At 67.6% G+C, this 112,015-nt stretch carries 99 protein-coding genes and 1 pseudogene (2 of these 100 only partly in view); 51 read left to right on the top strand and 49 right to left on the bottom strand.

Features of this window, described 5'->3' with window-relative positions:
• A protein-coding gene (locus MLJ35_RS06030) for a DUF1028 domain-containing protein (protein ID WP_243383567.1) crosses the window boundary here: on the bottom strand, nt 1-944 show its 5' portion. 28 nt of this gene lie to the left of the window's left edge; the window shows 944 of its 972 coding nt (coding positions 1-944); its start codon is at nt 942-944; the stop codon falls past the left edge of the window.
• Between the two features lie 59 nt (nt 945-1,003).
• Between MLJ35_RS06030 and MLJ35_RS06025 the strand changes: the two genes are divergently transcribed.
• Together MLJ35_RS06025 and MLJ35_RS06020 are read left to right on the top strand one after the other, a co-directional pair.
• The gene (locus MLJ35_RS06025; protein ID WP_243383566.1) at nt 1,004-1,888 is read left to right on the top strand and encodes a DUF1684 domain-containing protein; all 885 of its coding nucleotides are present in this window, start codon (nt 1,004-1,006) and stop codon (nt 1,886-1,888) included.
• 164 nt (nt 1,889-2,052) lie between these two features.
• Nucleotides 2,053-2,256: a hypothetical protein gene (locus MLJ35_RS06020; RefSeq protein ID WP_243383565.1), complete on the top strand. Its 204-nt coding sequence runs from the start codon at nt 2,053-2,055 to the stop codon at nt 2,254-2,256.
• Nucleotides 2,257-2,308: 52 nt separating this feature from the next.
• Here MLJ35_RS06020 and MLJ35_RS06015 read toward each other — a convergent pair whose 3' ends face one another.
• From MLJ35_RS06015 to MLJ35_RS05990, 6 genes are all read right to left on the bottom strand, one after another.
• The gene (locus MLJ35_RS06015; protein WP_243383564.1) at nt 2,309-2,740 is read right to left on the bottom strand and encodes a DUF6526 family protein; all 432 of its coding nucleotides are present in this window, start codon (nt 2,738-2,740) and stop codon (nt 2,309-2,311) included.
• Nucleotides 2,741-2,764: 24 nt separating this feature from the next.
• A complete protein-coding gene (arfB, locus tag MLJ35_RS06010) occupies nt 2,765-3,190 on the bottom strand; it encodes an alternative ribosome rescue aminoacyl-tRNA hydrolase ArfB (RefSeq protein ID WP_243383563.1) in 426 nt (141 codons plus the stop codon).
• Between the two features lie 21 nt (nt 3,191-3,211).
• Nucleotides 3,212-4,525, bottom strand: a complete 1,314-nt coding sequence (locus tag MLJ35_RS06005; RefSeq protein WP_243383562.1) for an ABC transporter permease — start codon at nt 4,523-4,525, stop codon at nt 3,212-3,214.
• Nucleotides 4,518-5,768: an ABC transporter permease gene (locus tag MLJ35_RS06000; RefSeq protein WP_243383561.1), complete on the bottom strand. Its 1,251-nt coding sequence runs from the start codon at nt 5,766-5,768 to the stop codon at nt 4,518-4,520. The genes MLJ35_RS06005 and MLJ35_RS06000 overlap by 8 nt, the downstream gene beginning before the upstream one ends.
• A complete protein-coding gene (locus MLJ35_RS05995) occupies nt 5,769-6,455 on the bottom strand; it encodes an ABC transporter ATP-binding protein (protein ID WP_243383560.1) in 687 nt (228 codons plus the stop codon).
• Nucleotides 6,456-6,529: 74 nt separating this feature from the next.
• The gene (locus MLJ35_RS05990; RefSeq protein WP_243383559.1) at nt 6,530-7,750 is read right to left on the bottom strand and encodes an efflux RND transporter periplasmic adaptor subunit; all 1,221 of its coding nucleotides are present in this window, start codon (nt 7,748-7,750) and stop codon (nt 6,530-6,532) included.
• Between the two features lie 314 nt (nt 7,751-8,064).
• Between MLJ35_RS05990 and MLJ35_RS05985 the strand changes: the two genes are divergently transcribed.
• Nucleotides 8,065-8,475, top strand: coding sequence for a hypothetical protein (locus tag MLJ35_RS05985; protein WP_243383558.1), 411 nt, complete (start codon nt 8,065-8,067; stop codon nt 8,473-8,475).
• 62 nt (nt 8,476-8,537) lie between these two features.
• Here the strand turns inward: MLJ35_RS05985 and MLJ35_RS05980 are convergent, their stop codons facing one another.
• Both MLJ35_RS05980 and MLJ35_RS05975 read right to left on the bottom strand, forming a co-directional pair.
• On the bottom strand, nt 8,538-9,707 hold the full coding sequence (locus MLJ35_RS05980; protein WP_243383557.1) for an acetate/propionate family kinase: 1,170 nt from the start codon (nt 9,705-9,707) through the stop codon (nt 8,538-8,540).
• A gap of 95 nt (nt 9,708-9,802) precedes the next feature.
• Nucleotides 9,803-10,723: a thiamine pyrophosphate-dependent dehydrogenase E1 component subunit alpha gene (locus MLJ35_RS05975; RefSeq protein ID WP_243383556.1), complete on the bottom strand. Its 921-nt coding sequence runs from the start codon at nt 10,721-10,723 to the stop codon at nt 9,803-9,805.
• Between the two features lie 53 nt (nt 10,724-10,776).
• Between MLJ35_RS05975 and MLJ35_RS05970 the strand changes: the two genes are divergently transcribed.
• Together MLJ35_RS05970 and MLJ35_RS05965 are read left to right on the top strand one after the other, a co-directional pair.
• Nucleotides 10,777-11,259, top strand: a complete 483-nt coding sequence (locus MLJ35_RS05970) for a GNAT family N-acetyltransferase (RefSeq protein WP_243293514.1) — start codon at nt 10,777-10,779, stop codon at nt 11,257-11,259.
• Nucleotides 11,259-12,608: a CCA tRNA nucleotidyltransferase gene (locus MLJ35_RS05965; RefSeq protein ID WP_243383555.1), complete on the top strand. Its 1,350-nt coding sequence runs from the start codon at nt 11,259-11,261 to the stop codon at nt 12,606-12,608. Before MLJ35_RS05970 ends, MLJ35_RS05965 begins: the two co-directional genes overlap by 1 nt.
• On the opposite strand, the gene ispF is transcribed toward MLJ35_RS05965, so the two are convergent.
• Both ispF and MLJ35_RS05955 read right to left on the bottom strand, forming a co-directional pair.
• Complete coding sequence (gene ispF, locus MLJ35_RS05960) at nt 12,605-13,096, bottom strand: 2-C-methyl-D-erythritol 2,4-cyclodiphosphate synthase (protein WP_243383554.1); 492 nt, start codon at nt 13,094-13,096, stop codon at nt 12,605-12,607. The two genes, MLJ35_RS05965 and ispF, sit on opposite strands and share 4 nt — an antisense overlap.
• Entirely contained in the window at nt 13,093-14,622 is a 1,530-nt protein-coding gene (locus MLJ35_RS05955) for an ATP-binding protein (RefSeq protein WP_243321652.1), read from the bottom strand. Before MLJ35_RS05955 ends, ispF begins: the two co-directional genes overlap by 4 nt.
• A 111-nt stretch (nt 14,623-14,733) precedes the next feature.
• On the opposite strand from MLJ35_RS05955, the gene ruvB reads away from it, so the two are divergent.
• On the top strand, nt 14,734-15,747 hold the full coding sequence (gene ruvB, locus MLJ35_RS05950) for a Holliday junction branch migration DNA helicase RuvB (protein WP_243293518.1): 1,014 nt from the start codon (nt 14,734-14,736) through the stop codon (nt 15,745-15,747).
• Nucleotides 15,748-15,759: 12 nt separating this feature from the next.
• On the opposite strand, the gene MLJ35_RS05945 is transcribed toward ruvB, so the two are convergent.
• From MLJ35_RS05945 to kdpF, 9 genes are all read right to left on the bottom strand, one after another.
• Nucleotides 15,760-16,221 carry a bactofilin family protein gene (locus MLJ35_RS05945; protein WP_243321648.1) on the bottom strand — a complete coding sequence of 154 codons (462 nt, stop codon included), beginning with the start codon at nt 16,219-16,221 and terminating at the stop codon, nt 15,760-15,762.
• A 19-nt stretch (nt 16,222-16,240) separates the two neighbouring features.
• Nucleotides 16,241-17,218: a M23 family metallopeptidase gene (locus MLJ35_RS05940; protein WP_243383553.1), complete on the bottom strand. Its 978-nt coding sequence runs from the start codon at nt 17,216-17,218 to the stop codon at nt 16,241-16,243.
• Nucleotides 17,219-17,278: 60 nt separating this feature from the next.
• Entirely contained in the window at nt 17,279-18,139 is an 861-nt protein-coding gene (locus tag MLJ35_RS05935; RefSeq protein WP_275976389.1) for a UbiA-like polyprenyltransferase, read from the bottom strand.
• Nucleotides 18,140-18,334: 195 nt separating this feature from the next.
• Complete coding sequence (locus MLJ35_RS05930) at nt 18,335-19,030, bottom strand: response regulator (protein ID WP_243321643.1); 696 nt, start codon at nt 19,028-19,030, stop codon at nt 18,335-18,337.
• Nucleotides 19,027-21,711, bottom strand: a complete 2,685-nt coding sequence (locus tag MLJ35_RS05925; protein ID WP_243383551.1) for a sensor histidine kinase — start codon at nt 21,709-21,711, stop codon at nt 19,027-19,029. The genes MLJ35_RS05930 and MLJ35_RS05925 overlap by 4 nt, the downstream gene beginning before the upstream one ends.
• 9 nt (nt 21,712-21,720) lie before the next feature.
• Nucleotides 21,721-22,332 (bottom strand): potassium-transporting ATPase subunit KdpC, encoded by a 612-nt coding sequence (kdpC, locus tag MLJ35_RS05920; RefSeq protein WP_243383550.1) that lies wholly within the window; start codon nt 22,330-22,332, stop codon nt 21,721-21,723.
• An 8-nt stretch (nt 22,333-22,340) separates the two neighbouring features.
• Complete coding sequence (gene kdpB / locus MLJ35_RS05915) at nt 22,341-24,419, bottom strand: potassium-transporting ATPase subunit KdpB (RefSeq protein ID WP_243383549.1); 2,079 nt, start codon at nt 24,417-24,419, stop codon at nt 22,341-22,343.
• Entirely contained in the window at nt 24,416-26,122 is a 1,707-nt protein-coding gene (gene kdpA, locus MLJ35_RS05910; RefSeq protein WP_243383548.1) for a potassium-transporting ATPase subunit KdpA, read from the bottom strand. Before kdpA ends, kdpB begins: the two co-directional genes overlap by 4 nt.
• The gene (gene kdpF / locus MLJ35_RS05905) at nt 26,119-26,211 is read right to left on the bottom strand and encodes a K(+)-transporting ATPase subunit F (protein WP_243293527.1); all 93 of its coding nucleotides are present in this window, start codon (nt 26,209-26,211) and stop codon (nt 26,119-26,121) included. Before kdpF ends, kdpA begins: the two co-directional genes overlap by 4 nt.
• Nucleotides 26,212-26,658: 447 nt before the next feature.
• On the opposite strand from kdpF, the gene MLJ35_RS05900 reads away from it, so the two are divergent.
• Both MLJ35_RS05900 and MLJ35_RS05895 read left to right on the top strand, forming a co-directional pair.
• Nucleotides 26,659-28,551 carry an APC family permease gene (locus MLJ35_RS05900; protein ID WP_243383547.1) on the top strand — a complete coding sequence of 631 codons (1,893 nt, stop codon included), beginning with the start codon at nt 26,659-26,661 and terminating at the stop codon, nt 28,549-28,551.
• 56 nt (nt 28,552-28,607) lie between these two features.
• A complete protein-coding gene (locus tag MLJ35_RS05895; RefSeq protein WP_420843027.1) occupies nt 28,608-28,793 on the top strand; it encodes a Sec-independent protein translocase subunit TatA/TatB in 186 nt (61 codons plus the stop codon).
• A gap of 89 nt (nt 28,794-28,882) precedes the next feature.
• On the opposite strand, the gene MLJ35_RS05890 is transcribed toward MLJ35_RS05895, so the two are convergent.
• From MLJ35_RS05890 to MLJ35_RS05880, 3 genes are read right to left on the bottom strand one after another with little or no spacing between them, the layout of a single operon-like run.
• Nucleotides 28,883-29,668 (bottom strand): succinate dehydrogenase/fumarate reductase iron-sulfur subunit, encoded by a 786-nt coding sequence (locus tag MLJ35_RS05890; RefSeq protein ID WP_243383546.1) that lies wholly within the window; start codon nt 29,666-29,668, stop codon nt 28,883-28,885.
• Between the two features lie 11 nt (nt 29,669-29,679).
• Nucleotides 29,680-31,599: a fumarate reductase/succinate dehydrogenase flavoprotein subunit gene (locus MLJ35_RS05885; RefSeq protein ID WP_243383545.1), complete on the bottom strand. Its 1,920-nt coding sequence runs from the start codon at nt 31,597-31,599 to the stop codon at nt 29,680-29,682.
• Between the two features lie 16 nt (nt 31,600-31,615).
• Complete coding sequence (locus tag MLJ35_RS05880; protein ID WP_243383544.1) at nt 31,616-32,311, bottom strand: succinate dehydrogenase cytochrome b subunit; 696 nt, start codon at nt 32,309-32,311, stop codon at nt 31,616-31,618.
• Between the two features lie 444 nt (nt 32,312-32,755).
• Here MLJ35_RS05880 and MLJ35_RS05875 point away from each other — a divergent pair, with 444 nt between their 5' ends.
• The 3 genes from MLJ35_RS05875 (at nt 32,756) to MLJ35_RS05865 (ending at nt 39,078) form a co-directional block, all read left to right on the top strand.
• Nucleotides 32,756-35,194, top strand: a complete 2,439-nt coding sequence (locus MLJ35_RS05875) for a sodium-translocating pyrophosphatase (protein WP_243383543.1) — start codon at nt 32,756-32,758, stop codon at nt 35,192-35,194.
• A 138-nt stretch (nt 35,195-35,332) separates the two neighbouring features.
• Nucleotides 35,333-37,405 (top strand): S9 family peptidase, encoded by a 2,073-nt coding sequence (locus MLJ35_RS05870; RefSeq protein WP_243383542.1) that lies wholly within the window; start codon nt 35,333-35,335, stop codon nt 37,403-37,405.
• A 104-nt stretch (nt 37,406-37,509) separates the two neighbouring features.
• On the top strand, nt 37,510-39,078 hold the full coding sequence (locus MLJ35_RS05865) for a peptide chain release factor 3 (protein ID WP_243383541.1): 1,569 nt from the start codon (nt 37,510-37,512) through the stop codon (nt 39,076-39,078).
• Between the two features lie 118 nt (nt 39,079-39,196).
• Here MLJ35_RS05865 and MLJ35_RS05860 read toward each other — a convergent pair whose 3' ends face one another.
• The 4 genes from MLJ35_RS05860 to MLJ35_RS05845 are packed head-to-tail and all read right to left on the bottom strand — an operon-like array spanning nt 39,197 to nt 42,817.
• Complete coding sequence (locus tag MLJ35_RS05860) at nt 39,197-40,117, bottom strand: class I fructose-bisphosphate aldolase (RefSeq protein ID WP_243383540.1); 921 nt, start codon at nt 40,115-40,117, stop codon at nt 39,197-39,199.
• A 35-nt stretch (nt 40,118-40,152) separates the two neighbouring features.
• Nucleotides 40,153-41,223: a DUF3187 family protein gene (locus MLJ35_RS05855; RefSeq protein ID WP_243383539.1), complete on the bottom strand. Its 1,071-nt coding sequence runs from the start codon at nt 41,221-41,223 to the stop codon at nt 40,153-40,155.
• 12 nt (nt 41,224-41,235) lie between these two features.
• Nucleotides 41,236-42,093, bottom strand: a complete 858-nt coding sequence (locus MLJ35_RS05850) for a 3-hydroxybutyryl-CoA dehydrogenase (RefSeq protein WP_243383538.1) — start codon at nt 42,091-42,093, stop codon at nt 41,236-41,238.
• 37 nt (nt 42,094-42,130) lie between these two features.
• Complete coding sequence (locus tag MLJ35_RS05845; protein WP_243383537.1) at nt 42,131-42,817, bottom strand: HAD family hydrolase; 687 nt, start codon at nt 42,815-42,817, stop codon at nt 42,131-42,133.
• A gap of 53 nt (nt 42,818-42,870) precedes the next feature.
• Here MLJ35_RS05845 and MLJ35_RS05840 point away from each other — a divergent pair, with 53 nt between their 5' ends.
• The 3 genes from MLJ35_RS05840 to aqpZ all read left to right on the top strand — a co-directional run bounded on the left by MLJ35_RS05840 (nt 42,871) and on the right by aqpZ (nt 45,140).
• Nucleotides 42,871-43,227: a hypothetical protein gene (locus MLJ35_RS05840; protein ID WP_243383536.1), complete on the top strand. Its 357-nt coding sequence runs from the start codon at nt 42,871-42,873 to the stop codon at nt 43,225-43,227.
• A 157-nt stretch (nt 43,228-43,384) separates the two neighbouring features.
• Nucleotides 43,385-44,200 (top strand): 3'-5' exonuclease, encoded by an 816-nt coding sequence (locus tag MLJ35_RS05835; RefSeq protein WP_243383535.1) that lies wholly within the window; start codon nt 43,385-43,387, stop codon nt 44,198-44,200.
• 241 nt (nt 44,201-44,441) lie between these two features.
• Nucleotides 44,442-45,140, top strand: coding sequence for an aquaporin Z (gene aqpZ, locus MLJ35_RS05830; protein ID WP_420843026.1), 699 nt, complete (start codon nt 44,442-44,444; stop codon nt 45,138-45,140).
• Between the two features lie 15 nt (nt 45,141-45,155).
• Here aqpZ and MLJ35_RS05825 read toward each other — a convergent pair whose 3' ends face one another.
• Both MLJ35_RS05825 and MLJ35_RS05820 read right to left on the bottom strand, forming a co-directional pair.
• A complete protein-coding gene (locus tag MLJ35_RS05825) occupies nt 45,156-45,926 on the bottom strand; it encodes a TIGR00282 family metallophosphoesterase (RefSeq protein ID WP_243383533.1) in 771 nt (256 codons plus the stop codon).
• 62 nt (nt 45,927-45,988) lie between these two features.
• The gene (locus MLJ35_RS05820) at nt 45,989-48,931 is read right to left on the bottom strand and encodes a TonB-dependent receptor (RefSeq protein WP_243383532.1); all 2,943 of its coding nucleotides are present in this window, start codon (nt 48,929-48,931) and stop codon (nt 45,989-45,991) included.
• Nucleotides 48,932-49,110: 179 nt separating this feature from the next.
• Between MLJ35_RS05820 and MLJ35_RS05815 the strand changes: the two genes are divergently transcribed.
• Complete coding sequence (locus tag MLJ35_RS05815; protein ID WP_243383531.1) at nt 49,111-50,853, top strand: SpoIVB peptidase S55 domain-containing protein; 1,743 nt, start codon at nt 49,111-49,113, stop codon at nt 50,851-50,853.
• A gap of 23 nt (nt 50,854-50,876) precedes the next feature.
• Nucleotides 50,877-52,985 carry a hypothetical protein gene (locus tag MLJ35_RS05810; protein WP_243383530.1) on the top strand — a complete coding sequence of 703 codons (2,109 nt, stop codon included), beginning with the start codon at nt 50,877-50,879 and terminating at the stop codon, nt 52,983-52,985.
• A gap of 66 nt (nt 52,986-53,051) precedes the next feature.
• Here MLJ35_RS05810 and MLJ35_RS05805 read toward each other — a convergent pair whose 3' ends face one another.
• Complete coding sequence (locus tag MLJ35_RS05805) at nt 53,052-53,828, bottom strand: enoyl-CoA hydratase-related protein (RefSeq protein ID WP_243383529.1); 777 nt, start codon at nt 53,826-53,828, stop codon at nt 53,052-53,054.
• A gap of 58 nt (nt 53,829-53,886) precedes the next feature.
• Here MLJ35_RS05805 and nadC point away from each other — a divergent pair, with 58 nt between their 5' ends.
• Nucleotides 53,887-54,735, top strand: a complete 849-nt coding sequence (gene nadC / locus MLJ35_RS05800) for a carboxylating nicotinate-nucleotide diphosphorylase (RefSeq protein ID WP_243383528.1) — start codon at nt 53,887-53,889, stop codon at nt 54,733-54,735.
• A gap of 119 nt (nt 54,736-54,854) precedes the next feature.
• Here nadC and MLJ35_RS05795 read toward each other — a convergent pair whose 3' ends face one another.
• From MLJ35_RS05795 to lipB, 3 genes are all read right to left on the bottom strand, one after another.
• A complete protein-coding gene (locus MLJ35_RS05795; RefSeq protein WP_243383527.1) occupies nt 54,855-56,390 on the bottom strand; it encodes a TolC family protein in 1,536 nt (511 codons plus the stop codon).
• 151 nt (nt 56,391-56,541) lie between these two features.
• Nucleotides 56,542-57,681, bottom strand: a complete 1,140-nt coding sequence (locus MLJ35_RS05790) for an acyl-CoA dehydrogenase family protein (protein WP_243383526.1) — start codon at nt 57,679-57,681, stop codon at nt 56,542-56,544.
• A 137-nt stretch (nt 57,682-57,818) separates the two neighbouring features.
• Nucleotides 57,819-58,946 carry a lipoyl(octanoyl) transferase LipB gene (gene lipB, locus MLJ35_RS05785; protein WP_243383525.1) on the bottom strand — a complete coding sequence of 376 codons (1,128 nt, stop codon included), beginning with the start codon at nt 58,944-58,946 and terminating at the stop codon, nt 57,819-57,821.
• Between the two features lie 43 nt (nt 58,947-58,989).
• Here lipB and MLJ35_RS05780 point away from each other — a divergent pair, with 43 nt between their 5' ends.
• Both MLJ35_RS05780 and MLJ35_RS05775 read left to right on the top strand, forming a co-directional pair.
• A complete protein-coding gene (locus MLJ35_RS05780) occupies nt 58,990-60,456 on the top strand; it encodes a serine/threonine-protein kinase (RefSeq protein WP_338028442.1) in 1,467 nt (488 codons plus the stop codon).
• 127 nt (nt 60,457-60,583) lie between these two features.
• The gene (locus MLJ35_RS05775) at nt 60,584-61,813 is read left to right on the top strand and encodes a BaiN/RdsA family NAD(P)/FAD-dependent oxidoreductase (protein ID WP_243383523.1); all 1,230 of its coding nucleotides are present in this window, start codon (nt 60,584-60,586) and stop codon (nt 61,811-61,813) included.
• Here the strand turns inward: MLJ35_RS05775 and MLJ35_RS05770 are convergent.
• From MLJ35_RS05770 to MLJ35_RS05760, 3 genes are all read right to left on the bottom strand, one after another.
• Nucleotides 61,810-62,820, bottom strand: coding sequence for a type I glyceraldehyde-3-phosphate dehydrogenase (locus MLJ35_RS05770; RefSeq protein WP_243383522.1), 1,011 nt, complete (start codon nt 62,818-62,820; stop codon nt 61,810-61,812). The two genes, MLJ35_RS05775 and MLJ35_RS05770, sit on opposite strands and share 4 nt — an antisense overlap.
• 3 nt (nt 62,821-62,823) lie before the next feature.
• A complete protein-coding gene (gap, locus tag MLJ35_RS05765) occupies nt 62,824-63,828 on the bottom strand; it encodes a type I glyceraldehyde-3-phosphate dehydrogenase (RefSeq protein ID WP_243383521.1) in 1,005 nt (334 codons plus the stop codon).
• A gap of 120 nt (nt 63,829-63,948) precedes the next feature.
• Nucleotides 63,949-64,173 (bottom strand): helix-turn-helix domain-containing protein, encoded by a 225-nt coding sequence (locus MLJ35_RS05760; protein WP_243286319.1) that lies wholly within the window; start codon nt 64,171-64,173, stop codon nt 63,949-63,951.
• Nucleotides 64,174-64,313: 140 nt separating this feature from the next.
• Between MLJ35_RS05760 and pyk the strand changes: the two genes are divergently transcribed.
• Together pyk and MLJ35_RS05750 are read left to right on the top strand one after the other, a co-directional pair.
• Nucleotides 64,314-65,735, top strand: coding sequence for a pyruvate kinase (gene pyk / locus MLJ35_RS05755; protein ID WP_243383520.1), 1,422 nt, complete (start codon nt 64,314-64,316; stop codon nt 65,733-65,735).
• A gap of 10 nt (nt 65,736-65,745) precedes the next feature.
• Nucleotides 65,746-66,273: a DinB family protein gene (locus MLJ35_RS05750; RefSeq protein WP_243383519.1), complete on the top strand. Its 528-nt coding sequence runs from the start codon at nt 65,746-65,748 to the stop codon at nt 66,271-66,273.
• Here the strand turns inward: MLJ35_RS05750 and MLJ35_RS05745 are convergent.
• Nucleotides 66,252-66,548: a hypothetical protein gene (locus MLJ35_RS05745; RefSeq protein WP_243383518.1), complete on the bottom strand. Its 297-nt coding sequence runs from the start codon at nt 66,546-66,548 to the stop codon at nt 66,252-66,254. The two genes, MLJ35_RS05750 and MLJ35_RS05745, sit on opposite strands and share 22 nt — an antisense overlap.
• A gap of 29 nt (nt 66,549-66,577) precedes the next feature.
• Between MLJ35_RS05745 and MLJ35_RS05740 the strand changes: the two genes are divergently transcribed.
• The 7 genes from MLJ35_RS05740 (at nt 66,578) to MLJ35_RS05710 (ending at nt 74,351) form a co-directional block, all read left to right on the top strand.
• Nucleotides 66,578-67,804 (top strand): CinA family nicotinamide mononucleotide deamidase-related protein, encoded by a 1,227-nt coding sequence (locus MLJ35_RS05740; protein WP_243383517.1) that lies wholly within the window; start codon nt 66,578-66,580, stop codon nt 67,802-67,804.
• A gap of 12 nt (nt 67,805-67,816) precedes the next feature.
• Nucleotides 67,817-68,482, top strand: coding sequence for a glycerol-3-phosphate 1-O-acyltransferase PlsY (gene plsY, locus MLJ35_RS05735; protein ID WP_243383516.1), 666 nt, complete (start codon nt 67,817-67,819; stop codon nt 68,480-68,482).
• Nucleotides 68,469-69,467 carry an NAD(P)H-dependent glycerol-3-phosphate dehydrogenase gene (locus tag MLJ35_RS05730; protein WP_243383515.1) on the top strand — a complete coding sequence of 333 codons (999 nt, stop codon included), beginning with the start codon at nt 68,469-68,471 and terminating at the stop codon, nt 69,465-69,467. The genes plsY and MLJ35_RS05730 overlap by 14 nt, the downstream gene beginning before the upstream one ends.
• Before the next feature lie 10 nt (nt 69,468-69,477).
• Complete coding sequence (locus MLJ35_RS05725) at nt 69,478-70,542, top strand: zinc-binding dehydrogenase (protein ID WP_243383514.1); 1,065 nt, start codon at nt 69,478-69,480, stop codon at nt 70,540-70,542.
• Nucleotides 70,542-71,444, top strand: coding sequence for a CorA family divalent cation transporter (locus tag MLJ35_RS05720; protein WP_243383513.1), 903 nt, complete (start codon nt 70,542-70,544; stop codon nt 71,442-71,444). Before MLJ35_RS05725 ends, MLJ35_RS05720 begins: the two co-directional genes overlap by 1 nt.
• Nucleotides 71,445-71,504: 60 nt before the next feature.
• Nucleotides 71,505-72,557: a bifunctional UDP-4-keto-pentose/UDP-xylose synthase gene (locus MLJ35_RS05715; RefSeq protein ID WP_243383512.1), complete on the top strand. Its 1,053-nt coding sequence runs from the start codon at nt 71,505-71,507 to the stop codon at nt 72,555-72,557.
• Between the two features lie 126 nt (nt 72,558-72,683).
• A complete protein-coding gene (locus MLJ35_RS05710) occupies nt 72,684-74,351 on the top strand; it encodes a glycosyltransferase family 39 protein (protein ID WP_243383511.1) in 1,668 nt (555 codons plus the stop codon).
• A 67-nt stretch (nt 74,352-74,418) separates the two neighbouring features.
• Here MLJ35_RS05710 and MLJ35_RS05705 read toward each other — a convergent pair whose 3' ends face one another.
• Nucleotides 74,419-74,661 (bottom strand): hypothetical protein, encoded by a 243-nt coding sequence (locus tag MLJ35_RS05705; protein WP_243286307.1) that lies wholly within the window; start codon nt 74,659-74,661, stop codon nt 74,419-74,421.
• A gap of 53 nt (nt 74,662-74,714) precedes the next feature.
• Between MLJ35_RS05705 and MLJ35_RS05700 the strand changes: the two genes are divergently transcribed.
• From MLJ35_RS05700 to purF, 4 genes are all read left to right on the top strand, one after another.
• Nucleotides 74,715-76,403: an ArnT family glycosyltransferase gene (locus MLJ35_RS05700; protein ID WP_243383510.1), complete on the top strand. Its 1,689-nt coding sequence runs from the start codon at nt 74,715-74,717 to the stop codon at nt 76,401-76,403.
• Nucleotides 76,400-77,419 (top strand): glycosyltransferase family 9 protein, encoded by a 1,020-nt coding sequence (locus tag MLJ35_RS05695; protein WP_243383509.1) that lies wholly within the window; start codon nt 76,400-76,402, stop codon nt 77,417-77,419. Before MLJ35_RS05700 ends, MLJ35_RS05695 begins: the two co-directional genes overlap by 4 nt.
• The gene (locus MLJ35_RS05690; RefSeq protein ID WP_243321540.1) at nt 77,416-77,793 is read left to right on the top strand and encodes a DMT family transporter; all 378 of its coding nucleotides are present in this window, start codon (nt 77,416-77,418) and stop codon (nt 77,791-77,793) included. Before MLJ35_RS05695 ends, MLJ35_RS05690 begins: the two co-directional genes overlap by 4 nt.
• Before the next feature lie 87 nt (nt 77,794-77,880).
• The gene (gene purF, locus MLJ35_RS05685; RefSeq protein WP_243383508.1) at nt 77,881-79,317 is read left to right on the top strand and encodes an amidophosphoribosyltransferase; all 1,437 of its coding nucleotides are present in this window, start codon (nt 77,881-77,883) and stop codon (nt 79,315-79,317) included.
• On the opposite strand, the gene MLJ35_RS05680 is transcribed toward purF, so the two are convergent.
• The 6 genes from MLJ35_RS05680 to MLJ35_RS05655 all read right to left on the bottom strand — a co-directional run bounded on the left by MLJ35_RS05680 (nt 79,307) and on the right by MLJ35_RS05655 (nt 86,644).
• On the bottom strand, nt 79,307-81,292 hold the full coding sequence (locus MLJ35_RS05680; protein ID WP_243383507.1) for a TonB-dependent receptor plug domain-containing protein: 1,986 nt from the start codon (nt 81,290-81,292) through the stop codon (nt 79,307-79,309). The two genes, purF and MLJ35_RS05680, sit on opposite strands and share 11 nt — an antisense overlap.
• Before the next feature lie 59 nt (nt 81,293-81,351).
• A complete protein-coding gene (gene mtnA / locus MLJ35_RS05675; RefSeq protein ID WP_243383506.1) occupies nt 81,352-82,347 on the bottom strand; it encodes an S-methyl-5-thioribose-1-phosphate isomerase in 996 nt (331 codons plus the stop codon).
• A 135-nt stretch (nt 82,348-82,482) separates the two neighbouring features.
• Complete coding sequence (locus MLJ35_RS05670) at nt 82,483-83,133, bottom strand: class II aldolase/adducin family protein (RefSeq protein ID WP_243383505.1); 651 nt, start codon at nt 83,131-83,133, stop codon at nt 82,483-82,485.
• 46 nt (nt 83,134-83,179) lie between these two features.
• The gene (locus MLJ35_RS05665) at nt 83,180-83,599 is read right to left on the bottom strand and encodes a DUF1801 domain-containing protein (RefSeq protein ID WP_243383504.1); all 420 of its coding nucleotides are present in this window, start codon (nt 83,597-83,599) and stop codon (nt 83,180-83,182) included.
• Nucleotides 83,600-83,679: 80 nt separating this feature from the next.
• The gene (locus MLJ35_RS05660) at nt 83,680-84,519 is read right to left on the bottom strand and encodes a tetratricopeptide repeat protein (protein WP_243383503.1); all 840 of its coding nucleotides are present in this window, start codon (nt 84,517-84,519) and stop codon (nt 83,680-83,682) included.
• A gap of 91 nt (nt 84,520-84,610) precedes the next feature.
• Nucleotides 84,611-86,644: an SPFH domain-containing protein gene (locus MLJ35_RS05655; protein ID WP_243383502.1), complete on the bottom strand. Its 2,034-nt coding sequence runs from the start codon at nt 86,642-86,644 to the stop codon at nt 84,611-84,613.
• A 211-nt stretch (nt 86,645-86,855) separates the two neighbouring features.
• Between MLJ35_RS05655 and MLJ35_RS05650 the strand changes: the two genes are divergently transcribed.
• The 5 genes and pseudogenes from MLJ35_RS05650 to MLJ35_RS05635 all read left to right on the top strand — a co-directional run bounded on the left by MLJ35_RS05650 (nt 86,856) and on the right by MLJ35_RS05635 (nt 92,374).
• Nucleotides 86,856-88,505: a BamA/TamA family outer membrane protein gene (locus MLJ35_RS05650; protein ID WP_243383501.1), complete on the top strand. Its 1,650-nt coding sequence runs from the start codon at nt 86,856-86,858 to the stop codon at nt 88,503-88,505.
• 86 nt (nt 88,506-88,591) lie between these two features.
• Entirely contained in the window at nt 88,592-89,179 is a 588-nt protein-coding gene (locus MLJ35_RS05645) for a hypothetical protein (RefSeq protein WP_243383500.1), read from the top strand.
• Nucleotides 89,180-89,243: 64 nt separating this feature from the next.
• A pseudogene (locus MLJ35_RS16200) lies at nt 89,244-90,284 on the top strand (phosphate acyltransferase); the annotation flags it as partial.
• Between the two features lie 36 nt (nt 90,285-90,320).
• On the top strand, nt 90,321-91,463 hold the full coding sequence (gene buk / locus MLJ35_RS16195; protein WP_420843025.1) for a butyrate kinase: 1,143 nt from the start codon (nt 90,321-90,323) through the stop codon (nt 91,461-91,463).
• Between the two features lie 56 nt (nt 91,464-91,519).
• The gene (locus tag MLJ35_RS05635) at nt 91,520-92,374 is read left to right on the top strand and encodes a hypothetical protein (RefSeq protein ID WP_243383498.1); all 855 of its coding nucleotides are present in this window, start codon (nt 91,520-91,522) and stop codon (nt 92,372-92,374) included.
• A 5-nt stretch (nt 92,375-92,379) separates the two neighbouring features.
• Here the strand turns inward: MLJ35_RS05635 and MLJ35_RS05630 are convergent, their stop codons facing one another.
• Nucleotides 92,380-93,282, bottom strand: a complete 903-nt coding sequence (locus MLJ35_RS05630) for a bifunctional enoyl-CoA hydratase/phosphate acetyltransferase (RefSeq protein ID WP_243383497.1) — start codon at nt 93,280-93,282, stop codon at nt 92,380-92,382.
• Between the two features lie 61 nt (nt 93,283-93,343).
• On the opposite strand from MLJ35_RS05630, the gene MLJ35_RS05625 reads away from it, so the two are divergent.
• From MLJ35_RS05625 to MLJ35_RS05615, 3 genes are read left to right on the top strand one after another with little or no spacing between them, the layout of a single operon-like run.
• Nucleotides 93,344-93,700, top strand: a complete 357-nt coding sequence (locus MLJ35_RS05625; protein WP_243383496.1) for a TfoX/Sxy family protein — start codon at nt 93,344-93,346, stop codon at nt 93,698-93,700.
• 5 nt (nt 93,701-93,705) lie between these two features.
• A complete protein-coding gene (locus tag MLJ35_RS05620; protein ID WP_243383495.1) occupies nt 93,706-94,239 on the top strand; it encodes a GNAT family N-acetyltransferase in 534 nt (177 codons plus the stop codon).
• On the top strand, nt 94,236-94,943 hold the full coding sequence (locus MLJ35_RS05615) for a 16S rRNA (uracil(1498)-N(3))-methyltransferase (RefSeq protein ID WP_275976385.1): 708 nt from the start codon (nt 94,236-94,238) through the stop codon (nt 94,941-94,943). Before MLJ35_RS05620 ends, MLJ35_RS05615 begins: the two co-directional genes overlap by 4 nt.
• 139 nt (nt 94,944-95,082) lie before the next feature.
• Here the strand turns inward: MLJ35_RS05615 and ilvA are convergent, their stop codons facing one another.
• Entirely contained in the window at nt 95,083-96,621 is a 1,539-nt protein-coding gene (gene ilvA, locus MLJ35_RS05610) for a threonine ammonia-lyase, biosynthetic (protein ID WP_243383494.1), read from the bottom strand.
• Between the two features lie 546 nt (nt 96,622-97,167).
• Here ilvA and MLJ35_RS05605 point away from each other — a divergent pair.
• The 4 genes from MLJ35_RS05605 (at nt 97,168) to MLJ35_RS16190 (ending at nt 101,798) form a co-directional block, all read left to right on the top strand.
• Nucleotides 97,168-100,395, top strand: a complete 3,228-nt coding sequence (locus tag MLJ35_RS05605; protein ID WP_243383493.1) for a S41 family peptidase — start codon at nt 97,168-97,170, stop codon at nt 100,393-100,395.
• Nucleotides 100,396-100,557: 162 nt separating this feature from the next.
• The gene (locus MLJ35_RS05600) at nt 100,558-100,974 is read left to right on the top strand and encodes a hypothetical protein (protein WP_243383492.1); all 417 of its coding nucleotides are present in this window, start codon (nt 100,558-100,560) and stop codon (nt 100,972-100,974) included.
• 148 nt (nt 100,975-101,122) lie between these two features.
• On the top strand, nt 101,123-101,473 hold the full coding sequence (locus MLJ35_RS05595; protein ID WP_243383491.1) for a DUF2200 domain-containing protein: 351 nt from the start codon (nt 101,123-101,125) through the stop codon (nt 101,471-101,473).
• A gap of 70 nt (nt 101,474-101,543) precedes the next feature.
• Nucleotides 101,544-101,798: a cysteine-rich CWC family protein gene (locus MLJ35_RS16190; RefSeq protein WP_420843020.1), complete on the top strand. Its 255-nt coding sequence runs from the start codon at nt 101,544-101,546 to the stop codon at nt 101,796-101,798.
• Between the two features lie 68 nt (nt 101,799-101,866).
• On the opposite strand, the gene MLJ35_RS05590 is transcribed toward MLJ35_RS16190, so the two are convergent.
• The gene (locus MLJ35_RS05590) at nt 101,867-103,015 is read right to left on the bottom strand and encodes a M29 family metallopeptidase (RefSeq protein WP_243383490.1); all 1,149 of its coding nucleotides are present in this window, start codon (nt 103,013-103,015) and stop codon (nt 101,867-101,869) included.
• 109 nt (nt 103,016-103,124) lie between these two features.
• On the opposite strand from MLJ35_RS05590, the gene mtgA reads away from it, so the two are divergent.
• Nucleotides 103,125-103,796, top strand: a complete 672-nt coding sequence (gene mtgA / locus MLJ35_RS05585) for a monofunctional biosynthetic peptidoglycan transglycosylase (protein WP_420843024.1) — start codon at nt 103,125-103,127, stop codon at nt 103,794-103,796.
• A gap of 3 nt (nt 103,797-103,799) precedes the next feature.
• Here the strand turns inward: mtgA and MLJ35_RS05580 are convergent, their stop codons facing one another.
• A complete protein-coding gene (locus tag MLJ35_RS05580; RefSeq protein WP_243383488.1) occupies nt 103,800-106,847 on the bottom strand; it encodes a ligand-binding sensor domain-containing diguanylate cyclase in 3,048 nt (1,015 codons plus the stop codon).
• Nucleotides 106,848-107,023: 176 nt separating this feature from the next.
• On the opposite strand from MLJ35_RS05580, the gene MLJ35_RS05575 reads away from it, so the two are divergent.
• The 6 genes from MLJ35_RS05575 (at nt 107,024) to nudC (ending at nt 110,889) form a co-directional block, all read left to right on the top strand.
• Nucleotides 107,024-108,013, top strand: coding sequence for a malate dehydrogenase (locus MLJ35_RS05575; RefSeq protein ID WP_243383487.1), 990 nt, complete (start codon nt 107,024-107,026; stop codon nt 108,011-108,013).
• 117 nt (nt 108,014-108,130) lie between these two features.
• Nucleotides 108,131-108,349 (top strand): hypothetical protein, encoded by a 219-nt coding sequence (locus tag MLJ35_RS05570; protein WP_243321490.1) that lies wholly within the window; start codon nt 108,131-108,133, stop codon nt 108,347-108,349.
• Between the two features lie 62 nt (nt 108,350-108,411).
• On the top strand, nt 108,412-108,681 hold the full coding sequence (locus MLJ35_RS05565) for a MoaD/ThiS family protein (RefSeq protein WP_243383486.1): 270 nt from the start codon (nt 108,412-108,414) through the stop codon (nt 108,679-108,681).
• 1 nt (nt 108,682) lies between these two features.
• Complete coding sequence (locus MLJ35_RS05560; RefSeq protein WP_243383485.1) at nt 108,683-109,789, top strand: WD40/YVTN/BNR-like repeat-containing protein; 1,107 nt, start codon at nt 108,683-108,685, stop codon at nt 109,787-109,789.
• A 62-nt stretch (nt 109,790-109,851) separates the two neighbouring features.
• Nucleotides 109,852-110,100, top strand: a complete 249-nt coding sequence (locus MLJ35_RS05555; protein WP_243293600.1) for a hypothetical protein — start codon at nt 109,852-109,854, stop codon at nt 110,098-110,100.
• Nucleotides 110,101-110,124: 24 nt separating this feature from the next.
• Complete coding sequence (gene nudC / locus MLJ35_RS05550) at nt 110,125-110,889, top strand: NAD(+) diphosphatase (RefSeq protein ID WP_243383484.1); 765 nt, start codon at nt 110,125-110,127, stop codon at nt 110,887-110,889.
• Between the two features lie 359 nt (nt 110,890-111,248).
• On the opposite strand, the gene MLJ35_RS05545 is transcribed toward nudC, so the two are convergent.
• Nucleotides 111,249-112,015: the 3' portion of a nucleoside 2-deoxyribosyltransferase gene (locus tag MLJ35_RS05545; protein ID WP_243383483.1), read on the bottom strand. It continues 280 nt past the right edge of the window; only the last 767 of its 1,047 coding nucleotides appear in the window; its start codon lies off the right edge, out of view; the stop codon is at nt 111,249-111,251.

The following is a 112,015-nucleotide window of genomic DNA, read 5'->3' as shown; positions in this document are numbered from 1 at the left end:
GCCGGGTCCTTGGGCAGCTGGTCCACCTCGGCGAGGCGGGGCACGAGGCGCTTCCAGAAGGGCTCAGCGGCGAAGACCTGCTTGAAGATGGGGAGGGCCTCCTCGCGCTTGCCGCTGGAGGCCAGGGCCACCGCCTGCCAGAAGGGCATCTCCCAGATGCCGGGCGCGAGCTTGGCCGCGGCCGCGTAGGCCGCCTTGGCCTCGGGCCATTTGGCGGCGGTGACGAAGCCGTCGCCTTCGTCCATGAGCCGGTAGGCCCGGCGCAGCTGGATGAGACGGCCCAGCTCCTTCAGGGGATCCGGGTTGTCCTCCACGCGCAAGTCGAAGAGGCGGTCGTTCCAGGGCTGGCCCGAGGGCTTGCCCTTCACGATGAGGATGGCGGCGCTCTGCTGGCCGCGGATGTCGCCGCCTTCGGCCTGGGCCGCGCGGAGGGCCGCCAGGAGCCGGTCCGCGAGGTCGCCCTGGGCGGCGCGGAAGGCCTTGGCCATGGCCGGCCAGACCGTGGCCTTGTCCATGAGGTTCGCCTCCACGGTGAAGCCCTCCCCCACCTCGTGGCCTGCGGCCTGGATGCACTTGGAACCCGTGTGCGCGGCGACACGACCCTGGGCATCCACCATGGCCACCTGGCGCACCTCGCGGTCCGGATCCGCCGCCAGCAGGGCCTTCAGGGCCTCCGGCGCGGGCTTGCCGGCCTTCATGAGGGCCAGGCCCAGGGCGCCGTAGGTGGGGTCGGTGAAGCTCTGCGTCGCCACCGCCCCGACGCCGGCCTCCGCCCAGGGCACGGACGACCCGACGGAGAACCAGTGGCTCTGGACGGCCACGCCCAGGTCTCCCGTGACCGCATCCCGCGCCACGATGGAATAGGTGTGCACCGGGCGGCGGGGTACCTCGCCCCCGTGGGCGGGAAGCACGAGCGACAGGAGGGCGGCGGCGAGCAGACGCATGGGAACTCCGGTGGGATGGGGCGCCCACCATCCTACCCCGTCACTGGTACGATGGTCCCATGCGCCGCGCACTGGTCCTCGCCACCCTCTTCCTCATGCTGGGCGCGGCTCCGCCGCCGGAGACCTACGTGAAGGCAGTGGATGCCTGGCATGCGGAACGCACGGCCCGGCTGGCGGCGGAAGACGGCTGGCTGACGCTGGTGGGCCTCGACTGGCTCAATCCCGGCGAGAACACCTTGGGTTCGGCGCCGGGATCGGTGGTGCTGCTGCCGGAGGGGACCGCCCCCGCCCAGGCGGGCACATTCGTGCTCGAAGGCGGCCAGGTACGGGTCCGCCTCGCGGCGGGCAGCGGGATCCTGGTCAACGGGCAGGTCGTGGCTGCAGCCTCGCTGAAGGCGGATGTGGACGGCAAGCCGGATCTGCTGCGGGCCGGGCGCATCACTTTCTACGTCATCCGCCGGGGGGACCGCTTCGGGATCCGGATGAAGGACCCGGAGGCTCCCGCGCGCAAGGCCTTCCACGGCGTGGCACGGTTTCCGGTCGACGCCGCCTGGCGCATCGAGGCGGACTTCCTGCCCTACGCCACGCCGCAGACGCGGGCCATTCCCACGGTGCTGGGCACCTCCGAGCCCATGACAGCGCCGGGGCTACTGCGTTTCAAGGTCAAAGGCCGGACCTTCACCCTGGAGCCCGTCATCGAAGACCCGGCCCACCCGGAGTTGTTCATCATCTTTCGCGATTCCACCAGCGGGAAGGCGACCTACCCGGCCGGGCGCTTCCTGACCGCTGCCATGCCGAAGGACGGGAAGGTGGTGCTGGACTTCAACCGGGCCTACAACCCGCCCTGCGCCTTCTCCCACTTCGCCACCTGCCCACTGCCGCCGAAGCGGAACGAGCTCCGCCTGGCAGTCCGGGCCGGCGAGAAGGACTACGGCGACCACTGAAGGGTCCGGGAACACCCCTGCGCGGATTCCCGGCCACCGGTGAGCCTGGTTCCGGCCTCCCAATAGATCGTAGGTTGGACCTGAAATAGGAAAATAGATGCATTGATTGTTTTTGTGTGCGTGTTATCTTCGGTTCAAACAACCCCAAAAAATCCGGAGGAACCATGCCGCCCGGAAACACGCACGCCAAAGCACCCGCCAAGGTGGTCGAGAAGGTGACCGTCGAGGCCTGCATCGCCATCGCCCAGCGGGTCCAGCAGGCCCGCCTCGTTTCCGGCGATGAGGCCGGATCGGACACCGCAGCCCTCATCGCCGAGGCCATGCGCCGCGAACTCCTGAAGGGGCAGCAGGAAGGCGCGGTCGTCTAGGCTCTCCTAAGTTCCTGTAGGCTCCCGGCGCCCTGTGCACGCCGAGGTTGGCTCAGACTCTGTATTCGTCAGCCCGCCAGGTCTGGATCCGCTTCTTGATGGCCTCGCCGTCGAGGTTTTCCTGGAGGACTTCCCGCACGCGATCGGCCACTTCCGCGTCGGATGCGAAGCGGAGGCCCACGAGCTGTCTGACGCTCAGTTCGGGAATGCGGGCCTTCAGGTCCTCGGACAGGAGGCGGGCGAGGCGCAGCTGCTCCTCAAGGCGGATGAGGCGGTCCTGCACCCGGAGGGCATAGCCGCGGACCTTCAGGGCGAGAAAGGTCACCGCCAGCGCCAGGAGCGCGATCCAGAAGGTGGCCAGAGCAGGTCGCCGGACGAAGGTGGTGAAGGTGGCGATGACCGTGACGAAGAAGAAGGGCAGCAGGACGAAGTGGTACAAGGGATCGAAGCGGCGGTGGGTCGCGTAGGTCTGGGGCGCGGACATGTCATCTCCCGGAAGGCTTCCAGGTTACTCCAGGGGTCCGCTCCGCCGCCGCTTGAGGGCCGAGGCCCGCTTCTTGGTCTCAAGGCGGCGCTCCTTCGAGGCGCGCGTGGGTCGCGTGGCATGGCGGGCCACGGGCCGCACCAGGGCGGCGCGGACGGCCGAAGCGGCCTTTTCCCGGGCGTCCTCCAGGTTCTTGAGCTGGTCGCGGGTGCGATCGCTGACGACGATCCACAGGCCCTCGGCGTCGAGTCGATTGCGCTGCGCGATCCGCAGGCGGATCAGCGCATCCTCTGGCAGACCCTCGATGGCGCCGAGGTCAATGCGCAGCTCCACCTTGGAGGAGACCTTGTTCACGTTCTGGCCACCGGCGCCCCCGGCCCGCACGGCCTTGAAGCGGATGGCGTCGCCGGGGATGCGGACGGTGACGGTGACTTGGATGGGATCGGCCATGAGGCGATCCTACCGCCCCTTTCAGCGCATGGCCTCCATGGGACTGAGGCGCATGGCCCGGAAGGCGGGGTAGAGCCCGAAGACCAGGGCCAGCGCCAGGGCGACGATCCACGCGGTGATGAGGCCGACGGGGTTCACCACCAGGCCGTAGGGGAAGCTGGCGGAGAGGGCCTGGCAGAGCAGGCCGCCGGACACCGTGCCGATCAGGGCGCCGAGGGCAGCGAGCACCACGGCCTCCAGGAGGAACTGGATGAAGATCTCGTGGTCCGAGGCGCCCAGGGCCTTGCGCAGGCCGATCTCGAAGCGGCGGTCGCTGAAGCTGATGAGCATGACCGAAAGCACTCCCACACCTCCCACCAGGAGCACGGTTCCGGCCAGGCTGAGCAGCACCACCGTCCAGCCGTGCATCTGTTCCAGGAAGTTCTGGTAGGCCTTGGCCGCCTCGGCGTCCAGGTCCACGATCTCGGCGTCCTCGATGCCGTGGTGGGCCTGCCGGACCCGGCTGAGCAGCATGGCCGACACCTCGCCCGCATCCTCGGCCCGGCGCAGCTTCACGGTGACCTGGGCCAGCTTGTGGGCCGGGTCCATGCGGTCCATGTAGGCTTCCAGGGGGATGAGGATGCCGTTGGCGTCCGTGTAGTTCTCTTCGTTGAAGATCTGGCCCGGCGCTTGGACGCCCACGATGCGGAAGGGGACGCCCTCCACCACCAGGTCGCGGCCCACGGGATCGGCCCCGCCGAAGAGCTTGGAGGCCAGGGTGGCTCCCACGACCGCCACGGTGGAGCGCCGCCGCTGGTCGTCCTCGGTGAGGTTGCGGCCCAGACCGATGGGTCGGTTCATCCAGACGGCGTAGTCCGGCGTGACGCCAGTGACGAAGACGCGCTCGGTGTCTCCGGTGATGCGGACCGAGGAGGTGCGCTGGGACCGGGGCAGGAAGGCCAGAACTTTGGGGTGGGGGGAGGTGAGGCGTGACAGGTCCTCGAAGCGGAGGCCGGGGCTCATGAGGAAGCGGCTGCGTTCCTCGGCCGTCTCCGCGGTCTTGGGGGCGATGCGGACCGTGCCGTCCCAGCTCATGCCCGCGAAGCCGGTGCTGATCTTGTCCATGACGCCGTCGAGCACCGAGGTCATCACCACCAGGGCGAAGACGCCCAGCATGAGCAGGGTGAGGGTGAGGAGGCTGCGCACCTTGTGGGCCCACAACTCCACCAGCCCTGTGCGGACCACCTCCCAGAGCATGCCGGGGCTGAAGCCACGCGTTCTGGCCCGCGGCGCGGGGGCTTCGCCATCCAGCAGGGAAGGGCCCGGGGAGCGGAGGAGGAAGGTCTCGTCACTCATAGCGCAGGGCCTCCATCGGAGACAGCCGGGAGGCCTTCCAGGCTGGATAGAGGGCGAAGAGGAAGCCGAAGGCCGCGGCCAGTCCGTAGGCCCAGAGGAAGCTGGCGGGGGTCATGTAGAGGGGGATGCCCAGGCTCTTCGTGATGGTCCAGGAGAAGCCCACGCCCAGCGCCAAGCCCGCCAGGCTGCCCAGGGCCGTGAGCAGCAGAGCTTCGGTCATGAAACCCTTGAAGATCTCCCGGCCCGAGGCACCGATGGCCATCTTCACGCCCACCTCCCGGACCCGCTCCTTGAGGCCGGCCATCTGGATGTTCACGTTCACGATGCCGCCGCCCACCAGGGCCAGCACCCCAGAGAGCAGGAAGATGATGTCGTAGACGTCGCCCTGGCTGTTGCGCCGGCGGATGCGGGCCGCCACGTCGTCCAGCCGGAAGTCCTCCTGGAGCCGGTGGTTGGCCTTGAGGAGGTCGGAGAGCTGCTTGGCGAAGCCGCCCATGGCGCCCAGATCAGGGATGCGGAAGGTGACCCGGTCCAGGCGCCGGTAGGCGTCGCCGTTCATGCGGCGCTGCACCAGGCTGGCGGGCACGGCGATGATGCGGTTGCGCCACCAGAACTGGTTGCGCTGGCCCTCGCGGAAGCGGAAGACCCGCTCCTCGAAGAGGCCGATGACGGTGACGGGGACGGTCCCGATGCGCAGCGTCTGCCCCAGGGCGTCGCCCTTGGGGAAGAAGACCTGGGCGGCCTCCGTGCCGAGGATCACCACAGGGGCGCCGGAGTCCGTCTCGCTGGTGGAGAAGGCCCGTCCGCGCACTACCTCGTAGCCGTTGGCTGGGATGAAGTCCCCGCCGATGCCGCTGATCTGGCGATCCTGGTCACCATAGGCGGACACCACCCGGGCCCTGGCGAATTTCTGGCGGCTCACGCCGTGGATGGCGTCCGCCTTCAATCCTTCTCCGCCCGCGGCGTCCTCGTCGCGCAGGCCCAGGTTGGCCTGCTGCAGGGCCGTGGGTCGGCCGTCGCGCACGGCGGCCTTGGGCTGGACGTTGAGTTTGTCCAGGCCGCCCATCTTCACGAACATCTCGTCGGCCCGCTTGCGCTGGCTGTCCGAGATGGAGAAGCCGCCGAGGACGGAGGCCACCCCCAGGAGCACGCCCAGGGCCTGGAGCACCGAGCGGCCCAGGTTCTCCCGGATCTCCACCCAGGCCCCGAGCAGCCGTTCGCGGAAGGCGCCGGAGGTGCGCATCTAGGCTGCCCCTTCGGCAGTGGCCACGAGGCCATCCTTGATTTCGACCCGTCGCTCCGCCTGGGCGGCGATGGAGGGGTCGTGGGTGACCAGGAGGAGGGTGTTGCCCTGGCGGTGCAGCTCGCGGAAGAGGTCCAGCACCTCGGCGCCGGTCCTGGAGTCCAGGGCGCCGGTGGGCTCGTCCGCCAGGAGAAGTGCCGGCTCGTTCGCCAGGGCGCGGGCCACGGCCACGCGCTGGCGCTGGCCGCCGGAGAGTGTGCCTGGAAGCTTGTCGGCCTTGTCGGCGATGCCCACCTTCTCGAGCAGGGCCATGGCCCGCTCGCGACGCTCCTTCCGGCCCACGCCGGCGTAGAGCATGGGCAGCTCCACATTGCGCGCGATGCTGGCCTTGGGGAGCAGGTTGTAGCTCTGGAAGACGAAGCCCACCTTCTCGTTGCGGATCCGCGCCAGCTCGCCGCCGGAGAGGCCCTGGACCTGGCGGCCGTCCAGCGTGTAGGTGCCCTCCGTGGGCAGGTCCAGGCAGCCCAGGATAGCCATGAGCGTGGACTTGCCTGAGCCCGAGGGCCCTATGAGGGCCACGAACTCGCCCTTGGCCACGGTCAGGTCGATGCCCCGCAGGGCGTGGACCGCCGTCCCGTTGCTGCCGTAGACCTTCGTCAGGCCCTGAGTCTGGATGATGCTGGACATGGTCGCTCCGCGAAGCTGTCAGCTATCGGCTGTCGGCTATCAGTGACTGAGAGCTGACAGCTGACGGCTGAGAGCTAATTGTTCTCGTCGTCCTTCTCGACCTTCTTCTTGCTGGGGTCCTCCAGGCTCACCTGGTCGCTGGCCTTGAGGCCCGAGAGGATCTCCACGCGTTCGAGGGTGGCGATGCCGGCCTTCACGGGCACCACGTCGAAGTATTCCTTCCAGTGGTCTGCGAGCCAGATGAACTTGCCGCGGCCGTTGAGCCCTTCCTTGGCCTTGGCCAGGTCTTGGGGCGGGAGGTTCTCCTTGAGGCGGTAGACCACGGTCTGGCCGTCCCGCCGCTGGAGGGCTTCCAATGGCACGCTCACGGCCTTGTCCCGCTTCTCGCCGAGGATCTCCACGTTGGCGCTCATGCCGGTCTTGAAGGCCTCCGTGAGCTCGTCCAGGGCCACCTCCACCTTGAAGACCTTGATCTTCTCCACCAGGTCCGCCGCGGGCGCCACGAAGCGCACCTTGCCCGTGAAGGCCTTCTGGGGGTAGGCGTCCAGGGTGATGCGGACGGGCTGGCCGACCTTCACCTTGGCGATGTCCACCTCATTGAGATTCACCTTCACGATGAGGGACTGGAGGTCAGCCACGGTGAAGACCACCGTGCCCGCATTGAAGGAACTCACGCCCGAGGTGATGGTGTCGCCCAGCTCGACGCCCTTCTTGATGACCACCCCGTTCATGGGGGCCGTGACTCGGGCCTTCTGGGTGGAAGCATTGCCACTGATGGGGATGCCCCGGTCCTCCACGATCTGGTAGCGGGTCTGGGCGCTCTTGTAGGTCTCTTCCGCGAGGTCGCGGGTGGTCTTGGCGCTGCGGTAGGCCTGATCGGAAATCAGCCCGGATTTGTAGAGCTCCGCCTGCTGGGTGAAGTCCCGCTCGGCGTTCCGGAAGCTGACCCGGGCCTGGGACACGCTGCCCTGCACGTCGGAGAGCGTCTGGGCCTGATTCACGTCCGGTTCCACCTCGGCCAGCACCTCGCCGGCCTTGACGGTCGCGCCCTCGCGCACCTTCAGGCCCACGACGCGGCCCGAAACCGTGGACTTCACGTCCACCTTGGTCAGGGGGTCCACCACGCCCACCTCGCGGACACTCACCTGGAGGTCCTCCGCCTGGACTTTGCCCAGACGGAAGGGGGTGGAGGCTTCCGACTTCTTGCCCTTGCCGTCACCGCCCTTGAGGGTGAAGAACATGCCCGCCGCCAGGGCCGCCCCGGCCACGGAGACGATGACCCACCGCTTCTGCATGGAACCCCCCTGATGCGAAATAGACCGGGCCTGCCGGGATGATGGATGGCCTACGGAGCAGAGTCTGGGGTCGTTTAGGGAGGGATTCCCCTAGGAACCGGTGGCCGGTGGACCGGGACCGGTCAACGGACTGGTCGGCGGGGGGAGCCTCCCTGTGGCATCCCGCCACAAAGCTTGAGGCAACGATCCACGGCAGGCAGGTTAAACCTTCTCCAAATGGCTCGGGCCTAACCAAGTTGTGAATTGGCACGAGGGCGGCATCAGGCCACCCCGGGACGATTCCCCTTCGCGGCCTGGCCGCACCTGGAGCACACATGTCCAACACCCAGAAGCGCGTGGCCCTCATCCTGGCGGTGGGCCTCATCGGCGCCTCCCTCATGGCCCAGGCCCCCGTGCCCCCGCCCACTGGGCAGCAGGTGGAGAGGCACGGCGAGCGGATCGAGCGCCGGGGCGAGCGTCAGGAGCGGCGCGGCGAGCGGAACGACCGGCAGGGCGAACGCAAGCAGCGCCAAGGCGCCCGCATGGAGCGGAAGGGCGCGGCCCTCCAGGCCCAGGGCAAGGTGGCCGAAGGCCAGGCCCTCCAGCAGGCCGGGGAGCGCCGCGAGAAGGTGGGCGAGGCCCAGGAGCGCAAGGGCGAGCGCCAGGAACGCCGGGGCGAGCGCAAGGAGCGCCGCGGCTCGCGTGTCGAGCGCAGGGGCGAGCGGATGCAGGCCCAGGGCAAGTAGCCATTCCGGTCCTCACGAAAGCGGCCCCCGTTCGGGGGCCGCTTTCGTGAGCAGGGGAAGGACTACCGCACGGTCTCCCGCGCGATCATCAGTTCCTCATTGGTGGGCACCACCGTTACGACCACCCGGGAATCGGGCGTGCTGATGATGCGTTCCCCGGTACCGTGCTCGTTGGCCTCGGGATCCAGCTTCACGCCCAGGAAGCCCAGCTTGCTGCAGACCTTGGCCCGCACGAAGGTGCTGTGGGTGCCGATGCCGGCGGTGAAGGTGATGGCGTCCACCCCGTCCAGGACCGTGGCGTAGGCGCCGATGTACTGGCGCACGTTGTAGGTCAGGAGGTCCCGGGCCAGGCGGGCGCGGTCGTTGCCGCTGTCGGCGGCCAGCTCGATCTCCCGGAAGTCGGAGGACACGCCGGAGATGCCCAGCAGGCCGGATTTCTTGTTGAGCAGGTTGGTGATCCCATCGTAGTCCAGATGCTCGTACTCCATGAGCATCTCCACCACACTCGGGTCGATGGTGCCGCAGCGGGTGCCCATGATGACGCCCTGGAGCGGGGTCATGCCCATGCTGGTGTCCATGCTCTTGCCCTGGCCCACGGCGCAGATGCTGGTGCCGTTGCCGATGTGGCAGGTGATGACCTTCAGGGAGCGCAGAGGGCGGCAGAGCAGGATGGCCGTGCGGGCGGCCACGAAGGCGTGGCTGGTGCCGTGGAAGCCGTAGCGCCGGATGCCGTACTTCTGGCTCATCTCGTAGGGGATGCCGTAGGTGCGGGCGTGGTCCGGGATGTTGTGGTGGAAGGCTGTGTCGAAGACCGCCACGTGCGGTACCTCGGGGAAGGCGGCCATGGCCGTGCGGATGCCGAGCGCGTTGGCAGGGTTGTGCAGCGGGGCGTACATCGCGAAATGGTCGATGTCCTGGAGCACTTCATCGGTCACCAGGACCGAGTCCCCATACTTCGGTCCGCCATGCACCACACGGTGGCCCACGGCGTGGATGGGCGTGTCGTGGAGCACGTTGGCGTGGAGCCGCTCGAGGATGGCCTCGAGGGCCTCCTTGTGGCTGGGAAGGGAAAGGGTCTCCTTCCGCTTCTCGCCGTCGAGGACGCAGATGAGGTTGGCTTCGGCCAGGCCGATGCGCTCGGCCATGCCCTCCGCGATGGAGACCTCTTTGACCATGTCGAAGAGGTTGAACTTGAGGCTGGAAGAGCCTGCATTGAGAACGAGAACGTACACGTAATCCCCCATGACAGGAAAAGTCTAGCGTCCAAGTCACGTGACCGGAGGCTCATTGTGGATGATGGGGTCATGAGCCTTCAGGATCAGGAGGCTTACCGGTCCCCGGGCCCCCAGGGAGAGAACACCCCGCGCTCCAGGGTGGCCGGATCCGGCCAAGGGGCGCCCAGGGCGGCGTCCGCCTCCTGCTGGAGCCGGTCCTCGAGGCGGGCCTTCAGCCCGGGATCGGGGATCCAGCGCTTGCGGGACATCCAGGCCTCGAACCGGGGCAGGGGGTCCTTGTCGGCCCACTCGGCCAGCAGCGCCGGATCCACGTAGCGCTGGTCGTCATGCTCGGCGTGACCCTTCATGCGGAAGGTCTCGCAAACCAGGAAGACTGGCCCCTTGCCCTCCAGGCAGTGCTGGCGGGCCTGCAGGCTGGCGGCATACACCTCCGCGGCGTCGTTGCCGTCCACCGTAAGGGTGAAGGCCCCCTGGGACCGGGCCGACATCCGTCCGGCCATCTGGCGCTCCGGAGGCGTGGAGAAGGCGTAGCCGTTGGACTCTCCGACGACGATCAGGGGAAGCTGCTGCACCACCGCGAAGTTGAGGCCCTCGTAGAAGGCTCCGGTCGAACTGCCGCCGTCGCCGATCCAGGTCATGGCCACGCGCCGCTCCCCCTTCTGGCGGAAGCTGAGGGCCACGCCCGCCATCACGGGGATGAGGGCGCCCAGCATGGAGGTGGGGGCCAGGATGCCTCTCTCCACGGCACCGAAGTGGTTGTTGTGCTCCCGGCCCGCGGTGGGGCCGGTGGCGCGGCCCAGATACTGGAGGAAGATCTCGAGCGGCGTGGCGCCACGGACCAGCATGGAACCCAGGTTGCGGATCATGGGGCCGATCATGTCGTCGGGCCCGAGGGCCATGGCTGTGGCGCAGGAGGTGGCCTCTTGGCCCAGGCTGCGATAGATGCTGCCGAGGGTCCGGCCCTGGCGGTAAAGCTTCACCAGCCGTTCTTCCGTGAGCCGGGTCAGGAGCATGGCCTCATGAAGGCGGAGGGCGGTGTCGCGGTCCATCCGGTTAGCATAGACCCATGCTGAACCTGCGCCCTGCCGTTCCCTCCGACGCTCCGCTGATCCTGCAGTACATCCGCGAACTGGCGGACTACGAGCGGGAGCCGGAAGCGGCGGTCGCCACGGAGGCGGACATCCATCGGTACGCCTTTTCGGAGCACCCCCTGGTGAAGGTGACCATGGCGGAGTGGGACGGCCAGCCCGCAGGCTTCGCACTCTGGTTCCTGAACTTCAGCACCTGGGAAGGCAAGCCGGGCATCTACCTCGAGGACCTGTTCGTGCGGCCGGCCTTCCGGGGCAAGGGCATCGGCAAGGCTCTGCTCCAGCACCTGGCCGCGCTCGCCGTGAAGGAGGGCTGGACCCGCTTCGTCTGGCAGGTGCTGGACTGGAACACGCCGGCCATCGAGTTCTACGAGGCCCATGGCGCCAAGGTCATGCGGCCCTGGCTCACCTGCCGCGTGGAGGGCGAGGCCCTGGCCCGGCTGGCACAGGGCGCGGATTGATGTGGGCCCCGCTGCGCCGCCTCGAGGAGGCCCTGGGGCCCGAGGCGGAGCTGGTGGTGGTCGGCGGCGCTGTCCGCGATGAGCTGCTGGGCCGTCCCCACGCAGACTGGGATCTGGCGACCAAGCTGATGCCGAAGGCCGTGATGGACCGGGCCCGGGCCGCGGGCCTGAAGGCGATCCCAACGGGGCTGCAGCACGGGACGGTCACCGTGCTGCTGGAGGACCGGCCCATCGAGATCACCACGTTCCGGAGCGATGGGGATTATCTGGACGGGCGGCATCCCGAGACGGTGCGCTTGGGCGTCAGCCTGGAAGAGGACCTGTCCCGCCGCGACTTCACCATCAACGCCATGGCCCTTCCGGTGGGTGGTGGTGACCTGGTGGATCCCTTCGACGGCAGAGGCGACCTGGAGACGCGGACCCTCCGGGCCGTGGGCGATCCGCTTCGCCGCTTCGCCGAGGACGGCCTCCGCACCCTGCGGGCCTGCCGGTTCGCGGCCCAACTGGGCTTCGAGGTGGAGGCCGGGACCCTGGCGGCCATTCCCGAGCGGCTGGAAGTGGCCCGCAAGGTGGCCGCCGAGCGGGTTCTCGCGGAGCTCACCAAACTGCTCTGCGGGGCCGAGCCCCACCGGGGGCTGGACCTCCTGGCGAGGACGGGGCTGCTGGATCTCTGGCTGGTCGAGCTGCGTCCCATGATCGGCTGCGACCAGAACCGGCATCACCGATGGGATGTGTGGCGCCACACGCTGGAGGTGGCGCGGCTGGTTCCGGCCGAGCCTGGGCTGCGCTGGGCGGCCCTGCTGCACGATGCCGGCAAGCCCGGCGCCCGCACCCTCGGAGACAACGGTGAAGCCCGGTTCCATGGGCACGAGGCACGGTCCCTGGAGCTTGCGGGCGTCCTCCTGGAACGGCTCAAGGCCGCCCACGCGCTCCGGCGCGACGTCCTGGCCCTGGTCCGCCACCACGGCATCCATCCGACCTCGGATTGGGGCGACGCGGCCTGCCGGCGCTTCCTGCGGCGGCTCGAGGAGGACGGACTGACCCTGGCGCGCTGGGGGGCGTTCCGTCTGGCCGATCAACGGGGCAAGGGCCTGGAAGTGGAGGCCCGGGAACAGGAGCACGCCGCCATCCTGGCCCGCCTCGAAGCCATGGCCGCCGCGGCTCCACCCCTCTCGGTGAAGGCCCTGGCCCTGGACGGGGCGGAGCTCATGGCGCTGGCCGGACGCGGAGGCGGTCCCTGGCTGGGCGAGCTCCAGCGGGATCTGCTGGAGGCCGTGCTGGAGGACCCGTCGCTCAACACGCCGGACGCCCTCGCGGGCCTGGCCCACCGAAGGCTCGAAAAGCCCTAGCGCCTCTCGATCAGCACCACGGCCTGGGCCGCGAGACCTTCGCCCCGCCCCGTGAAGCCCAGCTTCTCCGTGGTGGTGGCCTTCACGTTCAGGGCCTCGCTGTGGATGCCCAGCAGGGGGGCGATGCGATCGCGCATGCCCTGGCGGTGGGGGCCAATCTTGGGCCGTTCGCCGATGAGGCAGACATCGGCGTTCACCACCCGCCATCCCCGCTCGGCGAGATCGCCCATCACACGCTCCAGCAGTCCCGCCGAGTCGGCGCCCCGATAGGTAAGATCCGTGTCGGGGAAATGCTGGCCGATGTCGCCCAGGCCCGCGGCACCCAGGAGCGCGTCCATGAGGGCGTGCAGCATGACGTCCGCGTCGCTGTGACCCGCCAAGCCGCGGTCGTGTGGGATGTGGCAGCCCATGAGCATCAGCGGGCGGCCTTCCTCAGGCGCTGCGAACCGGTGGACATCAAACCCCATGCCTGTGCGGAAGGCGTTCATACCCGCTCTGCTCCCAGGTTGCGGTGCTCCCCCGTGGACTCGTCCGGCAGCCGGTGGTCCTCCGTGATGGGATGGTCCGGCAGGAGGATGATGACCTCGGTCCCCTGGCCCTCCTCGCTGAGGAACTCCAGGGTGCCCCCGTGCTCCTCGACGATCTTCTTCACGGTGGCCATGCCGAGGCCCGTCCCCCTCTTCTTCCCGTAGCTGAAGAACGGCTCGAAGATCCGCTTGACCACGCGCTTGGGGATGCCACGGCCCTGATCCTTCACCCGGATCTGAACCCCGCCCGTGGTCTGGATCCAGTTCACGAGGATCTCGCCGGTCATGCCGACGGTGGCGTCCATGGCGTTGGCCAGGAGGTTCTCCATGACCCGGGTGAACCGGGCGGGATCCAGTTTGATCAGGCATGGGGGGCCTTCAGCCTGGAGGGTCACGCCCATCTCGGCGGCGCGGGGCACCAGGGGTTCGATGACGGCCTCCAGGAAGGGGCGCAGATCCACCGTCTCCCTCCGGGGCTCCCGCACCTTGGCGAAATCGAGCACGTCCTGGCTCAGGTGCGTGAGGCGATCCACGCATTCCAGGATCTTGCGGCAGTGGTGGCGGACCTTGGTGTCCTCGGTGGACAGCTCCAGCAGGTCTGCGTGGCCGCGAAGCACGAAGAGGCCGTTCTTGAAGTCATGGACGATGGAGCTAGCCACCTGTCCCACGGTGGCGAGCACGTGGCTGCGCAGGTTCTCCTCGGACAGCCTCGAACGCTCGATGGCGATGGCGCAGAGCGAGACGATGGCCTCGAAGGTCGGCCGGTCCGGCGGCTCGATGATGGGGCGGCGGCTGTCGAGGTAGACCACGCCGATGCGCCGCCCCTGGAGCAGCAGGGGGAGGCAGAGGATGGTCTTCAGCTCCAACCGCTGGATCGAGTGCTGGCTGAGCAGCTGGCCATCCTCGGCGACGTTGAGGATCCAGATGGGGTCTCCCGTCTCGAACACCTTGTGGACGCTGGACATGGACAGCTGGATCTGGCCCTCAAGTTCCTGGCCCAGGTTGCGCTGGACCCGGCAGGCCAACTCGCCATCCTCCAGGAGCATGAGGAAGCCCCGATCCGTTCCGGAGATGCTGAGGAGGCGGTCCAGGGACTGCTCGAGCATGTCCTCGAGATCCGACTCCTGGGCCAGGAGTTGGGCGGCATCGAGGATGGCCTGGAGGTGGATCTCCGAACTGCTGTGGTCCGTGCGGACCAGGGTCAGCGTGTAGGCGCTGTCCGCCAGGAGCAGGGGGGTCCCGGGTTCCCAGGCCTGGCGTCCGGTCAACGGCTGGCCCATGTAAAAGCTGCCATGGGTGGTCTTGAGATCCTCGACCCACCAGGTGTCGTCCTGCAGTTCCAGGCGCAAATGATTGCGGCTGATCATGTTGTCGGACAGCACCACATCGCAGAGGCTCTGCCGTCCCACGGTGACGGAGCGGGCAAGGGGCACGGAACGCTCGAACCCGTGCCGGTCTCGAATCAGGAGCTGGTAGCGCTGGGCCACGGCATCTCCCGGGCAGGCTTCATGGGATAAAGGGGGGCTTAGGACTGCGATCCCAAGATTATCCGGCCATCGGCTGGACACAAGTGGAAGTCCCGTGAGGGAATAGAAGTCATGCACCGGCATCCCGACCTCGATCCCTCCACGAACCTGGAGGACCCCGTTGAATACTCGCTGAGGCCCCAACGCCTCCAGGAATATATCGGCCAGGCCAAGGTGAAAGCCCGGTTGGAGATCGCCCTCCAGGCGGCTTCCAAGCGTGGGGAGGTGATGGACCATGTGCTCCTCTTCGGCCCGCCGGGGCTGGGCAAGACCACCCTCGCGCACGTGCTCGCCAACGAGATGGGCGCGCCCTGCAAGGTCATCCAGGCCCCGGCGCTGGAGAAGAAGGGGGACCTGGCGGCCATCCTCACGAACCTGGAAGCCGGGGAGTTCCTCTTCATCGACGAGGTCCACCGGCTGTCGGCGCCCATCGAGGAGATGCTCTATTCGGCCATGGAGGACCGCAAGCTGGACATCCTCATCGGCCAGGGTCCCAGCGCCCAGACTCTGAAAGTGGATCTGCGGCCCTTCACCCTGGTGGGCGCCACCACGCGCGCCGGCCTCATCTCGAAACCCCTGCACGACCGCTTCGGCATGGTCCATCGCCTGGAGTTCTACACCCGGGCCGACCTGGCCATCATCGCCCGCCGGTCGGCGGACCTCCTGGGCATCCACCTGGCCCCGGAGGGCGCCGAGGCCATCGCCCGCCGGAGCCGGGGGACGCCGCGCATCTGCAATCGCCTGCTCCGGCGCTGCCGGGACTACGCCGAGGTGAAGGGAGACGGGACCATCACCGTGGAATCCGCCGAGGCCTGCCTGAAGCTCCACGAGGTGGACGACCTGGGCCTGGACGGCCTGGACCGGGAGTACCTCCAGGCCATCTGCCACAAGCACCGGGGCGGTCCCGTGGGCCTGAGGACTCTGGCCGCGGCCCTGGGCGAGGATGAAGGGGCGCTCGAGGATCTGGTGGAGCCCTACCTCATGCAGGTGGGCTTCCTGGATCGCACGCCCCAAGGCAGGAAGGCTACCGACGCAGCCTACGCCTACCTGGGGGTGAAGTCCGATCCGGGGCCGCTGTTCCGCTGATCGTTCCGCTGATCAGAACTTGGCGTCGATCGTGTCCTGGGCCTGCGACCCGGTGGAGGACATGGCGAGCGTTCCGCCCTTGGCGGCATTCGCCAGCTCCAGGGTGCGGGTCTGGTCCCGGCGGACGCAGACGCCCTGGAGGGTGCCACCCTCGTCAACGACCAGGGAGCCGACCTCGACATCCCCCTCCACGTAGCCCGTGCCATGGATCTCCAGGCACTCGGTGATCTTCATGGTCCCTTCCGCGCGGCCGGTCACCACGAGATGCTTGGCGTAGATGGTCCCCTTCACCATGCCGCCCGGGGCGATGGAGATCTCGCCGGTGGATTGGATGATCCCCTCCACGGTGCCTTCGATGCGCAGGCTCTGGGAGCCCGTGTGGATCTCTCCGGTGAGAACCACGTCCTTGCCGAGGATCGAGTGGATGGCGGGGGCGGAATCGGGCTTGGGCTTGTTGGTGCGGAATACGGCCATGGGTTGCTCCTTCGGGGGGTCAGGACGATTTGCGCAGCGCCCGGATCCACTGGCGCTGGAGACGCAGGTAAGGCTGGGGATTCGTGGGCTTGCCGTTCAGCCGCACTTCGTAATGGAGATGGACCCCGGTGGCGTTCCCCGAGCGTCCCATCGTGCCCAGGATATCCCCGCGGGACACTTTCTGCCCGGCCTTGACGTTCACATGATTCATGTGGGCGTACAAGGTTTCCTGCTCGTTGTTGTGCCGCACCCGGACGCCCCAGCCGTAGCGGTCCATCCAGCCGGCTTCTTCCACCTCGCCATCAGCGGTGACCTGGATCGGCGTGTCGAGGGCGTTGCTGATGTCGATGCCCGTGTGGTAGCCCAGCAGGCCATCCCCCTCCTCGTTGGGTCGGGAGAACGGGTTGACGCGCACCCCGAACCCCGAGCTGAGGTAGCCGGCCGTGGGCGGGATGGAGGGCGTGTGGGCCCAGGCCCGGAGGACCGGCTCCATCCTGGCTCGGATGACGGCCGCCTGCTTGGTGGTGTAGTCGAGGTCCTGCTTGAGGCGGGACAACTTCTCCTGGGTTCCGGGAGGCGGCGGGGCGGCGGGCTGCACGGGCTGTCCGGGGGGCGGAGGCAGGGGCGAGGCGGTGGAGGCCTTCGGGTCCAGGAGCTTCAGCAGTTCCGTCTGCTGCTGCCGGAGGGTCGTCACCTCGGCCTCGAGGGCCTGGGCCTGATCCAGGGAGGACCGGAGCTGCTCCTGCTGCTCCACCGTCTCCTTCTGCAGCCGGCTGAAGCTCATGATCTTCTTGGTGGCCCAGAATCCGTAGCCGGAACCGATCATCGCCAGGGCTGAAAAACCGGCCACCAGGCCGATCCCCCAGAGCATCATCCGGCGGGTGAGGGACCAGCGGAGGGTGCGATGGCTGAAGACGACCATCACAGTGAGCCACCCCACGGGATCGGGGCGGCTGGAGCGCACGGCGAGTCGGCGTTCGGGCTGGTGAGTGGACATGGCTTCTCAGCATACCTGGGAATCCGCGATCGATCGACTCGCCTTCTTACAACGAAGGATCTAGACCGGCGCCAGAAGCGAGCGTGATAGCCACCACTCCAAGGCGTGGGCGAGGAAAAACACGAGTCCCACAAGGCTGTTCAACGTGAAGAAAGCCTGGTCGATGCGGGACAGGTCGCCGCCCCGGACCAGCCACTGCTCCTTCGCGAGCATGACCGCCACGGTGGCCCATCCGGCCCAGGAAATCAGGTGGCTGCCCATGTGGAGGTTGAACATGGCCCACGCCGCCAGCGCCACGAGGTGGAAGGCGCGAGAGAGGGCCAGGGCCCCGCCGGTGCCCAGCCTGACGGGCATGGAATGCAGCCCCTTGTCGCGGTCATAGCCCTGGTCCTGGAGGGAATAGAGGATGTCGAAGCCTGCGGTCCAGGCGAGGACCCCCCCGGAAAGCCACAAGGCCGGGGCCTCGATGCGTCCTGACACGGCGATCCAGGCCCCCAGAGGCGCCCCGGAGAGGGACAACCCCAGCACCACGTGGGCCCAGGACGTGAAGCGCTTGCAGAGGGAGTAACCCAGGATGATCACGAGGGCCAGCGGCGAGAGGGCCCAGGTGAGGGGTCCCAGGGCGCCGGCCGCCAGGCCGAAGAGGACGATGCCCGCCCCCATCAGGAGCATGGCGCCCGCCCGGGAGACCCGGCCTGCGGGCAGGGCCCGGCCGGCGGTGCGGGGATTCTCCGCGTCCACGTCCACGTCCACCAGGCGGTTGAAGGTCATGGCGGCTGTGCGCGCCCCCACCATGGCCGCGAGGATCCACAGGATGGTCCGCAACGGGGGGATCCCCTGGGCCGCCCCCAGCGCCCCCAGGAACGCGAAGGGCAGGGCGAAGACCGTGTGCTCGAACTTGATCATGTCGAGCAGTTCCATCAAGTGCCTGAAGGAGGAACCGCCTCGCCCAGCCGATGGCTCGGCCGGCTGTGCAGAAGGCTTCCCAGCCTCCGGCTCGGGCAGGTCCGTTCCAGTCGGGTCGGGTCCGGTGGGCTGTTCAGGGGGGAGCGTCGTGCTGTCCATTGAAGACATGATCCAGCGAATCGAGGCCGTTGTCTTGGGGGGGCAGTTCGCCTAATCCTCCGTCCGCAGCCGGTAACCCACGCCAGGCTCGGTCTGGAGGTAGCGGGGGCGGGAGGGATCCTCCTCCAGCTTGTGCCGGAGCTGAGCCATATAGACACGGAGGTAGAGGGGCTGGGCTCCGGCCACGCCGCCCCAGACCTCCTTCAGGAGCTGCCGGTGGGTAACCACCCTCCCTGCATGCCGGATCAGGGTGGTGAAGAGCCTGTATTCGAGCGGGGTGAGGTGGACTTCCTGGCCCGCCACCAGGACTTGGCGCCGGGCCAGGTCCACGCGCCAGCGCCCGAGGGTGAACAGCGGGTCTTCCACCGCCCCGGGGTCCGCATGGCGGAGCGCCACCCGGATGCGGGCCAGGAGCTCGCCGGTGCCGAAGGGTTTGGTGAGGTAGTCGTCCGCGCCCACGTCCAGGGCGCCGATCTTGTCCGTCTCCCGCCCCCGGGCGGAGATGACGATGACCGGGGTGCGGCTCCACTCCCGCAGCCGGGTCATGAGGTCCAGGCCATCCATGTCGGGGAGGCCCAGGTCCAGCAGGATCACGTCCGGCCGGTGCTGCACGGCCAGGGCAAGGCCCTCCCGGCCCGAAGCGGCCTCCAGGTAGCGATAGCCGCCGCCCTCCAGGGCCACCCGGAGGAACCGGCGCATCTGGGGTTCGTCCTCCACCAGGAGGACCTGCAAGGCCTCGGGAGTCATGGACCCTCCTCGGGCATGGGTGGAGGCGTGCCCAGGGGGAGGCTCACGAGGAACTGCGCGCCGCCTTGGGGATGGTTGACCGCCTGGATCCGACCCCCGTGGGCCGCCACGATGCCCTTGCAGATGGCCAACCCCAGTCCCGCGCCAGGATGGCCCACGGCGGCGTCACCCCGGGCCAGTTTCTCAAAGATCCGCACTTCCTCTCCGGGAGCGATCCCGGGGCCCCGGTCTGTCACGGACAGAGTGAGGGACTTCCCCGCAGCCCAGGCCTTGATGTCCACCTGGGAACCCGGCGGCGAATACTTCAGTGCGTTGTCGAGGAGGTTCACCAGCACCTGCTCCATGAGGACGGGATCCATGGCCACCAGCGGCAGATCATCGGGCAGGTGGGCTTTCACTCGCGCAGACTCCGCGCCCAGCTCGCGTCGATCCAGGGCGGCGCCCACCACCTCCTCCACAGGGATCCACTCGGTGCGGAGCTCCAGGGCCCCGGCCTCGAGGCGCGTGATGTCCAGCAGGTTGCTCACCAGGCGATGCAGCCGCTGAGCCTCCTCCTGGGCCGAAGCCAGGAGGTCGCGTCGGGTGGCGTCCGAGAGGTCGGGCGTCTCCAGGACCGTGCTCACGGCGCCGGTGATGACGCCCAGCGGCGTCCGCAGGTCGTGGGACACGGAGCTGAGCAGGGCGTTCCGCAGGCGCTCCTCCTCGGCCCGCTGGCGGTCCGCAGCGCTCTGCTCGGCCAGGAGGGCGCGCTCCAGGGCGAGAGCGGTCTGGGTCGCGAAGGCCTCCAGCAGCTGGCGCTGGTCCGGTTCCACCCACCGGGGGGCACCCTCCGGGAGCACACCCATCACGCCCATGGGGCCCCTCGACCCTTTGAGCGGCAGGTAGGTGGCGCGGGCTCCGGGGAGGGTATGCGTGCCGAGTCCGGCCGGCTCACCATGCTCGAAGACCCACTGGGCCACACCTCGTTCCTGGTCGTTCAGCGGGAAGGCGAAGTGATGGGCCGGCGCCTCCAGGTTTCCGGAACCGTCCGGCAGCAACACCACCGCCCGACTCTGGAACTGGGCCGCGACATTCTGGATCGCGGCGGCCACCAGGGCCGCGGAGCCCGCGCTGCGGGTCAGTTCCTGCCCCAGTCGGAAGAGGGCCTGCGTCCGTTGTTCCCGGCCTCGGGCCAGGCGGGCCTGGGCCCGGATCCGCTCGGTGAGATTGCCGATGACCACTCCCACCAGAAGCATCACGGAGAAGGTGCCCACGTGGCGGAAGTCGGATACCACGAAGGTGAAGTAGGGGGGCACGAAGATGAAATCGAAGGCTGCCACGCTCAGGACCGAAGCCAGCAGCGAGGGGCCGCGGCCGAACCGGGTGGCGACCACCAGGATTCCCAGCAGGTAGACCATCACGATGTCCGCCAGCTCGGTGCGCCGGAAGACCAGACCGGCGACGGCCGTCGCGAGGGCCACCGTGATGAGGCTGAAGAGGTAGTTCCGCAGGGGGCTCGTGATGCGGGGACGGAGGGCCGATGGGCCCGCCTGTTCCGCCGTCTCGCCCGTGATGACGTAGATGTCGATGTTCCCGCTGTGGCGAATGAGGTCATCCACCGGTGAACCGGCGAAGGCATCGAGCCATCTCGGGCGCGAAGGCTTTCCAACTACGATTTTGGTAATGTTGCGGTCCTGGGCGAAGGCGAGGATGTCCTCGTCCATCCGGCCGCCGCCTTCAATGACAACCGTTTCCCCACCGAGCTTCTCGGCCAGCCTGAGATTCTCCTCGACGCGATTCCGCTCTTCCTCGCTGAATTTGAAGTGTCGAGGTGATTCGATGTAGAGGGCCATCCATGAGGCCCCCAGGGACCCTGCCATGCGGCGTGTGGCGCGGATGAGACGCTGGGAGAGCCCGTCCGGACCGACACAGACCAGGAGCCGGTCACCGGCAGCCCAGGTCTTCCGGATACCCTCGGACTCCATGTACCGTCGCATCTGGGCGTCGACGCTCTCCGCCGTGTGGCGCAAGGCCAACTCGCGAAGGGCTAGAAGGTTGCCTTTGCGGAAGAAGTGCTCGCGGGCATGACGGGCTTGCTCTGGAAGATAGACCTTGCCCTCCTTGAGCCTGACGAGCAGATCCTCCGGGGCCAGGTCCACCAGCTCGACTTCGTCCGCCCGTTCCATGACGGTGTCCGGAACGTTCTCTCGAACCGTGACGCCGGTGATCTGGGCGATGACGTCCTTGATGCTTTCCAGGTGCTGGACGTTCATCGTGGTGTATACGTCGATGCCCGCGTCCAGCAGTTCCATGACGTCCTGCCAACGCTTGGCGTGGCGGGACCCCATCACGTTGGTGTGAGCCAGCTCGTCCACCAGAATCAGCGCCGGCCGGCGGGCCAGGGCGGCGTCGAGGTCGAACTCAGGAAAGAACTGACCGGCGTAGGCCAGTTCCTTTCTGGGCAGCATCTCCAGCCCCTCCGTCAGGGCGGCCGTCTCGCTCCGGCCATGGGTCTCGACGACTCCGATGACCAGGTCGGCACCCTCAGCTCTCCGCTCCCGGGCCTCGGACAGCATGGCGTAGGTTTTGCCGACACCCGGGGCCGCGCCAAAGAAGATCTTGAGCTTCGCCCGATTCTCCCGGGCTTCCTCCGCCTGGACCTTGCGGAGCAGGGCATCAGGGTCAGGGCGTGGGAGGGCCATGCCCCTACGCTATCGGGATTTCTGGTTGTTTGCCCCAAACTGGTCATCAAGGGCCAGGTTGAGTTTCAGGACGTTTACCCGGGGCTCGCCCAGGACGCCCCATTGCGGGCCTTCGACATGGGCGGCCACGAGGTCGCGTACCCTGGCCTCGTCCAGCGCTCTCGCCAAGGCCACCCGGTGAGCCTGGAAGAACGCGGAAGCCGGGCTGATGTGTGGATCCAGCCCGCTGCCCGAGGCGGTGACGAGGTCCACGGGAACGGGACCGGTGGCCTCCGGGTCCGCGGCCCGGAGAGTGGTGATCCGATCCAGGACGGCCTTACGGAGATCCGGGTTGCTGGGCGCCAAGTTGGACCCGCCGCTGTTGGCACCGTTGTAGGGCAGGGGCCTGCCTTGGGTGTCGACAGTGGCGGAAGGGCGGCCCCAGAAGTCGCGCGGGGCCGTGAAGGACTGGCCGATCCACTCGGAGCCGATCACCTGGCCATCCCTCCGGATTAGGCTCCCTTCGGCCTGATGGGGGAAGAGCGCCCCGGCCATCCCGGTGACGCCCAGCGGGTAGGCAAGGCCGGTGAGGGCGGACAGTGCGAAGAAGGCGACGAGGGCTGGGCGGAGCTGGAAGTTCATGGAGTCTCCTACGCAGCGAGGTGAAGGGCGACCAGCAGCCAGTCGATGGCCTTGATGCCGATGAAGGGCACCACCAGGCCGCCGGCCCCGTAGAGCAGAAGGTTCCGCTGCAGCAGCTGGGCCGCGCCCACGGGTCGGTACGTCACGCCGCGAAGCGCCAGGGGGATGAGCGCCACGATGATGAGGGCGTTGAAGATCACCGCCGAGAGGATGGCGCTCTCGGGGCTGTGGAGCCGCATGACGTTGAGTGCGCCCAGGGCAGGGTAGGTGGCCACGAAGGCCGCAGGCAGGATGGCGAAGTACTTGGCCACGTCGTTGGCGATGCTGAAGGTGGCCAGCGAACCGCGGGTCATGAGCATCTGCTTGCCGATCTCCACGATCTCGATGAGCTTGGTGGGATTGGAGTCCAGATCCACCATGTTCCCGGCCTCTTTCGCGGCCTGGGTGCCGCTGTTCATGGCCACGGCCACATCGGCCTGAGCCAGGGCCGGGGCGTCGTTGGTGCCATCCCCGGTCATGGCCACCAGCCGCCCAGCGGCCTGGTATTCGCGGATGAGCTTCAGCTTCGCCTCCGGTGTGGCCTGGGCGAGGAAATCGTCCACCCCTGCCTCCGCGGCGATGGCGGCGGCGGTGAGGGGGTTGTCGCCGGTGATCATCACCGTCTTGATGCCCATGTCCCGCAGTTCCGCAAAGCGCTCCTTGATGCCGCCCTTCACGATGTCCTTGAGCTGGATGACGCCCAAGGCATGCGATCCTTCGGCCACCACGAGCGGCGTGCCGCCGGCCATGGAGATCTGGTCGACGGTGCGACGCAGGTCGTCCGGAAACGACCCGCCATGGGTCTGGACGTAGGCCTCGATGGCCGAGGCGGCACCCTTGCGGATCTGGCGCGTGCCGAGGTTTACGCCACTCATGCGGGTTTGTGCGGTGAAGGGCACGAAATGGGCGTCCAGGGCGTGGAGGTCCCGCTCGCGGAGGCCGTGCTGTTCCTTGGCCAGCACCACGATGCTGCGCCCTTCCGGGGTCTCATCGGCCAGCGAGGAGAGCTGGGCCGCATCCGCCAGCCGCTTCAGGTCCACGCCATCGGCGGGCAGGAAGGCCACGGCCTGCCGGTTGCCCAGGGTGATGGTGCCGGTCTTGTCCAGCAACAGCACATCCACATCGCCCGCAGCCTCTACGGCCCGCCCGGACGTGGCGATGACATTGGCCTGGATCATGCGGTCCATGCCCGCGATGCCGATGGCGCTGAGCAGGCCGCCGATGGTGGTGGGAATGAGGCAGACGAGCAGCGAGACCAGCACGGTCAGCGTCACGGGATGCCCCTGTCCGGCGGCCTTGGTGGAGAAGACGGAGTAGGGCATCAGGGTGGCGGTGGCCAGCAGGAAGATGAGGGTGAGCCCAGCCAGGAGGATGTCGAGGGCGATCTCGTTGGGCGTCTTCTGGCGCTTGGCGCCCTCCACCATGGCGATCATGCGGTCCAGGAAACTCTCGCCTGGGTCCGACGAGATGCGGATCACCAGCCAGTCGGAGAGCACGAGGGTTCCCCCGGTGACGGCGGAGCGATCGCCGCCGCTCTCCCGGATGACCGGGGCGCTCTCGCCTGTGATGGCGCTTTCATTAACCGAAGCCACGCCTTCGATGGCTTCTCCATCACCGGGGATGGTCTCGCCCGCTTCCACGAGCACGAGATCGTTGACGCGCAGGGCCGGCGCATCGACCACCTCGTGCGGCCCCGTCCTGTCGGACCCGAGCAGGCGCCTGGCCTTCACGTCCCGCTTGGACCGGCGCAGGGAATCCGCCTGGGCCTTGCCCCGACCCTCCGCCATGGCTTCGGCGAAATTCGCGAAGAGGAGGGTGAACCAGAGCCAGAGGGAGATGGCCAGGATGAAGCCGGGGCGTCCCTCTCCGCGGCCCGTCAGGGCCTGGATCCAGAGGCCCGTGGCGAAGGCACTGCAGATCCACACCGTGAACATCACGGGGTTGCGGAGCTGGTGGAGGGGGCTCAGCTTCCGGAAGGCATCCAGCACGGCGCGCCGCGTGATGGCGGGTTCGAAGAGGGGCCTGTCCTGCCGTGAGTGGGAGGTCATCGGATGCTCCTCAGGGTCAGGTGTTCGGCAACCGGCCCCAGGGCCAGGGCAGGAATGAAGGTGAGGGCACCCACCAGGAGCACCACCCCGATGAGCACGCCGACGAAGAGCGGGGTGTGGGTGGGCAGGGTGCCCAGGCCCTCAGGTGTGTGCTTCTTCTTCACCAGGGAGCCGGCGAGGGCCAGCACGGGCCAGATCACGCCGAAGCGGCCCAGGAGCATGGCGATGGCCAGACCGTTGTTGTAGAAGGGCGTGTTGGCGTTGAGTCCGGCGAAGGCACTGCCGTTGTTGTTGGAGGCGCTGCTCCAGGCGTAGAGGATCTGGCTGAAGCCGTGGGGTCCGGGATTGCTCACGGAGGCCACGGCCGCCGGAACGAGCACAGAGATGGCCGTCCCGATCAGCACGGCGGCGCAAGGCAGGAGGATGGCGATGGAGGCCATCTTCATCTCGAAGGCCTCCACCTTCTTGCCCAGGTATTCGGGGGTTCGGCCCACCATGAGGCCGCCGACGAATACGGCGACCAGGGCGAACATGAGCATGCCGTAGAGCCCCGATCCGACGCCGCCGAAGACCACCTCGCCCAGCTGCATGAGCCACAGGGGGACCAGGCCTCCCAGGGGTGTGAAGGAGTCATGCGTGGCGTTCACGGAGCCGTTGGAGGCTGCCGTTGTCGCAGTGGCCCACAGGGCAGATCCGCCGGGCCCGAACCGCAGCTCCTTGCCCTCCATGTTCCCGCCCGGCTGATCGAGGCTAGCCACCTGGGTCATCCCCAGGCCGTCCAGGGCGGGGTTGCCCTTCACCTCGGCCTGCGTGCAGACGGCCAGGGCCCCGACGAACATCACGGTCATGGCCGCCAGCAACGCCCAGCCCTGGCGGCGATCCTTCACCATGTGCCCGAAGGTCACGCAGAGGGCCGCGGGGATGAGGAGGATGCTCAGCATCTGGACGAAATTCGAGAGCGGCGAGCTGTTCTCGAAAGGATGGGCGGCGTTGGCACCGAAGAACCCGCCTCCGTTGGTACCGATCATCTTGATCGCGACCTGGGAGGCCGCGGGCCCCATGGCGAGCACCTGCCCCCCTGCCGTGTGGAGGTAGGCCGACAGGTTCTGGATGACGCCCTGGGAGACGAGGAAGAGAGCCAGAACGAAGGACAGGGGCAGGAGGATGTAGAGGGTGCTGCGCACCAGATCCACCCAGGCATTCCCGAGGCCCGTGGCGCTGCGGCGAGTGATGCCCCGGACCAGCGCCGCCAGCACCGCGATGCCGGTGGCGGCCGAGAGGAAGTTCTGGACTGTCAGGCCCAGCATTTGGGTGAGGTAGCTCAGCGTCGCTTCACCGCCGTAGGCCTGCCAGTTGGTGTTGGTGATGAAGCTCACGGCCGTGTTCAAGGAAAGGCCTGTCGCCACATTGCCCTGATGCTCAGGATTGAGAGGCAGGGTCGCCTGGGTCCTCATCAGGAGGAACACAGCCGCCAGGCCGAGAAGCTTGATGAGGGTGATGGACCAGGCATAGGCTTTCCAACCCATGTCCTCGTCTTCGTGGGTGCCCATCAGGCGATAGAGGCCTCGTTCGAGGGGCCATAGGATCGGGTGAAGGAAGGTTCGCCCACCCTCCAGGACCCTGGCCATGTGGGTTCCCAGGGGATAGGCCAGGCTCAGGAGCAAGGCCAGGTAAAGCAGATTCTGGGACCAGGCATGGCTCATTGGAACGTCTCCGGCTTCAGCAGAGCGAAGGTGAGGTAGCCCAGAAGGCCCAGGGCCAGGAGAGAGGCCAGCAGGAGAGTGAGGTTCATCGGAGCATTCCTTCCCGGGGTTGGATCTGGGCGATCAACCAGAAGAAGAAGGGAAGAAGCATCAGGATCAGCATCCACCAGCCGCTGGCGCGTCCGCCCTCCCCCTCGCTCCAGAGTGCGCGCGCGGCCCGGAGGCCCAGCCAGGCTGCCAACGCGGCGAATGGGAAGAACCATGGCATCACGAGGTGCACAGAGACTCCTGCGGGCGGCCTGGTCCGTGGGGGGGCACCCGGTCTGACAGCATGGTTCGAGCCCCGTTAAGACGCTGTTAGGAGTTGAGGCGGACCGATCGAGGTGTCGTCGGGGCAGGCGTTCCAGGCTGGATTCCTAACGCATTCTTAACGCCGTTCCTGGCCATTCTTGTCGGTTGGCCAGACCCCGGAGCAGGCGGACCGGGTCGGTCTCATCGTCATCCTGTCTGGACCCGCCATCCCAGGAACCCCGGTCATGCCCAATTACAGAACCCTTCTCCTGGGCCGGCGTCTGGCCAACGAGGAAAGCCACGAGACCCGGATCAGCAATCCCATCGCCCTGGCGGTGTTCAGCTCGGACGCGCTATCGTCCGTGGCCTATGGCACCCAGGAGATCATGGCGCCCCTCACGGCGGCCGTGGCCGTGTTTGGGGCCGGTGTGTTGGGCTGGTCCTGGTGGGTGGCCCTCGGCATCGTGGCTCTGCTGCTGGTCCTCAATGTGAGTTACCGGCAGACGATTCATGCCTACCCCAGCGGCGGCGGCGCCTACCTGGTGGCCAAGGACAACCTGGGCGAGGTCGCCGCCCAGACAGCCGGCGCCTCGCTACTGATCGACTACATCCTGACCGTGGCCGTGTCCGTTTCGGCCGGCGTCTCGGCCATCGTCTCGGCCTTCCCGGGGCTGGAACCCCATCGCATCTTCCTCGCCGAGGGCATCATCGCCTTCATCGCGCTCATGAACCTGCGGGGCGTGAAGGAGAGCGGCCTTGTCTTCTCGCTGCCGACCTACGGCTTCGTGGTCTGCATCGTGGGCCTGCTGGCCAAGGGCTTCTGGAACGTGGCCATGGGTCACGACGTGGCCACCGCCCACGTCGCGACCACCCACCTGGAAGGCACCTCCCGGCTGGCGGCGGTGTGGCTGCTGGCCCGGGCCTACAGCGCGGGCTGCACCGCCCTGACCGGCGTGGAGGCCATCAGCAATGGCGTCACGGCCTTCAAGGATCCAGTGTCGCGCAATGCGTCGAAGACCATGACCGGCATGGTGGCGCTCCTCGGGACGATGTTCCTGGGGATCACCTACCTGACGAACCACTACGGCCTGACCTACCACCCGGATGCCCCGGAAACCCTGCTGTCCCAGCTCACCCGGCTCATCCTGGGCGGTGCGGAGCATGGACTCCCGAAGCTCGTGTACCTCGCCACCACGGGCTTCACCATGGCCATCCTGGCTCTGGCGGCCAACACGGCCTACGCGGATTTCCCCCGGCTGGCGGCGCTCCATGCCCGCGACGGATTCCTCCCCCGCCAGTTCACGAGCCAAGGGGACCGCCTGGTCTTCTCCAACGGGATCTTCATCCTGTCCCTGGCGGCGGGGTTCCTGGTCCTGCTCTTCGGGGCGAAGGAGGACCACCTGCTGCCGCTGTACGCCGTGGGCGTGTTCCTGGGGTTCACCATCAGCCAGACGGGTATGGTGCTTCGGTGGTTCCGCCTGAAAGGGAAGGGCTGGCAGGCGAAGGCGCTGGTCAACGGGCTGGGGGCGGCCACCACGTCTGTCGTCATGCTGGTCATCGCCATCACCCGGTTCGCCCACGGCGCCTGGATCGTCATCGTGCTCGTGCCGCTGATGGTCGTGACCTTCTTCAACATCCACCGGCACTACATCCGGGTCAAATCCATCCTCGCGGCCAGCCGGGTGGACTTCCTCGGGCCCCGCCGCAACCGTGTAGTCGTGCTGGTCTCCGGGATCCACGCCGGCGTGGTGCAGGCCCTGAACTACGCGAAGGTCATCGCCGGACATGGGGAGGTGGAGGCCCTGACCATCGACTTTCCCGACGAGCACGGCCGGGACAGCGCAGCCCTTGAGAAGCTTCGCTCAGACTGGCCGCGGTATTGCGAGGGAATTCCCCTCCGGTCCATCCGCAGCCCCTACCGGAAGATCGTCGAGCCCATCGTGAACGAGCTGGACCGCATGCGGCAGGTGGAGCCGGAGTACACCACCACAGTCATCCTGCCCGAATTCGTCACCGGGCACTGGTGGGCGAACCTGCTGCACAACCAGACGGCCTGGCGGATCAAGGGCACCCTGCTCCTGAAGCCCAAGACCATCGTGATCTCCATCCCCTATCACGTGGAACCGCTGATGGAGTAGGCCTCGGGCCCGGCCCTGGGTATTTCCCCGCGGGTGCCAGAACCGACATTTGAAACATCCAAGGATCGCTGGAGGACGCCAGGGGAAACCTTGGGCCAAGGGAAATCCTGCTGATCGGCGTCGCGCTGCTGATCTTCTTCGGGCCATCAAGGCTCCCCGAGCTGGGGAAGAGCCTCGGGAAGGGCATCCAGGCGTTCAAGAAGGCCAGGCGTGAGCTGAGGACTCCGTCAAGGAGGACCTGACGGACGACAAGGTGGAGAAGTAGGCCAGAACCGGGGCATTAAAAAAGCGCCCGGCTGGGCCGGGCGCTTTTCCTGGGGTCCGTGCGGGTTCAGCCCACGCCGCCGCCCGCGGTGGCGGGACGGTAGGTGAGGCTGGCCTTGATGAAGTCGCGGTTCATGCGCGCGATGTTCTCCATCTTGATGCCCTTGGGGCAGGCGGCTTCGCACTCGCCGTGGTTGGTGCAGGTGCCGAACTCCTCGGCGTCCATCTGGGCGATCATGTCGCGGACGCGGAGGTGGCGCTCGGGCTGGCCCTGGGGCAGGTGGCCCAGGTGACTGATCTTCGCCGAGACGAAGAGCATGGCGCTGGCGTTGGGGCAGGCGGCCACGCAGGCGCCGCAACCGATGCAGGCGGCGGCATCCATGGAGAGGTCGGCGCTCTGCTTGGGGATGGGCAGGGCGTTGGCGTCCTGGGGCGAGCCGGTGGGCACGCTGATGAAGCCGCCGGCCGCGATGATGCGGTCGAAGGCGCCGCGGTCGACCATCAGGTCCTTGATGACCGGGAAGGCTTCGGCGCGCCAGGGCTCGAGGGTGATGCTGTCCCCGTCCTTGAAGCTGCGCATGTGCAGCTGGCAGGTGGTGGTGCGCTCGCGGGGGCCGTGGGGGCGCCCGTTGATCACCATGCTGCAGGTGCCACAAATGCCCTCGCGGCAGTCGTGGTCGAAGGTGATGGGTTCCTCACCCTTGCGGATGAGGCCTTCGTTCACGACGTCGAGCATTTCCAGGAAGGACATGTCGGGGCTGATGTCCGCGGCGGGGTATTCGACGAACTTGCCGTCGCACTTGGCATTCTTTTGCCGCCACACGTGGAGGGTGAGATTGAGGTTCTTGGTCATGGCTCAGGTCCTCACTTGTAGCTGCGGGTCGCGAGGTGGACGTTCTCGAAGGTGAGCTGCTCGGTGTGACGCACCGGAGCCTGTCCTTCGCCCTTGTACTCCCAGGCGGCCACATGGGCGAAGTTCTCGTCGTCGCGGAGGGCCTCCCCTTCCTCGGTCTGCCACTCCTCGCGGAAGTGGCCGCCACAGGACTCGCGGCGCTCGAGGGCGTCCAGGCACATCAGCTCGCCGATCTCCAGGAAGTCGGCCACGCGGCCGGCGGCTTCGAGGGACTGGTTCACGTCGTTCCCGGTTCCGGGAATGCGGAGGTTCTTCCAGAACTCCTCGCGGATCTGCGGAATGAGTTCCAGGGCCTTCTTGAGCCCGGCCTCATTGCGGCCCATGCCGCACATCTCCCACATGACCTTGCCCAGTTCGCGGTGGAAGTGGGTCGGGGTCTCCTTCCCGCCGATGGACATGAGCTTGTCCGTGCGATCGGTGACCGCCTGCTCCGCGGCCTTCACGGCGGGATCGTCGGCCTTGATGCGGGTGCCGGGCTTGATGCCGGCCAGGTAGCCGCCGATGGTGTAGGGGATCACGAAGTAGCCGTCCGCCAGGCCCTGCATGAGCGCCGAGGCGCCCAGGCGGTTCGCGCCGTGGTCCGAGAAGTTGGCCTCGCCCAGCACGAAGAGGCCGGGAATGGTGCTCATGAGGTTGTAGTCCACCCACAGGCCGCCCATGGTGTAGTGGCTGGCCGGGAAGATGCGCATGGGCGTCTGGTAGGGGTTCTCGTCCGTGATGCGCTCATACATCTCGAAGAGGTTGCCGTACTTCTCTTCGATCTTGGCGGCGCCCAGGCGCTTGATGGCATCGCTGAAGTCCAGGTAGACGCCCAGGCGGGTGGGACCGACACCGCGGCCCTCGTCGCAGACCTGCTTGGCGGCGCGGCTGGAGACGTCGCGGGGAGCGAGGTTGCCGAAGGAGGGGTACTTGCGCTCCAGGTAGTAGTCGCGGTCCTCCTCGGGGATCTGGGAGGCGGGCTTGCCGCAGTCCTCCTTGCGCTTGGGCACCCAGATGCGGCCGTCGTTGCGCAGCGACTCGGACATGAGCGTGAGCTTGCTCTGATGGTCGCCGGTCACGGGGATGCAGGTGGGATGGATCTGGGTGAAGCAGGGGTTCGCGAAGGCGGCCCCCTTCTTGTAGGCGCGCCAGACGGCCGTGCCGTTGCAGCCCTTGGCGTTGGTGGACAGGTAGAACACGTTGCCGTAGCCGCCTGTCGCGAGGCAGACCGCATCCGCGACGTGGGAGGTGACCTCGCCGGTCACCATGTCGCGCACAACGATGCCCTTGGCCACGCCGTCCACCACGATCACTTCCAGCATTTCGTGGCGGGAGAACATCTTCACCTTGCCCAGCCCGATCTGCCGCTCCAGGGCCTGGTAGGCGCCGATGAGCAGCTGCTGGCCGGTCTGCCCGCGGGCGTAGAAGGTACGGCTCACCTGGGCGCCGCCGAAGGAGCGGTTGTCCAGCAGGCCGCCGTATTCCCGGGCGAAGGGGACGCCCTGGGCCACGCACTGGTCGATGATGTTGTTGCTGACCTCGGCCAGGCGATGCACGTTGGCCTCGCGGGCGCGGAAGTCGCCGCCCTTCACCGTGTCATAGAACAGGCGGTACACGCTGTCGCCGTCATTCTGGTAGTTCTTGGCGGCGTTGATGCCGCCTTGGGCCGCGATGGAGTGGGCGCGGCGGGGGCTGTCCTGATAGCAGAAGCACTCGACCTCATAGCCGAGCTCGGCCAGGGAGGCCGCGGCGGCGCCGCCGGCCAGGCCGGAGCCCACCACGAGCACCTTGTACTTGCGCTTGTTGGCCGGGTTCACGAGCTTGAGGTCAAACTTGTGCTTTTCCCATTTCTTGTCGATGGGGCCGTCTGGGATTCGGGAATTGAGTTCCATGGAGCGCTCCCTGGGATCAGTGGATGAAGCCGGTCAGGACGGCGATGGGATAGGAGATATTCACGCCCACCACGAGGACAGTCAGGCCGGTGGCGAAGGTGCGCCGCAGGCTGTCGTAGCGGGGATGGGCCAGGCCGAAGCTCTGGGTGCAGCTCCACACGCCGTGCCACATGTGCAGGCCCAGGCAGAGCTGGGCCACGATGTAGAAGGCGGCCGCGGCGGGAACTTTGAAGCCGTTCACGAAGTTGGCGTAGGGGTTCGCGTGGTCGAAGTTTGGATGGACGGTGCCGGTGGTGAGGTGCAGGAGGTGGTAGACGATGAACACGGCAAGGATGACGCCGCTCCAGCGCATGGTGCGGGAAGCCCAGGTGGAAGCGATGTTCTTCTGGTTCCGGTAGCCGACGGGACGGGCGGCCATGTTGTCCAGCGTGAGGGTCGTGGCGGCCCAGATGTGGAGACCGACCGCGGTGAGCAGCACGGCGCGGAACACCCAGATGCCCATGCCGTGGATCATGGTGTGCAGGAACTCGGCGTAGTGGTTCATCGCCTCGGCACCCATGTAGGACGTCAGGTTGCCCAGCATGTGGACCGTGACGAACCCGAAGAGGATGACGCCGGTGGCCGCCATGACGACCTTGCGGCCGACCGACGAGGCCAGGAAGCCGTGGCCGCGTGCTTCCGCGCCCGCGATGCTCTGTTCAGCAACGGACATAGGGTGACTCCTTTGAAAAACGGGGAGGTGGGTCGGAGCGCCCGCGTCTGGCGGCGGGGCCCTCTTTCAATGGCGAGGCCATATCTGACCCGATTATCTTCGGACGATCCTCGATTCCCAAGTGCTAATGCTGGAGCAAGGCAAGCTGTGACAATGGGCATCGTCCAGTCCCACCCTGATGGGACCTTGGTTTGGAGGGCGGCCTGAAGTCTTGCGTTTGCAATCCGCCGTCCGCTAAAATCAAGCCCGATCTAGACACGATCTTTGGTGGATCGCCCCCGCGTGGGGCTCGTGCAGCTTCCGCACAGGCCACCATGTCCGTCCTGCTTCCAGCCGATTCAGCTTTCCATTCTCCCTCTCCTTAACCCATCTGGAGGAACAACCATGGCGACGATGAAACGTCTCCTTGACTCTCTGGCCTCGACCAGACTTTTCAAGGGGGGGATGACGGCGCTCTTCGCCCTTCTGCTTTCCACCCCGGCTTTCGCGGGCGGTGAGGCGGAACTGAAGATCCCCGCGCTGCAGGGCAGCTTCATGGGCATGACGGGCCACAACCTGCTGCTCATCGGCCTCTTCATCTGCCTGCTCGGCATCGGGTTCGGCCTGGTGCAGTACTCCCAGATCCGCAACCTCCCGGTCCACAAGTCCATGCTCGAGATCTCCGAGCTGATCTATGAGACCTGCAAGACCTACCTGATGACCCAGATCAAGTTCATCGCGATCCTCTGGTCCTTCATCGCGGTGATCATGGTCGCCTACTTCCGGTTCCTGGCCCACCCGGCCATGAGCTGGCCGCAGGTGATCGTGGTCCTCCTGTTCTCGATCGTCGGCATCCTCGGCTCGGTGGCGGTGGCCTGGTTTGGCATCCGCATCAACACCTTCGCCAACTCCCGCACAGCCTTCGCCAGCCTGGGCGGCAAGCCCTTCCCCACCATGGCCATTCCGCTCAAGGCCGGCATGTCCATCGGCATGCTGCTCATCTCGGTGGAGCTGGTCCTCATGCTGGCCATCCTGCTCTTCATCCCCGGTGATGCCGCCGGCCCGTGCTTCATCGGCTTCGCCATCGGCGAGTCCCTGGGCGCCGCCGCTCTCCGCATCGCGGGCGGCATCTTCACCAAGATCGCCGACATCGGCTCCGACCTCATGAAGATCGTCTTCAAGATCAAGGAAGACGACGCGCGCAACCCCGGCGTCATCGCCGACTGCACCGGTGACAACGCGGGTGATTCCGTCGGCCCCACGGCGGATGGCTTCGAGACCTACGGCGTCACCGGCGTCGCGCTCATCACCTTCATCCTGCTCGCCGTCAACCCCACCACCGCCGGACCCAACTACCAGGCCATCCAGGTGGCACTGCTGGTGTGGATCTTCGTCATGCGCGTGGGCATGATCGTGACTTCCGCCGTCTCCTACTGGATCAACGGCATCATTGCCAAGGCCACGTATGGCGAGTCCAAGAAGTTCAACTTCGAGCACCCGCTGACTTCCCTTGTCTGGCTCACCTCGATCCTGTCGATCGTCATGACCTATGTCCTGTCCTTCCTGCTGATCAGCCATCTTCCAGACGGCATTCTCGGTGGGGGCATGTGGTGGAAGCTTTCCACGATCATCACCTGCGGCACCCTGGCCGGTGCGCTGATTCCCGAGCTCGTGAAGGTCTTCACCTCCACCAATTCCGGCCACGTGAGGGAGGTCGTCACGGCCTCCAAGGAAGGCGGCGCCTCGCTCAACATCATCAGTGGCTTGGTGGCGGGCTATTTCTCCGCCTACTGGATGGGCCTCACGATCGTCGTCCTCATGGGCGCGGCCTACTACGTGTCCACCTTCGGCCTGGGCGCCTTCATGGCCGCCCCCGCCATCTTCGCCTTCGGCCTCGTGGCTTTCGGCTTCCTGGGCATGGGCCCCGTGACCATCGCCGTGGATTCCTACGGCCCCGTGACCGACAACGCCCAGTCCGTCTATGAGCTCTCCACCATCGAGACGCTTCCTGGCATCGAGGCGGAGATCCAGAAGGACTTCGGCTTCAAGCCCGACTTCGAGGAAGCCAAGATGTACCTCGAGGAGAACGATGGCGCCGGCAACACGTTCAAGGCCACTGCCAAGCCTGTGCTCATCGGCACTGCCGTGGTGGGCGCCACCACCCTGATCTTCTCGATCATCCAGGTGCTGTCCGCGAAGTACGGCTCCGTCCTGCCGAACCTGCCGGGCCAGATGGCGGTCCAGGAGGGTTTGTCCCTGCTGAACCCACTCTTCCTGCTGGGCCTCATCACCGGCGGCGCGGTGATCTTCTGGTTCTCTGGCGCGGCCTGCCAGGCCGTGGCCACGGGCGCCTACCGCGCGGTGGAATTCATCAAGCAGAACATCAACCTGGATGCCGGCGCCGAGAAGGCCTCGGTGGAGGACTCCAAGAAGGTCGTGGAGATCTGCACCCAGTACGCCCAGAAGGGCATGTTCAACATCTTCCTGGCCGTGTTCTTCTCCACGCTGGCCTTCGCCTGCGTGAACCACTACTTCTTCATCGGCTACCTGATCTCCATCGCCGTCTTCGGCCTCTACCAGGCCATCTTCATGGCCAACGCCGGCGGCGCCTGGGACAACGCGAAGAAGCTGGTGGAAACCGAACTGAAGGCCAAGGGGACCGAGCTCCACGACGCCTGCGTCGTGGGTGACACCGTGGGCGATCCCTTCAAGGACACCTCCTCGGTGGCCATGAACCCGGTCATCAAGTTCACGACCCTCTTCGGCCTCCTGGCCGTGGAACTGGCCATCACCCTCAACCCCGCCACGGCCCACGTCGCCGCCCTGATCTTCTTCATGATCTCGGCCGTGTTCGTGTGGCGCTCCTTCTACGGCATGCGCATCCCCGCCGTGGACGCGAAGTAGGACATCTGCCGACTAGGTGGACGAACACAAGAAGGGGCCCTGCGGGGCCCCTTCTTGTGTGATACCTTGTGTCGTGAGGGTATTTCCATGCACCGATTATTTCATATTCCCGTTACCTTACTCGCCTGCGGATTGCTCATGGCTGCCGATCCTGCCCCCAAGCCTCCCGTCGCCCCTCAGAAGGCCCACACGAGCCTTTGGCATGGGGAGACGGTGAACGATCCCTGGTTCTGGCTGCGGGAGAAGGCCAATCCCGAGGTGGTGGCCTACCTGAATGCGGAGAACGCCTACACCGAGGCCATGACCAAGGACCTCCAGCCCTTCTCCGAGGCTCTCTACAAGGAGATGCTGGGCCGCATCAAGCAGACGGATCTCAGCGTCCCTGTCCGCCGCGGTGCCTTCTATTACTACGCCCGCACGGAAGAGGGGAAGCAGTACCCCATCCAGTGCCGCCGGAAGGCTGGAAAGGACGGGGCCTACGACGAGAAGACCGCCGAAGAGGTCCTGCTGGATCAGAACGAGCTGGCGAAGGGGCTGAAGTTCCTGGGCCTGGGCGGCATGTCCGTGAGCGATGACGACCGCACCCTGCTGTACAGCACGGATGCCACGGGCTTCCGCCAGTACAAGCTCTACACGAAGGACCTGGCCTCGGGCAAGGTCAGCAGCCCGCTCGCCGAGCGGGTGACCTCCTTCACCTGGGCGGCGGATTCCCGCCACCTCTTCTTCGTCACGGAAGACGATGTCACCAAGCGCTCGAATCAGCTCTGGCGGCTGGATCTCAAGGGTGGCAAGCCTGAATTGATCTACGAGGAGAAGGACGAGCTGTACCGCATCGGGGTGGGGCGGACGAAGGACCGGAAGTTCCTCCTGATGGAAAGCCAGTCCACGGATACCTGGGAGAGCCGGTACCTGGCCTCGTCCAAGCCCCTTGGCACCTTCAAGGTCCTCCTGCCCCGGGAGAAGGGCCACAAGTACGACGTGGAGCACCGGGACGGGACCTTCTACATCCGCACCAACAAGGGGGCGAAGAACTTCCGGGTGGTCACCGCCCCGGTGGCCACGCCGGATCCCAAGCACTGGAAGACCTTCATCCCCCATCGGGTGGATGTGCTGATCGAGGGCCTCGAGCCTTTCCGCGACTTCCTGGTGGTGGCCGAAAAGCACGAAGGCCTGGACCGCTTCAGGATCCAGGATGTCAAGACCGGCGCCTGGAAGGATGTGGCATTCCCCGAGCGGGTGTACGCGGCCTTCCCCGGGGGAACGCCCGAATACACCGCCAGGGCCTTCCGTTTCGCCTACCAGTCCATGATCACGCCCCAGAGCATCTACGACTGCGACATGGCTTCCGGGAAGCAGACCCTCCTGAAGGAGACCGAGGTGCTGGGCGGCTACGACAAGTCCCAGTACGCGACGGAACGCCTCTGGGCCACCGCTCGGGACGGCGCGAAGGTGCCCCTGTCCGTGGTCTACAAGAAAGGCGTGAAGCGGGACGGCTCTGCGCCGCTCTTCCTGTATGCCTACGGCTCCTACGGTTTCGGCATGTCCGCCACCTTCTCCATTCCCCGCCTCAGCCTGCTGGACCGGGGCATGGTCTACGTCATCGCCCACATCCGCGGCGGGAACGAGATGGGCGAGGCCTGGCACGACGACGGCATGCTCCTGAAGAAGATGAACACCTTCACCGACTTCATCGACTCTGCCGAGTTCCTGGTGAAGGAGGCGTGGACGAGCAAGGACCGCCTGGTGATCGAGGGCGGCAGCGCGGGAGGCCTGCTCATGGGCGCCGTCACCAACCTGCGCCCCGACCTCTTCAAGGCCGTGCACAGCGCCGTGCCCTTCGTGGACGTGATGAACACCATGATGGATGCCAGCCTGCCCCTCACCGTGGGCGAATACCTCGAGTGGGGCAATCCCAACGAGAAGGCTGCCTTCGCCTACATGCGGGCCTACAGCCCCTACGACAACCTGGCGAAGAAGGCCTACCCGGCCATCCTCGTCACCACGAGCTTCAACGACAGCCAGGTGATGTACTGGGAACCCGCCAAGTATGTCGCCAAGCTCCGCACCCTCAAGACCGACGCCAACCCGCTGCTGCTGAAGATCAAGATGGACCCCGCCGGCCACGGCGGCGCCTCGGGCCGCTACGACGCCCTGAAGGACAAGGCCTTCGAGACGGCGTGGATGCTGAAGCAGGTGGGCATCACGAAGTAGGCGGTTCCCCCTCCAAAGGGCGCAAAGCGCCCATTGGAGGTTGGAAAAACGTAGTAGAATCAAGAGGCGCGGCCAAGCCGCGCCTTTCTTATGCCCGGAAGCCCATGTCCCTTTCTGAAGAAATCCAACGGCGGCGAACCTTCGCCATCATCAGCCACCCTGACGCGGGCAAGACCACGCTGACGGAGAAGCTACTGCTCTATGGCGGCGCCATCGACCGGGCGGGCAGCGTGAAGGCCCGCGAAGGCGGGGCCGCGGCCCATTCGGACTGGATGAGCATCGAGCAGGAGCGCGGCATTAGCGTCACCTCCGCGGCCATGCAGTTCGAATACATGGGCCGGGCCATCAACCTGCTGGACACGCCGGGCCACCAGGACTTCAGCGAGGACACCTACCGGGCGCTCACTGCGGCCGACGCCGTGGTGATGCTGCTGGACTGCGCCAAGGGCGTGGAAGAGCAGACCAAGAAGCTCTTCCGTGTGGCCAATGAGCGCAAGCTGCCCATCTTCACCTTCGTCAACAAGCTGGACCGCCCCAGCCGAGAACCCGTGGAGCTCATCGACGAGGTGGAGGAGCTGTTCGGCCTCCACGCCGTCCCCATGACCTGGCCCATCGGCTCCGGCACGGACTTCAAGGGCGTCTACGTCCGCGCCACGGGTCAGATCCAGGTCTTCGAGCGGGCGAAAGCGGGCCGGAAAGCCCGTGTTGCCGGGCAGGGGGGACTGGACGACCCCGAGATCGCCGCCCTGCTGACGCCCGCCGAGCTCCAGCAGCTCAAGGATGACGTGGACCTCATGGACCACGTGCTGCCGTCCTTCGACCGGGAGGCCTTCCTGCGGGGCGAGCAGTCCCCGATGTTCTTCGGCTCCGCCGTGAACAACTTCGGCGTGGCGGAGTTCCTGGAGGAGTTTCTGGAGCTGGCGCCCGCACCGGGCCCGAGGCCCCTGATGGACGGTGGGGTGGTGGCGCCTGAGCAGCCCTTCACGGCCTTCGTGTTCAAGGTGCAGGCCAACATGAACAAGGCCCACCGGGACCGAGTGGCCTTCGCCCGCATCGTGTCCGGGAAGTTCGACCGGGGCATGGACGCGCTGCATGTGCGCGAGAAGAAGTCCATCAAGCTGAACTACCCCCATATGTTCTTCGGCCGCGAGCGGCAGATCGTCGACGAGGCCTACCCCGGCGACATCCTGGGCCTCATCAATCCGGGCCTCTTCCGCATCGGAGATGTGCTGAGCGCCGCCGGGGCCATCGAGTTCCACGCCGTGCCCCGCTTCTCGCCCGAACAGTTCGCCTCCGTGCGTCTGGCGGATCCCGGCGCCCGCAAGGGCTTCCTGAAGGGCCTGAACCAGATCGCGGAAGAAGGCGTGGTCCAGGTCTTCTGGCCCAAGGGCGGCGCGCCCCTGCCCATCCTCGGCGCCATCGGCCGCCTGCAGTTCGAGGTGCTCCAGCACCGTCTCAAGGATGAGTACGCCTGCCCCGTGCTGCTGGAGCCCCGCGGCTTCCAGATGGCCCGCTGGATCGAAGGCGGCTGGCCCGAGCCCAGCCGGTTCTGGGGCGAGCTGGTGGAGGATGCCGAGGGCAACCCCGCCATCCTCTTCGAGAACGACTGGCAGCGGCGCACCACCTCGGAGAAATGCCCCGGGCTGGCCTTCCTGGAGCATCCGCCGAAGTAGTGATGCTCGGGAATGCTGCGCATTCCGAGTAGGGATAAAGATAAAGGCGGGTAAAAAGAAAAACGGCGCTTTCGCGCCGTTTTTCCATGCTCGGAACGCGCAGCGTTCCAAGCAACCGCTACGCCTTCGCGAAGATGTCCATCACCGCGTGCAGGAGCTGGATGGCCTCGGCCTTCGGCCGCTGGAACGCGTTGCGGCCCATGATGCTGCCGAAGGCCCCGCCCTTGGCCAGCTCGGCCACTTCCTGGAGCACCGCCTCGGTGCCCTTGGCTTCGCCGCCGCTGAAGATGATGATGCGTCGGCCGTTGAAGGCGCTGCGGACCACTTCCTTCACCCGGTCCGCCAGGGTCTCGACGGGGATCTGGGCCTTCTCGAAGGCCGCGGCGGCCTCCTTCACCTCGAGGTGCTGCTTGGGCGGCTTCACCTTGATGATGTGGGCGCCCAGCTGGGCGGCGATCTGGGCGGCGTAGCCGGCCACGTCCACGGCGGTCTCACCTTCCTTGGTGAGGCCCGCCCCGCGGGGATAGGACCAGACGACGGTGGGCAGACCCACGGCCTTGGCCTCGAGGATCAGCTCCCGCAGGCTTTCGTACTGGATGTTGCGGTCGCCGCTGCCGGGGTAGATGGTGTAGCCGATGGCGGCGCAGCCCAGGCGCAGGGCGTCCTCCACGCTGCCTGTGATGGCGCTGCAGGGCTCGTGGCCCTTGCTGAGGATGTCGCTGTTGTTGAGCTTGAGGATGAGGGGGATGTCGCCGGCATAGTCAGAGGCCACGTGCTCGATGAAGCCCAGGGGCGCGGCGTAGGCGTTGCAGCCGGCCTCGATGGCCAGCTCCACGTGGTAGCGGGGATCGTAGCCGGCCGGGTTGGGCGCGAAGCTGCGGGCGGGACCGTGCTCAAAGCCCTGGTCCACGGGCAGGATCACGAACTTGCCGGTGCCGGCCAGGCGGCCCGTGTTCATCATCCGGGCGAGATTGGCCTTCACGCCGGGGTTTTCAGAGCTGTACCAGGACAGGATCTCGCGGACTTTGGCCGTGGCCATGGGGCACCTCGCATGGATTCAAACGGCCATTCTACCTAGAAATGCGCCGTCAGGCTCGCGCCAAGGCCCATGTCCGCGGTGTTCCCCCAGTGGGAGATGTTATTCAGGTAGCGGAAGGTCAAGGTGGTGTGGGGCGTCCAGTGCCAGTGCACCCCCAGGTCGTGCTGGAGGCTGGGCTGGTCGAAGTGCTGGTAGGGTTGCCGCGGGAGGTAGCCGCTCTGCCAATAGAGCTGGAGGAAGGGCTGGACCCGCGGCCAGCGGCGGTACTCCCAGGTGGCGTGGGCCCCGACCCCATCCTTGAATCCGATGTCCGTGTTTTCCGGACTCCCGTGGGGGCGGTGGACGAATCCGGCGCCGAAATAGAAGGCATGCCGCCCCGGAGGACGCCAGGCGCCGGTGAGGCCGTAGGTCTGGTCCCAGCCCGACCGGTAGACATCGTAGGTGTGGGTGAGGGGCGGTTTGACGCTGGCCGTGGTGGAGAGCGTCCATGTGGGCGTCGCCAGCAGACGGTGGGTGAGGCCCAGGACAGGATCCTGGGTCTTCCCCAGGATGCGCTCGTCCGTGTAGAAGATCACCTGACCGTGGCGGGCCACCGCCAGGGCCACCTGGTTCTGCAGGACGAGGGCCCGGCCGTACTGCTCGAAGCCGAGCTTGTGGAAGGTCTCGATGAGAGGGTCGAGGAAGCCGCCCGTGTGGTTCTGCACGGGCATGCGAACCCAGAGGTCGGTCTGGTCCGACAGCCCATATCTTCCCTCCACCTCGAAGCGCGCGATCTCCTCGTCGAAGAAGTACAGCGTCGGAGCGTCGGGGTAGGCCGCGGCCGCCGCGGCGAAAGCGGCTTGGGTGACCGCGACGCGGCCCACCGCGTCCCGCGGGCCATACTGCTCGAAGATGTCCGAGAACTGGAAGGTGTTGGCCTCGATCCAGTGCAGGGCCCACCGCCAGTGGCCCCGCCCGAGGGGGACGGGGTCCACCGGCTGGTAGGCCATGGTGGGCAGGTAGAGGGGGAACATCTCCCGGGTGGGGAAGGGGCCCATCTCGTGGAGGGGCTCCTCAGCCGCCAGTCCCAGGAAGGCCACGAGGGCAAGAGCCGCGCGGCGTTGCATGGCCTGTGAAGATCAGGCCTTGCTGTAGTCGTAGAAACCGCGACCGCTCTTCTTGCCCAGCCATCCGGCGTCCACGTACTTGATGAGCAGGGGGCAGGGGCGGTACTTGGGATCGCCCAGGCCCTCGTGCAGCACGTTGAGGATGAAGAGGCAGGTGTCCAGGCCGATGAAGTCCGCCAGGGTGAGGGGGCCCATCGGGTGGTTCATCCCGAGCTTCATGATCCCGTCGATGCTCTCCACGCTGGCCACGCCTTCGTAGAGGGCGTAGATGGCCTCGTTGATCATGGGCAGCAGCACGCGGTTGCTGACGAAACCGGGGAAGTCATTGCAGTGGATGGGAGTCTTCCCCAGCTTCTTCGACAGCTCCATCACCGCGTCGAAGGCGGCGTCGCTGGTGGCCAGGCCGCGGATGACCTCGATGAGCTGCATGACCGGCACTGGGTTCATGAAGTGCATGCCGATGAAGGCCTCGGGGCGCTTCGTGACGGCGGCCAGCTTGGTGATGGAGATGCTGCTGGTGTTGCTCGCCAGGATTGCCCCGGGCTTGCAGACCTTGTCCAGGGTCTCGAAGATCTGCTTCTTGACCTCCCACTTCTCGGTGGCGGCCTCGATGACGATGTCGCAGCCGGCGAGGTCCTCGAGCTTCGTGGTGGTGCGGATCCGCCCCAGGACGGCCACCTTTTCGTCGGCGGTCATCTTGCCCTTGTCCACGCCGCGCTGGAGGTTCTTGTCGATGGTGGCCACACCCTTGGCGGCGAAGGCCTCGCTGATGTCCTGCATCAACACGCTGAAGCCCGCCTGGGCGAAGACATGGGCGATGCCGTTGCCCATCTGGCCCGCACCGATGACGCCAATGTTCTGGATGCTCATTGAATCCTCCGTTCCCCCAGCATAGCGGAGGACGGGGTCACCAGCCTGCGAGCAGGGCGGGCAGGTCGCGGATGGAGTCGAGCACAGGGAAGGGGGATTCCACTGGAGTGGCGACCACCTCGTGGGCCCAGGTCAGGTGGTAGGGGATGTGGATCGCCCGGGCGCCCAGGGCCAGGACCGGCAGGATGTCGGACTTCACGGAGTTGCCCACCATGGTGAAGGCTCCAGGATGGAGGCCGTGGCGCTCGAGGAGGGCGGCATAGGTGGGCGCGTCCTTCTCGGAGACGATCTCCACCCGCGCGAAATGATGTCCAAGGCCGGACTTGGCCAGCTTGGTCTCCTGGTCGAAGAGATCGCCCTTCGTGACGAGCATCAGATCGAACTTCCCGGCCAACTCGGCCAGCACCTCCGCCACGCCGGGCAGAGGCTCCACGGGCTTGTCGAGCATGGCCTGGCCGAGCTCCAACACCCTCCGGATACCCGCACCGTCGAGGCGATCCTCAGTCAGCTCCAGGGCCGTCTCGATCATGGACAGGGTGAACCCCTTGATGCCGTACCCGTACCGGCGGAGGTTGCGCATCTCCGTATCGTGGAGGCGGGCGTCGATCCAGGCGTCGTCGTGGAAGGGGCGGAGCAGGGCGCGGAAGGCCTCCTGGGTCTCGGCGTAGAGGGTCTCGTTGTGCCAGAGGGTGTCGTCGGCGTCGAAGGCGAGCGTGGGGCGCATGGCGGTTTCCGTGGAGAATCCCCAGCCTACAATGGATGTTTCCCGAGGTAGTCATGGCCGCTTCCAAGACCCGCACCGACTGGGCCCTTTTCCTCCTGCGCCTCGCCGTGGGCGGCATGGCCGTGATGCACGGCTTCGAGATCCTCCGCCGGGCCCACGGGGCCATCACCTTCGCCCAGGCTTCGACCTGGGGCTTTGCCCTGGGCGAGCTGGTATGCGGGGCTCTGATTCTGCTCGGCGTGTGGGTGGCCTTGGCGGGCGGAGTCCTCGTGGTCGTCCTGAGCTGGCCGCTGGTGCACGGCTGGATGCACGGGGCCGGTCCCCTGTCGAACCTGCCCGCCCTCTTCCGCCTGCTCGTGGGTCTGGCCTGCGCGGTGGGCGGCGGGGGCAAGTGGGCTTTGGAGAAGTAACCCGGTCGTCAAAAGAGCTCCACGAAGGACACGAAGAAGCCCTTCGGGCGAGTCTAAAGGCCACGAATTCGCCTTCGCGATTTGCCTATACCCTTCGTGCCCTTCGTGGAGGCTTTTGAGCATTGCTCAGACTTGAAGGTATTCCAGGAGCGTTCCCATGCTGCGTCCCCCGCACCCCCAGATCTTCGCCTTCGACGCCGAGTGGGTGCCGGATCCCGCCACGGGCCGGCGTGTGCTGGACCTTCCGAAGGAGATGCCGGACGAAGAGGTGACGGAGCGGCTCTGGGCCTACGGTGGCGCCACGGAGGCGGACCCGCGGCCCTACCTCAAGACCATCCTCTGCCGGGTGGTGTCCATCGCGGCGGTGATCCGCACGGTGCGGCATGGTGAGGTCCAGCACAAGCTCTTCGCGCTGCCGGAGGGGCCGGAGGCACTGGCGGAGGACGACCTCCTGCGCCGCTTCCTGGTGGCTCTGGGGGACAGGAAGCCCCAGCTGGTGGGCTTCAACTCGCGGGATGCGGACCTGCCCATCCTGGTCCAGCGGGCCATGGTGCACCGGCTCTCCATCCCGGGCCTGGGACGCAGCGCGGAGAAATGGGCGGCGGGGGACTTCTTCGACCGGTACGGGAACCAGCACATCGACCTGCGGGAGGTGACGGGGAGTTGGGGAAAGGCCTCGTCCACCCTCCACGAGCTGGCCACGGCCTGCGGGATCCCGGGCAAGCTGGGCACAGACGGGAAGAGCGTCATCGACCTCTGGCGGGCGGGGGACATCGCCGGCATCGTGCGGTACAACCAGTTCGACGCCCTCACCACCTTCCTGGTGTGGCTGCGCGCCATGACGCTGTCGGGTCACCTGACGCCCGAGCAGATGGACGCCGAGGAGACCCAGATCCGCGCCCTGGTGGCGCAGAAGGCCGCGGCGGATCCCGCCTTCAATCTCTACCTGGAGGGATGGGAGCGGCTGTCCTAAACCGGAGGAGTCTTCTTACCACGAGAGGTAAGGGACGGGCCCCCACCAAGGTACCAAGAACTGCAAAAGCTCCCAAGACGGGGAGTGCTCTCCTCTCTGGTGCTTTCTGACGGAGGCACACCAATCGGGAGCGTGGTTTTTCTTGGTGTCTTGGTGGTTTTCTTTTGGTTTTTGAACGCCGAAATAGGATGCATCCTCCCGGCGGGCCGCTAAACTGGCTCCGATTTCCCGTTCATCGTTTATTTATTCCAAGGGAGGACGTGTGAACAAGCGGCTTGCGGCGGAATTCTTCGGGACCCTCTGGCTGGTGCTGGGCGGGTGCGGCAGCGCGGTGTTGGCGGCGGCCTTCCCGGGGGTGGGCATCGGTCTCCACGGCGTGGCCGTGGCCTTCGGACTCACGGTGCTGACCATGGCCTTCGCCATCGGCCCCGTTTCGGGCTGCCACCTGAACCCGGCCGTGACCCTGGGGTTGGCCGTGGGCGGGCGCTTCCCCTACAAGGATGTGGCCGGCTACTGGCTGGCCCAGGTGCTGGGGGCCGTGGTCGCTTCGGCCATCCTCTACGTCATCGCCACGGGCAACGGGTCCGCCATCGGCGGCTTCGCGGCCAACGGCTATGCGGACCACTCGCCGGGCAAGTACGGGCTGGGTGCAGCCTTCCTGACCGAGGTCGTGATGACCTTCTTCTTCCTCATGGTGATCCTGGGCAGCACCGCCAAGAAGGCCGCGCCGGGCTTCGCGCCCATCGCCATCGGCCTCTGCCTCACCCTCATCCACCTCATCAGCATCCCGGTCACGAACACCTCCGTGAATCCTGCCCGCAGCACGGGACCGGCCCTGTTCGTGGGCGGCTGGGCACTCGGCCAGCTCTGGCTCTTCTGGGTGGCGCCCCTCCTCGGTGCCGCCATTGCCGGCTGGTTCTTCCCCAAGCTCGAGGACTGAACCCCTCGAAGGTCCCTACAGCTTTCTCAGGATTCGCTCGATGCTGGTCGCCTTGCGGCCTTCGGTGGTGACCAGCACGGCGTGGAGCTGGAGGTCGCCTTCGGCCACTTCGTACTTGGGGCGCTGCACCCTGAGGAAGCGGCCGATGCTGGCTTCCTTCTTCATGCCGATGACGCCGTCGTAGGGGCCGGTCATGCCGATGTCGGTGACGTAGGCCGTGCCGCCGGGCAGAACCTTGGCGTCGAGGGTGGGCACGTGGGTGTGGGTGCCCAGGACGGCAGCGGCTCGGGCCTCCAGGTGGAAGCCCATGGCCTGGGCCTCGCTGGTGGCCTCGGCGTGCATGTCCACGATGACGAGGTCAGCCCGCTCCTTCTGGAGGATGGTGTCCACGCCCCGGAAGGGGCAGTCGCAGGCAGGCATGTGCACCCGGCCCATGAGGTTGATGACGAGAACCTCGGCCCCCGAGGGCGTGTGCAGCTTCACCCAGCCGTTTCCAGGCGTATCGGGTGGATGGTTGGCGGGGCGGAGCAGGCGGGGCTCCTGGCGGAAATAGGCGTCGATGCCCTTCACGTCAAAGGCGTGGTTGCCCGTGGTGATGACGTCCACCCCGAAGCGGTCGAACCATTCCCGGGCGATGGTGTCGGTGATGCCATGGCCGTGGGCGGCATTCTCGCCGTTCACGATCACGAGATCAGCCCCGGTCTCCCGGCGCAGCTCGGGCACGAAGGCCTCCACCAGCCTCCGCCCCGGTTCCCCCACCACATCGCCCAGCGCCAGGATCTTCATGGCTCCAGCCTAGCTAAAAAAGGGCGGCGCCGGAGCGCCGCCCTTTCGTGGTGCGGGTGGGACTAGAAGGCGAAGCGCGCGCCGATCTGGATCTGGCGGGCAGAGCCGACCCAGTTCTGGGAGTTCTCAAGGACCGGAGCGGCGTCGGTGCTGGCGGGAGTGCTGGTCTTGATGCGGGTGGACAGGTAGGTGTCCTGGCGGTTCAGCACGTTGAAGACGTCCAGGGAGGCGGTGGCCTTCAGGCGCTTGGTGAGCAGGAACTCGCGGCGGAGGCCGAGATCCATGTAGAGGTTCGAGCCGGCCCGGAAGGTGTTGCGGCCCGAATCCACCCCGTTGGCGAAGAAGCGGTCATTGCTGGTGTTGCTGTCGCCGTTCATGTCCCGGTTGTAGGTCAGGGTGTAGGGAGTGCCGGTCTGGTAGCGGAAGGACAGGGAGAAGAGGATGCCAGTGACCTTCTGGTCCAGGGCGCTGAAGTAGCCGGTAAGGACCTGGCGGCGATCGGTGTCGGCATAGCCCCACTGGGCGCCGAGGTTCCCGGCGTCCTGGATGCTGATGCCCGAGTAGTTGCGCTCGTTGGAGTCGCTGTCCTTGTTGATGGCGTAGGTGTAGTACAGCTGGGCGTCGAAGGGGCTGCCGTCCTTGTGGTACTTCAGGCTGGCCGTGTAGGCGTGGTAGAGGCTGGTGGCATCCGAGAAATACATGCCCATGGTGCCGTAGGTGGTGTTGGGTCGGGCGGGATAGAGCAGCCGGCCGTAGGCGCCCATGGTGGGCGTGCCGATGTTGAGGTCGGCGGTGCGCTCCAGCTGGTTGCCCTTGGCGTAGGTGGCGGAGACGCCGAGCACCAGGTCATTGAAGAAAGCCCGCTCCGCGCCAAGGTTCACGCGATCGGTGTAGGGGTTCTTGAAGTCGGGATTGAAGGTCCAGATGTTGAATGCGGGCAGCGGGGCGCCTGCCGGGAAGGAAGAGATCCAGTACGGGTTCGAGGGGTTGAAGGGAGCGCCGCCCGTGAAGGTGGTGGCGTTCCCGCGGGGAATGCCGAACGTCGTGGAGGCGGTGGCCCCCCTGAAGTCCACCTGGCCGGTCCGCACGCCATTGGCGGCGTAGACCTGGTAGAAGAACACGGCGGGAGTGGTGCTCACGTAGCGGCCGATGCTGCCGCGGACCACAGTCTTGCCGTGATCGAAGGCGGGCGTCCAGGTGAAGGAGGCGCGGGGCGAGAACTGGCTGTCGGAGGGGATCTTGGCCGAGATCGGCATGCTGGCGGCCAGCGGGTTGCTCATGTCCAGGATCGGGTAGTCAGGGTTCTCCTGCTTGTCCCACCGGACGCCCACGCCGAGCTTGAAGGTATCCGTCAGGCGCCACTCGGTCTGGATGAAGGCGGCCATCTGCTTGTAGCTGGTGTCGAAGAGGCCCGCCTGGTGGACATCCCCGCTCAGGCCGAAGTTCTGGCGGTAGGTCGACCAGTTACCGTTCCGGAAATCGGTGATGTTGTTGAAGAAGTAGACGCCCTGCCAGTTGCCGGCGAAGAACTCGGACACGTTGATGTCGTTGTAGTCCACGCCCGCCTTCACCTGGAAGGTGGGGGTCACGTAGCTGATGTTCTCCTGGAACTGCGTGCGCTTGGTGTTGTAGGTGCGGTCGAAGGGGTAGGCGCCGTAGTAGCCCACGTTGCTGATGCTGACTTCTGGCATGTTCGAGTAGGTCGACCTCGGCATGTCATCCTTGCTGAGGCTCACCCGGAACTCGTTCATCCAGTTGGCGCTGATCACCCAGTTCCACTGGAGGACGTAGGAGTCCGTCTTCACATTGTCGCTGGCCAGGTTTTCACTGGCGGCCGTGATGCTCGCGCCGGTCACGCCCTTGAAGTCCGAGTGGTTCAGCCGGAGTTGGATGTTGTGGTCGATGGTGGGATTCCAGTCGAACCTGAGGAAGTAGACGTCCGAATCCGACTTCGGGGAGTAGCTGCCGGTCTTGGACAGCAGGACGGCGTCGGCGGGATTGGCCGGATCCAGGGGGTACAGGCCTGTCGGCGGGTTGGTGCCGCCCCACTTCATGTCCACGGGGTCCTTGCGCCGCTGGGCGTCGTAGGCCACGAAGTAGAAGAGCTTGTCCTTGACGATGGGGCCGCCCACGCTGAATCCGAACTGCTCCTGCTGGAAGTCGCCCACAGGATAGGTCGAGGTCGACCCATTGGGCTGGCGCAGGGTGGGTCCGGCCTCCACCCAGGCCCGGGGGCGCTGGTAGTAGAAGAGGCTGCCGCTCAGGTCGTTGGTGCCGTTCTTGGTGATGGCGTTCACGTAGCCGCCGCCCATGCGGCCGAACTCGGCGCTGGCACCGTCGGTGATCACCTGGTACTCGCGGATGGCCTCGATGGAAATGGTGAAGGGCGTCTTGCCCTCGGCCGAACCGGTGGCGCCGCCGAAGAAGGGCTCGTTGTTGTCCCCCCCATCGATGTTGATGGAGGTGTTCACGCCGCGCTGGCCAGCGATGGCGAGGTTGCCACGGCTGCTGTCCACCACCACCTGGGGCGTCAGGGTGGCGAGGTTGGTGAAGTTGCGGTTGAAGACCGGTAGGTTGGTGAGGTTGTCGGGGGAGACGATGGCGGCGGCGCTGGCGCGCTCCGTGTCCACCTGGGCCGTGGCAGCGACCACTTCGACCACAGCGCCGGTCTCGGGGGCGAGCTTGATGGTCAGGGGGGCGGCATCGCCGAGGTTCAGGTTCACCTTGACGTTGCTCGCGGTCTGGAAGCCGGCCTTGGTGACGGTCACGGTGTAGGGGCCCACCGGCAGCAGGGTGGCCAGATAGCGGCCTTCGGCGCTGGTCTGCAGGGTACGGGTGAGACCGGTCTCGGCGTTTCGGATGACCACGGTGGCTCCGGCGACGCCGGCGCCCTGGTTATCCAGCACGCGACCGCCCAGCTGGGTGGACACGCCCTGGGCCATGATGGGGGCCGCCGCCACGAGCAGGGCCACAAGGGATGAGCCGGCGAAATGCCTTGATCGCATAAGAAGTTCCTCCGTGTTCCCCAAAGAATAGCCAGGGGGGGCATCGCAATAAAAGGGATCTATTGGTCAAGGAACGAAAAAGTCACATGCCGCATCTGAAATTCACAGGGGCGCCCGGCCGGCGGCCGTCCCGGTCACCGGGACTGTCCTGCTAGGCTTCTACATTCCTTGAGATATCAATGAAACTGGTCGCCCTCGCCTTCGCCCTCTTTTCTCTGGTGCCCCTGGCAGGCCAGGGGCCCGCCACCCTCCCGGTCACGGAGATCCGGGCGGGCATGAAGGGGTATGGCCGGACCGTGTTCCAGGGCGGCAAGATCGAGCGCTTCGATTTCGAAGTGCTGGGAGTGCAACGAAACGCTGCCCCGGGCAAAAGCCGCATCATGGTCAGGGCTTCCGGAGGTCCCCTTGCGGATACGGGGATCCTGGCGGGCATGAGCGGCAGTCCCTGTTACATCGACGGGAAGCTCATCGGTGCGTTGAGCACGGGCCTCCTCTTCGAGAAGGAGGCCATCGGCGGCATCACGCCCATCGCCGAAATGCTGGACCAGCTCCGGGACATCCCGGAAACCCCACCCAGCCGCACACCCCTGATCCTGCCGAAGCTGGAGCCTCCCAAGGTCCTCAAGGCGGCCCTCTCTGGGCGTATGCTGGATTTCCGGACGTTGATGGGCGAGCCGGACCCGCAGGCCATGCCCATGTCCATCGTCGGCAGTGCGCTCGGGCCTGACGCCCGCCGTCTCTGGGCCGGATTCCCGGTCGCCTTCGCAGCCGCGCCGATCCTGTCTGGGGGGGCGCGGGAGGAGGCCAGCCCCCTCGAGCCCGGCGGCATGGCGGCCGTCACGCTCATGCAGGGAGACCTGGATCTGGCCGCCGCCGGCACCATCACCTACGTCTCGGGCAAGCGGGTGCTGCTGTTCGGGCACCAGCTGTTCAACCTCGGGTCCGTGGACCTGCCCCTCTGGTCCGCCACCGTGGCGAGCACCGTGGCCAGCTACCAGAGCTCCTTCAAGATGGCCATGCCCGTGGCGCCCATCGGCGCCCTGCGGCTGGATCGCAGCTCCGGCGTCGCGGGCCTGCTGGGGGCCGAGGCGCGGATGGTCCCCCTCCGGATCGGCCTGAACCTGGGGGGCAAGCGCACCCTGAATTTCCGGTTCGAGCTGATGGACCACCCCGTGGCCACCCCGGCCCTGGTGGCCACGGCCGTGGCCCAGACCCTGGACGCCCACACCCGGGGCCTGGGGCTCCAGAGCCTGTCCATGCAGGGAAACATCAAGCTGGCCGGGCATCCGGCCATCCTGATCGAGAACGTCATCGCGGACCTGAACCCCTCGCGCCTCTCCCAGTACGTCGGCGCCATGCTCCAGGCCATCACGCTCAATCCCTTCGAGAAGCCGGTGTTCGAGGGCATCTCCCTCACGATCAAGGCCGAGGAGCGATTGGATCTCTCGGCCATCGCGGGCGTCCGTCTCCTCAAGGCCCGGGCCAAGCGGGGGGAGATCCTTCCGGTGCTGGTCACCCTCCAGAACATCCAGGGCGTGCGCGAGACCGCCACCTTCAACATCCAGGTGCCCTCCTCCGCGGCCAAGGGCAAGGCGACCCTCATGGTCGGCGATGGATTCAGCCTCACGGCGGCCGATCCGGACGAGCGCATGATCGAGGTGGCCAACCTGGGGGATGTGGTTCGCCTCCTGAACGGGGCCCTCCGGAACAACCACGCCTACGCGCTGCTGGTTCAGAGCCAGCCCGGCGCGGGGCTTCGCGGCAGCCGCATCGAGGGCATCCCGCCCACGGTGGCGACCCTGGTCAGCGGAGATGGGGCCAGCAGCGACAACAAGCTCCAGCGGCGGATCGTCGGCCGGGCCGTCCTGCCGCTCGACCGCGAGGTGCGGGGGCTGAGCCAGCTGGACGTGGAAATCGAGTGATGGACATGAATCGAAAGGGCTCTATGCGCTGGATGACGTTCCTTCTCTCCGCGGTCGTGGGCGTGGCGGCTCTGGCGGATCAGCCCGTGGCCACCTTCTCCGGGTTCAACGACTGGCTGGGGTCCGAGACCCACGGCGTCCGCATCGGGGCTGACGGCCGGCTGCGCCTGGCGCCGAACCTGCGTCGCGTGGGCCAGCTGCCCGAGGGCGTGATCTGGGCGGCCGTTCCGGATGGTTCCGGGGGCGCCTACCTCTCCGCCGGCACGGACGGCAAGCTCTTCCACTACACCGGTGGCCAGGTGAAGCCCCTGGGCCAGGTGAAGGGGGGCATCGTGTTCGCCCTGGCACGCCTGGGCCAGGATCTGATCGTGGCGCCCACGGGGGAGGGAAAGCTCTTCCGCGTGTCCCCTTCCGGCGACGTGAAGCCTTTCGCGGACATCGAAGCCCGCATCGTCTGGGCCCTGGCGGTGGATGGGGATGCCGTCATCGCCGCGGGGGGCTCCGAGAAGGGCGCCGTGCTGGTCCAGGCGCGGAGCGGATCGAGCCGCCGCCTGGCGGAGCTGGCGGACGAGACGGCGTTCACGGCCCTGACGCCGGACGGGCAGGGGGGCTGGTACCTCGGCAGCCATGGCCGGGGCCTGGTTCTCCGCTACAGCCGCCAGGGCGATCGCCTCGAGACATTGATGGATACGCCCTTTGAAGAGGTCCGCGCCCTGGCCGTGGCCGATGGGCTGCTGTACGTCGGCGCGGACAATGGGCTCACGCCGAAGTTCAGCACCGGCCAGCTGGAGCGGCGCGAAGGCTATCTGCAGGCGGATACCGCCGCGGCCACACGTTCGGCCGTCATCCGCCTGGATCGCGATCGGGTGCCCGAGACCCTGTGGCAGAGCGCCCAGAGCCAGGTCTACGCCCTGACTCCCTGGAAGGGCCAGCTGCTGGTGGGCACGGGCAACCGTTCCCGCCTCTTCTCGCTGCCCCTCGGCAAGGTCCGCGATGCGGATCCCTTCGCCGTGGTGCAGGAGCTGGGCACGGCCCAGGCCACGGCCTTCCTGCCTTCCGGCGGGGATCTTCTTGTGGTGGGCTCCAACCCCGCCGAGCTGCACCTGCTGTCCGAAGCACAGGCCACCGAGGGCACCGTCGAATCCCGGATCCTCAAGGGTGCGCCTCTGGCGGACTGGGGACGAGCCTACCTGGATGCCGACACGCCATCGGGCACCAACGTGGAATTCCAGTTCCGCACGGGGAGCACGGAGACGCCGGATGCCACCTGGAGCCCCTGGACGCCCCCCCTGCGCAGCGGCGAGCGTCCGGCCCTGCCATCCTCGCGGTTCGCCCAGTTCCGCCTGCGCCTCAGCAGCACCCGGGGCGGCGCCACGCCAGTGGTGGAGACCGTGACCGTCCACTGGGCCCACCGCAACCTGGCTCCGATCTGGGAAGGCGTGGACACCATGCCGCCGGGTCTGGTCATCACACGCACCGCGCCCCCGGATGACATCGGCATCGAGCGGGTGCCCCTGGAGACACAGAAGCTCATCCCGGCCATGGGCTACATGGGCGCCGAGAAGCGCAGCTTCCGCCGGGGCGCCCAGAGCTTCGTGTTCCGGGTGAACGACCCCAATGCCGACACCCTCCAGTTCGCCATCCGCCTCGTGCCCGAACGGGGCGCGCCGATCCTCCTGGAAAAGGCCTGGAAGGAGAAGTTCTTCAGCTTCGACACCCTGCCCGTTCCCGATGGCCGGTACCGCCTCGAGGTGACCGCCTCGGACGCGCCCACGGCGGCCTTCAACGCAGCCCTCACCAGCCTCTGGCGCACCGCCCCCTTCCTCATCGACCACACGCCGCCGGTCATTTCCGAGCTGAGCGTCGCCCCCGAGGGCGAGGGTGTCCGGATCCGCTTCGTGGCCCGGGATGAGACCTCCACCTTGAAGGAGGCCGCCGTCAGCGCGGATGGGGAGCACTGGCTCCAGATCGTGCCGGAGGACCGGGTGTTCGATCAGAAGGACGAGCGTTTCGACGTGATCGTTCCCCGCGATGCCGTCCGCGGCGACCGCGTACTCGTGAAGGTCGCGGACCAGAACAACAACGAACAAACTGCTGCGGCCACGCTTGGCGCGGTGGGTTCCAAGCGCTAGCCGCTTCATGCCTCGAAAAAACAGGCGGGCCGGACGGCTCGCCTGTTTTTTGGGATAAGCGAAAAGCTACAACCCCTTGAACTGCGCGGCGCGCTTCTCCAGGAAGGCGCCCATGCCCTCCTGCATGTCCTGGGAGGCGGCGAGAAGGCCGAAGAGGGCGGCTTCGTACTGGAGGCCCTGGTCCTGGGGCATCTCGAGGCCTTCGTTCACGGCGGCCAGGGCGCTGCGGACAGCCAGGGGGCCGCGCGAGAGGATGGTCTTCGCCAGCTTCTCCGCGGTGGCCTTGAGATCCGCCAGCGCGACCACGCGACTCACGAGGCCCATGCGCAGAGCGTCGGCGGCGGCGGTCATCTCGGCGCTGAGGATCATGTCGAGGGCCACGCCCTTGCCCACGAGGCGGGGCAGACGCTGGGTGCCGCCGTAGCCGGGGATGATGCCGAGGCTTACCTCGGGCAGGCCGAACTTCGCGTTCTCACTGGCGATGCGGATGTGGCAGGCCAGGGCCAGCTCGCAGCCGCCGCCCAGGGCGAAGCCGTTCACGGCGGCGATGACGGGCTTGGGCAAGGACTCGATGCGCTGGAAGACGGCCTGGCCGCGCAGGGCCTGGACCCGGGCGCTGGCCGTGTCGAGGGTCCTCAGTTCCGCGATATCGGCACCTGCCACAAAGGCCTTCTCCCCGGCGCCCGTGACCACCACCGCTCCCACCTCGGGGTCCTGCTCCAGGTCCGCGAAGGCCAACTCCAGCTCCTTCAGTACCTCGTTGTTGAGGGCATTGAGCTTCTCGGGCCGGTTGAGGGTGACCCAGGCGATGCGGTCGGCTTTTTCGACGAGGACGAAGGACATGGGAGGCTCCTGGTTTGGGATCGGTGTCGAGCATTGTACGCTGGGGCCGGAGTGACCGATGTTCCATCCCCCGCACCCCGAGACCTACCGCGACCAGCTGCGCGCCTTCCTGCGGGAGGACTGGGGCACCCAGGACTGGAGCACGGCGGCGGTCCCGGACCGGCCCATGACGGCGCGCGTGGTGGCCAAGGCCGACCTGGTGCTGGCGGGACTTCCCATCGCAATGGAGGTCTTCCGCCTCACCTGCCCCACGCTCAATGCCGATCTGGCCCGGCACGACGGGCAGCGGGTCGGGCCGGGCACGGAGGTCATGCGCCTTCGTGGTTCAGGCCACGGCATCCTGCTGGCGGAGCGGGTGATGCTGAACCTCCTCCAGCGGCTGTCGGGGACGGCGACCCTCACCCGGAAGTTCGTGGAGGCGGTGGAAGGCACCGGCGCGCGCATCCTCGACACCCGCAAGACCACGCCTGGCCTCAAGCTGCTCGAGAAGTACGCCGTGCGCTGCGGCGGGGGCGTGAACCACCGGCTGACCCTGGGTGATGGCGTGCTGCTCAAGGAGAACCACCTGGCCGCGGCCGGCGGGGTCCGCGCCGCCGTGGAAGCCGCCCGTCGGGCGGCCCCGAACCTGGTGAAGATCGAAGTGGAGGTGGAGACCCTGGGCCAGCTCAAGGCGTGCCTGGACCTGCCGGACGTGGACGGCGTGCTGCTGGACAACATGCCCACCGATCAGATGCGCGAGGCGGTGGCCCTGCGGGACCGCAGCGGCCGGCGCCTCTTCCTGGAGGCCAGCGGCAACATCACCCTGGAGCGGGCCCGCCTCGTCGCGGAGACCGGGGTCGACTTCCTCAGCGTGGGGGCCCTCACCCACAGCGCCCCCGCGGTGGACCTCAGCCTCCGGATGGATTGAACTGAACCCCTGGCCTCACGGGGAATCAGGCACAACAGGCCCAAGAAGAAGCCCGGCAAAGCCGGGCTTCTTCTTGGGGGCCCGGGGGTGTGCGCGCAGCGCGGGACCTCCGGACAGGATTACTTCACTTCCAGATTCCTGGCTTCCAGCAGATGGCCCAGGGCCTTCTCCAGGGCGGTTGCGGCCTTGGCGTAGGTGATCTGGGCCTGGAGCTCGCTGCTCTTGGCCGTGTCCAGGTCATTCTGCTTGGAGAGCACCAGGAAGTTCGTGCTCATGCCGTTCTCGAACTTCTTCTGCTCGGCCTCGAGGTCCTTCTCGCGGAAGATCCGAGTCTTCTCGGCCGCGGCCACGCCCTTGGCGGAAGCGTCCAGGTTGCGGAAGGCCTGGCGGACTTCGAGCGTGATGCCCAGCTCCAGGTCGCGGAGGGTCAGCTCGCTCTGGCGGCGGTTGGCACGGGCCTGGGCCTGGCTGCCCCGGGCCGCCCGGTTCTGAATGGGCATGGAGAACTGGAGGCCCACCGTATAGCCGGGGTAGGTGCCCTTCGTGAGGTCCTTGTTGACCGCGGTGAGGCCTTCCGACGGGATCTGGGAGGCGGCGTTGCCGGTGTAGGAGGCGAAGGCGTCCAGCTGGGGCAGGATGCGGTTGTTGGCGGCGGTCTCCAGGGCCTGCTTGGATTCCAGGTCGAGGCGGGCGGTCTTGAGCTCGAGGCGGTTGGCGAGAGCCTGCTTCTCGGCCGTGGCCTCGTTCAGTTCCAGGGGCTTGATGCTGGGCGAGTCGGCCGGCTCCAGACCCGCCGGGGGCCGCTCGGACGAGGGATAGAGGGCTCGGATGAGGGCGTCCTTGGCGTTCAGAACCTGCGCTTCGGCCGAGATGATGTCCTGCTCGCGCTGGGCCACGGAGGCTTCGGAAGAGGTCACCTCGATGGGGGCCAGAGTGCCCACCTGCACGCGAATCTGGTTCTCCTTGAGCTGCTTCTGGGCCAGGGACAGGGCCTGCTGCTTATTCTCCAGGTTCCGCTGGGCGAAGACCAGGTCCCAGTAGAGGGACTCGGTGCTGGCAACCAGGCTGATGATGGAGAGCTGGAAATTGAGGTCCGCGGCCTGGGCGCTCTTGCGCGCCACGATGAGGCGGCTTTCGGTCGCGGCCCTGCCGAAACCCCTCAGCAGGCTCTGAGAGTAGGTGGCGGAGAAGCTGCCGTCGTAGGGATTGGTGGTGAAGGGCGTTTCCGGCCCGCCGTTCACGGTCCCCTTGCTGAACCGGTAGGTGGGCGCGTAGCTCAGGCTGAGGTTGCCGCCCCAGCCGAAAGCCTTGGTGGAACCCAGGGTGAAGCTGCGGTTGAACGTGGTGGTCTCGGAAGAGGTGAAGGGGCCGCCAAGGAAGGTCTGGGTCCGGCTGGCATCCTCCGACTTCCCGATGTTGAGGCTGCTGTTGAGGTTCCAGTCGAAGGCGCCCTGCTCGATGGTCAGGCCAGCCCGCGTGTAGTCCCGCGTCTCGACGGCGATCTGCACCTGCAGGTTGTTCTTCAGGGAGGTCTCAATGGCGGCCTGGAGGGTCAGCTTCGCGCCGGCGGGCGCGCCCGCATCCGCCTTGGGAGCTTCTTGCGCCACCAGGGAGAAGGCCACCAACAGGGCCGGGAGGATCAGGGGACGCGTCATCACCACTCCTTAGAAGAACAAAAAGAGCCGCCACGGGGACAAGGTGCCTACGGACCAGCTTGCAGGCCCGTTTAGGTGGCCCCGCACAAGCAGGATGCCTCCCTCGCAAGATGAGGGCAAGTGTTATTTCATCGTGCGTTGAAAAGAGCGCCTACTTCAAAATTTCCCGGGCGATGACCATGCGCTGAATCTCGCTGGTGCCTTCGTAGATGGTGGTCACACGGACATCCCGGTAGAGCCGCTCGACGGTGTATTCCCGGGAGTACCCGTAGCCGCCATGGATCTGGACGGCCCGGTCGCAGATCCACACGGCGCTTTCCGTGGTGAAGAGCTTGGCCGTGGCGGCTTCCACGGTGCAGGGCTTGCCGGCCCCCTTGAGGGCGGCGGCCCGGTAGACGAGCAGGCGGGCGGCCTGGAGGCGCGCCTCCATCTCGGCCAGGTAGGTCTGGATCATCTGGTGCTCGCCGATGGGCTTTCCGAAGGACATGCGGGCCCTGGCATAGGACACACTCTCGTCCATGGCCCGCTGGGCGATGCCCAGGGCCTGGGCCGCGATGCCCACGCGCCCGCCGTCGAGGCCGCCGAAGGCCACCTTCAGGCCATCGCCGGGCTTGCCCAGCATGGCGTCCTCGGACACGAAGGCGTCCTCCAGGGCCACCATCACGGTCTTGCTGGAGCGCAGGCCCATCTTGGCCTCGGGTCGCCCCATGACCACGCCCGGCTGGTCCGCGTCGAGGATGAAGGCGCTGATGCCCTTCTTGCCCTTGTCTGGATCTGTGCGAGCCATGGTGACGAAGTAGCGGCCCACGCCGCCGTTGGTGATCCACGCCTTCGCGCCGTTCAGCTTCCAGCCTCCGTCCACCCTGGTGGCGCGGGTCTTGAGGGCCGCGGCGTCGGAACCCGCATCGGGCTCCGTGAGCATGAAGCCGCCGATCATCTCGCCGTTCGCCATGGGCTTGAGGTACTTCTGCTTCTGGGCTTCGGTGCCGAAGGCCAGGATCGGCCCGCAGGCCACGGAGTTGTTCACGCTCATGGTCACGGCCACGGAGGCGTCGGCATAGGCCACCTGCTCCAGGGCCAGGATGTAACTGAGGAAGTCCACGCCGGCGCCACCGTAGGCTTCCGGCACGACCATGCCCATGAAGCCCATCTCTCCGAGCTGCTTCACGATGTCGCCGGGGAACTCGCCGCTGGCGTCCCGCGCCGAGGCCCCGGGTTCGATCTCGGACATCGCGAAGTCCCGCGCGGCGTCGCGGATGGCGGTCTGGTCCTCGGTGAACTGGGGGAACATGGGCGGCTCCGGTTGAACATCCCAGGTTAGCAAGGCGGGGTCCGGTGGCCTTGGCGCCGCGCTCCCCTAAGGTTGGAACCACAGACCGCCCATGCCCGGGCTTGGGGATCCCCGAGCTTTCCGGGAGAGGGATGCGTTCAACAGCCGAGGACCTTCTTCAGAAGCCCCAGCGCGGCTTTGGATCCCTCCCATTTCATGAGGGCCAGAGCCTCGTCCGGCGCGCACCACCTGAACTCGCTGTGCTCCAGGGGCTCCAGGCGGACGGGCGTCTCGGCGGATACCTCCATGGAGAAGCAGGTCTCCGTGTTGAACCTGGGCTCCGCGTCCGGGAAGTGCACGATGGCGGGGTCCACCCAGAAGCTGTGGGAGAGACCCAGGGGGCGCAGCGTGCCGGTGAGTCCCGTCTCCTCCATCAGCTCCCGGTGGGCGGTCTGCTCGGGCGTCTCGCCGGGCTCCATCATGCCCGTGACGCTCTGCCACCAGAGCCCGTGCGCCGGAACGCGGAGCATCATCAGGATCTCGGGGCCCGCCGCGCCGCGCCGCCAGGTCATGGCGGAGACGCTGCGGCTGGGTTCGCGGACCGGACGCAGGTCCATGGCGAGGCAGGTGACGAGGTGGGCCTGGAGGCGGTCCGCCGCGACTTCCCAGGTGGGCACGTCCTCGCCCAGCAGCGACTGGAGGCTGCAGACGCCCTTGTCGGTGAAGCCGCAGGGCGTGATCCAGCGGAAGTGGTCGAGGTTGGGGCGCACGTTGAAGGCGATGCCGTGGGTGGTGATCCAGCGGCTCAGGTGGAGGCCGATGGCGCCGAGCTTCTCGAGGCCCCGCGGGGTGTCGACCCAGATGCCGGGGGCGCCCTTGAGCCGGTCCGCCACCACGCCGAAGTCCGCCGCGGTGCGGATCATGGCCTCCTCCAGCCCGCGCACCAGGCGGCCCACGTCTTCGCGCCCGCCCCGGAGGTTGCAGATGGGGTAGGCCACGATCTGGCCGGGGCCATGGTAGGTGACCTCGCCGCCCCGATCGGTGCGGTGGACGCTCACACCCTGGGCGGCCAGGAAATCGTCGCTCATGTGGATGTCCGCAGGCGTGGCGTTTCTGCCCAGCGTGAAGACGGGATCGTGTTCCAGGAGCACAAGCTGGTCGGGATTTCCCGGCTCGCTCACATGGGCGGCCAGGGCCTTCTGCATGCGGAGGCCCGCGGGGTAGAACACCCGTCCGAACCGGCGGAGCTGGGCGGGACGGGGATTGGAGAAGCCGACTTCGGACATGTCTCGAGTGTAGCCGGGGCGACGGGTCGCCTCCGCCTCTGGCATGATCGTTGGAAGGATGAGTCTGGATCCTTCTACCATTGGCCGCTTCAAGGTCCTCGGCACGCTTGGTTCTGGCGCGATGGGAATGGTGTATCTGGCGGAGGACCCCCTGCTCAAGCGGGCCCTGGCCATCAAGGTGGTCCGGGAAGGCACTGGCGACGCGGAGGTGCTGCTCCGCTTCAAGCGCGAGGCGGAGATCTCCGCCCGGCTGAACCATCCCAACGCCATCACGGTCTACGACGTGGGCGAGGCGCAGGACCTCGGGCCCTATCTCGTCATGGAATACGTGGAGGGAGAATCGCTGTCGGACCGGATCCGGCGCGGCCCGCTGGACCCCGACGAAACGGCGGGTCTGCTGATCCAGGCCGCGGATGCCCTGGCCGCCGTGCATGCCCTGGGGATCCTCCACCGGGACATCAAGCCCGACAACTTCATGGTGGCCAGGGACGGACGCCTGAAGCTCATGGACTTCGGCATCGCCCGAGGCGACCAGACGGGGAGGCTGACCACCACATCGACCTTCCTGGGCACCCCGGCGTACGCCGCCCCGGAGGTGCTGAACGGCGAGAGGGCCACCCCGGCGGCGGACCGCTGGGCCCTGGCGCTCACGGCCTTCGAGATGCTGACGGGCACGCTTCCGTTCGCGGGAGACAGCGTAGGAGCAACCCTCTACCGGATCGTGCATGAGGCCCCCGTCTGGCCGCCGGATTTCCCTTCCGGTCTGGCCGAGGTCTTCGGGAAGGCCCTGGACAAGAACCCGGAGAAGCGGCACCCGGACCTCTCCTCATTCCTGGCGGCCCTCATCGAGGCGCTGCCCTTACCCCCGGAGCGCCGCGCGGCCCACCTGGCCCAGCTGGCCTCCACGGCTCCGGTGAAGGCCACGGGCACGCTGAGGCTCGAGCATCATGCCGCCGCCTCTCCACAGCGCCGATGGCTTTGGGCTGGGGGCGCGTTCCTGTCGGCCCTCGCGCTCGGGTTCCTGGTGCTTCGGCCCGAACCCAGCCGGGTGCTGTCCATCGAATCGAAACCCGGGGGCGCTGAGGTGTTCCTCGACGGTACCTCCCTGGGGCGGACGCCGCTGCGTCAGGTGGTGGTGAAGGGAAAGGCAAACCTGCTCCGCCTGGAGAAGCCAGACTATCTGCCCTTGGCCTATCACCTGAAGACGGAGGACAAGGACCTGACTCTCCGGCTCCAGCCGGCGCCCTTTCAGGTCCAGGTGGCCACCGAGCCGGCGGGCGCCGCGATCCTGCTGGACGGAGAGCCCAAGGGGAAGACGCCTGCCGCCATCGAGATTCCCGGAGAGGGCAGCCACCAGCTTCGGCTCGAACTGGAAGGGTACCAGCCCTGGATCGCGGTTCCGGAGCGGCACCGGTCCCTGCCAGAACCCATCCAGCTCCAGAAGCACCGGGGGAAGAAGGGCGCCGGTGACGGAAAGATCCGGAAGTTCTTCAAGGGGATCTTCCAGTAGGGAGCTATCAGCTGTCAGCTATCAGCTATCAGTAACGGCACGGTGGCCATCGGGGCCGCCGCATCTTTGGCCGACAGCTGATAGCCGACAGCTGATAGCTGACCACCACTTCCGTCATCATGGACCCATGGCGAACGTGATCGTGGTGGGCGGCGGTGCGGCGGGGCTGGTGGCGGCCTGGCGGGCCGCTTCGCAGGGGCACGCCGTGACGCTGCTGGAGGCCAACGGCCGGCTGGGCGTGAAGCTCCGCATCAGCGGCGGCGGCAAGTGCAACATCACCCACGACGGCCCACCGAAGGCCCTGCTGGGGGCCTTCTCCGTGGACCAGGCCCGCTTCCTTCGTCCCTCCCTCCATGCCTTCGGCAATGGGGCCGTGCTGGAGCTGCTGCGTCGGGAGGGCGTGGAGACCTACACCCGGGAGAACGGCCGGGTTTTCCCCCAGGACCGCCCCGGCAGCGCCGCGGCCGTGGTGGCCGCCTTTGAGACCCTCGTGCGCCGGGTGGGCGTGGCAGTGCGAACAGGGGCCCGCGTGACCGCGCTGGAAGGCAGCGCGCCACGCCTGGCGGCTCTGCGCGTGGGCGAGGCGCGGGTGGAGGTGGATCACGTCATCCTCGCCACTGGTGGGGCGAGCTATCCCGAGACCGGCACGCGGGGGGAGGTGCTGGGGTGGCTGAGGGAGCTGGGCGTCCCCGTGAAGCCCTGGTTCCCAGCGCTGGCGCCCATCCCGCTGGCACGTCCGCGCCCCGCCTGGGAGGGCGTGGCCCTGAGGAACGGCGAGCTGCGCTTATGCGCGGGGCCCTCCGGGCGCCGCCTGGCCGCCTTCGCGGGAGATGTCCTCTTCACCAGGACCGGCATCAGCGGCCCCGCCGCCCTGGAACTGAGCCAGGCCGTGGAGCGTGCCCGTCGCGGGGGTGCGGCCTGGCTGGCGCAGGCCAGCCTTCTCGAGGCGCCGGAGGCGGTGGACGCCGCGCTCCAGGCGGAGGCCCGCGCCAATCCGCGCCTGCGGGCAGCCACCTGGCTTCAGCGGCATCTGCCTGAGCGGGTGGTGGAGGATCTGCTGGCGGAGGCGGAAATCGGTCGCGACCTCATGCTCAAGGACCTCTCCAAGGGCGGGCGACGGACGCTGGTGGGCCTCGTCACGGCCCTGCCGCTCGGCGGGCCCCAGCCCGTTCCGCTGGCCCGTGGCGAGGTGGCGGCGGGGGGCGTGGACCTGGCCGCCGTGGACCCGCGCACCATGGCGCTGCGCGGTTGGGAGAACCTTCGGGTCTGCGGCGAGCTGCTGGACCTCGACGGTCCTGTGGGCGGCTACAACCTCCAGGCTGCGTTTAGCACCGGGTACGCAGCGGGGACGATCTAGACCTGTTTCGCCAGATCCAGGACCAGCTCGCAGAGCCGGGCTGCATAGCCTGTCTCGTTGTCGTGCCAGCCGAAGACCTTCACGAAGCGCGGGCCGAGGGTCATGGTGAGCTCCAGATCCATCAGCACGCTTTCCGCCCGGCCGGTGATGTCGCTGCTGACCGCATGGGGCGGGGCCAGGTCCACGAGGCCCTTCCATGGGCCGGCCACGGCGGAAGCGAAGGCGGCATTCAGGGCGGCGGCATCCGTCTCGCGGTGGAGGGTGGCCACCACGTCCACCAGGTTGACGTTCAGGGTGGGAACCCGGAGCGCCACGCCGTCGAAGGCCGGCGGAAGATCCGGCATGACCCGGTGCAGGGCTCCGAAGGCGCTCGACGTGGTGGGGATGATGCTCAGGAAGGCCGCCCGGGCGCGGCGCAGGTCCTTGTGGGGCAGGTCCAGGAGGCGCTGGTCGTTGGTGACCACGTGGACGGTGCTCATGCCCGCGTGGTCGAGGCCGAAGGCGTCGTCCAGGATCTTCAGCATGGGGGCTGTGGCGTGGGCGGTGCAGCTCGCGTTGGAGATCACCCGGTGGCGGGCCAGGTCGAGTCCGGATCCGTTCACGGGGGCGATGACGGTGTAGTCCGCGTCGGGGCTGGGGGCGCTGATCACGACGTGCGACACGCCATTCTTGAGATGCCGGGTGGCGTCGACTTTCCGGGTGAAACGGCCGCTGGCCTCCACCACGAGGCGGGTGCCGGCGGGGAAGGGGATCAGGGCCGGATCCGCGGCGTGGAAGAGGGGCACCCGGCGCCCGCCAAGCAGCAGGAAATCCTGCCCGCCCTCCGTGAGGCCTTCGATGGTCTCGAGGCTGGGGCCGTGGACGGAATCATAGCGGAGCAGGTGGACGAGCTGGTCCATGGGGGCGGGGTCGTTCACGGCGCCCAGCGCGCCGGGCTGGGTCGCCGTCAGGCGACGCACCAGCAAACGGCCGATGCGGCCGAGGCCATTCAGGGCTAGGGCGGTCATCGGCTAGAGGCGCTCCAGCAGGTGGACGCAGAGGTCCTTCAAGCGGGCGGCGTAACCGAACTCGTTGTCGTACCAGGCGAAGACCTTGACCAGCCGAGGTCCCAGCACCTTCGTGAGGTAGGGGTCGTACAGGGTGCTGGCGGTCCGTCCCCGCAGGTCCGCGCTCACCAGCTCCGCGTCGAGCACCTCCAGGTAGGGCGCCAGGGGGCCGGTCTCGGCGGCCGAACGGTAGGCTTCCTGCACCGCTTCCAGGGTGGCGTCGGACTTGAGGGTGGCGGTGAGGTCCACGATGCTCACATCGGGGGTGGGGACACGCACCGCCAGGCCGTCCATGCGGCCCTTGAGGTGGGGCAGCACCAGGCCGATGGCCTTGGCCGCGCCGGTGCTGGTGGGGATCATGCTGAGGGCCGCGGCCCGCGCCCGGCGGAGATCCTTGTGGGGGAGGTCGAGGACCCGCTGATCGTTGGTGTAGCTGTGCACCGTGGTCATGAAGCCGTAGTCGATGCCGAAGGCCTCGTCCATCACCTTCACCAGGGGGCCGAGGCAGTTCGTCGTGCAGCTCGCGTTGGAGATCACGTGCTCGTTCGCGGGATCCAGCGTCGATTCGTTCACGCCCATGACGATGGTGCGGTCCGCGTCGCCGGAGGGCGCGCTGATGATCACGTGGCTGACGCTACCCTGGAGATGGACGGCGGCCTGGGCCCGCTTGGTGAACTTCCCGGTGCATTCCAGGACCACCTGGGCGCCCTGGGCCCCGAAGGGGATGAGCTGGGGATCCTTCTCCGCGTAGACCCGGATGCGGCGCCCGTCCAGCACCAGGTAGTTCCCGTCCGAGGCCACCGGGAAGTCCGCGGGACCATGCACGGAGTCGTACTTCATCAGATGGGCCAGGGTGGCGGCATCCGTGAGGTCGTTCACCGCCACCACGCGCACATGGGGCACCTTCATGAGATGCCTCAGCACCAGCCTCCCGATCCGTCCCAACCCGTTGATGGCCACCTTCTTCATGGCGCCCTCCGATTCCCAGTTGTACCGATCCGGGGCGGTCCTGTCGAAGGAAAACCCGGCGCGGTCTACGAAATGAAAAACCCGGCGGAGCCGGGTTTTCGTCCCCGGGCGGAAGAGAGGTCAGCTGGCGAGGCTGACGCGCTTGAGCCGGCTCGTCGGAGCCTCCAGCTTCTTGGCGAGTGTGTTCCGATGGATGCCCAGTTCTCGGGCCGCGGCGCTGTGGTTCCCCTCGTGGGTCGCCAGCACCTCCTCCAGGTACACCCGCTCGAACTCGCGGCGCGCCAGCTCCAGAGGCACACCGCCACGCACCATCTCCGCCACGAGGATACGCAGCTTCTCGCGCATTCCGTCTTCTCCATCATCCGTATCGGGATCAAGAAGGTAGCACCGCGATGAAAAGAGTGAAAGCCCCGTGACAAGCTCTAAACGCAGGCGCAGACTGTGGAAAAGTGTGTGGAATGCCTGTGCATGGAATGGGAGCTGATGTGCGCAAGACCAAACTCGTGATGACCTTGGGACCCGCCCTGATGCAAGGCGACCGGTTGCGGGAATCCCTTCGCGAGGCGGATGCGGTCCGGCTGAATGCCAGCCATGGAGATCCTGCGACGCGCCTGGAGGCCCTCCAGAAGGTCCGGACCCTGGCTGCGGAACTCGGCCGCTCCATTCCCGTGTTCCTGGACCTCCAGGGCCCGAAGTGGCGGGTGGGCCTGCTGGAAACGCCCGTGGACCTGGCCGAGGGAAGCGAAGGGGTCTTCCACGCGCCCGGCGCCACTGTTCCGGCTGGCGCGGCCTGGGCCGCGCCCCTGCCGCATCCCGAGCTCTTCGAGGGTGCGGAACCTGGCCAGCTCTGGCTCCTGGACGACGGCGCCATCACGGTGAGGATCCTCGCCAAGGGTGCGGACCTGCTGAAGGCCGAGGTGGTCATCGGCGGCCCCCTCAAGGCCCGGAAGGGTGTCCATCCCATCGGCATGGACATCAATGTGGATCCGCTGACCGAGAAGGATCATGCCGACATCCGGTGGGGCGTGGAGCACGAGGTGGACCTGTTCGCGCAGAGCTTCGTCCGCCGGGCTTCCGACGTGCAGCAGCTCCAGGCCATCATCCAGCACCTGGGCGGAACCCAGCCCATCATCGCCAAGATCGAGCACCCCACGGCCCTGGCCCACCTGGGCGAGATCCTCGACGTCTCCTGGGGGGTGATGGTGGCCCGCGGCGACCTGGGCGTGGAACTCGGCGTGGAGCGAGTCCCCGGCCTGCAGAAGGAGATCATCCGGGCCGCCCGCAAGGCCCTGAAGCCGGTGATCACCGCCACCCAGATGCTGGAGAGCATGATCGAGCACGCCCAGCCCACCCGTGCCGAGGCCAGCGATGTGGCGAACGCGATCTGGGATGGGACGGACGCCGTCATGCTCAGCGCCGAGAGCGCCACGGGGGCACATCCCGTGGAAGCCGTCCAGTGGCTGGCCCGCATCGCCGCCGAGGCGGACAGCAACGTGAAGCAGCGCACTCCCACGCTGCCCGACGAGCTGGCCGAGAAGGTGCTTTCCCGCACGGACATCTCCGTGGCCTTCGCCGCCTGCCGCACGGCGGACGAGATCAACGCCCGCTGGATCGTGGCCTTCACCGAGGGCGGCGGTACGGCCCGCATGGTGAGCCGCCTGGCGGGCCGCACGCCGGTGCTGGGCGCCACGGTGGATGAGGTCACCGCCCGGCGGATGGGCCTCCTGCGGGGCGTCACGGCCCTGCTCATTCCCCGGGTGAGCAGCACGGACGAGATGGTGTCCGTGGTGCGCGAGCTGCTGGTGGCCAAGCACGAGCTGGGGAGCCTCGACCGCGTGGTCATGACCATGGGCCTGCCCTTGTGGAAGACCGGCAGCACGAACACCATGAAGGTGATGACCTTCTGAAGGAGTGCCCATGAGCCTCACCCGTCCGCTCCCCGGTGAATACGCCGAAGGCTACGCCACCTACATCGCCGAGGCCGGCGAGGGCGATGTGCTGGCCCACCTCCAGGCGCAACAGGAGGAGGTAGCGACGCTGTTCGGGGAACTGTCCGACACCCAGGGCGGGTTCCGCTACGCCCCCGGCAAGTGGAGCCTGAAGGACCTGCTCCAGCACATCATCGATGCCGAGCGCATCTTCACCTATCGCTGCCTGCGCATCGGTCGGGGGGACGCCACTCCCATGCCGGGCTTCGACGAAGATCCTTATGCCGCCGCCGCCCAGGCCGACACGCGCACCATGGCCGACCTGATCACGGAATGGCGGGCCCTGCGGACCGCCAGCCTCGCGCTGTTCCGCAGCCTGCCGGACGCCGCCTGGGGGAACCAGGGCATCACCAACAGCAGAGCCATCACGGCCCGCTGCATTCCCTACATCACCCTCGGCCACGCGGCCCACCACCTGACGGTGATCCGGGAGCGCTACCTGCCGGCGCTGAAGTAGCCTCTCCACCCCTCCAGGGCATCCGCCAGCTTCTCCAGCTGGGCGGGCTCCGTGGTGCGGAAGCGGCTCACCAGCTTCCAGCCCTGGGCCACCTTCTGGTACCGGTGCAGCCAGAGGGAAGGGCCTTCCCAGTCGCCTTCGGGATCGGCCTTCGTCTTCACGAGGAACGCCACCGTGGTCCAGGGCCCGCGGGCCAGGAAGCGACGGCCCAGCTCCTGGATGCCGGACTCCTCGTCCGATTCCAGCACCAGGTCGTCGAGATCCGGGATGATCATGGCCGCTCCTTATCGGGCATGATTCTACGATGCGCATCGAATGCATCGCCATCGGCACCGAGCTGCTCACCACGCGCCGCCTGGATACGAATTCCGTGTGGCTGGGGGAGCGCTTGGCCTCCCTGGGCCTGGCCTTCCACCGCAAGACCGCCGTGGGCGACAGCCATGAAGATCTGGCCGCGCTCTTCCGCGAGGCCCTGATGCGCTCGGACCTCATCCTTACCACGGGCGGACTGGGGCCCACCTTTGACGACTTCACCAAGGAGTGTTTCGCGGAGGTCCTGGGCGTGGAGCTGCGCGAGGACGCGCAGAGCCGCGAGGACATGCTGGCCTTCTACGCCGCCCGGAAGCGCGTCCCCCCCGAGTCGAACTTCAAGCAGGCCCTGCTGCCCGAGGGCGCGGAGGCCCTGCGAAACCCCGTGGGCACGGCTCCGGGCGTGTGGTGGGAAGGCCCGAAGGGGCATCCCGGCGTGCGCATCGTGATGATGCCGGGGGTGCCCCGGGAGATGAAGCGCATGTGGGAGGACCAGGTGGAGTCCCGCCTGCGTGCCCTGGCGGGCGCCTCCGTGCATACCCTGCGCATGGTGGTGGCGGGCGTGCCCGAGAGTGCCCTGGACGAGCGCATCCGCCCGGTACGGGAGCGGCACGGCCACCTGGTCTGGACGATCCTCGCCAGCCTCACCCAGGTCGAGCTGCTGGCCCGCGGCTCCGATCCCGCAGCCCTGGAGGCCGCCCGGGCCGACTTCCTTCCCGTGCTGGGCGAGGACCTGGTGGGCGTGGGGGATGGCAACCTCGAGGATGCGGTGCTGGCGGGCCTGAAGGCCCGGGGGGAGACGCTGGCCGTGGCCGAGAGCGTGACGGGTGGCCTGCTGGCCTCCCGCCTCACGGCGATTCCCGGCGCCAGCGAGGTGTTCCTGGGGGGCGCCACGGTCTATTCGGCGAAAGCCAAGGTGGCCCTGCTGGGGCTGGATGCGGACCAGCTGGAGCTGGATGGCACCGTGTCCGAAGCCACCAGCCGCGAGCTGGCCGAGAAGGTCCGGGCCCGGCTGGGCGCCACCTGGGGCCTGGGGATCACCGGCAATGCCGGCCCGAGTGCCGAAGGGGGCGCGCCCGTGGGAGCCCTGTTCATCGCCTTGGCTGGACCAGAGGGAACGGTGGCGAAGGCCCTGACCATCCCCGGTGACCGGGTGGACGTGCAGCTGCGGGGAATGGCCGGGGCTTTGGACCTGCTGAGGCGGGTCTCGCGGATCGGCTGATACACTGCGTCCATGCCATCGCCACTCGTGCCTTCCCCGATCCTCTGGTGCCTTGCCGCCTTCCTGTGCGGCAGCATCCCCTTCGGTCTCCTGCTGGTGAAGCTGGCAGGAAAGGGGGATGTGCGCGCCCATGGCAGCGGCAACATCGGCGCGACCAACGTGAGCCGGGTGGGAGGCAAGGCCCTGGGCGTGGTTACGCTGCTGCTGGACATCGCCAAGGGCTTCCTTCCCGTGTTCCTGGCGAAGAAGGCGGGCGTGGGCGTGGACCTGCTGGCCCTCATGGCCCTGGCGGCCGTGCTGGGCCACGTGTTCACGCCCTGGCTGAGGTTCCAGGGCGGGAAAGGCGTGGCCACGGCCCTGGGCGTGATCCTGGCCGCGGACGCCGCCATGGTCCTCCTGCCGCTGGGCATCTTCATCTTCGCCCTGTGGCTCACCCGCCATGTGAGCCTGGGCAGCATCCTGGCCGCGGCCATGGTGCCTGTGCAGCTCTTCCTGGCCCGGGGTTCGAGCCGCCCCGTGGCGGAGCTGCTTGGGCAAGGGCCGGCGCCGGTCCTTCCCTGGGCCGCCCTGGCCATCCTGGTGATCTGGAAGCATCGCGAGAACATCCTGCGGCTGCAGGCGGGCACTGAATCCAAGCTATGGGGCGCGAAGAAGGAGGACGCGAATGTCCAGAGCTGACATCGGCGTCTTCGGCTCCGGCGCCTGGGGCACGGCCCTGGCCATCACCTGGGCCCGCGCGGGCGCGAAGGTGGCGCTCTGGGGCAATTTCCCGGACGAAATGGCCCAGATGGCCGCCACGCGCAGGCACCTCCGCCTGAAGGACGTGGCCTTCCCCGAGAACCTGCAGACGTCGGACGATCCGACCGAAGCCTTCCGCGCCCCGCTGTGGATCTCGGCCATGCCGACGCAGGTGACGCCGGATGCCTGGAGGATGCTGCGTCCGAAGGCGGTGCACCCTGCCGAGCTCGTGATCCACGTCAGCAAGGGGATCCTCCAGAGCTCCCACCAGACCTTGTCCCAGGCCCTGACGGGGGTGCTGGACATGCCCGTGGGCGTTCTTTCCGGACCCACGTTCGCGGATGAGGTCAGCCGGGGCGTGCCCTCGGCCATCGTGATGGCCCTGCCGCCCGCCGTGAGCGACGCGCGGGCCGTGGCGCTCCAGGCGCAGCTCTCCTCCGAGAAACTGCGCATCTACCTCAGCCGGGACGTGGTGGGCACAGAGCTCTGCGGCGCCCTCAAGAACGTCCTCGCCATCGCCGCGGGCCTGGTGGACGGCCTCAAGCTGGGCTACAACGCCCGGGCGGCCCTGATCACCCGGGGCCTGGCGGAGATGGCCCGCCTGGTGGAGGTGCTGGGCGGCCAGCCGTCCACGGTGATGGGCCTGGCCGGCATGGGCGACCTGCTGCTCACGGCCACGGGTCCCCAGAGCCGCAACCGCACCTTCGGCGAGCTGGTGGGGAAGGGGAACAGTGTGGAGGCGGCCCGGGATGCCCTGGGCGGCCAGATCATCGAAGGCATGTTCACCACGGACGCGGCCCTGGCCCTGGCCAAGGAGCACGGCCTGGACCTGCCCATCGCCGCCGAGGTCCACCGCCTCCTCAACGGCGAGCGCCCCGAGGAGGCCGTGCGCCGGCTGATGACGAGGTCGTTGAAGTCTGAATAGGAGGCCTTCCATGGCCGATCCGTTCCGTTTCCGCATCCTCCAGCACGGCCCCGCGGGATCGCCTGTCCGCGAGGCCTTCACCCCCGCGGAGCCGAGACCGGGCTGGGTCCGCCTGGAATTGAAGGCCATGGCGCTCAACCACCTGGACCTCTGGACCACCTTCGGCCTGCCGGGGTTCCCCCTGCCGCTTCCTCTCACGCCCGGCTGCGACGGTGCGGGCGTGGTGGCGGCCACGGGCGACGGAACGGTCCTGCCTCCGGGCGTGGAGGTGGGCGGCAGCGCCATGATCGCGCCGGGCCTGAGCTGCGGCGTGTGCCCTGCCTGCCTGCGGGGCGACGACATGCTCTGCCCCTCCTACGGCGTGCTGGGCCATGTCTGCGACGGCACAGCCGCCACCCATGTGCTGGTGCCCGCAGCCAACCTGCTGCCCATCCCCCCGAACTGGGACTTCGATCAGGCCGCGGCCTTTCCCCTGGTCTTCCTCACGGCCTGGGAGATGCTCGTCCACAAAGTCGATTTCCGGCCCGGGGAGACCGCCCTCGTGTGGGGCGGGGGCAGCGGGGTGGGCAGCGCGGCCATCCAGCTGGTGAAGGCCCTGGGCGGCACCGCCATCGCCGTGGTGGGCAGCGAGGCCAAGGCCATGAAGTGCTGGGACCTGGGTGCCGAGCATGTCCTCGTCCGGGGCGACCTGAAAGCCCTGGCTTCCAAGGTGCGCGACCTGACCGGCAAGCGCGGGGTGGACGTGGTCTTCGAGCACACTGGGGCCGCCACCTGGGCCACCAGCCTCAGCGCCTGCGCGCGCGGGGGCCGCATCGTCACCTGCGGGGCCACCACCGGGCGGGAGACCTCCTTCGACCTGCGGGCCCTCTTCGCCAAGCAGATCCAGATCCGCGGTTCGTACATGGGCCGGCGCGAGCACCTGTGGACCCTGCTGTCCTTGCTGAAGAAGAACCCCACCAACCCGCCCTTCCGGCCCGTCATCGACCGCACCTTCGACTTGGCGGATTATCCCGAGGCCCAGCGCCACCTCGAGGCCGGCCAGGGCTTCGGCAAGGTGGTGTGCCGGGTGCCCTGATGCTGAGGAACCTGCCGCTTCCGGAAGGCTCGACCTTCACCTGGGTGGATCTGGTGGATCCCACGGCCGCCGAAATGGGCGAGGTGGCCAGACGCTACGGGCTCCACCCCGCGGCGGTGCGGGACCTGCTCAACCAGCCCCATCTGCCCAAATTCGAGCGGCTCCCTGGGCAGCAGTTGCTCATCCTCCGGGCCTACGACGAGGTGGCCAAGCGGGGGGACACCATCCAGGCCATGACCCGTCGCCTGGTGGTTCTGATGATGGAGGGCGCGGTCATCACCGTCCATCGCCGGGAGCAGCCCTTCTTCGCCCAGGCCGCCGAGCGGGCGGCGACGGGCCAGGCCCTCCGTCCGGAACAGCTGGTGCTGGCCCTCTGCGCCAAGGCCGTGGCCTCCTTCGATGAGCCCCTGCGCGAGAGCGAGGAGAAGCTCGACCAGATCGAAGCCGCCCTCTTCAACCGCAAGATTCCCCACCAGGGCGTCCGGCAGGTCTACGGGCTCAAGCGCCGCTGCGCGGTCATCAAGCGGACCCTCGGGCGCATCACGACGGCCCTGGGCCCGCTCAAGGAGCAGGCCCGGGACGACCAGGGCCTGCTGGCGGACGTGGTGGAGGAGGCCGATCGCCTGCACACCTGGGCCGACGAGCTGCTGGAGAGCGCCACCCACCTCATGAACCTGGAGATCAGCCTGGCCAGCCAGCGGACCAACGAGGTCATGCGGGTGCTCACGGTCTTCAGCGCCTTTTTCCTGCCCCTCACGTTCATCGCCGGAGTCTATGGGATGAACTTCAAGCGGATGCCCGAGCTGGAGCACCGCTTCGGGTACCCCCTGGTCATCGGCGCCATGCTCCTCACCGCCCTGGCCATCTGGGCCTGGTTCCGCCGGAAGGGCTGGCTGAAATAGGCGCCTGCTGCGCCCGTCTGGGTAAGCGGCTAGACTGAAACGTTTGCGCAAGGAGCTCCCGTGAAGGTCCTCATCCTCGGTGTCAATGGATTCATCGGATCCCATCTGGTGGACCGCATCATGCAGGACACGGACTGGGAGGTGTACGGCCTGGACCTGGGCACGCACAAGGTTTCCGACCACCTCGCCAACCCCCGCTTCCACTTCGTGGAGGGCGACGTCACGATCTCCAAGGAGTGGATCGAGTACCACATCAAGAAGTGCGACGTGGTGCTGCCCCTGGTGGCCATCGCCACGCCCAAGGTCTACGTCACGGACCCGCTGCGCGTCTTCGAGCTGGACTTCGAGGAGAACCTCCGCGTGGTCCGCCAGTGCGTGAAGTACAAGAAGCGCGTGGTGTTCCCCAGCACCTCTGAGGTCTACGGCATGTGCCCCGACGCGGAGTTCGACGAGCACGAGTCGCCCCTGGTGACGGGCCCCATCCCCATGAACCGCTGGATCTACAGCACCAGCAAGCAGCTGCTGGACCGCGTCATCTGGGCCTACGGCTTCCAGCAGGGCCTGAAGTTCACGCTCTTCCGGCCCTTCAACTGGATGGGCCCCAAGCTCGACAGCCTGAACACCGCGAAGGAGGGCAGCAGCCGCCTGGTGACCCAGTTCAGCTGGAACCTGTTCAACGGCGAGCCCCTGCAGCTGGTGGACGGCGGGACCGCCCGCCGCTGCTTCATCGACGTGGCGGACGCCCTGGACGGCCTCATGGCCGTGCTGCGCAACGAGGGCGGCAAGGCCGACGGCCAGATCTTCAACATCGGCAACCCCGCCAACGACTACAGCGTGCGCGAGATCGCCGAGATGATGATCGCCATCTGGAAGGACCACCCCTTCCGCATCGAGCGCGGCATCCCCGAAGGCACGATGGTGGAGACCGGCAGCGGAGAGTTCTACGGCAAGGGCTACCAGGACGTCGCCCGCCGCACGCCGAGCATCAAGCGCATGCAGCAGACCTTCGGCTTCCAGCCCAAGGTGTCCATGAAGGATTCTCTCAAGAAGGCCATCGACTTCTTCGTGGAAGAGCACAAGGCCCTCGAGAAGGTCGTCGAGACCGAGAACTAGCTTTTCCGGACTGCAACGGATCACCACCAAGACACCAAGACACCAAGAAAAAACGAAGTGCTTTGGCAGCTCTTGGTGCCTTGGAGTCTTGGTGGTGAGATTTATCTTCAGGGATTTCCGAAGCCCATGACGCGCCGCGAACGCTACACGCTCCTCGCCCTCTGGGTCTTCCTGGGCCTGCTGCCACTGCTGGTGCGGCCCCTGTGGGAGCCGGACGAGGGGCGCTATGCGGAGATCCCCCGCGAGATGCTGGCCACGGGCGACTGGCTGACGCCCAGGCTGAACGGGGTGCTCTACTTCGAGAAGCCGCCCCTGCAGTACTGGCTGTCCGCCCTCGGCATGAAACTCTTCGGGCAGAACGGCGCGGCCGCCCGGCTGCCCCTGGCCCTGGCCTCGGGCCTCATGATCTGGGCGGCCTGGCGGCTGGCCAGGCGCCTCGGCACCCGGGATGCCCGCTGGGCGCCCTTCATGGCCGCGACCGGACTGCTGGCGTTCCTCGTCGGACAGCTCCTCACGCTGGACGCCCTGTTCAGCGCCTTCCTGGTGGCGGCCCTGGCGGCCCTGGTCGAGGCCGTGGTCCGGCGTCGGGAGGGGAAGGGCGGCCTGGGCTGGACGCTGGCGGCCTTCACGCTCATGGCCGGAGCCATGCTCACCAAGGGGCTGGCCCAGGTGATCCTCGTGGGGGGAATCCTGGTGTTCTCCCTGCCCTTCGGCTGGAAGGACGCCGCCCTCCGCCGGGCCATCCTGCGGACGGCCTTCGATCCCCTGGGTTGGCTGCTCTACCTGGTCCTGGTGTCGCCCTGGTTCTGGTTCGTGGACCGCGCCAATCCCGGTCACGCTCAATTCTTCTTCATCCACGAGCACTTCACCCGCTTCCTGACCCATGAACATGCCCGCCAGGGCTCGAACAACTGGCTGCTGGACAAGCTCTATTTCATCGGGGTCCTCGCCGTCGGGTTGCTGCCCTGGCTGTCGATCTCGATGGTCGGGCTCAAGCGCGCCTGGGCCTTCCTGAAGGGCAGGGGTCCCCAGGCCCAGGACCCCATGGCCCGGTGGGTCGTCGGCGCCACGGTCATGGGGTTCGTCTGGCCCCTGGCCTTCTTCAGCCTGTCCGGCTCCAAGCTGCCGCCCTACATCCTGCCCGTCCTCGTGCCCCTGGCCGCCCTGGCCTGCGCCTTCGAGCGCGAAAGCGAAGCTCCCGCGGCTCTGCGCCGCATGGGCTGGGAATTGATGGGGCTTGGCGCCCTCCTGCTCTCGGCCGCCGTGGCCCTCCGCACCGGCCTGAAGGGATCCTGGTGGTTGGCGCTGCCTGGCCTGGCTTTCATCGGGCTGGGCCTCTGGTCCCGTCACCTCAAGGGCCTCACCGGGTCGCGCCTCATGGTCACCATGGGGACCGCCCTGTGGCTGCTGACGGCCACCGCTCAGGTGGCCGTGGGCCCCAGCAAGTCTGTGGCTGATCTGGCCCGCTCTGCACCTCCGGAAGCCCAGTGGATCAGCTATGGCAACTATTTCCAGGGTCTCCCGTTCTACGCCCGCACCCGGGCGGTGGTGGTGGCGGGCACCGGTGAGCTGGCCTATGGCCGCGACCACCTGGGTTCGGTGGCGCCCCGCTGGTTCAACGAAAACCCGGACGCCCTGGGCACCATGGCCGAGCTCCTGAAGGCCGAGGCGCCGGAGCGCCCCGTGTTCGTCATGGCCAAGGCCGCCAACTGGAAGGGGCTCCCCCCGGAGGAAAGGGCGCGCTGGGAGGTGGTGGACCAGAGCCCGGCCGCGGTGGTGGCCAGGCGGCGGTAGGCCCACGCCTCCACCGTCCCCCTCGCGGGTCGGTTGCTCCTCACTCCGACTCCGGTTGGAAGGACGCCTACTTCACGGCCTCTTTGACCCCGTGTCCGGCTTCCTTGGCGCCTTTGGCCACGCCCTTGCCGGCAGTCTTGGCACCCCGGCCGACGGCCTTGCCGCCTTCCTTGGCCGCGTGGCCCACCGCCTTGCCGCCCTTCTTGAAACCCTGGCCGATCTGCCGGGCAGCCTGCTTGATGTCCTCCTTCACGCCGTCCGCGGGAACGGGGGCGGCCAGAAGCAGGAGGCTGAGGAGGGCGGGCGCCATGCCTCCATTGTAAGCCCTTTGGGGATCTCCCCACGATGGGGGAAGATGGAGGGATGGACGGACATCCGAACGCCTCGCCCTCCAGGGGCCGCCTCGCGGAGTGGTTGCGGGCCCACGCGCCTGAGCTGCTCTTCGCCTTGCTGCTGCTGGCGGTGCTGCCCATGCGCGATCTCTGGGCTCCGGACGAGCCGGACTTCGCCCAGTGCGTGAAGGAGATGCGCCTCCGCGGCGACTGGCTGCTGCCCTACCTCAACGGAGTTCCCTACAGCGAGAAGCCCATCCTCTACTACTGGGTGATGAAGGGTTCTTCGGTGCTGCTGGACGCGCTCACCGGCGGGTTGGGCTTCACCCAGGGCGTGGCCGCCTGGGCCCTCCGTCTGCCTTCCGTGATCGCCGCTGTGGCCTTCCTGTCCGCCTTCCGGCGCTGGGCTGTCCGGTTTCTGGAGCCGGGGACGGCGGAGCCCGCGGCCCTGGTGCTCGCCACCACGCCCCTCTGGTTCTGGCAGAGCCAGTTCATCCAGATCGACATGCTCTTTTCCGCTCTGCTGGCCTGGAGCTGGCTGGCCTGGCTGGGGGGCTACCTCCTCCTGCGGGGCCACATCGCCGAGGCCGCCTCCGGCGAGCACCGCCGCTGGTTCCTCAAGGCCTATTTCTGGCTGGCCCTGGCCTTCCTCGCCAAGGGTCCGCTGGCACCGGTGCTGTCCGTCCTGGTGCTGGCGGCCTTCCTGGCCTGGCAGAGGGACCTTGCGGTGTTGCGGCGGGCGGGCATCGTCGCGGGCCTCTGCCTCACCCTGCTGCTGGTGGCGCCCTGGTACGTGGCCGCAGGCCTCAAGGGCGGTGCCCACTACGCCTACGAGCTGATCATCTTCCAGAATTTCCAGCGCGCCACGCACGCCTGGGATCACATCCAGCCCTGGTGGCGGTACTTCGAGTACGCCCTGGGCGACTTCTTCCCCTGGGTGCTCCTGCTGCCGGCCCTGGTTCTGCACCTGCGGCGGGAGCGGTGCCTGGGGGACCCCGCGAAGCGCTTCGCCCTGCTGGCCTTCCTGGTGCCCTTCGTCTTCCTCAGCGCCGTGCAGAGCAAGCAGGGCAAGTACCTGCTCATGGGCTACCCCTTCCTGGCCCTGCTCGTCGGCGACCTGTTCCGGCGGTTGGAGGACTCCCGCGCCCGGCGGCTGGGCCTTCTTCTCACGCTCGGCCTCGCGCTGCCGGCCCTGGCCCTGACCGCTGCGGCAACGGGGGCGGGCGGCGCGAAGGTGCAGACCCAACTGGCGGCCTTCCAGGGACCCATCCGCCTCATGGCCCTGGTCCTGGGGGTGGGATCGGTCGCCGTGGCGGTCCTGGCCTGGAGGCAGCGGTCCAGGCGCCTTGTTCCGGCGGCGGCTCTGTCCCTCGGCCTGCTCTACCTGGTGGGCGGCACCTGGGGCTTCCGGCTGCTGGATCCGCAGAAGAGCTACCGCCGCTGGACCGTGGCTGTCCAGCCCCTGATCGCCGGGCGCCAGGTCTTCTACTGGCAGACCATCCGCAGCGGCGTCATGGTCTACACGGACCACCTCATGCCGGAGCTGCGGCGGGCCGAGGCCCTGGAAACCCTTGACCCGGAGGCCCGCCTGGTGGCCCAGCGAAGCGAGTGGGAGCAGGACGCCTGGGGCATGACTCCGGCTCTGCGCGGCCGGTTCGAAGTGCTGCTGGCCGTGCGCACGGGCGGCGGCGAGATCCTGCTCCTCAGGAGGAGGTCTTGATTCCGGCCGGCGCCCACTGGATCCGCATGCCCCGCTTCGTAGGCGACGCCATCCTGATGCACCAGGCCGCCGCGCCCCTTCTGGCCGCGGGCCAGCCCCTGGTGGCCTGGGGTCCGGCGGCTACGGTGGAGCTGTTCGAAGGATCCCCGGGCTACGTTGGTGTCGTGGCCGATCCCCCGAAGAAGGCAGGCCTGCTGGAGGGGGCCCGGTTGCTGCGGGACCACCAGCCGGCCTCCCTGCTGGCCTTGGCCAAGAGCTTGCGCGCCCCGGCCGCCGCGTTCGTGGCGAGGGTGCCGCGCCGGGTGGGCTGCGGAGACGGGGGGGCCTCCCTGCTGCTCACATCCAGCCTCAAGTACTGGAAGCGGGATGACCACTCCCTCGACCGCTACCGCGACATCGTGCGTTCCGGCTACCCGGAGCTCGGCTCTCCGGCCTTCCTCCCGTTCCGCCCCAGGGAGGAGAGCCTCGCATGCGTGGAGGCCGCCCGCCGGGATCACGGCCTCGACCGGGATCCCTATGTGGCCTTCGCCATGGGCGCGGCCGCGGGGGCCAAGCGCCTGGGCCTGGACCTCCTGGTGGATCTCGCCCACCGCACCTTGGCGGCAGGCTTCCGCATCGTGGTGCTGGGCGGTCCCGGAGACGACGTGACCCGGGCCGAGGCCTTCCGCCAGCGCGTGCCCGAGGCGCTGGACCTGACGGCGCGGATCCCCTGGTCCCAGAGCGCCGCATGGCTGGCAGGCGCCCAGGCGGTGCTGGCCAACGATTCCGGGCTGGCCCACCTGGCGGCGGTGGTCGGCACCCCGGTGGTGGTGGTGTTCGGGCCCACCATCCCGCGGCATACGGCGCCCCGGGGGCCGAAGGTGACCGTGGTGCGCAAGGGGGACCTCGCCTGCCTCGAGTGCCAGAAGTGGCACTGCCCGCTGCCGGACCACCCCTGCATGACCCAGGTGCCCGCCGGCATCATCTGGGACGCCCTGGAAGCCCACCTCGCCGCCCCTGTCCCGGAGACTCCGTGAGCCCCAACCTGAAGGCCATTCCCCTGATCGTGCTGGGCGTGCTGCTCAATGCGGCCGCGCAGATCTGCCTGAAGAAGGGCCTCCAGGCCGCTGGCGGCATGCAGCTGGCCGTCGGCCCTCTGTTCAGGCTGATGCTCGAACCCTGGGTGCTGGCCGGTCTCGCCTGCTACGCCGTGAGCGTGGTCGTGTGGCTCGGCGCCCTGTCCATGGTGCAGGTGAACTACGCCTATCCCTTCCTGGCGCTCGGATTCGTCGCCAACGCCCTCATGGCCCGGGCCTTCCTCGGCGAGGCCATGACCCCCATGCGCTGGGTGGCCCTCATCATCATCGTCGTCGGCGTGGGGCTCCAGGCCCTGAGCGGCCGGGGGCATTAAGCGCTGCGGTCTCCGACCAGAGCGTAGCGGTCTCCGGTGGCCGCGGGCCGCTTGGTATCCTGGAGCATCTGTTTCAGGAGGCTGAGCGTGTGTGGCATCGCAGGTGTGTTTGAAGCCGAGGGAGCCACGTCGATCGTCTCCTCCATCCTCTTCGCCATCCAGCACCGGGGCCAGGAGAGCTGCGGAGCCGCCGCCCGGGACGCCGCGGGCCGCATCGTGGCCCACAAGGGCATGGGGCTCGTGAAGCAGGTGCTCGACGAGGAGGCCCAGGCCCGCCTCTCGGGCTCGACGGCCATCGGGCACGTCCGGTATCCCACCGCGGGCTGCAGCGACGTGGCGAACGCCCAGCCCCACGCCATCGAGCTGGCGGAAGGGCCGGTCATGGCCATCGCTTCCAACGGCGACCTCATCAACTATGGAGAGCTGCGGGCGCGCATGGAGCGGGACGGCGTGGTGTTCAAGAGCGACAATGACGCCGAGCTGATCGGACGGCTCATCGCCCTCTACCACGTGCGGGACGGATTGAGCATCGAGCAGGCCATCGCCCGGGTCCAGGGCGAGCTGAAGGGCGCGTTCTCCACGGTGCTGATGTACAAGGATCGCCTCTACGCCTTCCGCGATCCCCATGGCTTCCGACCCTTCGTCATCGGCCACCTGGGGCATGAAGGGGAGGGCGAGCCCGCCAGCGAAGGAACGGTCTTCGCGTCGGAGTGCTGCGGCTTCGGCATCATCGGAGCCCGCCGGCTGCGGGAGGTGAAGCCCGGGGAGATCCTGCGCCTGGAGAAGGGCCGGCCCGTGGTGTCCGTGGCCTCCGCCCCGCTTCGGGCCCGTCATTGCGTCTTCGAGCTCATCTACTTCTCGAGGCCTGACAGCACCATCTTCGGGGAATCGGTCTACCAGGCCCGGGAGCGCATCGGAGCCTGCATGGCCGCCAAGGATGGCGCACTGACCAACGGCGAGGACCTCGTGGTGATGCCCGTCCCGGACTCCTCCAACTTCATCGCCCTGGGGTACGCCAGGACCAAGAAGGCCGAGTTCGGCATGGGGCTGCTGCGGAACCACTATGTGGGCCGCACCTTCATCAAGCCCACCCAGGCCAGCCGGGACGAGGGCGTGAAGCAGAAGTTCAACCCGCTGCCGGATTTCTTCCCGGGAAAGCGGGTGGTACTCATCGACGACTCCATCGTCCGGGGCACCAGCCTGCGCAAGATCGTGCGGATGGTGCGGTCTGCCGGCGCGAAAGAGATCCACGTCCGCATCGGCTCCCCCAAGGTCATCGGCCCCTGCTTCTACGGCATCGACACCCCCACCCGCGAAGAACTCATCGCCAACCGCATGTCTGAAGCGGAGATCTGCGAGTACCTGGGTGCCGACAGCCTGCGGTGGCTGGACGTGGCCGACTTCGAGGGCCTGCTGCCGGGCCGCCGCCAGGAGTTCTGCACCGCGTGCTTCGACCTGGACTACATCTATCCCCCCGAGGGGTTCGCGGCCAAGACCAACACCCCCGCCGCGGCTAGAACCTGAACCGGGCCTCCACCGAGTAGCTCGGCGGGGCGGCGGGGTAACCGTCGATGATGTAGGCGTCGTTCTGGCCTTCGCGGCTGGCAGTGAGCCACTGGTCGGCGCTGGTCCGGGGCTGCAGCAGGTGCTCGCCGCGGAGGACGAAAGTCCAGTGCCGGCCGGCGGTCACCGTGGTGGACATCCCCATGTCCCGGTAGACCACCTGGGTGGCCCGGATGACCGGCGGCAACCCGTTGGCCGCAGCCCGGCCGCCGCCGTCCCCGAAGGAGGAGTACTGGTGGCCCTGCAGGGTGTAGTGGACCTCGGTCTGCACGTGGCTCCAGCCCATGAATCCCCTGATCCCGTGCGAGGAGAAGGGCCGGCGCTGGGAGGCCGCCGTGCGGTACTGCTGGTCGTCCGGCGCGTTCAGGTCGCGCGCCTCCTGGGTGCGCAGGAAGGCCTCCACTCCCAGTTTCTTCGCCGAGCGCCAGCCGAAGGCGGCATCCGTCCCCCGCACCCGGACCCGGTCCTGGTTCGCGTAGGTCAGCCCGGACGGACCGACGAGGTCTTTCCCGGTCTGCTGCTGGCTCTCCAGCCGTCCGTACCAGGCACCCCGGCCCCAGCCCAGGCCGACCTGGAAGAAGGTGGCCTGCTCCATGCGGAGGGGGGCCGTCCCCGGGACGAGGCTGTTCCGGAGCTGCTCCAGGAGGGCGGGGGCGGTGCGGCCACTCCCGCCGGCGGCGTAGAGCCGCAAGCCGTAGCCGAGTTCCTGGTTGATGCCCAGCCGGAGGGTGTGGCCGGAGGCGCGGAGCACCTCGGTGTCCGAGCCCCCCAGGTCCAGGTTCTGGCGGTCCTGCGTGGCCCGCGCCTGGCCCAGCAGGCGGGTGCCGGGCCGGGGCTCGAAGCGCCATTCCAGCCCCAGGCCCATCTGGGTGCCCTTGGCCAGGCCGGTGATGGCGGGATTGAGGTCCCCGTCCTGCCGCAGGTCCTGGCCATCGAGGCGCAGGCTCAGGCTCGAGCGGGAACCGGTCCGGAGGTGCAGGGCCGACTGGAAGCGGGTGTCCCGGCCCTCGAAGGCCGTGGGCGTGGCCGAACCGACAGGCGGCTGCTCGTGGCGGAAGCGGGACAGGCCCAGGGCCATCTCGAAGGCCATGCCGCGCCCCAGATCCCAGTCCAGCCTCAGCTGCCCGCTGTCGCTCCGCTGGCGACTCTCCCGGGATGGATTGTAGATCCGCAGCGTGTCGGAGACTTCCTGGTAGGGCACCGGTACGCCGAAGGCCGTGCCGCGCCAGGCAAGGCTCCAGGTGGCCGAACCCCAACGCTGGCCGAGCCCGAGGAAGTTGGTGACCTGCCGGTAGGGGCGGTCCGTGGGGACGGCCTGCTTCTCCTCGGCGCTGAGGTTGCCTCCGCGGAGGTAGCCGCCCTCCCAGGCGTAGCCCGGCGTGGCCGTGCCTTGGCCCTGTCCGTTGTTTCCACCCAGTCCGCCCAGGTCTCCGGAGACGCCGGGGCGGGGGGGCTTGCCGGTGAAGAGGGCCAGGGTTCCGCCCTGGCCGCTGGCGCCGGAGCCCGGCGAGCCGGTGATGACCTCGATGCGCGTGATCCCGAGCAGGGGCACCTCGCTGAGGTCCTGGCCCAGGCGGCCGGGGTCCATGAGGGGCATGCCATCGATCGTGACGAGGGTGTCCTGGGGCCGGTTGCCGCCCAGGTAGATGCGGGAGGGCAGGCCGGGGCCGCCCTGGCTCTGCACCTGGGAGGGCAGCTCGCGGAGCAGGAACTCGCCCAGGGTGCGGGCCCCGGAGCGGAGGATGTCGTCCTCGTCGAAGATCGCCACCTGGCCTGGCGTGCGGGACACGGCCACGGGCCTCGATTCGGCGGCCCAGGATTCCCGCGGCTTCTCCTGGCCGGGCACGCCGCTTTCCGGAGATTCCAGGGCAGGCAGAGCGCCGCCGGCCGCCAGAAGAAGCACCAGTCCCGCCAGAGCCGTGGGCTTGTGGATCATAGAATCTCCGCTTCACGAAGTGATTTTCTTCATTGAAACAGAGATGGAAAGAATCGGCACTACGAGAGGAGACTCCGAAGCGCTCCGGCCTTCAGCTGTGCAGCCGTGAAGACGCCGCGATCCATCACCAGACTGGTCACGAGGTCCACGGGCGTGACGTCGAAGCTGGGGTTCCAGGCGGGCATGCCCTCCGGGGCCCAGCGCCAGGGGCCGTAGCCGCGCACCTCGGCCTCTGAACGCAGCTCGATGGGAATGGCGGCGCCATCCGGGCAGGCCAGGTCCACGGTGCTGAAGGGGGCCACCGGGTGGAAGGACACGCCGTGGTACCGGGCCTGCACGGCCACGCCGTAGGTGCCCACCTTGTTGGCGAAGTCGCCGTTGGCGGCCACGCGGTCCGAGCCCACGAGCACCCGCTGCACCTTGCCGTCGCGCATGAGCAGGGCCGCCATGCTGTCCGTAATGAGCGTCGAGGGGATGCCCAGCTTGCGCAGTTCCCAGGCCGTGAGGCGGCCGCCCTGCAGGAGGGGCCGCGTCTCGTCCGCATACACGTGGATCCGCTTGCCCTGTTCGTGGGCCCGGCGGATGACACCCAGGGCCGTGCCGATGCCCGCGGTGGCCAGGCCGCCGGTGTTGCAGTGGGTGAGGATGCTTTCACCGTCCTGGATGAGCGCCGCACCGTGCTGGGCCATGCCTTCGCAGAGGCGCACGTCCTCCTCGAAGATGGCCTGGGCTTCGGCCATGGGATCAGCCGCATCCTTCATCCGGTCCATGGCCCACATGAGGTTCACGGCCGTGGGCCGGGCTGCGCGCAGGGATGCGCAGGCGGCCGCGTACTCGGAAGCAGAGGCGCCCCGGTGCGCGAAGGTGGCCAGGCTCGCCGCGGCCGCCACGCCGATGAGCGGCGCGCCGCGCACGGCCAGGCGCTTGATGAGGCCCACCATGGCCTCCGGGTCGCTGCCGTCCAGCCAGACCTCCACGTCCGGAAGCTGGGTCTGGTCCAGCACCCAGAGTGTGCGGCCGTCGTGTTTCAGTCCGAGGGATTCAAAAGGGTTCATGGGCAATTCCCTATCAGGCGGAGGGCATGAAAGGTGGATGCACCGCAGAGAACGCCGAGAGCGCAGAGAAATGAACAAGCGTCCCTCTGCGTTCTCCGCGCTTTCTGCGGTTGGCGTTTGTCTTTGCAATCGAGTTCAAATGATCCTCGACCCGAGCTTCGCGCGCAGGGCTCGGAGCGCTTCGAGTTCGGAATGAGCCAGCGGCTTGGCGCCGCCGAGGGTCTCGGCCTTCCACAGGATCTGGGCGACCTGCTCAAGGCGCTCGAGGCCGCCCACGGCCTCGTCCAGGTGCTCGCCCCAGCAGAGGCCGCCATGGCGGGCCAGGATCATGAGGCGGTGCCCGGGCAGGAACGGCAGGAGGTTCGTTCCCATGGTCTCGGTGCCGGGGATGGCCATGGGCACGATGGGGATGCGGCCCGCGGCGAGGATCACCTCGGGCAGGCCGTCGGAGGGGAGTTCGGCCAGCTCAGGCCGGGCCAGGGTCCAGGCGATGGCCGTGGGCGGGTGGGCGTGAACCACCGCCTTCGCTTCCGGCACCGCCCGGTAGATGGCCAAGTGCATGGCCCGCTCGCTGCTGGGACGGCCCGAGAGAATTTCGCCATCCAGCGTGAGGTGGGCCAAGTCCTCCAGGCGCACCTTGGCCTTGGGGACGCCGCTGGGCGTCATGGCAATGAGGCCGTTGGGCAGGCGCACGGAGAGGTTGCCGTCCGAGGCCGCCAGAAGACCGCCCGCATGGAGCCGGCGGCAGCCGTCGAGGAGGTCGTGGAGTGGGCCGTTGGCGTCCATGACGGGATTATCGCCTGAGGAAGAACGGAATTTGGCCTGAGGTCCCCTATGGCTTCGCTTTTTTCGTGGGTTTCGGCTTGCCGGCGAGGTTGAGGGCGACCGCTCGGCGAACGAGCGCCTTGAAAGCGGATGCGTTGATCTCGTCTCCCTCGTGGATGTCGATGGCGCGGCGCGCGTTTCCTTCGAGGCTCGAGTTGAAGAGATGATCCGGGTCTTCCAGAGACGCTCCCTTGATGAAGGTGAGCTTCACAGCCTTCTTGTACGTTTCGCCCGTGCAGATGATGCCATCGTGCGACCAGACGGGCGTACCCATCCATTTCCATTCCTCGACGATGTCCGGGTCGGCCTCCCGGATGAGCCTGCGCATCCTGTCGAGGGTTTCCCCCCGCCAGTCGTCGAGCTCGGCGATCCGTCCAGAGATGAGCTCCGAAGCCGACTGGCCTTGCTTCGCGTCTGTCTTTTTCATGGGCTCACCCTGGAATGTCGGGACAAGTCAAGGCCGGGGAGGCAGGGGCGTGTCTTGGCATGCCTCGCAATGACCCAGGCCTAGCGCGACTTGGGTGCGGGCAGGGCTGCGTAGCGCTCGGCCTGGCGCAGGTTCTCGGCGATGACCGGGTCGTTCGGGCGCAGGGCCAGTGCGGCGCGGAAGTCGTCCCGGCTCTCCTTGTAGAGCTTCAGCTCGAAGCGGGCGCGGCCGCGGTTGAAGAGGGCCTCAAGTTGGCCGGGATCCAAAGCCAGGGCCCGGTCCAGGGCTTCACAGGCCTCCCCCCAGGCCTTCCGCTCATTGAGGCAGCGGCCCAGGTTGTTCCAGGCGTAGGCGATCTTCGGATCCTTCACCAGGGCCTCGCGAAGGATCGGCTCGGCCTCGGGGAACCGGTCCAGCCGGGCGAGGGCTTCGCCTTTCCAGGCCAGTCCGAGGGCCTGATCGGGCCTCCTGGCTAGTAGCTCCGTCGCGTAGGCCAGCAGGGAACTCCAGTCCTGGGACAGCCTCGCCTCGGTGCAGGCGTTGGAGAAGCCGTCTGGGTAGCCCAGGCGGCCGTTCTCGGCATGGGCGGCCGCGGCCTCGGCATGACGGCCCAGCTGGCTCAGGGCCTGGGCCCGATAGAGGCGGTAGATGCCCAGACGGGGGCCGGACTTGGCCTCCAGCTGCGGTTGGAGCGCTTCGCAGACCGTCACGAGGCGCTCCCAGCGCCGGCTCCGCTGGAGGGCCTGGATCCATGTCTCGTAGTGGGCTCCCCGGGTGGCGGGCGGCACGGTCTCGAACCAGTCCGCGAGGCCGGCCCAGTCGCCAGCCTTGTAGAGAGCCTCCGCCGAGGCGGGCATGGGCATGGCGAGTCCCTGGGACTGGACCTGGGCGAAGGGGGACAGCAGGAGCAGCGCGAGCATGGGCATCCGGAAACAGGTAGGAATTGATCCTCCAAACCTACCAGCGAAAGGGGCGGCATCGCCGCCCCTTCTCCTGGAAACCCGGGATGGGTCATTTCGTGAGGTTCTGCCTCAGGGCTGATTTCAAGGCCTCGGCCTCGGGGTTGGCCGCAGTGGGCACCACGCCCGCGAGCTGGCCGGCCTTCTCGCTGAGCAGGAGGCCCAGCAGGCTCTCGATGAGGCTGCCGCCGCCCTTCTCTCCGCCGCCCATGTGGATCTTGGGCACCACGTCCACCTGGGACTTCTCGATGGCTTCGGCGAAACGGCTCATGACCTGCTGCACCAGCTGGAACTGGGGTCCGCCGTAGGCGCGGACCTGCTCCTCGATGGCCATGGCCTGGGCGATGCCCACGCGGGCGGCCTGCTCGGCCTGGGCCTCGGCCATGACCTTGATGCGCTTGGCCTCGCCCTCGCCCATGAGGCGAACCTTCTCCGCCTCGGCGCCGGCCAACGTCTGGATCTGCGCGGCCTGCTGCTGGGCCTTGGCGTACTCGGCCTTGCCCTGGTTGCTCTGCACCTCGATACCGATGGCGGATTCCGTCAGCAGGGTCTGTTGCTTGGCCCGGGCCTCGGCCTCGCGCAGCTCCCGCTCCTTCACCGCGGCGCTCTGCTGGCGGCCGTAGGTCTCCACCTGCTCGTCGGCGATCTGGCGGCTGCGGAGCTGGACGAGGATCTGCTCGATCTGCCCGCCGGGCGCCCCGCTGGTGGGCGTGCCGATGAGGACTTCCTGCAGCTCAAGGTTGTACTGGGCGAACTTCTCCTTCATCTGCGAGCCGCTCAGCTCCTGGATGGCGCTGCGGTCCTGGATGAGCTGGATGAGGGTGCGGGTCTGGCCGATGTTCTTGAAGTAGGCGCTGACCATGGGATCCAGCGTCTGCTCCACCAGCTTCTTGATGTCGCCGAAGCGCTGGATGACGAGGGGCGCCTTGCGGTAGTCGATGTGCACCACCACGGAGAGCGGCAGGCTGGGCTCGAAGGCGTCCTTGGTGATGAGGCTCACTTCGGCCAGGTTCTCGTCGAACTTGTGGCTGCCCACCTCGCCCTTGGACCACTTCAGGATGAAGTTGGTGGTGGGCACCATGAGCACCTTGCCAGCGTAGGTGTTGAAGGCGTACTTACCGGGCAGCAGAGGCTCGCTCCACACGCCGCGGCTGCCCTTGGCCACGAGCTCGCCGTGGCGGTACTCCTGGCCGCTGATGTCGGCGCCGATGGCGCCGGTGTAGCTCACCACCACGCCGACGGTGCCCACCTCCACCACGGTCTTGGGGATCAGCTCCACCGTGGCGAAGAGGCGGTTGATGTAGTAGGTGCCTTCCACCAGCACCTGGTACTGGCGCCCACGCTGGCCGCCGGCCACCAGGAACTTGTCCGCATCCTGGAAGTTGTTGTGGTAGCTGGATGCCTGGTGCGGGTCCTCGCCCACGGTGGGGGCGATGATCTCGCCGCTGGCCAGGCTGGGGCCGTCATGCACGGTCACGATGCCCACGGCGTCGTCCGTGCCTTTGATGATCACGGGGCGCCAGCCGCCGCGCTCGGTGATGATGGCGCTCATCTTCTGGAAGGTGTCCAGCTCGCCGGGATCCAGGGGCAGGTAGAAGAGCCGATCCTCGGTGAGCACCACGAACTGGGCCAGGTTGATCGCGTAGATGCCCTCGCGCAGGATCTGGCGTTGGGGGCCCTTTTCGCCACCGCCCTGAATGAAGGCCACCACATCCTGGAAGTCGGCACCGTGGGCATTGCTGGCCAGGGCCTGGGAGGGCGGCAGGTCGTGGCCGTCTCGGGCGAAGATGTAGCCGATCTTGCCCTGGGGAATGGTCACCAGGGGCATCTTGTGGATGCGGTACTGGAAGGGCGTGAGCAGGTGCCAGCCGCCGCGCAGGAGCTGGGGCTGGTAGCCGGCCTCGCCGCTGAGGGCGATGAGGCCGGTCTTGACCGAGCCCTTCCGGCTGATGAGCTTTTCCACGATGCCCACGCGGTTGTTCGGGATGTAGCGGATCCACTTGCTGAGGAGCAGCACCGCGAAGGTGATCGCGAGCAGGGTCAGCAGGGTCAGGCCGGGGTTGGCGGAAAGCCAAGTGAGGTCCATGAGGACTCCAGGGGACGGGTTTGGGATAGGTTACCGTTCCGGCGCGCCGTCCCGCCCGGATTCGGGGAGCTTTCCGCGGTCCTGCGTCCCGGCTCCGGGAGGAGCGGATGACTGGAATCCTGCGCGGAAAGAACCATACGAAGGCACGAATCATAGGCGGATCCCGCCCATCCGCCGTGACGGCCGTCACCATTTCGCCTAGGCTTTGGGCATGTCCATCGCGCAGGAAAGGGGCCGACGTCCGGATCGCTTCTGCCGAAGGGCTGCCCTGGCGGGGTTCCTGGTCGGCACCACGCTCGGCGCCCAGGCACCGCCCACCTGGGAAGAGCTGGAGGCCCGACAGGCCCGCATCGCGGGCATCGACATCCGCGTGGGGGATGTCTTCGATCTCTCCCTTCCCCATGAGAACCACTGGATCGGCCGTACCGCGAACTTCCTGCACATCCAGACGCGGGAGCAGGTGGTGCGCCGGGAGATCCCCTTCAAGCCGGGGGATCCGGTGAAGGCCCGGCTGATCCATGAGGCCGAGCGGAACCTGCGGACCTTCCGGTTCTTCAAGGACGCCCAGATCGACCCTCAGGTGGACGAGACCGGGGCGGTCAGGGCCGTGGTCCGCACCCGGGATGCCTGGACCTTGAAGGGCAGCGCGGGCTTCACCCAGGTAGGCGGGCAGCGGAATTTCGGGTTCTCCCTCCACGAGGCCAACTTCCTGGGCTACGGGAAAGACTTGATCCTGTCCCACGAGCGCACCCCCGAGCGCTCCATCGAGACGATGCAGTACCTGGACCGGCAGATCCTCGGAACCCAATGGACGCTGGATTCGCGCTATCAGGTGCTCTCGGACGGGAAGACCCGCTACCTCGAGCTCTCGAAGCCGTACCGGGGGCTGGAGACGCCGTGGTCCATGACGTTCAGGGCCTCTTCCTCGGACGCCATCCAGTCGGTCTACAACCAGGAGCGCACCGCCTACGCCTTCGCCTCCCGGCAGGAGGGCCTCCTGGTCGAAGGCTCCATGGCAGCCCTGGTGCTGGATGGGCAGGCGATCCGGTTGGGTGGGGGACTGGATCTGAGCCGGTCCGAGTACGGCCCGATCCAGACCCTGGATGCCGGGAACCTCCCCGTCCCCTCGCTGTCGGACCGCCGGCTGCGAGGCCTCCACGTCTCGTGGAGCCTGTTCGAGGACCGGTTCCGGACGTTCCGGGACCTCGCAGGCATGACCCACTCCGAGGACTACAACCTCGGGTGGGCCGCGAGTTTCAGCCTGGGCTCCCATCTGAAGAGCCTGGGAAGCGACCTCGACTCGCCCTTCATCCGGGTCAGCGCCTCCAAGGGATGGGCGCCGGGGGACAGTTCCCTCATCCTGCTCCGAGCCAAGGGGGCGACCCGGCATGAGCCCGAGGGCTGGCGCGACGCCCTCGCGACGCTCAGCCTGACCACCTACTACCAGGGATTCCGGGCGCAGACCCAGGCGGCCTATGTGCAGCTGGACGCAGTCCGCCGGCCGGAGCCCGAGTCTTACCTCTACCTGGGCGGGATGGACGGGATGCGGGGGTACGGGAACCACCTGCTGCTGGGGGATCGCCGGTGGATGGCCTCCCTCGAGGAGCGCGTCAACACCTCCTACGACTGGCTCGGCATCCTGCGGCTCGGGTTCGTGGCTTACGCGGACGCCGGCGCCATCCATCGGACCGACACCGGGCGCTGGAGCCGCACCTACGTGGATGTGGGGGGTGGCCTGCGCCTGGGCAACCTGAAGAGCTCGGTCGGGCGGGTGTTCCTGCTGACCATCGCCTACCCGCTGGTTCGGGAGCCGGGCACAGAACACCACCAGTTCGTCGCCACGGATGTCGTGAAGTTCTGATCCGGGATCCGGGCGGCTGGTCAGGGTAGCCTTGGACCATGGGTGCATGGCTCGAGAGATGGCGTGAGCGCCGGGCAGGCCTGGTCATGGCTGGCCTGGTCCTTATCGCTGCGTTCCTGTGGTGGGACCAGCGGGCCGTATCCCAGCCTGCAGGGGCTCTCGCGCCGGAGGAACCGGTCCAGGAACCTCCGGAATCGACGGCGACGTGGACCTTCAAGAACCACACCATCACGCCGCTCGCCGCCTTCGACATCCATGCGCGCATACTGGGCAAGGAGCGCTACCGCTTCGATCGGGCGGCGGAGCTGTCGCCCGTGGACCTGGCCCTGGGGTGGGGCCCCATGTCCGATTCGCGCATTCTGGAGGCCTTCACCATCGACCAGCGGGACCGCTGGTACTTCTGGCGATCGGCACGCATGCCCGTCCCGGAAACCCAGGTCGTCAGCCACAGCGCCAACATGCATATGATCCCCGCGAACGGAGGTGTCGCCCGGCGCCTGAAGGCGGCCAGGGTGGGACAGCTGGTCCACCTGAAGGGCCAGCTCGTGCGGGCGGACGGGAAGGACGGCTGGCACTGGGTGAGCAGCCTGAGCCGGACGGATACCGGGGATGGTTCCTGCGAGGTGATCTGGGTGGAGTCGGCCCAAGTCGCAGACCGGTCGCCGGATATGTGACCACGGGATCGGCAAAATAGAATCCGCTGCCTGCTAGACTCTGCGCTGCAAGGCTTTTCAAGCGATGCGGAGCCCCATGTTTGACATCGAAGCGTCCCTCGACAGTCGTCTCCTGGCCGTGCCCCGGAACCGCCCCACGGTGATGTTCCCGGAGGCCCTGGATCCCCGCACCCTCGAAGCCGCCTGTTTCCTCGGGCGCTTCATCCGCCCCGTCTTCCTCGCGCCCGAGGCCGAGGTCCGGGCCGTGGCCGCCCAGCGGCTGGCGCACCTGGGCGCGGACCGGGTGGCCTACACCCTCTCCGAGAGCGCCTTCGTGGATCCCGCCTCCCGGCCGGACCTGGTGGAGTCCTTCGCCGCGGCCTGCGTGGAGTTCGGGAGGACTCACCAGCGGCCCATCGGGATCGCGGAGGCCCGGGACCTGGTCCGGGAGCCCGGCCGCTTCGGCATCTGGGCCGTGAAGCTCGGGCATGCCGACATGGTGGTGGGCGGCGCCATCCACGAGCCCAAGGCCTTCTTCCGGCCCATGGTGGACATCCTGTCCCAGCGCAGCGTCGCCTGCGAGGCCGGCGTGTTCGTGCTTCCCGACGAGCATCCCGAGGAGGTCTATCCCCGCAACATCGTGGTGTTCGGGGACGTGGGCGTGAACGCGACCATGACGCCGCGCACGCTGGCGGAAGTGGCTGTGGGCACCTGCGCGGTGGCCCGCGACCTCATCCCCGAGGAGGTGCTGCCGGAGATCCGCTGTGCCATGGTGTCCTACTCCAACCGCGGCAGCGACGAGGGACCGTCGCCCGAGCTGGTGCGGCAGGCCGCCGAGCTGGTGCCGGAGATCCTCGCGGAACGCATCGCCCACCACACGCGCTACGCCAGCATCCACATCCGCGGGGAGGTGAAGGTCAGCGTGGCCCTCTCGCGCCGCTCCGCGGACCTGTACCATGCGGACGGCCTGCCCTGGGAAGGCGTCCCCAACGTGATCGTGTGCCCCAACCTGGACATGGGGAACCTGCTCTACCACCTCTACGCCACGCGGTTCCCGGAGGCGAAGAAGTTCCCCGTCATGTTCGGCCTCTGGTTCCAGGGCGTGGACCTGCCCATGGACTGCACGCCCGAGGACATCCGCCTGGCCATCAAGGCCTCCGTCATGCGCCTGCACGCCTACGGCGAGTGGAAGCGGACGCCCAAGGACACCTTCTTCCGGCGCCATCGCGTGCTGGTGCTGAACCCCGGATCGACGTCCACCAAGACCTCGATCTTCGAAGGCGATGAGGAGCGGTTCACGGAGGAGCTCCAGCATTCCGCCGAAGAGCTGAAGCCCTTCGAGGGCCACCCCATCACCGAGCAGTTCGCCTTCCGCAAGGATGCGGTCCTGTGCTTCCTGCGGGACCGGGGCTTCACCCCTGCGGACCTCGACGCCGTGGCCGGGCGGGGGGGCCTGCTGCGGCCCATCCCCCACGGCACCTGGCGGGTGGGACCTCCCATGCTGGAGGATCTGAAACAAGGGTCCCGCGGAGAGCACGCCTCGAACCTGGGGGCCCTCATCGCCGCCGAGCTGGTGGCTGGCACGGGCACCCCGGCCTACATCGTGGACCCGGTGGTGGTGGACGAGGCCGATCCCAAGGTGAAGATCTCCGGCCTGAGGGAGTTGCCCCGCCGCGTGATCAGCCATGCGCTGAACCAGATCGCCACGGCCCGGCGCTACGCCGAGGAGCACGAGACCTTCTACGAGCGCGTGAATGTCATCGTGGCCCACATGGGAGGCGGCATCACCGTCGGCGCCCACCGCAAGGGCCGCTACATCGACGTGAACAACGGCCTGGACGGGGAAGGGCCCTTCTCGCCCCAGCGCACGGGCACCCTGCCTGCGGGCCAGCTCATCGACCTCTGCTTCTCCGGCAAGTACACCAAGGCCGAGCTGAAGCTCAAGAACAAGGGCCGGGGCGGCATGATCGACCTCCTGGGCACCTCGGACATGCGCGAGGTGGAGCGCCGGGTGGAGGCCGGGGACGTCGAAGCCACGCTGGTCTATGACGCCATGATCTACCAGATCGCCAAGGCCATCACGGCGCTGGCGCCCGCCTTCGAGGGCGCCTCCATCGACGCCATCCTCCTCACGGGCGGCATGGCCCGCTCCCCGAAGCTGGTGGCGGAGCTGACCCGCCTGACCGCCGCCCTCGGCTGCCCCGTGAAGGTCTACCCCGGCGAGAACGAGATGGCCGCCCTTGCCAAGGGCGCCTTGCGCGTCCTCTCCGGCCGGGAAATGGCCAAGGACTACCCGCCAGCCTGAGAACGCCCTTAGACTGGGGCCATCCATCGTCGAAACCTGACCTTCCGGAGGGCCCCTTGAGCCACCGCCGCCGTCTTGCCCCGATCCTCCTCCTCGCCTCGGCCGGACTCGGCCCGGCGGCCTGGGGACCCGTGCTCCTGGCGGCGCCCCCCAAAGCGGCGCCGAAAGCACCGGCACCCAAGGCCGTGCCCGACCCCGAAGGCGTGCTCCAGAAGGCCCGTGCTGCCTACGTGAACCTGGCCGGGAAGGGCTTCAACCGCTACCGCTTTGTCGCGACGCCGGATTGGGCCGCCATGCTGGCGGACCAGGCGAAGGCGAATCCGGAAGGCTACAAGGCGGCCATGGACCTCTTTGCGAAGGTCCGGTTCGACGTGCGGGTGGGCCCCCAGGGCGACGCCCAGGTCTCGCACAACACCGTGGACAGCCCGAATCCCCAGACCACGGCCGGGTTGAACCAGGTGTACAGCGGCATGGAGCAGACCCTCACGGGCTTCTTCCAGACCTGGGCTCCCTTCATGGTGAACACCCCGTTCCCGCCCGCGGGCGCTTCCGCCCGGGTGATGGATGCGGGCTCCCACTACCTCGTGGACTGGGAGGAGACGGGGGATGTCAAGGTGCACCTCCAGATGGACCGGACGTTCACCATCACCGAAATGAAGGTGAAGAGTCCAGCCTTCGACTCCACCATCCGGCCCACCTTCGAGCGCCAACCGGGCGGGCTGGTGCTGGCCGGCTACGACGGCGACTACCTGTCCACGGACTCCTCCCTGCGCCTGAAGGTCCTGATCACGAACAAGGCCATCCAGGACCTTCCGCTCCCTGTGGCCCTGGACCTCAGCGTCTGGATGGGGAGCGCGAACAAGCAGCAGATCCTCATGACCTTCTCGGAGCTGAACGTCGAGAAGAAGTAGGAGCTTTAAGCCAGCAGGGCCGCCAGGGCGATGGAGCTGAGCTTGGTCTTGGCGGTGTCGCCCCGGCTGCTGAGCACGCAGGGGACCCGGGCTCCGGCCACGACGGCGGCGATCTCCGCGCCGCCCAGCTTGGTGCCGGCCTTGTAGAAGGTGTTGCCGGCCTCCAGGTTGGGGAAGAGCAGGCAGTCTGCGTCGCCCGCCACGGGGCCGGTCATGCCCTTGATGCGCGCGGATTCAGGGTCGATCGCGCCGTCCAGGGCCATGGGCCCGTCGACGAGGGCCCCTTTGATCTGGCCGCGGTCAGCCATCTTGGAGAGCAGGGCGGCCTCGGCGCTGGCGCGCATCTTCGGCTGCACCTGCTCGGAGGCGGCCAGCACGGCCACCTTGGGGGTCTCGACGCCCAGGGCCTTCGCGGTCCGCACCAGGTAGCCGAGAATGGCCACCTTCTCCTTGAACTCCGGTTCGGGGATCACGGCCACGTCGCCGGCGATGAGCAGCTTGGGATGGCCCGGGTGCTCCATCACGGTCACGTGGCTGAGGATGGCGCCGGGGTCCAGCAGACCCTGGTCCTTGTTCAGGATGGCCTTCATGTACTTCTCGGTGCTGAGCAGGCCCTTCATCAGCAGGTCCGCCTCGCCGAAGCGCACCATGGCCACGGCCTTGTCCGCGGCCTCGGTGTCCGAGGCGGCGTGGACCATGCGGAAGCGCTCCTTCGCCATGCCCTGGTCGCCGCAGACCTTCACCATCACGGGTTCGTCGCCCACGAGGATGGCCTCCACCAAACCGGCTTCCACGGCGGCGTTCACGGCCTCCAGGGTGTGGGCGTCATTGGCCCAGGCCACCACCAGGCGCTTGCGGGGGCGGTCCTTCACGGCGCGGAGGAGGTCGTCGAGGGTGTTGATCCGCATGGGGGATCCTGTGAAAACGCCGGGCGTCCCGGCGGTGCCGCGAGGAGAGTACCATGTCGCCATGGCCGTTTCCGTGAGCTACCGCACATACCTCCTGGAGCAGATGGGGCGGATCCGCCCCGTGGACTCCCGGCGGATGTTCGGCGGTCTCTGCTTCTTCGCCGACGGACGCGCCTTCGCCCTGGCCGCGGAGGACACGCTCTACTTCAAGGCGGACGACACGAACCGCCCCGACTTCGAGGTCGCCGGCATGGGGCCCTTCATGCCCTTCGGCGACCCGGCGCGGCCCATGCAGTACTACGAGCTGCCTGTCGAGGTGCTGGAGGACCCGGACCAGCTCTCGGTCTGGATGGCCAAGGCCATCGCCGTGGCCGCCCGCGCCAAGACGAGGCCCCGCTCCAACCCCAAGCGAAAGTAGCGCCCATGCCTGCCATCGCCATCCGACCCGCCACCCCGGAAGACGCCGCCATCCTTGCCGACCTCGCGACCCGCACCTTCCGCGAGACCTTCGAACAGCACACCTCCGGCCCGGACCTGGAGGCTTTCCTGGCGACCGTCTACGGCGAGGCCATCCAGCAGGCCGAGCTGGAGGATTCGTCTCGGCCCGCCCGGATCCTGGAGGTCGATGGTGTGCCCATGGGCTTCCTCCAGCTGCGCCTGGGCCACCGGGAGCCGGGTGTCCCCGGCGAGCGTCCGGTGGAGCTGCAGCGCATCTATGTGCTGCGCGCGGCCCAGGGCGGCGGTCGAGGCGCGGCCCTCATGGCGGAGGCGGTGGAGATGGCGCGGGCCTGGGGCGCGGACGTCCTCTGGCTGGGCGTCTGGGAGAACAACCACAAGGCCCTGGCTTTCTACGCCCGCAGCGGCTTCCGGGAAGTCGGCGACCATGTCTTCCAGATCGGGAACCAGGTCGACCGCGACCTGATCCTGGCCCTGGACCTGGGCCGGGACCTCCCTTGAACCTGGTGCTTCTGCTGCCGGAGGACCTGACAGCCCCGGACCGGGCCCGCCTCGCGGGCCGGCGCCTGGCCCATGTCCGCGTGGTCCATCGTGCCGGTGTTGGCGACGAGCTGGCCGTAGGCCTGCTGAACGGGAAGATGGGCCGGGGCCGGGTGCTGCGCCTGGACGGCGAGGTCCTGGAGCTAGAGCTGACCTTGGACCAGGCGCCGCCGCCCAAGCTGCCGCTGAACCTGCTCATCGCGGTGCCTCGACCCAAAGTCCTGAACCGCGTGGTGGCGGCCGCCGCCAGCCTGGGCGCGGCGCGGATCGTGCTGCTCAACGCCTGGAAGGTGGAGAAGGCCTACTGGGCCAGCACGAGGATGAAGCCCGAGAACCTGCGCGAGCAGCTGATCCTGGGCCTGGAGCAGGCCAAGGACACGGTGCTGCCCGAGCTGCGCCTGGCGCGGCTCTTCCGCCCCTTCGTGGAGGACGAGCTGCCCGGCCTACTGGCGGGCGGCACGGGCCTCATGGCGCATCCCGGCACCGGCGCCGCGGCGCCGAAGGTGCTGGCGGCCCCCGTCACCCTCGCCATCGGCCCCGAGGGAGGCTGGGTGGAGGCCGAAGTGCAAAGCCTCCTCAAGGCCGGCCTGAAGCCCCTGGACCTCGGCCCCCGCATCCTCCGCACCGAAACCGCCCTGGCGGCGCTGGTGGGGAAGCTGTTCTAAGCTTCCAGACCAGCTATGGTTTGGTACGAGAAGCGGGTTTTTACCACCAAGGCACCAAGATCGCCAAGAAGTGCAAAGGCTCTTCCTTCGCTTTTCTTGGTGCCTTGGTGTCTTGGTGGTGATCTTTCCCTACTGCGTGCTATCCCAGGAACAGCTTGTACGCCGGGTTGTCCCCTTCATCCACGAACTGGTAGCCCAGGCCGTCCAGGAAGGCCTGGAAGGTCACCTGATCTTCAGGGGGGACCTGGATGCCGGCCAGGACGCGGCCGTAGTCGGCGCCGTGGTTGCGGTAGTGGAAGAGGGAGATGTTCCAGCCGCGGCTCATGCGCTCCAGGAAGCGGAGCAGGGCGCCGGGCCGCTCGGGGAACTCGAAGCGGTAGAGCCGCTCATGGGTGGCCGAGGGCGCGCGGCCCCCCACCATGTGGCGCACGTGGAACTTGGCCATGTCGTTGTCGCTCAGGTCCCGGGCCTCCAAGCCTTCGGCCCGCAGGCGCGCCAGCAGCGGTTCGATCTCCGAGCGGTCCGCCACCTGCAGCCCCACGAAGATGTGGGCCCGGTCCGGATCCGCCAGGCGGTAGTTGAACTCGGTGACGGACCGGGCGCCGATGAGCTCGCAGAAGGCTTTGAAGCTGCCGGGCCGCTCGGGGATGGTGACGGCGAGGATGGCCTCCCGCTTTTCGCCCAGCTCCGCCTGTTCGGCCACGAAGCGGAGGGTGTCGAAGTTCGCGTTGGCGCCGGAGAGGATCGCCACCAGGTTCCCGCCGCCCGCTTCCGCGCCCTGGCGGGCCGCCCAGGCCTTGAGCCCCGCCAGGGCCAGGGCCCCGGAGGGCTCCAGGATGGAGCGGGTCTCCTCGAAGACATCCTTGATGGCGGCGCAGATCTCGTCCGTGTCCACCCGCACCATCTCGTCCACGTGCTGCCGGCAGAGCTCGAAGGGCAGGGCGCCCACCTGGCTGACGGCCACGCCGTCCGCGAAGAGGCCCACCCGCTCCAGCTTCACCCGGTGGCCCGCCGCCAGGGAGCGGGTCATGGCGTCCGCGTCCGCGGGCTCCACGCCGATGATCCGGATCTCCGGCCGGAGGCGCTTGAGGTAGGCGGCGATGCCGGCGATGAGGCCTCCGCCGCCCACGGGCACGAACACCGCCCGCAGCCCCCGGGGCATCTGGCGCAGCAGTTCCAGGCCGATGGTGCCCTGGCCCGCGATCACGTCGGGATCGTCGTAGGGGTGGATGTAGACCTTGCCCTCGGCAGCCATGAGGGTCTGGGAGTGGGCGTAGGCCTGGTCGAAGGAGTCCCCGTGGAGGACGACCTCCGCGCCCAGGCGGCGCACGGCATCCACCTTGATGCGGGGCGTGGTCACGGGCATGACGATCACCGCCTCGCACCCCAGCTTACGGGCGGCCAGGGCCACGCCCTGCGCGTGGTTGCCCGCGGAGGCGGCGATGACCCCCTTGGCCCGCTCCGAGGGCTCTAGCTGGGCGATCTTGTTGTAGGCGCCCCGGAGCTTGAAGGAGAACACGGGCTGGAGGTCCTCGCGCTTCAGCCACACGGGGCAGCCCACCCGGCCTGACAGGCGCGGCGCCGCCTCCAGGGGCGACTCGATGGCCACATCGTAGACCAGGGCCGTGAGGATGCGCTCGAGGAGATCCTGGGGAGGCTGGACCGTATCTGGGCTCATGGGTGCTCCGGGCAAATAGGTCATAACAAAACCCCACGGGACCGCGCGAGGTGCGCCGGGCGAGCGAGGCGAGAAACGCGAGTCGACGCGTAGCGGGTACTACGCGCGACGAGCGTGACGCTGCATCGCGACGCCCGCCGCCCATCGCCCGGAGGGATGAACCCAGGCAGGCGCCCCGCGGCGTCAGGGCCCTTGAACGATGTGCCGCATCGCCCAGCGGGCCCTTCCTTGCGGTGCATACTGCCTGGGTTCATCGCGGCTCCGTCGGGTTTTGTTATGACCTCTTATGAAGAACCCCCCGACCTTGCGGTGCGGGGGGCTTGGAATCGTGGATCGGATCCGGCCTATGCCCCCTCGCGCGACGGAATGATCGCGTTGGCGGCGCTAATGATGGCGGGACCGGCGTGGAACATGGAAAGCCTGTTGGAAGGTCAACCTAGCATCGATTTCCAGGCGCCACAAGGCGATTCGGGACTTCGTCCACGTGGGGCTCACTCCCTCCTCGTGAAGCGATGTATAGTGATCCACCCTTCACCGGAGTCTTTGATGCCGCGCTTCCGTGCTTCCGCCGTGCTTCTCGTGGCCTGCGCCCTCGTGGCCCAGGACCGCGCGCCCCGCTTCGTCAGCTCGCCGGATGTGCATGGCGATCGCGTGGTCTTCACCTGGGAAAGCGACCTCTGGCTGGGCTCCCTCAAGGGCGGCGCGGCCCGCCGCCTGACATCGCATCCCGGCGTGGAGACCGCGGCCCGCTTCAGCCCCGATGGCAAGTGGATCGCCTTCAGCGCCCAGTACGACGGGGCCACCGAGGCCTATGTCATGCCCGCCGAGGGCGGCACGCCGAAGCGCCTCACCTGGAGCGGGTACGCCTCCGTGCAGGGCTGGACGCCGGACAGCCTCCAGGTGGTGGTCAAGGCCCTCGGCGGGTATGACCGCCGTCCCATCGAACGGCTCTTCACCGTCGATCTGGAAGGCCACGAACCCGCGGCCCTCGCGGTCCCGCGGGCCGTCCAGGGCACCCTGTCGCCGGATGGCCAGCGCCTGGCCTACAGCTCCAAGGGACATGTCGAGTACTACTGGAAGCGCTACAAGGGCGGCCTGCACCAGGACCTCTGGCTGGCGGACCTGAAGACCGGCGGCTTCACGAAGCTGACGGACTACGTGGGCCGCAACGGCGCCCCCATCTGGGCGAACGGCAAGGTGCTCTTCGAGTCCGACCGCGGCGCCAGCGGCATCACCAACCTCTATGCGGTCGATCCCGCCACCAAGGCCGTGGAGCAGCTCACGGACCTGAAGGACTTCGACGTGCAGCAGCCCAGCACGGACGGCCGCACGGTGGTCTTCGAGCAGGGCGGATACCTCCAGGCCCTGGACCTGGCCACGAAGACCGTTCGCCCCGTGCCCGTCACGACCGCCAGCGATGCCTGGAAGGTGGCGCCCCATCCCGTGAACCCCAAGGAGTGGATCCAGGCCATGAGCCTGACGGGCCAGACCGCCGTCTTCGAGGCACGTGGCGAGGTCTTCCTGCTCCCCACGGACGCGGCGAAGCCTGCGAAGAACCTCACGCAAACGCCGGGCGTGCGCGAGCGCTTCCCGCGCCTGTCGCCGGATGGCAAGCGCGTGGCCTATTTCAGCGACGCCAGCGGCGACTACGACCTCTACGTGCAGCCCGCGGAGGGCGGTGCGGCGGAGCGCATTCCCACAGGTCTCAAGACCGCCCTCTACCACCTGGAGTGGAGCCCAGACGGCACGAAGGTCCTCTTCGGCGACAAGAGCTTGGCCATCTACGTCATGGACGTGGCCACGAAGAAGCTCACCAAGGTGGACGAATTCCACGACCTGAAGAACGACCAGTTCTCCTGGGAGGTGAGCGACTACACCTGGGCGCCGGACTCCCAGTGGGTGGCCTACTCGGTGGTGGAGCCCAGCCGCAACGGCCGCATCATCCTGTTCAACCTCGCCACGAAGCAGAAGGTGGCCCTCACGGATGGGTTCTACGACTGCGTGAACCCCACCTTCGACCACGACGGCAGCACCCTCTACTTCCTGAGCTACAGCAACTTCCACACGCAGCTCGATCCCAGCCAGGACAACCACATCCAGTCCGCGCCGGTTCAGGTCATGGCGGTGAAGCTGCGGGCCGGTGAAGACAAGACCTCCGCCGTAGCTTCGCTTTCGAGCGCCTCCGCCTTCCGCATCGATGTGGCCGGGCTGTCCGACCGCATCGCGCCCCTGCCTGTGAAGCCCGGCAACCTCTTCCACCTCAAGGCGGGAAGGGGGATCGTGGGCTGGGACGAGGTCGGGGGCTGGGACGACAACGTGGTGGAGGAGTTCTACGCACCCCGCGGCGCCGACAAGTGGAAGCTGCACCTCTATGATGCCTCCGCCAAGAAGGACAAGGAGGTGGTGCTGACGGATGCCATCAGCGACTGGACCTTCGATGCCGAGGGCCGGCGCCTGCTCCTCCGCAAGGGGCCGAACTTCCACGTGGGCGAGGCCGCGGCCGTGTTCACCTCCAAGGCCCTGCCCGAGAAGCTGGACCTGGAGCGGATGATCATGACCGCCGATCCCCGGGCCGAGTGGAAGCAGATCTTCGAGGACACCTGGCGCTGGTACCGGGACTTCTTCTATGACGCGAACATGAACGGGAACGACTGGGCCGCCATCGGCGCCAAGTTCCGCGCCTGGCTGCCGGAGCTCAATTCCCGCCAGGAGCTCAACTGGCTGCTGAGCCAGATGGTGGGCGAGCTGTGCGTGAGCCACACCTATGTGTCCGGCGGCGACCTGGGCCCGGCCAAGCTGGCTCCGAGCCCGGTCCATCCGGGGTTCCTCGGCGCCGACTTCAAGGCCGAGAACGGCCTCTACCGCTTCGCCAAGGTCTATGGCCCCACGGCCTACGCCCGAGACCTCAAGGCGCCGCTGGCCGATCCCGCGCCCAAGGTGAAGGAGGGCGACTACCTGCTGGCCATCGACGGCAAGCCCCTCAAGGCCCCCGAGGCCATCGAGTCGCGTCTCCAGGTCATCAAGGGACAGAAGGTCACGCTGACGGTGAACGCGAAGCCCACCCTGGACGGCGCCCGCACCGTCGAGGTGGAACCCGTCCCCAATGACGGGTCCCTGCGCTACGAGCACTGGGTGGCCGGCAACATCGCCGCCGTGGACAAGGCCTCGAACGGCCAGCTCGGCTACATGCACCTCACGGCCATGGGCGACCAGAACATCGGCCAGTTCGACAAGTACTGGCGCGCCTTCCGCTACAAGAAGGGCATCGTCATCGATGTGCGCGGCAACGGCGGGGGCTGGACCGAGTTCTTCATGATCGACAAGCTGGAGCGCAAGCAGGTGGGCTTCAACGTGCTGCGCGGCATGGGGTCCTTCCGCTACCCGGGCACCGCCAGCGACGGCCGCTACGTCTTCCTCACCAACGAGCAGAACGGCAGCGACGGCGAGGCCTTCCTCGAGCACGTGAAGGCGCGCAAGCTCGGCACCATCGTGGGCGTGCCCAGCTGGGGTGGCCTGGTGGGCATCATCAACACCCAGCTCACCCTGGACGGCGGCCGTGTCGAGCAGAGCAACAACGGCTTCTACGGCCGTGAAGGGAAGTGGTGGGTGGAGAACCACGGCGCCGACCCCGACCTCACCGTGGAGAACGACCCCGCCAGCCTCCTGCAGGGCCACGACCGCCAGCTCGAAGTGGGCATCGAGACCCTGCTGAAGCAGCTGCGCGACAACCCCACGCCTGCCTTCCCCGCGGTGCCGGCGTATCCGAAGCGATGAGCCGTTCGCGGTAAAAGAAGGATCACTACCAAGGCACCAAGAAAAGACAAGGCAGCTGGCGATGGACGAGGAGGGACGGCGGTGGGAGAGTGATCCCATTAGCGTCCTCTTCGTTCATCTCCGTCTAAAGGAACTTAAGCGTCTGTAGAAAGGAGGGCCGAAGTGAACACACTGCCTAGAATGCAGACGAGCCGATTTCTGTTATTCCGGCGCCTGATCATCTTTATTCTCGCCGGACTGCTGATCTGTTACCACATCTATACCCTGTGCGATCTGTATCTAGGTGTTGGGAATAGTGTGCATACAGCATTCGAATACGTGCAATCGGTCCTTCGAGTGATGATTACTCTCAGTTTATTGCTCGTCGCCTTTGGTAAACGCTGGGCATTGTATGGAATGTGGGCCGGTATCACCGGGCTTGTTGCAACGCACTATTGGGCGCACTTCGGGAAACTGCCCGTCGATTTCACCCTGGGTAGGCATCCGCTCTCCTATCTTAAGGGCTTTATTTTTCCGTCAATCATCACCATGGCATTCCACACTTCAAGCCAGAATGGCAATTCAAATGCAGACGCCTAACCTCTGGCTCAAGTCGGACCCCGCCTGCATTGCCTTCCGCGCTCTCAGCGCTCCACTTCCTCGGCTCCACTCGACGGCTCGGTGTAGGCGGGTCCGGTTAACTTCATTCGCCAGGCATCCCTGAACGATCGAACCAAGAGACACCCTCATGCCCCCACGCGAAATCTCAAAGCTGCTCTTCACGACGGTCTATCCGCTGTACGTGCAGAAGGCCGAACGCAAGAACCGGACGAAGGAGGAGGTGGACACCATCATCTGCTGGCTGACGGGCTACAGTCGCGAGCAGCTCCGGCACCACGCCGTCGTCCACATTGATTTCCAGGCTTTCTTTGACCAGGCCCCGGCGATCCACCCGAACAGCGCTCACATCAAGGGGGTCGTGTGTGGCGTTCGCGTCGAGGACATCCAGGACCCCATCACCCAGAAGATCCGGTATCTCGACAAGCTCATCGACGAGCTCGCGAAGGGCCAAACCATGGACAAGATCTTGCGCCAGTAAAAGGGGGTGGCCCGCATGCAGGCGACCATCGCCACCCTGCGTCCCTGAACCGCCATTCCGAGTTCCGACCATGCCCCTCGACGACCAGAGCCTGACCGCCGCCCAGAGACAGACCTGCCCCCTTTGCGGCGGGCCGAACGGATGTGCCCCCGCCGCCTGCGGCCATCTGGACGCGCCCTGCTGGTGCACCACCGTCACCTTCAACCCGGCTTCGCTGGCATTGGTGCCAGAAGAGCTCCGGAACGTGGTCTGCCTCTGCCCCTGCTGCGCCAAGGCGCCGCCCGCAAAAGGAAATCAGCCACGGATGAACACAGATGAACACTGATAAGGCGCGCTGGCTTTCATCCGTGTCTATCCGTGTTCATCCGTGGCAAAACTCTCTGCGGCATGGGATCAGAATCCGACGGTGTAGGCTCCATCCCGCATGAGCGGCGCGGCGCTGCCGTTGGCCATCGCGAGATCCACGGACAGCACCTTCACGTCGGGCTGAGTCTCGTGGACGTAGACGCGGTCGATGTGGATGACGGCCTCGGGGCTGCTGAAGTCCTTCGGTCCCACCTGGCCGCCGAAGTGGTCGCTGCGGCCGAAGGCGAGGTGGAGGCCCAGCTTCTCGTCCAGGAGGATCTCGCCGATGGGCTTCACGCCGAAGGCGGAGAGCACCCCCAGGCCCAGCTCCGCCAGGTTGCCGTAGGCGGGCTCCTGGGCGAGGTGGGCGGCCTCCTCCCGGGACTTCGGCCCTTCGGAGACGACTTCCAGGGCCTTGTTGCCCTCAATGCGGTAGCGCACCACCTCGGATCCGAACTGCACGGGCATCACGCCCGCCGTTCGGCTGGGATCGCCCTCACGCTCGCCCTCGTAGGGCACGATGTAGGCCTCGCCCGAGGGCAGGTTCCCCGCCACGCCCGGCGCAGGCAGCAGGCCGCCGGAGGCGTGGCCCGTGCGGTGGCGCAGGTCCACGAAGAGCTCGCAGGGGCCGTCGGGGGTGCCGAAGCGGAAGCTCGCGCCCTCGGCCCGGTCCAGCAGGTCCTTCAGGAGGTTCACACGGCGGTTCACCTCCGTGTAGTCCAGGCGCAGGGCGGGGATCATGTCCGAGCGGAAGCCGGGCATGGTGGCGGCGCGGATGGGGTGGGTCTTCGCGGCCAGCTTGAGGGGGGCCGTGGCGGAGAACTTCGTGAGGGCGATGAGGATGGGGTGGCCGGCGTAGAGCTCGGTGAAGCTCACGGAGGCCGCGGGGGCCAGCGAATCGGCGGAGGGCAGGGGACCGCCGGCGTGGATCCAGGCGCGCTCGGGCAGGTCGCCGTTGTTGGTGTGGACGTTGGGGTAGACCACCAGGCGGGTCTCCAGCCCCAGTTCACTGCGGTGGGCGTTCAGCGTGTCAGCCCAGGCCTGGGCGATGGCGCGGCGCTCGATCCAGCCGGCGTCGTCCGGCACGTGCAGGTCCGGCAGGTCCACCAGGATGGCCAGGGCCTTGTCCTCCGGCCGCGGCAGGAACACCCGCCGCACCAACGCCACCAGTTCGGGTCCCGTCAGGGCTTCGCTCATGCCGTCCTCCGCCTGCGAGGATGCCACAGGGCGGCGGGGCTGGCATCCTGGAGGGATGGCGAAGAAGAAGCGCGGGTGGGGCGGACGGATCCTGGTGGTCCTGGGTTGGATGCTGGGCCTGTTCCTGGGGATCAGCGTGGTGCTGGTGGCGGTGTTCCGCTTCGTGCCGGTGCCCGTGTCGGCCCTCATGGTCCAGCGCCGGGTGGAATCCTGGTCCAGCGGCAAGCCCTATGTCTCCCATCACCGCTGGGTGCCCCTGGAGGACATCTCGCCCAGCCTCGGCGCGGCGGTGATCGCAGCCGAGGACCAGAACTTCCCGGACCACTTCGGCTTCGACTGGGACGCCATCGAGAAGGCCATCCAGCACAACGAGCACAGCCGCAAGAAGCGCGGCGCCTCCACGGTGTCCCAGCAGACGGCCAAGAACCTCTTCCTCTGGAACAGCCGCTCCTGGACGCGGAAGGGCGCGGAAGCCTGGTTCACGCTGATGATCGAGCTGGGCTGGTCGAAGAAGCGGATCCTCGAGGTCTACCTGAACATCGTGGAGTTCGGGGACGGCGTCTACGGCGCCGAGGCCGCGGCCCGCACCTATTTCGGCAAGCCCGCCAAGCGCCTCACGCCCGGCGAGGCGGCCCTGCTGGCCGCCGTGCTCCCCAATCCCCGCAAGTTTCGCGCGAATGCCCCCAGCGAGTACGTCCGGGGACGCCAGGCCTGGATCCTGAACCAGATGCGGCAGCTGGGCGGTGAGCAGATGGTGAAGGAGATGGAGGCGAAGCTGTAGGCCTCAATGCCACACCAGATCCCCCTCGCGGGGGCTGTGGCGCAGCTCGACGGCGCCGGCCTGGGCGCAGAGGGCGGGGCCCTGATCGAAGCGCTGGGCCAGGCCCTCCGGCAGGCCGGAATGCGCCGCGACGCCCACCCAGCCGTCCCGGCCGGAGCGCTTGGCGGCGTAGAGGCAGCGGTCGGCCACGCGCACCTGGTCCTCCCAGGAGGCGGCCTCGAGGTGGTCTGACTGGAAGGGGAAGAGCGAGAAGCCGATGGAGCAAGTGATCTGGATGGGTTGCGGCAGGTCCAGGTTGAAGGCGTGCTCCCGAATGGCCTGGTGGAGGCGCGCCACCACCGTGGCGGCGCCATCGAGATCGGCGGTGTGGCCCACGAAGAGGATCTCCTCGCCGCCCCACCGGATGAGGAAGTCGGACTCGCGGGCCTCGTGGCGGAGGACGTCCGCCACCTGCTTCAGGGCCAGATCGCCCGCGGCATGGCTCCAGGTGTCGTTCACGCGCTTGAAGTGGTCCAGGTCGATCATGGCGAAGACGAGGCAGGTCTCGCTGGGGCTGTGCTCCGCGGCCAGGTGGTCGCGCTGGGCGCGCAGGACGAGGGCGATGACCGGAGGCAGCTCCTCCTCCAGGTAGCGCCGGTTGCGCAGGCCCGTGAGGGGGTCCGTCGTGGAGATGGTGGCCAGGGCGAGGTTGCTCAGCTCCAGGGCTTCGGTGCGCTGGTAGACCAGGACCTTCAGCTCCTCGTTGCGCTTCTCCAGGAGGCGCAACCGCCACCGGAAGGCCATCAACCCGGCGCACACGGCCAGGCCGCCCCAGACGGGCCAGGCCCACCAGCGCAGCCACCATGGGTGCAGCACCAGGAAGGTCACGGCAGCCACGGGACCGGCCGTGCCGTCATCCAGCAGGGCCCGGACTTCCAGCCGGTAGGGGCCGGGCGGCAGGGCCTGGTAGCGGAGGTCCTGGGTGGGGATATCCACCCAGCCCTCGTCGAGGCCGGTCAGGCGGGACTGGAAACGGATCCGCCCTTCGTGTTCGAAGGTCAGGGAGGTGAAGTGGGCGGCCAGCGTGCGGTTTCCGTAGGGCACGGGCCCCAGGTCCACGGGGCCCGCAAAGGGGTGGTCCCACTGGCGGTCTCCCAGCCGGAAGGAGACGAAGAGGGTTGAAGGCGGATTCTGGGCCTCGAGCCGTCGCTCGGGGCTGTGGTGGAGGAGTCCCGCCGTGGAGCCGAACCAGACACCGCCATCGACGTCCACCCAGGTGGAGAAGGGATTGCAGTCCGTGCTCGTCAGGCCGTCCTCCCGCCTGAACAGGCGGTGCTCCGTCCCATCCACCCACTGGACGCCGCGGGGGCCCCCCACCCACAGACGGCCTGCGGCATCCGCCGCCAGGCTGTAGACCGAATCGCTGGCGAGGCCTTCCTTGCGGGACCAGTGCCGCACCACCCTGGGCGCCTCGCCCCGGAGGTCCACGAGCGTGAGCCCCATGGGTTCCCGGTAGGCCACCCAGGCGGTTCCGTCGGGCAGGGGCGCCAGGGCCGCGAGGGGGGCTGGCCGAAGGCCGATGTCTGGTCCCCAGGTCCGCCAGGTGCCGCCGTCCTGGCGGGCCAGTCCTTGTCCTGTCGCCGCCCAGAGGCGACCCTGGGCGTCCTCGTGAAGGGCGGTGATGGCGTCCTCCGCGGTGGTCCCGGGAATCTCCGCCCGGTGGAATTCGGGATGACCGGCGGGATCCGAGACGCGCCACAGGCCGTCATGAGTGGTCCCCACCCACAGGTCGCCATGCCGGTCGAAAAGCAGTGCCACGGGGAGCGCCGGAGCCTTCGAGGGAGGCAGCTGGATCCGCGTCAGCCGTGACCGGTCTGGGCTGATGCGGACCAGGAAGGGGTGCTCACCGGCCCCCCAGATGGACCCATCCACGCTTTCACGGAGCGCGTAGAGCACCAGCCCTGCTGCTGCGGGGAAGGGTGCCGGGCCCTTGGCCTCCATGCGGGCGAGGCCGCCGCTGGTGTCGACCCAGAGCACGCCGGAGCGGTCCCGCAGCAGGCCCCATATGTTGTCCGCCGGCAGGCCGTCCAGCCGCGTGAAGTTCTCCCAGGCGCCGCGGCCGAGGAGACGGTGCAGGCCCAGGCTGGCCACCCAGAGGTTGCCCGCGGCGTCGACGAAGGCCTGGTTGGCCCAGCCCGAGGGCAACCCGCGGCTTTCGTCCAGGATCCTCCAAGAGCGATCGGTGAAGTGGAGCAGGCCCTTGGCGGTGGGGACGAACACGCCGCCGTCACCGTCGGGGCAGAGGGACTCCTCGTAGAAGCTGACGCCCAGGGGTGGGAGGCCCAGGGCCGGAAGGGTCAGGCGCGTGCCCCTGGGGGCGAGCACGCGCAGCTGGCTGGGAGTCCGTACCCACAGGGTGCCCGAGCGGGTCCTCAGGAGGGCTTTCACCTGTTCCGCGGGCACGCCTTCGTGGGCCGACCAGGTCTTCCAGGTGCCATCTCCGCCGCGCTGGTGGAGGACGGATGATCCGCCCACCCAGAGGGTTTCGCCGTCCAGGCCCAGCGAATAGGCCGGGCCGCCCGGCCAGCCCGGGGCCGGCTTGAAGTGGGGTTCGCCATCTTCGCTCTCGAACAGCCCCGACTCTGCGGCGACCCAGACGCTGCCCTGCGTGTCGCGCAGGATCTGGTGGATCTGCGCCCTGGCCAGGGGATCTGCGGGTTCGAGGATCTGGATCTGACCATCGCGCAGCAGGCAGAGGCCTGCCCGGGTGCCGATCCAGAGGCTGCCGTCCTCGTTGGGGCCGAACGCGCGAACCCAGGCCGAGGGCAGGCCTTCGGGGAGGCTCCACAAGCGGAAGCCCGTGCCATCGAAGCGGTAGGCGCCACCTTCAGTCCCTACCCAGAGGAAGCCCTCTGCGTCCTGGGCGATGGTGCTGAGGCTCGTGTGCTCCAGGCCCTCCTCCGGGCCGTAGCTGCGGAAGACCATCCGCCCGGAGACGGGAAGGCCTGCAGCAGGAACGCCCAGCGCGAGGCTGGCGAGCAGGAGGAGGCGGGCGAGGTGGAGGAGGCGCATGGACCGGTCAGATTCCATCCTATCGGATGATGGACGCCGGATCTTTCCTATTGGTGGGTTGGCTGAATCTTTCCATGGGACTGACCAGTGGGAGGATCTAGATCACGGATTCCCGACCTGCCGGTTTTCAGTGTCAGCGCGAGGTATAGAATGAACCATCTTCCAGGAGGAATCTCATGAAGCCCCCCGTTCGCGTGGCCGTGACCGGCGCAGCCGGCCAGATTGGATACAGCATCCTCTTCCGCATTGCCAGTGGCGCGATGCTGGGCGAGGACCAGCCGGTGATCCTGCAGCTCCTGGAGATCACTCCGGCCCTGAAGGCGCTGAACGGCGTGGTCATGGAACTCAAGGATTGCGCCTTCCCCCTGCTGGCGGGTGTCGTCACCTCCGATGATCCCAAGGTCGCCTTCAAGGATGCTGACTACGCGCTGCTCGTGGGCGCACTGCCGCGCAAGGCCGGCATGGAGCGCAGCGACCTGCTGAGCGCCAACGGCGGCATCTTCAAGCCCCAGGGCGAGGCCCTGAGCGAAGTGGCCAACCGCAACGTGAAGGTGCTGGTGGTGGGCAACCCCGCCAACACCAACGCCCTGATCGCGCTGTCCAACGCGCCCAAGCTCAAGCCCAGCCAGTTCCACGCCATGGTGCGCCTGGACCACAACCGTGCCATCTCCCAGCTGGCCGAGAAGACCGGCAAGCCCGTCACCGCCATCCAGAAGATGACCATCTGGGGCAACCACAGCACCACCCAGTTCCCCGACCTCTACCACGCCACCGTCGACGGCAAGAACGCCTACGAGCTGGTCAATGACCACGAGTGGTACGAGAAGACCTTCATCCCCACCGTCGCCAAGCGCGGCGCCGCCATCATCGAGGCCCGCGGCCTCAGCAGCGCCGCCAGCGCCGCCAGCGCCGCCATCGCCCACATGCGCTCCTGGGCCCTGGGCACCCCCGAGGGCGACTGGACCAGCATGGCCTTCCCCTCCGACGGCAGCTACGGCGTGCCCGAGGGCCTGGTCTACGGGTTCCCCGTCACCGTGAAGAACGGCCAGGTGGAGATCGTGAAGGGCCTGGAGATCAATGCCTTCAGCCGCGCCAAGATGGACGCCACCGCCAAGGAGCTCGAAGAGGAGCGCCAGGCTGTGAAGGACCTGGGCCTGGTCAAGTAGGAATCCCCTTCAGCGGGGAAACCAAGTGGAAGCGCAGGGGGAGCGATCCCCCTGCGCTTTTTTACAATGGCGGACCGGGGTCTGGAACCTATGCTTGGTTTGAGCCGGAGGTGGACCATGATCGAACAGGTCGAACGGCGCAAGAAGCCCTGGAGCCGGATCGTCGGCGTGGAGCGGCGGGCGGCGCCGCTGCACGATCTGGCCGGACACCCCCTGCCTGATCCCACGCGGCTGGAGGACGAGGAATTCGTGGCCGCCCAAGCCGAACTCGAGGCGGCCAGGAGGAAGTCCGCCAGGAAAGGCGAACCGAAAGACGATCCGGACTGGTTCGACTAGATCTTTCGTGTCTTGACAGGTAGAAATCCCTGGAGGACAGTGGCCGGGCTTCCAGGATTCGCATGGCCCATGTCGCCTTCACCCGCAACCTCCAGCGCCACGTGGCCTGCCCGCCATGCGCGGTGGTGGGCGGCACGGTGCGGGAGAGCCTGGAGGCGGCCTTCACCCTGTATCCGAGGCTGCGGGGCTACGTGCTGGATGAGCATGGCGCCCTGAGGTTCCACATGGCCGTCTTCGTGGATGGCGCGCCCATCGCGGATCGCCGGGGGCTCAGCGATTCCGTGTCCGAGGCCAGCGAGATCTACGTCATGCAGGCCCTTTCGGGAGGCTGAGATGGACCAGTTGCTGATTTCCACCCGCAAGGGGCTCTTCTCCGCCCGGCGGACCAAGCGGGGCGTCTGGGACCTCGAGTCGGTGTCCTTCCTGGGCGACAACGTCTCCCTGGCCATGCAGGATCCCCGCGACGGCGCCTGGTACGCGGCCCTGGACCACGGCCACTTCGGGGCCAAGCTGCACCGCTCGAAGGATCGCGGCGCCACCTGGGAGGAGGTCGGCGTGCCCGCCTATCCCACGCCTCCCGAAGGCCACGTGGAGAAGGACTTCCTGGGCCGAGAGATCCCCTGGCGCCTCATCCGCTTCTGGTGCCTCACGCCGGGACTGGCCTCGCAACCGGGGCTGCTCTGGGCGGGCACGCTGCCGGGCGGCCTCTTCTGGAGCGAGGATTCCGGCGCCACCTGGCACCTGGTGGAATCCCTCTGGCACATGCCGGAGCGCCGCAAGTGGGCCGGCGGAGGCGCCGACTCGCCCGGCATCCACTCCATCTGCGTGGACCCCCGGGACGGGAACCGTGTGGCGGTGGCCGTCTCCAGCGGCGGCGTGTGGCACACGAAGGACCTGGGGAAGACCTGGACCGCCCACACCAAGGGCATGCGCGCCGACTACGCGCCGCCGGAGCTGGTGGAGGCGCCGGAATCCCAGGACCCGCATCGCATGGTGCAGTGCCCCGGGGCGCCGAACGTCTGGTGGGTCCAGCACCACAACGGCATCTTCCGCAGCACGGACGACGCCATGACCTGGACCGAGATCAAGAACGTGAAGCCCTCGGTCTTCGGCTTCCCCGTGGTGGTGCATCCGAAGGATCCCGACACGGCCTGGTTCGTGCCTGCGATCAAGGATGAGCGCCGCATCCCCGTGGAGGGCCGCGTGGTGGTGAACCGCACCCGCGACGGCGGCCGCACCTTCGAGACGCTGGGTCGCGGCCTGCCCGAATCCTGGGCCTACGATCTGGTCTACCGCCACGGGCTGGATCTCGACGACAGCGGCGAGCGCCTGGCCTTCGGCTCCACCACGGGTTCCGTGTGGATCAGCGAGAACAGCGGCGATGACTGGATCACGCTCGCGGAGCACCTGCCGCCGGTGCATGCGGTGCTGTTCGTGTAGCGACCGGGTACCATGGACGACTGGCGCGGCGGACCCTCCGCCCGCCGCTTCCCGGAGGATTCGTGACCCGCATGGCCCGCACCCTGGCTGCCCTGATGTTCGGTGGCACCCTGCTGATGGCACAGCTCCCCAACCCGCTGGGCCTGCCGGATCCCCTGGGCCTCTCCAAGAGCCCTGCGCCGAGCCGAGATGGCCGCCGAGCCGAGCGGAAGCCCAGCCGGGAGCGGGACCACGGCAGGCACAAGGGCCAGGAGAAGCGCGCGGGTCGGGAGCGTGAGGGCCGGGAGCGCAAGGGGCATGACCGGCACTAGGATCCGGCCCCTGGGCGAGGCGGCATGAGCGAACAGCGGATCATCTTCCAGGGAAACCGCCTCTGGCTCGCGCCGGAGGCGTCCTTACCCGAGGTGGAGGCGGAGCTTCGGCTGCGCCTGCCCGAGGGACATCTGGCGCTAAGGGTGGCCGAGGATCATCCGGTGCCCGAGGGCGTGGAGGCCGTGGGCCTGCGCGATGCCTTCCCCCGCATGGACCCGGAGGCATGGGCCAGGGCGGGCCGGGCCAGCCAGTGGCTGGAGTGGGCGGCGGGACACCGCTTCTGCGGGAGCTGCGCCACGGCCCTGGAGCCCTGCGAAGGGCCCGAGGCAGGGCATGGTCGCCGCTGCCCGGCCTGCGGGCGGACGGTGTTCCCCTCCAACGCCACGGCCATCATCGTGCTCATCCAGCGCGGGGCAGGGGCGGAGCGGGAGCTGGCCCTGGCGCGCTCGCCCCACTTCAAGCCCGGCGTGTACAGCGCCATCGCCGGCTTCACCGAGCCCGGGGAATCCCTGGAGCAGGCCGTCCACCGCGAGGTGGCCGAGGAGCTGGGCATCCGCGTCCATCATCTGCGCTACTTCGGCAGCCAGCCCTGGCCCTTCCCCAACGGCCTCATGGTGGCCTTCCTGGCCGACCACCTCGACGGCGAGCTGCGGCCCGATCCCACCGAACTGGAGGACGCCCGCTGGTTCCGCTTCGACGCCCTCCCCGACCTGCCCGCCCCCCTCAGCATCGCGAGATGGATGCTGGATTCGGCCGTGGCGGAAGCCGGGCTTGAAACCGGGGCCTGAGGCCGTCAGTCCCCCCGCCCCGGGCTCCACGCTACACTCCAGCTGGGTCAGGGGTCGCATCGTGCCGTCCGGTAGGGCCTTCTCCACCACCAGGCTGCCCTTGCGCTCAATGAAGAGATCCTGCGAATCCTCCCCTCTCCACCACCAGCAGTTCCCCACCCCTGAACCGCACCGGCGCGATATCCGGATGCGCCGCCAGCAGCGACCCCAACTCCGGGTCCGAGGCCAAGTCCAGGGCGATGGGGCCGAGAGGGTCGGGCAGGTAGCTATCTTGTGACGGAGAAGGTCAATCAGCCGCGGATAAGTTCAAATGCAAGACAATATTATAAAATGGATAGTGTAGTGACTAATGGAATCCATTATTCAGCAGTTGGAGTGTCGAATGATTCAAGTAAGAGGCCACCTATTGCTCGTGAGCGAGAAAAAACTGAAAGTGTTTTTTCTAGGTTTTGAGTCATGAATTTAAGCTCGCGGACAGTTGCATCCCTTGCCTGCATAAAATAACGCTCAATATCTGGAGTGTTTGAAATGGCTTGTAATAATTCCTTGTTTTGAGTAATAAATGCCTGAACTGAGGTTTCGCTGCTTTTAATAGTATCTAACATTGCATTGAGGCTATTATAGTCTTCTCGAGTAGAAAGAATTAATTTGTCTTTAAATAAATGACTAATATTTGATTCATACCTAAATAAATTGGATGAATATGAATGGTTTAGTGGTTTTAAAGATTGACTGTATTTTGATAATTCAAGAGCATATCCTCGTATAGCTTGCCTACGCTCGTTTGCGTTTCCGCTAAATTGACTAAATTTATCCTTAGCTTTATTGGTTTTTTCTGTTATAGAAAAAGTTGCTTCTGCAATGGATTGCATGATAGCGGTCAATTCTTCAAGGCTACCTTCGACTTCAGCTACAAAATCAAGAAGGCCAGCAGATTCGGAATTTTCGGGCATTTGGGTTAATTCTATTGAACTATCACCAATGAAGTCACCGACCGGATTCCCAAATAATACCTTCCCGTTTAATGCGTCGGTTGCTAGGTTTATTAGTTGTTCCTTGGCTTCTCTTATTTTTACAAAATCAGTAGAATACGGAATGACACGATATGAACGCAAATCGAATGGCA

It is taken from the genome of Geothrix alkalitolerans (assembly GCF_022808885.1).
GTDB lineage: Bacteria > Acidobacteriota > Holophagae > Holophagales > Holophagaceae > Geothrix > Geothrix alkalitolerans.
The sequence above is the reverse complement of the archived record's forward strand: the minus strand, read 5'-3'. Positions and strand labels throughout refer to the sequence as shown.

What these genes read in the sequence shown, in the direction of transcription:
- MLJ35_RS06025 (WP_243383566.1), top strand. Translation starts at nt 1,004, where the DNA reads ATGCGCCGCGCACTGGTCCTCGCCACCCTCTTCCTCATGCTGGGCGCG.
- MLJ35_RS06020 (WP_243383565.1), top strand. Translation starts at nt 2,053, where the DNA reads ATGCCGCCCGGAAACACGCACGCCAAAGCACCCGCCAAGGTGGTCGAG.
- MLJ35_RS06015 (WP_243383564.1), bottom strand. Translation starts at nt 2,740, where the DNA reads ATGTCCGCGCCCCAGACCTACGCGACCCACCGCCGCTTCGATCCCTTG.
- arfB (WP_243383563.1), bottom strand. Translation starts at nt 3,190, where the DNA reads ATGGCCGATCCCATCCAAGTCACCGTCACCGTCCGCATCCCCGGCGAC.
- MLJ35_RS06005 (WP_243383562.1), bottom strand. Translation starts at nt 4,525, where the DNA reads ATGAGTGACGAGACCTTCCTCCTCCGCTCCCCGGGCCCTTCCCTGCTG.
- MLJ35_RS06000 (WP_243383561.1), bottom strand. Translation starts at nt 5,768, where the DNA reads ATGCGCACCTCCGGCGCCTTCCGCGAACGGCTGCTCGGGGCCTGGGTG.
- MLJ35_RS05995 (WP_243383560.1), bottom strand. Translation starts at nt 6,455, where the DNA reads ATGTCCAGCATCATCCAGACTCAGGGCCTGACGAAGGTCTACGGCAGC.
- MLJ35_RS05990 (WP_243383559.1), bottom strand. Translation starts at nt 7,750, where the DNA reads ATGCAGAAGCGGTGGGTCATCGTCTCCGTGGCCGGGGCGGCCCTGGCG.
- MLJ35_RS05985 (WP_243383558.1), top strand. Translation starts at nt 8,065, where the DNA reads ATGTCCAACACCCAGAAGCGCGTGGCCCTCATCCTGGCGGTGGGCCTC.
- MLJ35_RS05975 (WP_243383556.1), bottom strand. Translation starts at nt 10,723, where the DNA reads ATGCTCCTGACCCGGCTCACGGAAGAACGGCTGGTGAAGCTTTACCGC.
- MLJ35_RS05970 (WP_243293514.1), top strand. Translation starts at nt 10,777, where the DNA reads ATGCTGAACCTGCGCCCTGCCGTTCCCTCCGACGCTCCGCTGATCCTG.
- MLJ35_RS05965 (WP_243383555.1), top strand. Translation starts at nt 11,259, where the DNA reads ATGTGGGCCCCGCTGCGCCGCCTCGAGGAGGCCCTGGGGCCCGAGGCG.
- ispF (WP_243383554.1), bottom strand. Translation starts at nt 13,096, where the DNA reads ATGAACGCCTTCCGCACAGGCATGGGGTTTGATGTCCACCGGTTCGCA.
- ruvB (WP_243293518.1), top strand. Translation starts at nt 14,734, where the DNA reads ATGCACCGGCATCCCGACCTCGATCCCTCCACGAACCTGGAGGACCCC.
- MLJ35_RS05945 (WP_243321648.1), bottom strand. Translation starts at nt 16,221, where the DNA reads ATGGCCGTATTCCGCACCAACAAGCCCAAGCCCGATTCCGCCCCCGCC.
- MLJ35_RS05940 (WP_243383553.1), bottom strand. Translation starts at nt 17,218, where the DNA reads ATGTCCACTCACCAGCCCGAACGCCGACTCGCCGTGCGCTCCAGCCGC.
- MLJ35_RS05935 (WP_275976389.1), bottom strand. Translation starts at nt 18,139, where the DNA reads ATGGAACTGCTCGACATGATCAAGTTCGAGCACACGGTCTTCGCCCTG.
- MLJ35_RS05930 (WP_243321643.1), bottom strand. Translation starts at nt 19,030, where the DNA reads ATGACTCCCGAGGCCTTGCAGGTCCTCCTGGTGGAGGACGAACCCCAG.
- MLJ35_RS05925 (WP_243383551.1), bottom strand. Translation starts at nt 21,711, where the DNA reads ATGGCCCTCCCACGCCCTGACCCTGATGCCCTGCTCCGCAAGGTCCAG.
- kdpC (WP_243383550.1), bottom strand. Translation starts at nt 22,332, where the DNA reads ATGAACTTCCAGCTCCGCCCAGCCCTCGTCGCCTTCTTCGCACTGTCC.
- kdpB (WP_243383549.1), bottom strand. Translation starts at nt 24,419, where the DNA reads ATGACCTCCCACTCACGGCAGGACAGGCCCCTCTTCGAACCCGCCATC.
- kdpA (WP_243383548.1), bottom strand. Translation starts at nt 26,122, where the DNA reads ATGAGCCATGCCTGGTCCCAGAATCTGCTTTACCTGGCCTTGCTCCTG.
- kdpF (WP_243293527.1), bottom strand. Translation starts at nt 26,211, where the DNA reads ATGAACCTCACTCTCCTGCTGGCCTCTCTCCTGGCCCTGGGCCTTCTG.
- MLJ35_RS05900 (WP_243383547.1), top strand. Translation starts at nt 26,659, where the DNA reads ATGCCCAATTACAGAACCCTTCTCCTGGGCCGGCGTCTGGCCAACGAG.
- MLJ35_RS05890 (WP_243383546.1), bottom strand. Translation starts at nt 29,668, where the DNA reads ATGACCAAGAACCTCAATCTCACCCTCCACGTGTGGCGGCAAAAGAAT.
- MLJ35_RS05885 (WP_243383545.1), bottom strand. Translation starts at nt 31,599, where the DNA reads ATGGAACTCAATTCCCGAATCCCAGACGGCCCCATCGACAAGAAATGG.
- MLJ35_RS05880 (WP_243383544.1), bottom strand. Translation starts at nt 32,311, where the DNA reads ATGTCCGTTGCTGAACAGAGCATCGCGGGCGCGGAAGCACGCGGCCAC.
- MLJ35_RS05875 (WP_243383543.1), top strand. Translation starts at nt 32,756, where the DNA reads ATGACGGCGCTCTTCGCCCTTCTGCTTTCCACCCCGGCTTTCGCGGGC.
- MLJ35_RS05870 (WP_243383542.1), top strand. Translation starts at nt 35,333, where the DNA reads ATGGCTGCCGATCCTGCCCCCAAGCCTCCCGTCGCCCCTCAGAAGGCC.
- MLJ35_RS05865 (WP_243383541.1), top strand. Translation starts at nt 37,510, where the DNA reads ATGTCCCTTTCTGAAGAAATCCAACGGCGGCGAACCTTCGCCATCATC.
- MLJ35_RS05860 (WP_243383540.1), bottom strand. Translation starts at nt 40,117, where the DNA reads ATGGCCACGGCCAAAGTCCGCGAGATCCTGTCCTGGTACAGCTCTGAA.
- MLJ35_RS05855 (WP_243383539.1), bottom strand. Translation starts at nt 41,223, where the DNA reads ATGCAACGCCGCGCGGCTCTTGCCCTCGTGGCCTTCCTGGGACTGGCG.
- MLJ35_RS05850 (WP_243383538.1), bottom strand. Translation starts at nt 42,093, where the DNA reads ATGAGCATCCAGAACATTGGCGTCATCGGTGCGGGCCAGATGGGCAAC.
- MLJ35_RS05845 (WP_243383537.1), bottom strand. Translation starts at nt 42,817, where the DNA reads ATGCGCCCCACGCTCGCCTTCGACGCCGACGACACCCTCTGGCACAAC.
- MLJ35_RS05840 (WP_243383536.1), top strand. Translation starts at nt 42,871, where the DNA reads ATGGCCGCTTCCAAGACCCGCACCGACTGGGCCCTTTTCCTCCTGCGC.
- MLJ35_RS05835 (WP_243383535.1), top strand. Translation starts at nt 43,385, where the DNA reads ATGCTGCGTCCCCCGCACCCCCAGATCTTCGCCTTCGACGCCGAGTGG.
- MLJ35_RS05825 (WP_243383533.1), bottom strand. Translation starts at nt 45,926, where the DNA reads ATGAAGATCCTGGCGCTGGGCGATGTGGTGGGGGAACCGGGGCGGAGG.
- MLJ35_RS05820 (WP_243383532.1), bottom strand. Translation starts at nt 48,931, where the DNA reads ATGCGATCAAGGCATTTCGCCGGCTCATCCCTTGTGGCCCTGCTCGTG.
- MLJ35_RS05815 (WP_243383531.1), top strand. Translation starts at nt 49,111, where the DNA reads ATGAAACTGGTCGCCCTCGCCTTCGCCCTCTTTTCTCTGGTGCCCCTG.
- MLJ35_RS05810 (WP_243383530.1), top strand. Translation starts at nt 50,877, where the DNA reads ATGCGCTGGATGACGTTCCTTCTCTCCGCGGTCGTGGGCGTGGCGGCT.
- MLJ35_RS05805 (WP_243383529.1), bottom strand. Translation starts at nt 53,828, where the DNA reads ATGTCCTTCGTCCTCGTCGAAAAAGCCGACCGCATCGCCTGGGTCACC.
- nadC (WP_243383528.1), top strand. Translation starts at nt 53,887, where the DNA reads ATGTTCCATCCCCCGCACCCCGAGACCTACCGCGACCAGCTGCGCGCC.
- MLJ35_RS05795 (WP_243383527.1), bottom strand. Translation starts at nt 56,390, where the DNA reads ATGACGCGTCCCCTGATCCTCCCGGCCCTGTTGGTGGCCTTCTCCCTG.
- MLJ35_RS05790 (WP_243383526.1), bottom strand. Translation starts at nt 57,681, where the DNA reads ATGTTCCCCCAGTTCACCGAGGACCAGACCGCCATCCGCGACGCCGCG.
- lipB (WP_243383525.1), bottom strand. Translation starts at nt 58,946, where the DNA reads ATGTCCGAAGTCGGCTTCTCCAATCCCCGTCCCGCCCAGCTCCGCCGG.
- MLJ35_RS05780 (WP_338028442.1), top strand. Translation starts at nt 58,990, where the DNA reads ATGATCGTTGGAAGGATGAGTCTGGATCCTTCTACCATTGGCCGCTTC.
- MLJ35_RS05775 (WP_243383523.1), top strand. Translation starts at nt 60,584, where the DNA reads ATGGCGAACGTGATCGTGGTGGGCGGCGGTGCGGCGGGGCTGGTGGCG.
- MLJ35_RS05770 (WP_243383522.1), bottom strand. Translation starts at nt 62,820, where the DNA reads ATGACCGCCCTAGCCCTGAATGGCCTCGGCCGCATCGGCCGTTTGCTG.
- gap (WP_243383521.1), bottom strand. Translation starts at nt 63,828, where the DNA reads ATGAAGAAGGTGGCCATCAACGGGTTGGGACGGATCGGGAGGCTGGTG.
- MLJ35_RS05760 (WP_243286319.1), bottom strand. Translation starts at nt 64,173, where the DNA reads ATGCGCGAGAAGCTGCGTATCCTCGTGGCGGAGATGGTGCGTGGCGGT.
- MLJ35_RS05750 (WP_243383519.1), top strand. Translation starts at nt 65,746, where the DNA reads ATGAGCCTCACCCGTCCGCTCCCCGGTGAATACGCCGAAGGCTACGCC.
- MLJ35_RS05745 (WP_243383518.1), bottom strand. Translation starts at nt 66,548, where the DNA reads ATGATCATCCCGGATCTCGACGACCTGGTGCTGGAATCGGACGAGGAG.
- MLJ35_RS05740 (WP_243383517.1), top strand. Translation starts at nt 66,578, where the DNA reads ATGCGCATCGAATGCATCGCCATCGGCACCGAGCTGCTCACCACGCGC.
- plsY (WP_243383516.1), top strand. Translation starts at nt 67,817, where the DNA reads ATGCCATCGCCACTCGTGCCTTCCCCGATCCTCTGGTGCCTTGCCGCC.
- MLJ35_RS05730 (WP_243383515.1), top strand. Translation starts at nt 68,469, where the DNA reads ATGTCCAGAGCTGACATCGGCGTCTTCGGCTCCGGCGCCTGGGGCACG.
- MLJ35_RS05725 (WP_243383514.1), top strand. Translation starts at nt 69,478, where the DNA reads ATGGCCGATCCGTTCCGTTTCCGCATCCTCCAGCACGGCCCCGCGGGA.
- MLJ35_RS05720 (WP_243383513.1), top strand. Translation starts at nt 70,542, where the DNA reads ATGCTGAGGAACCTGCCGCTTCCGGAAGGCTCGACCTTCACCTGGGTG.
- MLJ35_RS05710 (WP_243383511.1), top strand. Translation starts at nt 72,684, where the DNA reads ATGACGCGCCGCGAACGCTACACGCTCCTCGCCCTCTGGGTCTTCCTG.
- MLJ35_RS05705 (WP_243286307.1), bottom strand. Translation starts at nt 74,661, where the DNA reads ATGGCGCCCGCCCTCCTCAGCCTCCTGCTTCTGGCCGCCCCCGTTCCC.
- MLJ35_RS05700 (WP_243383510.1), top strand. Translation starts at nt 74,715, where the DNA reads ATGGACGGACATCCGAACGCCTCGCCCTCCAGGGGCCGCCTCGCGGAG.
- MLJ35_RS05680 (WP_243383507.1), bottom strand. Translation starts at nt 81,292, where the DNA reads ATGATCCACAAGCCCACGGCTCTGGCGGGACTGGTGCTTCTTCTGGCG.
- mtnA (WP_243383506.1), bottom strand. Translation starts at nt 82,347, where the DNA reads ATGAACCCTTTTGAATCCCTCGGACTGAAACACGACGGCCGCACACTC.
- MLJ35_RS05670 (WP_243383505.1), bottom strand. Translation starts at nt 83,133, where the DNA reads ATGGACGCCAACGGCCCACTCCACGACCTCCTCGACGGCTGCCGCCGG.
- MLJ35_RS05665 (WP_243383504.1), bottom strand. Translation starts at nt 83,599, where the DNA reads ATGAAAAAGACAGACGCGAAGCAAGGCCAGTCGGCTTCGGAGCTCATC.
- MLJ35_RS05660 (WP_243383503.1), bottom strand. Translation starts at nt 84,519, where the DNA reads ATGCTCGCGCTGCTCCTGCTGTCCCCCTTCGCCCAGGTCCAGTCCCAG.
- MLJ35_RS05655 (WP_243383502.1), bottom strand. Translation starts at nt 86,644, where the DNA reads ATGGACCTCACTTGGCTTTCCGCCAACCCCGGCCTGACCCTGCTGACC.
- MLJ35_RS05650 (WP_243383501.1), top strand. Translation starts at nt 86,856, where the DNA reads ATGTCCATCGCGCAGGAAAGGGGCCGACGTCCGGATCGCTTCTGCCGA.
- MLJ35_RS05645 (WP_243383500.1), top strand. Translation starts at nt 88,592, where the DNA reads ATGGCTGGCCTGGTCCTTATCGCTGCGTTCCTGTGGTGGGACCAGCGG.
- buk (WP_420843025.1), top strand. Translation starts at nt 90,321, where the DNA reads ATGCGCCTGCACGCCTACGGCGAGTGGAAGCGGACGCCCAAGGACACC.
- MLJ35_RS05630 (WP_243383497.1), bottom strand. Translation starts at nt 93,282, where the DNA reads ATGCGGATCAACACCCTCGACGACCTCCTCCGCGCCGTGAAGGACCGC.
- MLJ35_RS05625 (WP_243383496.1), top strand. Translation starts at nt 93,344, where the DNA reads ATGGCCGTTTCCGTGAGCTACCGCACATACCTCCTGGAGCAGATGGGG.
- MLJ35_RS05620 (WP_243383495.1), top strand. Translation starts at nt 93,706, where the DNA reads ATGCCTGCCATCGCCATCCGACCCGCCACCCCGGAAGACGCCGCCATC.
- ilvA (WP_243383494.1), bottom strand. Translation starts at nt 96,621, where the DNA reads ATGAGCCCAGATACGGTCCAGCCTCCCCAGGATCTCCTCGAGCGCATC.
- MLJ35_RS05605 (WP_243383493.1), top strand. Translation starts at nt 97,168, where the DNA reads ATGCCGCGCTTCCGTGCTTCCGCCGTGCTTCTCGTGGCCTGCGCCCTC.
- MLJ35_RS05595 (WP_243383491.1), top strand. Translation starts at nt 101,123, where the DNA reads ATGCCCCCACGCGAAATCTCAAAGCTGCTCTTCACGACGGTCTATCCG.
- MLJ35_RS16190 (WP_420843020.1), top strand. Translation starts at nt 101,544, where the DNA reads ATGCCCCTCGACGACCAGAGCCTGACCGCCGCCCAGAGACAGACCTGC.
- MLJ35_RS05590 (WP_243383490.1), bottom strand. Translation starts at nt 103,015, where the DNA reads ATGAGCGAAGCCCTGACGGGACCCGAACTGGTGGCGTTGGTGCGGCGG.
- mtgA (WP_420843024.1), top strand. Translation starts at nt 103,125, where the DNA reads ATGCTGGGCCTGTTCCTGGGGATCAGCGTGGTGCTGGTGGCGGTGTTC.
- MLJ35_RS05580 (WP_243383488.1), bottom strand. Translation starts at nt 106,847, where the DNA reads ATGCGCCTCCTCCACCTCGCCCGCCTCCTCCTGCTCGCCAGCCTCGCG.
- MLJ35_RS05575 (WP_243383487.1), top strand. Translation starts at nt 107,024, where the DNA reads ATGAAGCCCCCCGTTCGCGTGGCCGTGACCGGCGCAGCCGGCCAGATT.
- MLJ35_RS05570 (WP_243321490.1), top strand. Translation starts at nt 108,131, where the DNA reads ATGATCGAACAGGTCGAACGGCGCAAGAAGCCCTGGAGCCGGATCGTC.
- MLJ35_RS05565 (WP_243383486.1), top strand. Translation starts at nt 108,412, where the DNA reads ATGGCCCATGTCGCCTTCACCCGCAACCTCCAGCGCCACGTGGCCTGC.
- MLJ35_RS05560 (WP_243383485.1), top strand. Translation starts at nt 108,683, where the DNA reads ATGGACCAGTTGCTGATTTCCACCCGCAAGGGGCTCTTCTCCGCCCGG.
- nudC (WP_243383484.1), top strand. Translation starts at nt 110,125, where the DNA reads ATGAGCGAACAGCGGATCATCTTCCAGGGAAACCGCCTCTGGCTCGCG.